This is a genomic window from Cupriavidus alkaliphilus (assembly GCF_014191175.1).
Lineage (GTDB): Bacteria > Pseudomonadota > Gammaproteobacteria > Burkholderiales > Burkholderiaceae > Cupriavidus > Cupriavidus alkaliphilus.
The window spans coordinates 955,870-1,070,268 of the sequence record NZ_JACHWE010000001.1 but is presented as its reverse complement, the minus strand read 5'-3'; the positions used below and the strand labels follow the sequence as shown (position 1 = coordinate 1,070,268).

The window sequence follows — 114,399 nt, the reverse complement described above, 5'->3', positions numbered from 1 at the left end:
TGACCGCAGCCGCCCCACGCCTGCCGCGCGTGGCCTTCGTCACCATCGGGCAGTCGCCGCGGACCGACGTGGTGCCGCAGATGATGGCCGACCTGGGCCTGCCGGCCGAAGTCGAAGAATTCGGCATCCTCGACGCGCTGGGCCCCGACGAGATCGCCGCGCTCGCGCCCGCCGCCGGCGAGTACCGCTTCGCCAGCCGCCTGCGCGACGGCACGCAGGCGGTGATGGGCAAGCCGGTGGCCGAGGCCATGCTGGCGCGGCTGATGGCCTCGCTCGACGATGGCCGCTTCGACGCGCTGGTGCCGCTGTGCACGGGCACCGCGCTGCCGCCGATGCGCACGCTGGTGATCGAGCCGCAGCAGGTGGTCGATCACCTGACGGTCGCGCTTGCCCAGGGATGCAAGCGGCTCGGCATCGTGCTGCCCCTCGAGGGCCAGGTCGACAGCTTTCATCTGATCAAACCGGTGTCCTGCGAACTGCGCGTTACGCATGCCTCGCCTTATACCGATACTGGCACCGGCGGCTTCGCTCGCGCCGGCCAGGCACTGCGCGGCTGCGACCTGGTGGTGATGCACTGCATGGGCTACACCGAGGCGATGCGTGCCGAAGTCGCGCACCATGCCCGCGCCCCGGTGCTGCTCTCTAACCGGATGGTGGCCACGCTGCTCGGCCAGGTGCTGGATGCCCGCGGCCGAAACGGCCTGTGAAATTGCTTACGGGTAAAGGCAAGCCCGCTGACAGATTGCCTGTGACACAGCTGGAGTGGAAGTAACATGGAAAAGGTGGCGAAGTGGATGGGACCGCTGCTGCGCGGCATGGCTTGCATGAGCCTGGTTGCGGTGGCGGCGTCGGGCGCGCATGCGCAGGAATGGAAGCCCGCGAAGCCGGTGCGGCTGCTGGTCGGCTTTGCCCCGGGCGGCTCCGCCGACCTGCTGGCACGGCTGGTGCAAGGTCCTTTGTCGGAAAGCCTCGGCGTGCCGGTGGTAGTCGAAAACGTGCCGGGCGCGGGTGGCAATATCGCTGCCGACAAGCTGGCCAAGGCCTCGCCGGACGGCTATACCATCGGCATGGGCGCAGCTGGCGCGATGGCGGTGACCCACGTGCTCAACCCGAAGGGCACGCCGTACAAGGCGGATGACTTTACCCCCATTGCCATGCTGGCGACCCAGCCCAACGTGGTGATCATCAATCCTGCGCTACCGGTCAAGACGATGGCGGACTTCACCGCGTACGTGAAAAAGACACCGCAGGTCACCTATGGCACCGCGGGTGTCGGCACGTCGAACCACCTGATCGCCGAGACCATGCTGCATCGCCTCGGCATCGACATGGTCCACGCGCCGTACAAGGGCGCCACCCCGGTGATCACCGATCTGATGGGCGGCCATATCGCCATGACCGTCGACAACATCACCACCGCCGCGGCGCTCGCCAAGAGCGGCAAGGTCAAGGCGCTGGCGGTCACGGGCAGCAAGCGCTCGCCGTTGCTGCCCGACGTGCCGACGCTGGCCGAAAGCGGCCTGAAGGATTTCAACATGCCGACCTGGCAAGGGATCTTCGGGCCGAAGGACCTGCCGAAGGCCATCGTGGCCCGCTACAACCAGGCCCTGGTGAAGGCGCTGGCGAATCCGGAAGTCAGGAAGAAGATGGCGGAGTTCGGCTCGGAACCGGTCGGCGACACCCCGGAACACTTCGCCGGCTTCCTGGCGCAGGACCGCAAGATGTGGGCCGAAGTGATCAGGACGGCCAAGGTCACATTAGAGTAAGGACTGTCGGTTGGTGGGCGGCGGCTACGTCGCCGCTCGCTGCCTCACAGCTTCACCAGCCGCTCCGGCCGCAACGCGCCTTCGCGCATGCGTGCCACGCCCAGCAGCCGCGCCGGCTCGCCGGCATAGACCCGCGCCAGGCTTTGCTCGGCCAGCACGGTGCCGGCCGGCAGGTCGCGCTGGGCAATGCGCTGGCCTTGCAGGAAGCGCTCCGCCGCCGCGGCATCCAGCTGCACCGGCACGCATTTCTGCAGCAGGGCATCGACAGGTGCCAGCATGGCCGGACGCTGCGCATCGTCCTGTGCTTCGATCTGGGCCAGCGTCACCGCGCCGTCCAGCGTCAGGTCGCCCACCGCAATCCGGCGCAGGCCGGTCAGGTGCGCGCCGCAGCCCAACGCTTCGCCGATATCCTCGGCCAGCGTGCGGATATAGGTGCCCTTGCTGCAAGTCACCCGCATCGTGAACGAGGGGGTCTCGGGCAAGGCGCAGGCCAGCAGCGCAATCGAACGGATCGTGACACGCCGTGCTGCGCGCTCCACGGTCTGGCCGGCCCGCGCGTATTCGTACAGCGGACGGCCGTCCTTCTTCAGCGCCGAATGCATCGGCGGCACCTGCTCGATCTCGCCGACAAACCCTGCCAGCACACGCTCAACCGCGGCGCGGTCACAGGTGACCGCACGCACGTCGAGCAGCTCGCCTTCGGCATCGCCGGTGCTGGAGCGCGCGCCCAGGCGCACTTCGGCGTCATAGGTCTTGTCCGCTTCGAGCAGGTCCTGCGAAAACTTGGTGGCCTCGCCGAAGCACAGCGGCAGCAGCCCGGTGGCCAGCGGATCGAGCGTGCCGGTATGGCCGGCCTTGGCCGCGCGCAACAGGCGCTTGGCGCGCACCAGCGCGTCGTTGGACGACAGCCCCAGCGGCTTGTCGAGCAGCAGCACACCATGGACCTCGCGGCGCGGCAGGCGCGGCGGACGGTTGGCGTTGGAATCGGTCATCGGGAACAAGCGGAAGGCGGGTGCGCAACGCGCGGCGACCGCGCCAGGAAAGCCCATGCCGGCCGGCACGGGCACCCGACATCAGTCTTCGTCTTTCGAACGCGTAGCGTTCGCTTCGTTGATCAGCCTGGACATCTCGATCGCGTGTTCGACCGAGGTATCGTGATGGAAATGCAGCGTCGGCACGGTATGGATGTGCAGGCGCTTGAACAGCAGCGAGTGCAGGTAGCCGGCCTTCTCGTTCAGGATGGCTGCGGCTTCGGCCGCTTCGGCGCCCAGCACGGTGAAGTACACCTTGGCGTGCGCGTAATCGGGCGTCAGCGTGACGGACTGCAGCGTGACCAGGCCGAGGCGCGGGTCGCGCAGTTCGCGCTGGATCATCTCGGCCAGGTCCTTCTGGATCTGGTCGGAGATGCGGAGATTGCGGGAGGAGATATTGCCTTTTTTGGCCATGCAATACAGTCTGGTCGAGATGACAACGGCAGGCCGAAGCCTGCCGTTGCTTGCGACGCCTTACAGCGTGCGCGCCACCTCTGTGATTTCGTACACCTCGAGCTGGTCGCCTTCCTGAACATCGTTGAAGTTCTTGATCGACAGACCGCACTCGAAGCCTTGCTTGACTTCCTTGACGTCGTCCTTGAAGCGCTTGAGCGAATCCAGCTCGCCGTCGTGGATGACCAGGTTGTTGCGCAGCACGCGCACCAGCGAGTTGCGCTTGACCAGGCCATCGGTAACCATACAGCCGGCCACCGCACCGATCTTCGGCACGCGGAACACCTGGCGCACCTCGACCTGGCCGATGGTGGTTTCGCGCTTCTCCGGCGCCAGCATGCCCGACATCGCCGCCTTGATCTCGTCTACGGCATCGTAAATGATGCTGTAGTAGCGGATATCGATGCCGTTGTGCTCGGCCAGCTTGCGCGCACCCGCATCGGCACGCACGTTGAAGCCGATGATGACCGCCTTCGAGGCCGTCGCCAGGTTGACGTCGGACTCCGAGATGCCACCCACGCCGCCGTGCACGATCTGCACCCGCACTTCGGCGGTCGACAGCTTCTGCAGCGACTGCACCAGCGCTTCCTGCGAACCCTGCACGTCGGCCTTGACGATCAGCGGCAGCGTCTGGACTTCGCCTTCGGCCATCTGCTCCAGCATGTTCTCGAGCTTGGCGGCCTGTTGCTTGGCCAGCTTCACGTCGCGGAACTTGCCCTGGCGGAACAGCGCGATTTCACGTGCCTTGCGCTCGTCCGGCAGCACCAGCACTTCCTCGCCGGCGGCAGGCACTTCCGAAAGACCCTGGATTTCCACCGGGATCGACGGACCGGCTTCCTTGGTCGTCTTGCCGTTCTCGTCCAGCATGGCACGCACGCGGCCGTAGGCGCTGCCAGCCAGCACCACATCGCCACGCTTGAGCGTGCCGCTGCTGACCAGGATGGTTGCGATCGGGCCCTTGCCCTTGTCGAGCTGGGCTTCCACCACCAGGCCCTTGGCCGGGGCATCTACCGGTGCCTTCAGTTCCAGCACTTCGGCTTGCAGGAGCACTTGCTCGAGCAGGTCTTCCACACCGGTACCCATCTTGGCGGAAACCGGCACGAACGGCGAATCGCCGCCGTATTCTTCCGGCACCACCTGCTCCGCCACCAGTTCCTGCTTGACGCGGTCCGGGTTGGCATCGGGCTTGTCGATCTTGTTGATCGCCACCACGATCGGCACACCGGCAGCCTTGGCATGCGCGATCGCTTCCTTGGTCTGCGGCATCACGCCGTCATCGGCCGCGACCACCAGGATCACGATGTCGGTGGCCTTGGCACCGCGGGCACGCATGGCCGTGAAGGCCTCGTGACCCGGGGTGTCCAGGAAGGTGATCACGCCGCGGTCGGTTTCCACATGGTAGGCACCGATATGCTGCGTAATGCCGCCGGCTTCGCCCGCGGCCACCTTGGTGCGACGGATGTAGTCCAGCAGCGAGGTCTTGCCGTGGTCGACGTGACCCATCACGGTCACCACCGGCGGACGCGGCAGCAGCTCGGCGTCTTCGTGCTCTTCGCCGTCGACCACCAGCAGCGCTTCCGGGTCGTCCAGCTTGGCGGCGTACGCCTTGTGGCCCATTTCTTCCACCACGATCATGGCGGTTTCCTGGTCCAGCACCTGGTTGATCGTCACCATCTGGCCGAGCTTCATCATCTGCTTGATGACCTCTGAAGCCTTCACCGCCATCTTGTGGGCCAGGTCGGCCACGGAGATGGTTTCCGGCACGTGCACTTCGCGCACCACCGGTTCGGTCGGCGCCTGGAAGTTGCTACGGCTGTCGTCATGCTGCTGCTGACGGCCGCCACGGCCACGCGGGCCACCGCGCCAGCCGCCCACGCCGCCCGACGAATCGCCGCGCGTCTTCAGGCCGCTGCCCTTCTTGCGGCTGCCTTCGTCCTGCCACGTCGACGAAGTGCCGGCCTTGACGACCTTGCCCTTCTTGTCGGTGGTGGTGGTCGCGGTGGCGGTCACCGGCTTTTTCTCGCCCGGCTTGGCTTCGGTGCCGGCCGGCTTGACCGGCTTGTGCAGGGTACCGGTCTGCTCGGCCTTCTTTTCCTCGGCCTTGCGCTCGGACGGCGCCTTCAGCACGCGTGCCGGCGCGTTCAGCATCTGCTGGATCGCACGGGCTTCGGCTTCGGCAGCCTCGCGGCGCTTGCGCGCGGCGACTTCCTGCTCGGCGCGGGCCTTGTCGGCGGCAGCCTTGGCTTCATCGGCGGCCTTCTGCGCCTCGGCGCGTTCGGCAGCGACGCGGGCCTTCTCGTCCTCGGCCTTCTTGCGCGAAGTATCCTCGTTGGCTTCGGTCACGGCGCGCGACGCGGCAGCCTCTTCCTCGGCCTTGCGGGCAGCGAGTTCGGCCTGGCGGCGCTGTTCGGCCTCGAGTGCCTCCTGGCGCGCGCGGCGCTCGGCTTCCTCGCGCTCGGCGGCCTCGCGGGCGGCCTTGGCCTCGGCTTCCTGGCGCGCCAACTGTTCGGCCTGGCGGCGCTCTTCCGCTTCGCGGCGCGCCTCCTCGGCGGCGTCGACGACCTGGGCTTGCGCCTCGGCACCATCAGCCTGCTGTTCGGGCGCAGCGTCGTCGCGCTTGATCAGCACGCGCTTCTTGCGCACTTCCACCTGGACCGTGCGGGTCTTGCCGGTGGCGTCCGACTGGCGGATCTCGGAGGTTTCGCGCTTGGTCAGTGTGATCTTCTTGCGGGCGCTGTCGTCGGCCTGGCCGTGCGAGCGCTTCAGATAGTCCAGCAGCCTGGTCTTATCCGATTCCGTGATGATGTCTTCTGGCGTCGCTTTGCCCACCCCAGCCGCCTGCAATTGTTCCAGCAGGGCAGCTGCGCTGCGACTCAGTTCTGCGGCCAGTTGGGCAACTGTTGTGCTTGCCATTCAAACCCTTTCAATGCTTGGTTTCTACGTCGGGACAGATTGATGCGGAAAGCGCGCCCGGGCTGGCGTTGGCCGGCCCGGCCGTGTCCCTCAGTTGAACCAATGTTCCCGTGCTTTCATGATCAGCGACTTGGCTTCTTCCTCGCTGACACCGGTCATCTCGACCAGCTCGTCCACGGCCAGTTCGGCCAGGTCGTCACGCGTATGGATATCGCCTTCGGCCAGCTTGCCGATCAGTTCCGGGTTGAGGCCGTCGAGCGAGCGCAGATCCTGCGACACCTCTTCCACCTTTTCTTCCCGGGCCAGTTCCATCGTCAGGAGCGCATCACGCGCGCGATTGCGCAGCTCGTTGACGGTGTCTTCGTCAAAGGCCTCGATCTCCATCATTTCACTGATGGGGACATAAGCCACTTCTTCCAGCGTGGAGAAGCCTTCCTCGATCAGGATGTCTGCGACTTCCTCGTCCACGTCCAGCTTGGACATGAACAGCTTGCGCACGACATCGCTTTCTTCGGCCTGCTTCTGCGCCGATTCTTCCTGCGTCATGATGTTGATCTGCCAGCCGGTCAGCTCGGACGCCAGGCGCACGTTCTGACCACTGCGGCCGATGGAGACGGCGAGGTTCTCCTCGTCGACCACCACGTCCATGCTGTGCTTCTCTTCATCGACAACGATCGACTGCACCTGCGCCGGCGCCAGCGCGCCGATCACGAACTGCGCCGGGTCTTCCGACCACAGCACGATGTCCACCGCCTCGCCGCCGATCTCGTTGCGCACCGCGGTGACGCGCGTGCCGCGCACGCCCACGCAGGTGCCGATCGGGTCGATGCGCTTGTCATGCGCCACCACCGCGATCTTGGCGCGAACGCCCGGGTCGCGGGCAGCCGCCTTGATCTCCAGCAGGCCTTGTTCCATCTCGGGCACTTCGTTTTCGAAGAGCTTGATCAGGAAGTCAGGGGCGGTGCGCGACAGCTCGATCTGCGGGCCGCGCGCGGCGCGGTCCACATTCAGGATATAGGCGCGCACACGGTCGCCGGTGCGCAGGTTTTCCTTGGGGATGATCTGGTCGCGGGCCAGCAGCGCCTCGACGCGGCCGGACTCGACGATCAGGCCCTTCTTGTCGGCGCGCTTGACCGTGCCGGTCATGATCTTTTCGCCGCGATCGAGGTAGTCGTTCAGGATCTGCTCGCGCTCGGCATCGCGGATGCGCTGCAGGATCACCTGCTTGGCGGCCTGCGCGCCGATGCGGCCGAACTCGACCGACTCGATCTGCTGCTCGATATAGTCACCCAGTTCGATGCTGGGGTTTTCCTCGCGGGCCTCGAACAGCAGGATCTGCTTGTCCGGCTCCTGCAGGCCCAGTTCGTCGGGAACGACCAGCCAGCGGCGGAAGGTTTCATGCTCGCCCGACTCGCGATCGATCGCGACACGGATATCCACGTCTTCCTCGAAACGCTTCTTGGTGGCCGAGGCGAGCGCCGCCTCCAGGGCACCGAATACCACATCCTTGTCGACGTTCTTCTCACGCGCAAGCGCATCGACGAGCAACAGAACTTCGCGGCTCATTGCTTGTTCCCTTTTCTTTGATTTCCTTTGAAGTCGATCACCGGCACCAGGCGTGCCTTGTCGACATCGGATACGGCAAATTCCAGCAGCGCCGGGCCATCCTTGCCCTCGAACTCCAGGCCGATCTTCTCTTCGCCCGCGGCGCCGGCGGGCTCGCGCAGGATGCCTGTGAAGTTCTTCTGTCCATTGACGGGCAGGCGCAGCGTCACGCGCGCCTCCGCGCCGGCAAAGCGGATGAAGTCGGCCAGCTTCTTCAGCGGCCGGTCCAGTCCGGGCGACGAGACCTCGAGGCGTTCATAGTCGACGTTCTCGACCGTAAACACGTGGGTGAGCTGGCGGCTCACCTTTTCGCAATCCTCGATGGCAATGCCGGTTTCAGGCTGATCGATATAGACACGCAGCAATCCGGCCGGGGCACGCTCGAGCTCGACCAGCTCATACCCCATGCCGCTTAGGGTGGTTTCGATCAAATCTGCCAGATGCACTGTTATCCCGAGTAATGGCCATCAACACCGTGGCAGGCAAACCCGCCGGTGCCGTCCGGGACGACCCTGTTGCAGCGCTGCCTGTCCGCCACCCCTTCCGCTCATGCGGAAGCACCGAGAAACGGGCGAACCAAAAAAAAATGGGCGCAATGCCCATCATTCGCCCATCCTCGGACGAGGATGGCTTTTTGAATAGACTTGAATTATACGCGGATTATGTCGAAAAGGCAAAAGCCAGACATTTACCGCGGACCGCACGCGGCACCGGCAGGCGATCCGCCCGCCATGCGCCGCATACGGCGCTTAACGATTGCCGCCGCGGTTGCCACCGCGATTGCCGCCGCCGCCACGCGGCGAACGGTTGCCACCCGGCTTGGCTGCCTTCGGCATCACGTTGCCATTGGCTTCGCCGCCGCGGCGGGCCTTGCCCTGCCCCTGGCCGGCCTGGCCCCTCGCACCGCCCATGCCGCCCATGCCGGCGCCGCCACTACGTCCCTGGCGCGCACCGGTGCCGCGACCACTGCCGAGGTTCGCGGCGTGCGAAGTCAGCAGCGTCGGCCCGTGGCTGATATAGCCCATCGACGTCTTCATCGGATCCGGCTGGCTGCTGCGGCTGCCGCCGCCGCGGGCGCCGCCCTGCTCGAAGCGCGGCAGGCCGTCCATGCCGGTATGCATCGGCATGCCGGCAATCGCTGCCTCGGTGCGCTGCTTGCGCCCGCCCACCTTGGTGGCGCCTTTGGGCGCCTGCTCGCCCTTGCCGGGCACCTTCAGGCCGACGCTGGTCATCAGCGCCTTGACGTCATTCGGCTCCACTTCCTGCCAGCGGCCGCGCTTGAGGCCGCGCGGCAGCAGGAACTGGCCGTAGCGGGTGCGAATCAGGCGCGACACGGTCAGGCCGACCGCCTCGAACATGCGGCGCACTTCGCGGTTGCGGCCTTCGGTCAGGGCCACGTGGTACCAGTGGTTGACGCCTTCGCCGCCACCGTCGGCAATGCGCAGGAAGTTGGCTTCGCCGTCATCCAGCTTGATGCCGTGCAGCAGGCGCTGGCGGTCGGCTTCGGCCAGCTCGCCCAGCGTACGCACCGCGTATTCGCGCTCGACGCCGTAGCGCGGATGCATGAACCGGTTGGCAATGTCGCCCGAGGTGGTGAAGATCAGCAGGCCTTCGGTGTTGAAATCCAGGCGGCCCACCGCGACCCACTTGCCGGTCTTGATGCGCGGCAGGTTGTCAAACACGGTCGGACGGCCTTCCGGATCGGACTGGCTGACAATCTCGCCGGCAGGCTTGTGATACAGCAGCACGCGCGGCGGCTTGGTCGACACCTTGCGGTGGATCAGCTTGCCGTTCACGCGGACCTGATCGGCCGGCAGGATGCGCTGGCCGATATGGGCGGGCAGCCCGTTGACCGAGACGCGTCCCTGCAGGATCAGCTCTTCCATCTCGCGGCGCGAGCCCAGGCCGCCGTCGGCCAGCACCTTGTGCAGCTTGGGCGCGTCGTCGTCGGCGGTCAGCTCGCGCACCGGCTTGGCCTTGGTGCGCGGGATGACGGTGTCTTCACTGTCGTACTGCTCGGAGATGACGAAGCGGAACAGGTCTTCGCTGCTCGCCGCGGCCTTCTCGGCACCGCCCTGGCCCTGGCTCTTGCGCGCGGCCTGCGGCTTGCCGCCATCCTTGCGCCGGCCCTGCTGGCGCGCACCGGTGCCCTGGTTCTCGCCGGACGTGGCGGGCTTGCCGCCGCGCTGGCCCTGCTTGCGCTTGCGGGCCGGCTGCTCCGGCTTGTCGGCACCTTCGGCGCGGGCTGCACGGTCGATCTTGTCTGCCTTGCTGCCTCCCTGGCTGCCCTGCCCGCCTTCGCCCTGGCCCGTCTTGCGCTTGCCGCGGCCGCGCTGGCCGCCGCGCCCGGCACCGGCGGCGCCCGCGCTGGCGGCGGCACCCGCCTCGCCGGCATCGCCCTGGCCGGCCGCGCCGGTGCCTTCGGCGCCCTCGCCGCGGTCCTGCGCCGCCTGCCGGCGCGAAGCCACCAGGTTCCTCAGACCGCGGCGCAGCCCCTTGCGGCGGGGCGCGGCGTCGCTGCCCGTTCCGGGTTCTGCGGCGCCGGTGTCGGCGGATGCGCCCGCATGGCGGGCGTCTTGCTCAACGGAATCAGACAAGATATTCACTATCGGATGTTGCATGTTGTTCAGTTCGGCACGCGCTCGTCGTGCTCGCTCGGGTGCGGCGGGGTGCCGTCGTCAGGCAGCAGCTCGCGCGCCCCGTCCGGAGGGGGTGCAGCCGGTTCGGTGGCATCGCCCGCCCCCGCCTCAACCACCGTCTCGGCGGCCGGCTGCGCATCAACGCCATCGGCGCCGTCTTCGCCTACGGGCGCAGGTTCGGCCGCTGGCGATGTGTCGGCCGGCGTGACCGGTTCGGCAAAGGCTTCCTCGTCGGCGCTCGCAGGCTTGTTCGCCGCCAGGTCTTCGAAATTGATCGCCTGCTGCTCCAGCAAGGCGGCCTGCGCCTGCGCCTGGGCGTCTTCCAGCGGCGGCAGCTCGTCCAGCGTGCGCAGCCCGAGGTCGTCCAGAAAGGCCTTGGTGGTGGCATACAGCGCCGGGCGGCCCGGCACGTCGCGATGGCCGATGACCTCGATCCAGCTGCGGTCCTCTAGCTTCTTGATCACTTCCGTGCTCACCGTCACACCGCGGATTTCCTCGATATCGCCGCGGGTCACCGGCTGGCGGTAGGCGATGATCGCCAGGGTTTCCATCACCGCGCGTGAGTATTTTGGCGGTTTTTCCGGATTCAGGCGGTCGAGGTATTCCCGCATTTCGGGCCGGCTCTGGAACCGCCAGCCGCTTGCCAGCGCCACCAGCTCCACGCCGCGCGGGCGCCAGTCCTGGCGCAGCTCATCCAGCAGCACGCGGATGGTGTCTGCGCCGACGTCATCGTCGAACAGGCGGCGCAGATCGTTGACGCGCAACGGTTCCTGCGCGCAGATCAGCGCCGTCTCGAGGACGATCTTCGCCTCTTGGGTATTCATGTTGATGGTGTGCAGCCTGTCTTTGCACCTGCTCCCGGACGTATCCGGGGCACCGGAGATTTTGGATACAGCGGTGCCAAAGCCACCGCCATCTCATCGCGCAGCGAGCCGGATACCTGCCGTACCCAGGCCGTGCACTTCCCTTTCTTTGCATCGAGTTGCCGGGGCTTCCGGCAGGAGATCGTCCGCATGCCATCATGGACCGGCCAGCGAACCTCTTGCGTCGCTCGTCCGCACAAACGGACATCGCAATCGGCGAACTGAACGCCTCGGACGCAAGAAAATACGGGTATCGGGAGCAAGGCCGGCATCTACCACGCCGCAGCGCCAACCGGACTTTTGAACCAGATCTTTTGAACCGGATGGACCGCGGGGACTGGCGCTCATCGAAAGCCTTCCGCTTCCCGCGTCCCGAGCGCGCCTTCGGATAGGAAGACCGCCAGGCGCTGTTCGCCGCTGCTTACCGCAGCCTGTCTGACTCCGCGCGATACCGCAATGCTGGCGATTGTATGGCATTCCCGCCTCCGGCTGCAACCATCATCCTGCTTGCGCGGGGTGCCGGCGCCGCAGAATGCCGCGTGCGGCATCAAAACACCAGACAAAAGCCCTGTTCTGCCAGCGAATGTGGCAGCAGCACCGCACGCGTAATGCCAAGTCCGCCGAACGCCATCACGGCGAGGCCCGCGCCCAGGCGTACGCCCGGCCGCCGCGACCACAACCTGAGGTAGCCGGACAGCCCGGACAGCACCAGCAGGTTCGGCAGCGTGCCAAGTCCGAACACACCCATCACCAGCGCGCCCGAGCCGGCATTCCCTGCCAGCAGCGCCAGCGTCAGCGCACCGTAGACCATGCCGCACGGTACCAGCCCCCAGGCCAGGCCCACGCCATAACGCCCGGCCAGCCCGCCGCGCGCCCGCAGGAAAGCCGGCAACGCGCCAGCAAGGCCGCCGGCCCGGCTGGCCACCGCCGTGCCGGCACGCGCCGCCAGCCGCTCCAGCCAGTCCACGGTAAAGGTACTGCCACGCATCAAGCGCCATCCCGACCACAGCAGCATCAGGCTGCCTGCGCCGAACAACCAGCGTTGCACCGGCAGATAGTCCTGTTTCCAGGCCGTGGCGCCGGCGGCGCCCAGCGCGGCACCGAGCAGCATATAGGTGCTGATCCTGCCAAAGTGCATCACCAATAACTCGCCAAGCCAGGCAGTCCGGCTGCGCACCAGGCTGACCGGTGCCCCCACGCCGCGCCGCTGCTCTACGGCCAGTGCCACTCCGCCGCACATGGCGGCGCAGTGCACCCCGCCCAGCAGAGCGAGCAGGAAAACGCTGATCAATACACCAAATGTCAATTCTGTCTCCCTGCCGGATCACATCGCACGGTAAAATGCTCGTATCGTGCCCCGCTGCCATTTCTAGCAGGTTCCAATTGCTCACTTCCATCCCCATTACCGAGATGTCGCCCCGCTGCTCCACCTGTGCGATGGGACAGCTGTGCCTTCCGGTTGGCATGTCGCAGCAAGACCTTGCCAAGATCGACACGCTGGTGCAGGAACGCATCCGCGTGCACAAGGGGGAAACCCTCTACCGCATGGGTGACCCGCTCACCGCGGTATACGCTATCCGCTTCGGTACGCTGAAGACACATGTCACCACCGAAGACGGTCGCTCGCAGATTACCGGGTTCCACCTGCCTGGTGAAATCGTCGGCCTCGACGGCCTGGGCGAAATGCAGCATGCGTCCGATGCGACCGCGCTCGAAGACACCGAGGTATGCGTGGTCCGCATGAACGATCTGCAGACGCTGTCGGCCGACCTGCCTTCGCTGCAACAGCAGTTCCTGCGTCTGATGGGCAAGGAAATCACCCACGACCAGTTGATGCTGGTTACCCTCGGCTCGATGCGCGCCGAAGAACGCCTGGCCGCCTTCCTGATCAATCTGTCGGAGCGGCTGTCGGCACGCGGTTATTCGGCGTCCGAGTTCGTGATGCGCATGAGCCGCGAAGAGATCGGCAGCTACCTGGGTCTGAAGCTCGAGACCGTCAGCCGCCTGTTCTCGCGCTTTGCCGAGGCCGGGCTGATCCAGATTCGCCAGCGCCATGTCAAGCTGATCGACATCGACGGCATCAAGCAACTCTACAGCCGTTCCTGCTGAACCGCCGCGGCGTTGCCGCGCCGCCTGCGGCGCCGGCAACGCGGCGGTCCTTCCCTATTCCAGTTCGTCCGTATCCGCCAGCCGCGTCGGCATGGTGTACAGCGTCAGCCCGCTGGACAACGCACAAAACACCCACGCCAGCAGGAAGCCGACGGTATAGACCGACTCGCGCGACGATTCGATCGGATGGCCGAAGAATTTCAGGTCGCCCGGATCGACGACGGAAAAAACCGTCGCCGTCGCCAGGCCCGCCATCAGAAAGCCCGGCCACAGCACCCACATCAGCCAGCGCAACCTCATGGCTGCCTCGCTGCCGCGGACTTGGGCGCCACCGCTTCCACCTTCTCGACCACCAGGCCATGCCGCGTCGCACCCTGGACCGGCATGTCGGGGTGCGCCGACGCCAGCCAGATCGTCACGCCGCACGCCACCATGGCCACCAGCGGACCGGCCATCAGCAGCCATGGCCACGGTTCCTTCCACCACGGATTGCCTTGCTGACTCATCTTGCCCCCTTCGTCCTGGCGACTACGCCAGTAGTCGCCTAGCTTCACAAATCGCGCGGCACGATAAAACTGGTGGATTGCCGGATTTCGGCATGCCCCTGCTCCGTGCCTTCGCTCGTTACCGTTACGTTGATCTTGTGCGTGCCCTGGCTGGCGGCCTCGATCGGCACGCGGATGCGGATCGGCAGCAGCCGGTTGGAAGTTGGCGCCAGCGATTCGGCCTGCTTGTCGTATTCGACCGTCAGGCCCTTCAGTTCATCGCTGTCGGCACGCACGCGGATCTGCATCGGCGCTTCGGTGGTGTTGATCAGCTGCAGCCGATAGACGTTTTCGATCCAGCGCCCTTCCACCTCGCGGCCCAACGCACCGCGGTCGCGGATGATATCGACCTTCAGCGGCGTGCGCAGCATGATCGACGCCATGAACCCTGCCAGCAGCGCCACCCAGATCACCGAGTAGATGATGACGCGCGGACGCAGCAGGCGCTTGCGCGAGGCCACAGCGGACAGGCCCTTGCGCATCGCGTTTTCCGAGGTGTACCGGATCAGCCCGCGCGGGTAGTCCATCTTGTCCATGACCTGGTTGCAGGCGTCGATGCAGGCGCCGCAGCCGATGCACTCGTACTGCAGGCCATCGCGGATGTCGATGCCGGTCGGGCACACCTGCACGCAGATGCTGCAGTTGACGCAATCGCCAAGCCCCGCCTGGTGATGGTCGGTCTTGCGCGAGCGGCTGCCGCGCGGCTCGCCGCGGCCGACGTCATAGGTCACGACATAGGTGTCGCGGTCCACCATCACGCTCTGGAAACGCGCATAGGGGCACATGTACTTGCACACCTGCTCGCGCATGAAGCCTGCGTTGCCCCACGTGGCGAACGCATAGAACAGCATCCAGAACGCCTGCCAGGGGCCCAGCGACAACGCCAGCACCTCGCCACCCAGCTCGCGGATCGGCGCAAAGTAGCCGATGAACGTGAAGCCGGTCCACAGTGCGATCAGCACCCACAGGAAATGCTTGGTTGCCTTGATGCGGAATTTGCGCAGGCTCCACGGATCCCCGTCGAGGCGGATGCGGGCGATGCGGTCGCCTTCGACCCGCCGCTCGATCCACATGAAGATCTCGGTGTAGACCGTTTGCGGGCACGCGTAGCCGCAGAACAGCCGCCCCGCGATCGCCGTGAACAGGAACAGCGCCAGTGCAGAGATGACCAGCAGCACCGCCAGGTAGATGACGTCCTGCGGCCACAGCACCAGCCCGAAGATATAGAACTTGCGCTCGCCAAGGTCAAACAGCACGGCCTGGCGTCCATTCCATTGGAGCCAGGGCGTGCCGTAGTAGATCAGTTGGGTCAGGATCACCAGCCAGACCCGCCAGCTGGAGAACGCGCCCTTCACCGAGCGCGGATAGATTTTGCGGCGGACCTCGTAAAGGGTTTCCTCCGAGGTCTCGCCCGGCGCAGCGGCCGACCGTTGCAGGTCGGCCGCCCGGGCCACTTCTTCGGTCCCGGGCGCATTCATGGGCGAGTTCTCCCGCGAGCCTCGAGCGCTCGCTCACATGAGTCGTCGATCATTGCCCGGCTCCGCCTCCCGTATTGGACAACCCCCACACATAGGCCGTCAGCATGCGGATGCGTTCGGGCGTCAGGATTTCCTCGTGTGCCGGCATATGGTTGTTGTGGCCCTTCAGGATGGCCTCGACGATGCTGGCTTCCGAGCTGCCATAGAGCCAGACGTTGTCCGACAGGTTCGGCGCACCGAGGGCCTGGTTGCCCTTGCCGCCGGCGCCGTGGCATGCCACGCAGGTGGTCTTGAACGCGCCTTCGCCGCGCGATACACGGATCGGATCCGACGACAGCCCGGACAGCGAACGCACGTACTGCGCCACGTCGCCCGCCTGCTTGGCATCGATGGCAGCGCCAAACGGCGGCATCACGCCGTTGCGGCCCTTGGCGATGGTCTGGCTGATGGTCTCGGGCTCGCCGCCGTACAGCCAGTCGTTATCGGTCAGGTTGGGGAAGCCCCGGCTGCCACGCGCGTCCGAGCCATGGCACTGCGCGCAGTAGTTCAGGAACAGGCGCTGGCCGATCTCGCGCGCCTGCGGGTCCGCCGCTACCTGCTTGACGTCCATCTTCAGGTACTTGCCGTAGATCTCGTTCTGCATGCGCTCCTGCGCCGCGCGATGCGCGGCCAGTTCGCCCTGCGTGGAGAACTTCAGCACGCCGGCGTACGAGCCCAGGCCCGGATACAGCACGAGGTAAGCAAGGCCGAAAATGCAGGCCAGCAGGAACATCCACATCCACCAGCGCGGCAGCGGGTTATTCAGTTCACGCAGGTCGCCGTCCCAGACATGGCCGGTATCTTCCGTGCCTCCAGGGGTCTTGGTGATCTTGCGTTGGGAGAACAGCAGCCATACGCACCAGACGATACCGATGAGCGCGATGGCGGCAATGTAGTAACTCCAGAAATCGGAAATGAAATCGCTCATGGCTAGGTGTTCCGGCTCGATGTTGTCGTAGTTTCGTCAGGCAACGCGAACGGCAGCATGGCGGATTCGCGGTTGGCGGCCTGGCGGCCGGCGGACCAGGCCCACCAGCAAATGCCGAGGAAGACGACCATGGACACGACGGTCGCGATGGCAGTGATCATGGCCATGGCTTACTCCTTCGGTGCCGCTGCGGCGGCATCGACGCGCACGTTGCGGCGGTTGGTGCCGAGGCCCTGCAGATAGGCAACCAGCGCGTCTTCTTCGGTCTTGCCTTTCAGCTCTTCCGGCGCCTTTGCGATTTCGGCGTCGGTGTACGGCACGCCCAGCTTGACCAGCGCGCGCATGCGCGCCTGGATATCGTTGGTGGGCAGCTCGGCCTTCTCCAGCCACGGGTACGACGGCATCACCGATTCCGGCACCACGTCGCGCGGATTGCGCAGGTGGATGCGCTGCCAGTCATCGGAGTAGCGTCCGCCCACGCGCGCCAGGTCGGGGCCGGTACGCTTGGAGCCCCACAGGAACGGATAGTCGTAGACCGATTCGCCGGCGGTGGAGTAATGGCCGTAGCGCTCGGTTTCGGCCTGCAGCGTGCGCACCTGCTGCGAGTGGCAGCCGACGCAGCCTTCGCGGATATAGATATCGCGCCCCATCAGCCGCAGCGGCGAATACGGCGTGATGCCCGGATCCGGCTCGGTGGTGGAGTGCTGGAAGAACAGCGGCACGATCTGGACCAGACCCGCGATGCTGACCACGAGGATCGTGCAGATGATCAGCCAGCCGATGTTCTTCTCCAGCGTTTCGTGGGAAAAGAAGCGTTGTTTGTCGGACATCTTTCTATCCTGGATTGATCAGTGGGCAGAGGCGGCGATGCTGGCCGGGATCGGCGCATCCACGGCGGTCTTGCCGGCAATGGTCTTGGCGATGTTGTAGGCCATCAGCAGCATGCCGGAGAGGAAGCACATGCCACCCAGCAGGCGAATCAGATAGAACGGGTACTTGGCCTTGACCGCTTCGACGAAGGCGTAGGTCAGCGTGCCGTCGGGCTGCGTGGCGCGCCACATCAGGCCTTCCATCACCCCCGCGATCCACATCGAGGCGATATACAGCACCACGCCGATGGTCGCGATCCAGAAGTGCCATTCGATCAGGCGCACGCTGTACATCTGCTTCTCGCCGAACAGCCGCGGGATCAGGTAGTACAGCGAACCGATCGAGATCATCGCGACCCAGCCCAGCGCGCCGGAGTGCACGTGGCCGATGGTCCAGTCGGTGTAGTGCGACAGCGCGTTGACGGTCTTGATCGACATCATCGAGCCTTCGAACGTCGACATGCCGTAGAACGACAGCGCCACTACCAGGAACTTCAGGATCGGGTCGGTGCGCAGCTTGTGCCAGGCACCCGACAGGGTCATGATGCCGTTGATCATGCCGCCCCAGGAGGGTGCCAGCAGGATCAGCGAGAACACCATGCCCAGCGACTGCGCCCAGTCGGGCAGCGCGGTGTACTGCAGGTGGTGTGGGCCGGCCCACATGTAGGTGAAGTTCAGCGCCCAGAAGTGGACGATGGACAGGCGGTAGGAAAAGATCGGGCGCTCGGCCTGCTTGGGAATGAAGTAGTACATCATCCCCAGGAAGCTGGTGGTCAGGAAGAAGCCGACCGCGTTATGGCCGTACCACCACTGGATCATTGCGTCCTGCACGCCGGCATAGGCCGAGTAGGACTTCCACAGCGACACCGGCATCTCGACGTTGTTGACGATATGCAGGATGGCGATGGTCAGGATGTAGGCCCCGAAGAACCAGTTGGCGACGTAGATATGCCGGGTCTTGCGCTTGACGATGGTGCCGAAGAACACGATGGCGTAGGCCACCCAGACCGCGGTGATCAGCAGGTCGATGGGCCATTCGAGTTCGGCGTATTCCTTGGAGCTGGTGATGCCTAGCGGCAGCGTGATGGCGGCCGCGACGATGACCAGTTGCCAGCCCCAGAACGTGAATGCAGCCAGCGGGCCGCAGAACAGGCGCGCCTGGCAGGTGCGCTGCACCACGTAGTAAGAGGTGGCAAACAGCGCGCTGCCGCCGAAGGCGAAGATCACCGCATTGGTATGCAGCGGACGCAGCCGGCCGAACGACAGCCACGGTGTATTGAAATTGAGCTCGGGCCAGATCAGCTGTGCTGCCAGCAGCACGCCGACGGCCATGCCGACGATCCCCCAGACTACCGTCATGACAGCGAACTGTCTTACGACGCCGTAATTGAAGGTGTCGACGCGTGAAGACGCGGCAGTGACATCCATTCAGACCCCCAAAGCTTAGAGAAAATAAAAAACCTACTGACAGTGTGACTTTAGAAAAACCATGCCACGGGTGCGTTGATCTTTATCAAGCCGCTCCGGACACGTCCTGAACCTGCGTGCGTGGCTCCGGTCCGAGGCACGCGCCGCGGGCTCACGGCTTGTCGTTGTCCAGCAGGATCGATTCGGCGGGCCGGTCCAGGTCGTCGTACTGCCCGGCATGAAGCGCCCACCACAGCGCGCCCGCGATGACCACCACGAGCACCAGGCTCATCGGCACCAGCAGGTAAAGCGTTTCCATCGTCAGGCTCCGTTATGCCGTGACGTACGCCGCGGCTTGCCTGCGCGCAGCAGGCGCCAGGCATTGGCGACCACCAGCAGCGACGACAGCGACATGCCGATGCCGGCCATCCAGGCCGTCACCAGCCCCGTCGCCGCGAGCGGAATGGCGACCACGTTGTAGAAAAAGGCCCAGCCCAGGTTCTGGCGCACCACCCTGCGCGTCTGGCGCGATACGGCCAGCGCCGTCGCGATCTCGGCCACGCCGCCGTGCGTCAGCACCGCGTCCGCGCCGGCCTGGGCCAGCGGCGCGCCGCTGCCGATGGCAATCGAGACCTGCGCCTGCGCCAGCACCGGCGCGTCATTGATGCCATCGCCGACCGCCAGCACCACGGCCCCGCCCTGCTGCAGCTGCGCCACGTAGTCGCGCTTGCCTTCGGGCGTGATCTCGCCGGCCATGCGCTCGATGCCGAAGTGCGCGGCCCACCAGTGCACCGCCGCCATGTTGTCGCCCGATACCAGGTGGCAGCGCGCGCCCAGTTGGCGCAGGCGCGCCAGCAGCATCGGGGTTTCCTGGCGCTCGACGTCGGCCAGGACGAAGCGCGCCAGCGGACCGGTCTCGGCGCCGAGCCAGACCACCGTGGCGCCCGGATGCACCAGGCTGTCGGCAGCGGCCGGCGCAGGTCGGGCCTCGCCGCCCAGCGCAAAGACGAAATCGGCACGGCCGAGGCGCAGGCGGCGGCCCGCGACCACCGCCTCGAGGCCATGCCCGGGCACGTTGCGCATATCGCTGACCTGCAGCGGCTGGCCGGCGGGAGCCGGCGCCGCCGCCACCAGCGCGCGCGCGATCGGATGCTCGCCGCCGCGCTCCATCGCCGCGGCCAGGGACAGGCATCGGGCGGAATCGGCTTCGCCCAGCGGCTCGACCGCCGCCACGGCAAAGCGGCCCTCGGTCAGGGTGCCGGTCTTGTCGAGCACCACGTCGGTGACGCGGGCAAGCGTTTCCAGCGCGTGGCCCCGGGTCAGCAGCATGCCGCGCCGCGACAGCGCCGCGCCGGCCGCGGCCAGTGCCGCGGGCGTGGCCAGCGACAATGCGCACGGACAGCTGACCACCAGCACCGCGATCGTCACCAGCAAGGCCCGCGACGGATCGATCCAGAGGCCCCAGACCATGCCGGTCAGTGCTGCCAGCACCAGCAGCGTCGCCACGAACCAGCCCGCGACGCGGTCGGCCAGCGTGGCCAGGCGCGGCTTCTCCGCCAGCGCGCGGTCCAGCACCGCGACGATCTCGGCCAGGCGGGTGCCGGCGCCGACGCGGGTCACGCGCAGTTCCAGCGGGCTGGCGGTATTGAAGCTGCCGGCCAGCACGGTGTCGCCGGCGCAGCGGCGCACCGGGCGGCTTTCGCCGGTCAGCATGGATTCATCGAGTTCGCTGGTGCCCGAAGTGACCGCGCCGTCCGCCGGGACGATCTCGCCCGCCTTGACGCGGATCAGGTCGCCCGCGCGCAGCCGCGCGACCGGGATACGCTCTCCCGCCGCGCCGGCCGCAGCCAGCCGCTCGCACGTGGCGGGCAACTGTCGCGCCAGCATTTCGGCACCGCTGCGCGAAGCCTGGCGCACACGCAGTTCCAGGTAGCGCGCCAGCAGCAGGAAGGCGACGAACATCGTCACCGAATCGAAATAGACCTCGCCCACGCCGCGCACCGTGGCCAGCGCACTGGCGGCAAAGCCCGCCGCGACGCCGATCGCCACCGGCACGTCCATGCCCATATGGCGCTGGCGCAGGCTGCGCCAGGCGCCGGCAAAGATCGGCGAGGCGGCATAGCACACCACCGGCAAGGTCAGCGCGAAGCTGGCCCAGCGCATCAGCTGCAGCTGGCCGGGATCGATGGTGGCCTCGTGGGTGTAGATCGGCCACGCGTACATCATCACCTGCATCATGCCGAGCATGGCCACCGCCATGCGCATCAGCAGGCCGCGGCGCGCGCGGCGGTCCTGCTGGTCGGTGCGCGAGACTTCGAAGGGCCAGGCCATGTAGCCGATGCCGGCCAGCGCGGCCAGCAGCCCCGACACCGTCTGGGCGCCGTCGCGCCAGCGCACCACCACACGCCGCGTGGCGACGTTGGCGACCGCCGATTCCACGCCCGGCTGGCGGGACAGATGCTGTTCGATCAGCCAGGCGCAGGCGGCGCAGCGGATATTCTCGGGAGCCAGCGTGATCTCGGCGCGGCCGCCGTCGAGCGGGCGCACAAACTGCGCACGCAGTTCCGGGGCATCGTAGGCAGCCCAGATCGGCTCGGCCTGGCGCCGGGCGTCGTCGTCGATGGGCCGGGCGAAGCGGGCTTCGTCGCCGTACAGGTGGGCAAAGCCGGCGGCATGGAGGGTCTGCGCCAGGGCCTGGCAACCGCCGCAGCAGAATACGCGGCGGCTGCCGTCCAGGTCGGCGGCGAGCGGTTCGGCATCGGTGACCGGTAAACCGCAATGGAAGCAGGCCAGCGCCGCGCCGGCGCCGCGCGCGGCTGCGTCGGCGCCATCGCGCCCGACGGGCGGCGGGAATGGCGCCAGCATGCTGGCGGAAGGAATGGTGGCTGGGGGCGGCGACATGGGAAGCTTTTTTTACCCAGTCGAGGATATAGGCCGCCCCCCGATTCCAACTTGATATAGATCAAGGCGGCCCGGCTATGGTTGCGCCGGGCCTGAAATACCGCTCAGGTAAGCGTCGTATCCATGGTGCGGCGCTCGGATTCCAGGTACTCGCGCGACTGCATCTCGATGATGCGGGACACGGTGCGATGGAATTCGTTGGCCATCTGGCCTTCGGTATAAAGTTCGTCGGCGGGCACTTCCGCCGACATCAGCAGCTTGACCTTGTGGTCGTAGAAGACGTCGATCAGCCACGTGAAGCGGCGCGCCTCGGACGACATCCGCGGCGTCATGCGCGGCACGTCGGAAAGGATCACCGTATGGAATTGCGAGGCCAGTTCCAGGTAGTCGTTCTGCGAGCGCGGGCCGCCGCACAGCGTGGCAAAGTCAAACCACACCACCCCGTTGGCCTTGCGCAGCGCGCGCAGCTCGCGGTGCTCGATGTGGAGCAGCGGCGACTCGTCGGCGACGCCGGCAATCGAAGTGAAGGCATCCCGCAGCGCCGAGTTGGCCTTGGCGTCCAGCGGGGTGTGGTAGGCCTGCACCTGTTCCAGCGCGCGCTTGCGATAGTCGATGCCGGCATCGACATTGAGCACGTCCAGCTTCTGCTGCAGCAGCGCGATGGCGGGCAGCACGCGGTCGCGGTGCAGGCCATCGGTGTACAGCAGGTCGGGCCGGTAGTTGGAGGTCATCACGAACTGCACGCCGTTGTCGAACAGCTGCTGCAGCAGGCGATGCAGGATCATCGCGTCGGCGACGTCGCTGACATGGAATTCATCGAAGCAGATCAGGCGGAAACGGCGCGCAATGCGCCGGGCCAGTTCGTCGAGGGGGTCGGGACGGCCGCGCAGCTCTTCGAGCTGGCGGTGCACCTCGCGCATGAATTCATGGAAATGCAGCCGCGTCTTGCGCACCACCGGCACGCAGGTATAGAAGCTGTCCATCAGGAACGACTTGCCGCGCCCCACCCCGCCCCACATATAGACGCCCTGTGGCACGTCGGGGCGCACCAGCAGCTTTTTGAGCGCGTTGTTGCGGCGCCCCTTGTAGGCGACCCATTCGTCGTAGCACTGCTGCAGCCGCGCCACGGCACGCAGCTGGGCCTCGTCGGACTGGTAGCCGCGCTCCTTCAGTTCCTTCTGGTAGTACTCGGTGACGTTCATGCTCGGGGCTCACGCGGCACGGGCCGCAAGTGAAAACGGCGCGCCGCAGAACGGCGCGCCGGTACTCAGGCAACGGCGGACACGCGCCTTACATATTGAGTTGGCGCTTGTCGACGGCCAGCGCGGCTTCGCGCATGACTTCCGACATCGACGGGTGCGGATGGCAGACGCGGCCGATATCTTCGCTGGCGGCCTTGAACTCCATCGCCACCACGGCTTCGGCGATCAGGTCCGAGGCATTGGCGGCAACGATGTGCACGCCCAGGATCTCGTCGGTCTTGGCATCCGCCAGCATCTTGACGAAGCCGTCGGCGTGGCCCATGCCCAGCGCACGGCCGTTGGCCATGAACGGGAACTGGCCGGCCTTGTACTCGCGGCCTTCGGCCTTGAGCTGGGCTTCGGTCTTGCCGACCCATGCGATTTCCGGGAAGGTGTAGATCACCCACGGAACGCAGTTGTAGTCGATATGCGGCTTCTGGCCAGCGATGCGCTCGGCCACGGCCACGCCCTCGTCCTCGGCCTTGTGCGCCAGCATCGGGCCGCGCACCACGTCGCCGATGGCCCACAGGCCCGGCACCTTGGTGGCGCAATGGTCGTCCACCTCGATAAAGCCGCGCTGGTCGACCGCCAGGCCGACTGCGTCCAGGCCCAGGTTGTCGGTGTTCGGCACGCGGCCGACCGACACGATCAGGCGATCGACTTCCAGGGTCTGGGCGGCGCCGTCCTTGTCGGTGTACTTGACGGTCACGCCCTTCTTGCCGGTCGTGACTTCGTCCACCTTCACGCCGAGGCTGAACTTCAGGCCCTGCTTGGTCAGCTGCTTCTGCGCTTCCTTGGCCACGCCTTCGTCGGCGGCGCCCAGGAAGGCGGGCAGCGCTTCCAGCACGGTCACGTCGGCGCCCAGGCGGCGCCACACCGAGCCCAGCTCGAGGCCGATCACGCCGGCGCCGATCACGCCCAGCTTCTTCGGCACCGAGGGGAACTTGAGCGCGCCTTCGTTATCGCTGACCAGGTCGTTGTCGACGGTGATGCCCGGCAGGTGACGGGCCTTCGAGCCGGTGGCGATGATGACCTGCTTGGCGGTCACGACTTCGCCGGCGATCTCGACCTGGAAGCCTTCGGCGCTCTTGCCGACGAACTTGCCGTAGCCCTTGAGCAGCGTCACCTTGTTCTTGCGGAACAGGAACTCGATGCCCTTGGTCATCTTGCCGACGATATCGTCCTTGCGCTTGAGCATCTTGGCCACGTCGACCTTGACGTCGCCGACGGTGATGCCGTGGTCGCCCAGGTGGTGCTGGACGTTCTCGAACTCTTCCGAGGAAGCCAGCAGCGCCTTGGAGGGGATGCAGCCCACGTTCAGGCAGGTGCCGCCCAGGCGGGCTTCGCCCTTGGGATCGTCATACGCATTGCCTTCGCAGCAGGCCACGTTCAGGCCCAGCTGGCCGGCACGGATGGCGGCGATATAGCCGCCGGGGCCGGCGCCGATCACCAGCACGTCGAATTGTTTGCTCATGGAAATTCCTTGTTGGGCGCCGGCGGCAACTTGTGCCGGCGCGCCGTGATCACGGGAGCGCGCTCCCCGCGCACGCCTGGGCGTGCGCGGAGGGACCGGCTATTACAGGTCCAGCAGCAGGCGCGCCGGATCTTCCAGGGCGTCCTTCATGGCGACCAGGCCCAGCACGGCTTCGCGGCCGTCGATGATGCGGTGGTCGTAGGACATCGCCAGGTAGTTCATCGGGCGGATCACGATCTGGCCGTCTTCCACCACCGGGCGGTCCTTGGTGGCGTGCACGCCCAGGATGGCCGACTGCGGCGGGTTGATGATCGGGGTCGACAGCATCGAACCGAACACGCCGCCGTTGGAGATCGAGAAGGTGCCGCCGCTCAGCTCTTCCAGCGACAGCTTGCCGTCACGGGCCTTGACGCCGAACTCGGCGATCTTCTTCTCGATGTCGGCCAGGCTCATCTGGTCGGCGTTGCGCAGGATGGGCACCACCAGGCCGCGCGGCGAGCCGACGGCAATACCGATGTCGAAGTAGCCGTGGTAGACGATGTCGTTGCCGTCGATCGAGGCGTTGATCAGCGGGAACTTCTTCAGCGCGTGCACCGCGGCCTTGACGAAGAACGACATGAAGCCCAGCTTCACGCCGTGTTCCTTCTCGAAGCGGTCCTTGTACTTGTTGCGCAGGTCCATCACCGGCTTCATGTTGACTTCATTGAAGGTGGTGAGGATGGCGTTGGTGGCTTGCGACTGCAGCAGGCGCTCGGCGATGCGGGCACGCAGGCGGCTCATCGGCACGCGCTCTTCCGGACGGTCGCCCAGGGCGGCAAAGTCGACCGGCGCCGAAACCTGCTGCAGTGCCGGCTTGGCGGCCGGGGCCGGAGCGGCCTTGGCGGCCGGGGCCGGCGCGGCGGCTGCGCCCAGCACGTCGCCCTTGGTGATGCGGCCGTCCTTGCCGGTGCCGGCAACCTGGCCAGCCGACAGGCCGGCTTCGGCCATCAGCTTGGCGGCCGACGGCATCGCCACGGCGCCGGCGGCAGCCGGCGCGGCAGCAGCGGCCGGGGCCGGAGCGGCAGCAGCCGGAGCCGGGGCGGCGGCGGCCGGGGCGGCGGCGCCAGCAGTGGCTTCGGTGTCGATCTTGGCGATGATTTCATCGGCCACGACGGTGTCGCCGTCGTTCTTGACGATCTGCGACAGCACACCGGCCGACGGGGCCGGCACTTCCAGCACGACCTTGTCGGTTTCGATTTCGATCAGGATCTCGTCCTGGGCAACGGCTTCGCCTGGCTTCTTCTTCCAGTTGAGCATGGTCGCTTCTGCGACCGATTCGGAGAGTTGCGGAACCTTGACGTCAACGATAGCCATGGTGGTGAATTCCTCGTGTTATGCGTGTTGTCTTGATGCTGGCGAGGCCACGGGGCGCCTGCGCGCGCCGCCGTGGCTGCCGACTGATTACTTGGTCAGAACAAAGCCCTTGAGCTTGGCGAAGGCCGCGTCCAGCAGTGCCTTCTGTTGCTCGTTGTGCTTTGCGTAGTAGCCCACCGCCGGCGAAGCCGAGGCGGGGCGACCGGCATAACCGAGCTTCTGGCCGTCCGTCATGTTTTCCATGATGTAGTGCTGCACGAAGAACCAGGCGCCCTGGTTCTGCGGCTCGTCCTGGCACCACAGGATTTCGTTGGCGTTCGGGTACTTCTTCAGTTCCGCGGCCAGCGCCTTGTGCGGGAACGGGTACAGCTGCTCCAGGCGGATGATGGCGGTGTCGTTGGCCTCGCGTTCCTTGCGCGTGTTGACCAGGTCGTAGTAGACCTTGCCCGAGCACATGATGACGCGCTTGACCTTGCCGGCATTCAGTTCTTCGTGGTCGCCGATGACGGTCTCGAAGTGGCCCTTGGCCAGGTCGGACAGCGGCGACACCGCGTCCTTGTTACGCAGCAGCGACTTCGGCGTCATGATCACCAGCGGCTTGCGGAACAGGCGGATCATCTGGCGGCGCAGCAGGTGGAAGATCTGTGCCGGCGTGGTCGGCTGGCAGACCTGCATGTTGTGGTCCGCGCACAGTTGCAGGAAACGCTCGATACGGGCCGAGCTGTGTTCCGGACCCTGGCCTTCGTAGCCGTGCGGCAGCATCAGGGTCAGGCCCGAGGCACGGCCCCACTTCACTTCACCCGACGAGATGAACTGGTCGATCACCACCTGGGCGCCGTTGACGAAGTCGCCGAACTGGGCTTCCCAGATCACCAGCGCGTTCGGTTCGGCGGCCGAGTAGCCGTATTCGAAGCCGAGCACGGCCTCTTCGGACAGCACCGAGTCGATCACCGTGAACGGTGCCTGGTTTTCCGACACGTTCTGCAGCGGCACGTAGCTGCCGGCATCCCAGCGCTCGCGGTTCTGGTCGTGCAGCACGGCATGGCGGTGGGTGAAGGTGCCGCGGCCGGCGTCCTGGCCGGTGATACGTACCGGGTAGCCCGACGACACCAGCGAGGCGAAGGCCAGGTGCTCACCCATGCCCCAGTCCAGCGGCTGGTCGCCGCGACCCATGTTGGCGCGGTCCTTGACGACCTTCTCGACCAGCGGGTGCAGCTTCAGGTGTTCGGGGATGGCGGTGATGCGTTCGGCCAGGCGCTTGAGCTCGGTCACCGGCACGGCGGTGTCGGCGGCGTCGGTCCACTTGCGGTTCAGGAACGGCATCCAGTCGACCGCGAACTTGTTCTTGAAGTTCGACAGCACCGGATCGGCGGTGTGCTTGCCGGCGTCCATCGCGGCGCGGTATTCCTTGACCTTCTCGTCGCCGAAGTCGGCCGGGACCAGGTTCTGCGCGGCCAGCTTGTCGGCGTACAGCTTGCGCGTGCCGGGGTGCTGGGCGATCTTCTTGTACATCAGCGGCTGCGTGACCGCGGGCGTGTCCTGCTCGTTGTGGCCCAGCTTGCGGAAGCAGATGATGTCGACCACGACATCCTTCTTGAACTCCATGCGGAAATCCACGGCCAGCTGCATGGCGTACACCACGGCTTCGGGATCGTCGCCATTCACGTGCAGCACCGGGGCCTCGATCATCTTGACCACGTCCGTGCAGTACAGCGTCGAGCGTGCGTCGCGCGGGTCGGAGGTGGTGAAGCCGATCTGGTTGTTGATGACGATGTGCATCGAGCCGCCCGTGCCGTAGCCGCGGGTCTGCGCGAGGTTCAGCGTCTCCATCACCACGCCCTGGCCGGCAAAGGCGGCGTCGCCGTGCACCTGCACCGGCAGCACTTCCTTGTGGCCGACTTCGCCGCGGCGTTCCTGGCGGGCCTTGGCCGAGCCTTCGACCACCGGGTTGACGATTTCGAGGTGCGACGGGTTGAATGCGAGCGACAGGTGGACCGGACCGCCTTCGGTCGAGACATCGCTCGAGAAGCCCTTGTGGTACTTGACGTCACCGGCCGGCAGGTCATCGACGTGCTTGCCTTCGAACTCGGCGAACAGGTCGGCGGGCATCTTGCCCAGGGTGTTGACCAGCACGTTCAGGCGGCCGCGGTGGGCCATGCCGATCACGATTTCCTGCACGCCCTTGCTGCCGGCGTGCTGGATCAGTTCGTCCATGGCAGCAATGAAGCTCTCGCCGCCTTCCAGCGAGAAGCGCTTCTGGCCGACATACTTGGTGTGCAGGAAGCGCTCGAGGCCTTCGGCCGCGGTCAGGCGGTCAAGGATGTGCTTCTTCTTTTCCAGCGTGAACACCGGCTTGGAACGCGTGGTTTCCAGGCGCTCCTGCCACCAGCGCTTCTGCGCCTGGTCGCTCACGTACATGAATTCGAAGCCGATGGTGCCGCAGTACGTTTCGCGCAGGTTGTTGAGCAGCTCGCGCAGGCTCATCGACTCCTTGCCGAAGTAGGTATTGCTGGCGTTGAAGACGATATCGAGATCGGCTTCGGAAAAACCGTAGAAGGCCGGGTCCAGATCCGGCAGGGGCGGACGCTCCTGGCGCTTGAGCGGGTCCAGGTCGGCCCAGTGCGAACCGATGTTGCGGTAGGCGGCGATCAGCTGCGTGGCGGCGACGCGCTTGCGGCCCATATCGGAATCGGCCGATGCAACGATGGTGCGGATGGGGCCTTGCTTGGCGCGCTCGGCGAACGAGGCAACGATGGGAGCGTGGGCGATATCCCGGCCGTTCGAGCCGTCGACGGCGGGAACGTTCTGCATGGCGTCGAAATACGCGCGCCAATTGTCGGGAACCGAGGCGGGGTTCTGGAGGTAGGCTTCGTACAGTTCTTCGACATAGGGGGCGTTACCGCCGAAGAGGTACGAATTGCTCTGATACTGCTGCATCATGGGACGCTCACTTTTCTCCGGGTCTGCCGGAGTTCAGCGGGTTATTCAACCTTCCGCGACACGGCTTGACCGGTTAGCGGATCGCAAACAACTCTTGGGAGCCAGGGGAGGCACTTACGCAAACGGCACCACCAGGGTGCCGCATGTGATGGCCGCCTCACAAGGCCCGAAAGGGCAAGTTGTGCGGGGAAGGACCTTAAGTCTTCACGGCGGTAAGGATAGCACGGATTGCGTTTGATCAATGTGGACTTTTCGCGATACGAAACACAACCGCGCGACAATTCCAGCCGCGTTCAGCGAATTCGCAACAGCCTCACAACAATCTGGATCAAGGAGCAATCTGGTCGACGGCGTCGGTAATCACCCCATCGAGCCCCCATTCCAGCAACTGCGCCGCCCGCGCCGGATCATTGACGGTGTAGGCCAGCACGCGCAGGCCGGCCGCATGTGCGGCGGCAATCACGCCGGCATCCAGCTCGCGATGGTTGGCATCGAGCGCGACGCAGCCGAGCCGGCGCACCCGCTCCAGCCAGTCACCCGGTAGCTTGTCCAGCAGCAGCGCGCGCGGCAGGCCGGGCGCGACATGCGCCGCAGTGGCAAGCGCCTCTTCCGAAAACGAGGACAGCAGCGGCGGCACCTCGGCGCCGGCCCACAGCGACTGGGCATCGAGGGCCACGGCGGCGCCGGTGCGCGCCTCGGTGCCCGGCACCGGCTTGATCTCGATATTGACCTGGAAGCCGTTGGCGCGGGTGTAGCGCGCGATCGCCGCCAGCGTCGGCACCGGCTCGCCGGCGAAGGCCGGGCCGTGCCAGCTGCCGGCGTCGAGCAGCGCAAGTTCGCCCAGCGTCAGCGCATCCACCCTGCCCTGGCCGCTGGTGGTGCGGTCCAGGGTGGCATCGTGCATCAGCACCGGCTTGCCGTCGGCCGACAGCTTCACATCGAACTCGAACATGCGGTAGCCAAAGCCGGCGCCATGGCGGAGCGCCGCCAGTGTGTTCTCCGGCGCCAGCTTGCCGGCGCCGCGGTGCGCAATGTGGCTGGGATAGCGCCAGGGATGGTCGGTTGCCGTGGTCATGTCAGGCCTCGATGCGCTTGCCGGTGTCCGGCGCAAAGAAATGCAGGTGCTCGGCCGACGAGGTCACCGGCAGGCGGTCGCCGGCGCGCACGCGCGCATGGCTGTCCAGCCGCACCACCACGGCCTGCCCGCCGAGCGAGCCATAGGCGAAGGAATCCGCGCCCAGCGCCTCGACCACGCGCACATCGACCTCGGCGATCGCCTCATGCGCGGCGCACGGCTCGATATGCTCCGGGCGCAGCCCCAGCAGCGCCTGTTCCGGCAGGTGCAGCCCCATCGGCAGGTGGCCGAGCGTGGCATTGGCGGCTTCGCCCTCCTTCGCCACCACGCGCATCTGCGCGCCAGTGTCGCCGCCGGCATTGCGCACCACCGGGATCAGGTTCATCGGCGGCGAGCCGATAAAGCCGGCCACGAAGGTGCTGGCCGGCCGTGCGTAGACTTCCAGCGGCGTACCGATCTGCTCGACCCGCCCGGCGTTGAGCACCATCATGCGGTCTGCCAGCGTCATGGCCTCGACCTGGTCGTGCGTCACATAGAGGCTGGTGGTGCCCAGGCGCCGGTGCAACTCCTTCAGTTCCAGCCGCATCTGCACCCGCAGCTTGGCGTCGAGGTTGGACAGCGGCTCGTCGAACAGGAACACCGCCGGCTCGCGCACGATGGCGCGGCCCATGGCGACGCGCTGGCGCTGCCCGCCGGAGAGCTGGCGCGGCTTGCGCTCGAGCAGCGGCGCCAGCTCGAGAATGCCGGCGGCGTGGTTGACGCGCTGCGCGATCTCGGCCTTGCCCATGCCGCGGATTTTCAGGCCGTAGGCCATGTTGTCGTACACGCTCATATGCGGGTACAGCGCGTAGTTCTGGAACACCATGGCGATATCGCGCTCGGCCGGCTCCAGCTGGTTGACCACCTTGTCGCCGATATGGATCTCGCCGCCGGTGATGGTTTCCAGCCCGGCCACCATGCGCAGCAGCGTGGACTTGCCGCAGCCCGAGGGCCCGACGATGACGATGAACTCGCCGTCGCGGATCTCCATGTCGATGCCATGCACGACCTGGGCGCCGCCGGCGTAGGTTTTCTGAACGTTGCGTAGTGACAGTTTTGCCATTGTGTTCCGCTTATTTCTCGGTTTCGACCAGGCCCTTGACGAACCACTTCTGCATCAGCACCACCACCACCGCGGGCGGGATCATCGCCAGCATCACCGTGGCCATCACCAGGTTCCAGTCGGTGGCGGCGTCGCCCGAGCGCGAGATCATCTGCGTCACGCCCACCACCACCGGCGTCATCGACTTCTGCGTGGTGATCAGCAGCGGCCACAGGTACTGGTTCCAGCCGTAGATGAACTGGATCACGAACAGCGCGGCGATGCTGGTGCGCGACAGCGGCAGCACCACGTCCCAGAAAAAGCGCAGCGGCCCCGCGCCGTCGATGCGCGCCGCTTCCGCGAGTTCATCGGGAATCGTCAGGAAGAACTGGCGGAACAGGAAGGTCGCGGTCGCCGACGCGATGATTGGAATGGTCAGCCCGAAGTAGCTGTCGAGCAGCCCGAGGTCCGACACCACCTTGTAGGTCGGCAGGATCCGCACCTCCACCGGCAGCATCAGCGTGATGAAGATCAGCCAGAAGAAGGTCTTGCGCAGGGGGAACTTGAAATAGACGATGGCAAAGGCCGAGATGATCGAGATCGCGATCTTGCCCAGCGCAATGCCCAGCGCCATGATCAGGCTGTTCTTCATCATGGTCGAGACCGGCGAGGCGGCCTCGCCCACGCCCTGGAACAGCACGGTGCGATAGTTGTCGATCAGGTGGCTGCCGGGGATCAGCGTCATCGGCGCGTCGAGCACTTCTTCGGCGGTCAGCGTCGACGCGACGAAGGTCAGGTACACCGGGAACACCACGATGACGATGCCGAGGATCAGCACCGCGTGGGTCAGGAAATCGAGGAAAGGACGACGTTCTACCATGGTTGCCTCTGTCAGTACTGGACCTTGCGTTCCACATAACGGAACTGCACCACGGTCAGCGCAATCACGATCACCATCAGCACCACCGACTGCGCGGCCGAGCCGCCGATGTCCATGCCGCGGAAGCCGTCATGGAAGACCTTGTAGACCAGCGTGTTGGTCGAGTTGAACGGGCCCCCATGCGTGACCGCGTCGATGATGGCAAACGTGTCGAAGAACGCGTACACCACGTTGATCACCATCAGGAAGAAGGTGGTCGGCGACAGCAGCGGGAACACGATCGACCAGAACCGGCGCCACGGGCCCGCGCCGTCGATGGCGGCGGCTTCGATCAGGGAGCGCGGGATGCTTTGCAACCCGGCCAGGAAGAACAGGAAGTTGTAGCTGATCTGCTTCCAGGCCGCGGCCAGCACCACCAGCAGCAAGGCCTGGTTGCCATTGAGCAGGAAGTTCCATTCGACGCCGAGCTTGCGCAGCGCAAACGACACCACCCCGAGGGTCGGGTTGAACATGAACATCCACAGCACGCCCGCCACCGCCGGCGCCACCGCATACGGCCAGATCAGCAGGGTCTTGTAGCCCACCGCGCCGCGGATCACGCGGTCGGCAAAATAGGCCAGCGCCAGTGCGGTGGTCAGCCCCACCACCGTTACGCCCACGGCAAAGATGGCGGTGATCTGGAACGACTCGACATAGAGCGGGTCGTTCCACAGCATGCGGAAGTTGTCCAGGCCGACGAACTCCAGGTTGATGCCGAAGGCATCCTGCTGCAGCATCGACTGGTACAGGGCCTGCCCGGCGGGCAGGAAAAAGAAGATCAGCGTGATCGCGATCTGCGGCAACACCAGCAGATACGGCAGCCACGGCGAGCGGAACACGACGCGTTTTTCCATGAACGGATTCCGGCGGATGCTGCGGATGGCGGCATCGGACAAGGTACGGATCAGGTACGAAGCGGCGGCCGGCCCTGATCGGGGCCGGCCACAAAGCAAGCGGGCGGAGGTTTCGCCGCCGCCCGCCTGTCACGTCAGCCTGCTGGCAAGGCCCTGCGCATTATTCGCGCGCGGTCTTCTGGAAGCGCTCCAGCAAGTCGTTGCCGCGTGCCACGGCCGAGTCCAGCGCCGCCTTGGGCTCCTTCTTGCCGGCCCAGACGGCCTCCAGCTCTTCATCCACCACGGTACGGATCTGCACCATATTGCCCAGGCGCACGCCGCGCGACTTGTCGGTGGTCTTGACCACCATCTGCTGCACCGAGACGTCGGCACCGGGGTTCTTGTCGTAGTAGCCCGATTTCTTGGTGGCCTCGTAGGCGGCCATGGTCACCGGCAGGTAGCCGGTGGCCTGGTGCCAGTCAGACTGGATCTCCGGGCGCGACAGGTAATTGAAGAACTTGGCGACGCCCTTGTACTCTTCAGGCTTCTTGCCGCCCATCACCCACAGCGAGGCGCCGCCGATGATGGTGTTCTGCGGCGCGCCCTGCACGTCCGGGTAGTACGGCAGCTGCGCCACCGCGAACGCGAACTTGGCGTTCTTGCGGATATTGGCCAGCGACGCCGACGAGCCGGTGAACATGGCGCATTCGCCGTTGTAGAACTTGGCCTGCGATTCGGCCTTGCGCCCGCCATAGCTGAAGTAGCCCTTCTTCACCATGTCCTGCAGGTTGGTGACGTGCTTGACGTGCAGCGGGCTGTTGAAGATCAGGCGCGTATCGGTGCCGCCGAAGCCGTTGTTCTTGGTGGCGTACAGCGTGTTGTGCCAGGCCGAGAAGCTCTCAAGATGGACCCAGCCCTGCCAGTCGGTGGTATAGGCGCAGTTGGTGCCCGAGGCCTTGAGCTTGGCCGAGTACTGCATCACCTCGGGCCAGGTCTTGGGCGGCTTTTCCGGATCCAGGCCCGCCTTCTTGAAGGCGTCCTTGTTGTAGTAGAACACCGTGGTCGAGCTGTTGAACGGGAACGACAGCATCTCGCCCTTGGACGAGGTGTAGTAGCCCGCCACGGCCGGGATGTAGGCCTTCTGGTCGAACTTCTCGCCGGCGTCCTTCATCACCGTCGACACCGGCTTGATCGCGCCCTTGGCGCTCATCATGGTGGCGGTGCCGACCTCGAACACCTGCAGGATCGCCGGCGCGCCGCCGGCGCGGAAGGCGGCGATGCCCGCCGCCATGGTTTCGTCGTAATTGCCCTTGTTGACCGGCACCACCTTGTATTCGGACTGGCTGGCGTTGAACTTGTTGGCGATCTCGTTCACCTTGTCGTTCAGCGCGCCCTGCATGGCGTGCCACCACTGGATTTCAACGGCGGCGTGCGCGCTGCCGGCCCCGGTCAGGGCGGCCAGCGCGGCGAGTTTGAGCACGGTACGGGATACGGACATCGGAGCTCTCCTTGGCTTGTCTTGTTGCGGTCAGTCGAAAATCCGACAGCATGTGATTTTTTTGTGACAGCGGCATGTTACGCCGGTCGCACCTGCGCAAGCAAATCAGCAGATTCACCAGTATGGCCGTGCCGCGGCGTTTTGCAGTGCAATAAACGAATTTCGCCGCAGATCCACGGTTACAATGGCCCGCCATGCAATCCCTGAACAAGCTCTCTAATACGGCGCTGCGCAACGTGCGCGGCGTGCTGACCGATATCGACGGCACCCTGACCACCGACGGCCGGCTGCCGGCCTCGACCTACCTGGCCCTGGATGGGCTGCGCCGGGCCGGCCTGCATGTGATCCCGGTGACCGGGCGCTGCATCGCGTGGGCCGAGATCCTGACGCGGCTATGGCCGGTCGATGCCATCATCGGCGAGAACGGCGCGTTCTATTCGCACCTGCACAACGGCCGGCTGCAGACCCGCTTCCTCGACGATGCGGCCACGCGCGCACGCAACCTCGAGCGCATCCAAGCGTTGGGGCAGCGCATCGTGCGCGAGGTACCCGGCTGCGCGCTGGCTTCCGACCAGGCCTGGCATGCCGCCGACCTGGCCATCGACCATGCCGAGGACGTGGTGCCGCTGCCCGAGGACGCCGTGGCGCGCATTGCGGAGCTGATGCGCGAGGCCGGCATGACCGCCACCGTCAGCTCGATCCATGTCAACGGCTGGTTCGGCCAGCATGACAAGCTGTCGATGAGCAAGCTGTGCGTGGCCGAGCTGCTGGGCGAGGACGTGGACGCGCGGCGCGACCAGTGGCTGTTTATCGGGGATTCGGCCAACGATGCGTCGATGTTTGCGCATTTCCCGCTGTCGGTGGGCGTGGCCAATGTGCGCGATATCCTGCCGCAGCTGCCGGTGCCCCCGGCTTACATCACCGCGGCCGCGGGGGGCGAGGGTTTTGCGGAGATGGCGCAGCGGCTGATCGAAGCGCGCGGCTAGTGCCGCGGCATGTGCAAGGGGAAGATTTGCTCCCTCTCCCGCCGGCGGGAGAGGGAGAAAGCGGGGCAGCAAACAACGGGAGTCGGCCAGGGCCGTAGTGCCCTGCCCCGCTTCAGTCGAAGCCCAGCTCCTGCAGCTTGCGCGTGATGGTGTTGCGCCCGATCCCGAGCCGGGTCGCGGCTTCGACGCGGCGGCCGCGGGTGACGCCCAGCGCGGCTTCCAGCACCGCCTTTTCGAACCGGCGCGTCAGCAGGTCCATCACTTCGGGCTGGCCGGCTTCCAGCATCGCGCGCGCCTCGCCGGCGAGCAGGCTTTCCCATCCGGCGGCCGCCGCTGCCTGCTGCGGAGCCTGGGCTGCCGCTGCGGCCGGCGCGGCGCGCACCACCGTGGCCGTATCGGCCTCGGCCACCGGCACCGCAAACCCGCCATAGTCGGCCAGTTCCTGGGCGCCTTCATACTCGGCCACCCGCAGGTCGGGCGCGCGCTCCGGGCGCGGTGCATTGACCGGCTCGCTGGTGCCCGCCTCCAGCATCTCGCGCGGCAGGTCCTTGACCTCGATGGTCTGCGCCGGCGCCATCACGGTGAGCCAGTTGCACAGGTTTTCCAGCTGGCGCACGTTGCCGGGGAACGGCAGCGTGCTGACATAGGCCAGCGCCTCGTCCGACATGCGCTTGGGCTCGACGCCAAGCTCCTTGGCACTCTTCTGCAGGAAATGGCGCGCCAGCAGCGTGATGTCCTCCGGCCGCTCGCGCAGCGGCGGCAGGCGCAGCCGGATCACGTTCAGACGGTGGAACAAGTCCTCGCGGAACAGCCCTTCCTTGACGCGCAGTTCCAGGTTCTGGTGCGTGGCGGCAATCACGCGCACATTGGCGCGCAACGGATTGTGACCGCCGACGCGATAGAAGTTGCCGTCGGACAGCACGCGCAGCAGCCGGGTCTGCAGGTCGAACGGCATGTCGCCGATTTCATCGAGAAACAGCGTGCCGCCCTCGGCCTGCTCGAAGCGCCCGCGCCGCATGGTCTGGGCACCGGTAAAGGCGCCACGCTCGTGGCCGAACAGTTCGGACTCCAGCAGGTCCTTGGGTATCGCCGCGGTATTGAGCGCGATAAACGGGCCGTTGGCGCGCGGGCTGTGCTTGTGCAGCGCGCGCGCGACCAGCTCCTTGCCGGTGCCGGACTCGCCGGTGATCATCACCGTGACGTTCGACTGCGACAGCCGGCCGATGGCGCGGAACACGTCCTGCATCGCCGGCGCCTGGCCGAGGATCTCGGGCGCGTCGACCAGGCGGTCGTCCATTTCTTCCTCGCGCAGGCTTTCTTCCAGGGCGCGGCGGATCAGCTCGACCGCCTTGTCGACATCGAAAGGCTTGGCCAGGTATTCGAAGGCGCCTCCCTGGAACGCCGCCACCGCGCTGTCGAGGTCGGAGTACGCCGTCATCACGATGACCGGCAGGCCCGGATGCCGCGCCTTGATCGCCTGCAGCAGGTCGAGGCCGGAACCGCCGGGCATGCGGATATCCGATATCAGCACCTGCGGCTGGTCTTCCTCCAGCGCGGCCAGCGCGTCCCGCACATTGGTGAAGCTGCGCGAGAGCAGGCTTTCACGGGCGAGGGCCTTTTCCAGGACCCAGCGGATTGATTGATCGTCGTCGACTATCCAGATCGGCTTCATGTGCGTCGCTTGTCTGCTCGGTGTCAGTTGGTCTTCCGCATGCCCTGGCCACGTCGGTGCACGCGCTTGCGGACGCCGGCAAAGGCTAGTGCAGCGGCAGCAGGATACGGAAGTCGGTACAGCCCGGCCTGCTCTCGCATTCGATCAAGCCCTCGTGCTGCTGCACGAAGGTTTGAGCGAGTGTGAGACCCAGTCCGCTGCCGCCATCCCTGCCCGATACCAGCGGATAGAAAATGCGTTCGCGGATGTCTTCGGGGATTCCCGGGCCGTTGTCGATCACATGCAAGTCCAATGCCAGCTTGAACAGGCGCTTGGCAATGGTGACCTGGCGCGCGATGCGCGTGCGCAGCACGATCTGCGCGTCGCCGCGCGCGATGCGTTCGGCCAGCGCCTGCGCGGCGTTATGGACGATGTTGAGCACGGCCTGGATCAGCTGCTCCATGTCGCCCCGCAACTCGGGCAGGCTGGCATCGTAGTCGCGCACGATCTCGAGCCCGTTCGGAAACTCGGCCAGCACCACCGAGCGCACGCGCTCGAGCACCTCGTGGATATTCAGGCTCGATACGATATGCGGGTGCCGGTGCGGCTCCAGCAGCCGGTCGACCAGCGTCTGCAGCCGGTCCGACTCCTTGATGATGACCTGGGTGTATTCGCGCAGCGAGCGCTCGGGAAGCTCGAATTCCAGCAGCTGCGCCGCGCCGCGGATGCCGCCCAGCGGATTCTTGATCTCGTGGGCGAGGTTGCGGATCAGCTCCTTGTTGGCCGAGGTCAGGTCCAGGATGCGCTCTTCGCGGTCGCTGCGCACCTTCTGCTCGTTGGGCAGGATCTCGACCACCACGGTGTCGCCGACCGCCTCGAGCGCGGCGATCACCACGTGCACATGGATCGGTTCCTGCAGCGGCGGATGCAGGATCAGGTCCTGCCGGCGCACGTCGAACTGCCGCGTGACCACGGTGTCGAGCATGCTGTGCAGTTCATCCGATTTGCCGAACAGGTCGGGCAGCGTCAGCTCGACCATGCCCTTGCGCGACACGCCGAAGGTGGCCTCGGCGGCCGCATTCGCGTAGACCACGCGCAGCCCCGGCTGGCGTACCAGCAGCACCGGGTTGGCGACCACGTCCAGGCCGGCATGGAACGCCGCCGCGCCGATGCTGAGCACGCGCGCGCCGGTTTCGGACGGTGCCGGCTCCGCCGCGGGCGGCTCGGCCCGCGCGCCGTCGGCATTGCCGGCCTTGCGTGAGACTCCGCGAATCAGGCGACGCATAAGACTAGTCCTTCAGGTTGCCGAGCTCGCGCCGCAGCGACGCCGCGTTGGCCTCGCTGCGGGCAATGTCGTCGCGCAGCGCCGCGGTGCGGTCGAGGTATTTCTGGTAGTTGCGCTCATTGCCCTGGCGCTCCGGCTGGCCGTTGTTGTATTCGGCGCGCAGCCCCTGCAGCTTGGCCTCCTCGGCCTGCAACTCCTGCGTCAGCACGGTGCGGCGCTCGCTGTCGCGGCTGCGCTGGGTGGCGCTGTCCACGCGCGGGAAACCGGTGCTGGCGGCGGTGGTGGCGCTGCTGCCGGCACTCTTGGCCGGTGCGGCAATGCGCCCGCCCGGCACGGTCACGACCTCGGGCAGGTTCAGCTTCTTGCAGCCCTTGCCGGCATTGCCGTTGCGGTACTCCGGCACGCCGTTTGGCCCGGTGCAGACATAGACATCCGAGGACTGCGCCAGCGACGGCCCTGCCCACGCGCCCAGTACCAGCGCCGCGGCGCTCACCAGAACGGGGAATCGGCGTCGGATTTGGTGCACGGAACGGGGCATGGCATGAGTCCGGCGGGCCGTGCGGGAAAAGGCATCCATGGCGTGGCGTCAGGTTAGAACGGGAGTGGATCGGGACAGAATCGGATTCCCCATTCTAGCGAGCAAAGCAAAAAGGGACAGCCGAAGCCGCCCCCTTGTGGTGCAACTGTTGCCCGGTCACAACCCGCGTGATGGCCGGAGAAGGGCCGGGCAAAGGGCCGCTTACAGCGAGTAGTACATTTCGAACTCGACCGGGTGCGTGGTCATGCGGAAGCGCGTGACTTCTTCCATCTTCAGTTCGATGTAGGCATCGATCATCGAGTTCGAGAACACGCCGCCGCGGGTCAGGAACTCGCGGTCGTTGTCCAGGTACTCCAGCGACTGGTCCAGGCTCGAGCAGACGGTCGGGATCTTTGCATCCTCTTCCGGCGGCAGGTCGTACAGGTTCTTGTCGGCGGCTTCGCCCGGGTGGATCTTGTTCATCACGCCGTCCAGGCCGGCCATCAGCAGCGCCGAGAAGCCCAGGTACGGGTTCATCAGCGGATCCGGGAAGCGGGTCTCGATGCGGCGGCCCTTCGGGTTGGCCACATACGGGATACGGATCGAAGCCGAACGGTTGCGGGCCGAGTAGGCCAGCTTGACCGGAGCCTCGAAGCCCGGCACCAGGCGCTTGTACGAGTTCGTGCCCGGGTTGGTGATGGCGTTCAGCGCGCGGGCGTGCTTGATGATGCCGCCGATGTAGTACAGCGCGAATTCCGACAGGCCGGCGTAGCCGTTGCCAGCGAACAGGTTCTGGCCGTCCTTCCACACCGACTGGTGCACGTGCATGCCCGAGCCGTTGTCGCCGACGATGGGCTTCGGCATGAAGGTCGCGGTCTTGCCGTAGGTGTGGGCGACGTTCTGGATCACGTACTTCTGCAGCTGGGTCCAGTCGGCGCGCTGCACCAGCGTGCTGAACTTGGTGCCGATTTCGTTCTGGCCCTGGCCAGCCACTTCGTGGTGGTGGACTTCAACGGGGATGCCCAGCGATTCCAGGATCAGGCACATCTCCGAACGCATGTCCTGGAAGGTGTCGATCGGGGCAACCGGGAAGTAGCCGCCCTTCTTGCCCGGACGGTGGCCGCTGTTGCCATGCTCGAATTCCTTGGCCGACGACCACGGAGCTTCTTCGGAGTGAATCTTCACGAAGCAGCCTTGCATGTCGACGTTCCAGGTCACGCCGTCGAAGATGAAGAATTCGGGTTCCGGACCGAAGAAGGCGGTATCGCCCAGGCCGGTGCTCTTCAGGTAGGCTTCGGCGCGCTTGGCGATCGAACGCGGGTCGCGGTCATAGCCCTTGCCATCCGACGGCTCGATCACGTCGCACGACAGCACCAGCGTCGGCTCTTCATAGAACGGGTCGATGTGAGCCGTGTTCGAATCCGGCATCAGCAGCATGTCCGAAGCTTCGATACCCTTCCAGCCGGCGATCGACGAGCCGTCGAAAGCGTGGCCGCTCTCGAACTTGTCTTCATCGAAGTGCGACACAGGCACGGACACGTGTTGCTCCTTGCCTTTGGTATCGGTGAAGCGGAAATCGACGAACTTGACGTCGTTTTCCTTCACCAGCTTCATCACGTCTGCAACGCTGTGGGCCATGCCAATCTCCTGGGTATTCGGCAAATGTCTGTGAAAGCCAATTCTTGGGACTGTCGCCAGCGGCGCCGCTGCATCGTTGCCGCGCCTGACTGGCCTCGCCGCGAAAGGACGACGGATGTTAGCAGAAAGCGTGCCAACCAAACGTCCCGCGCGGCGCCGGGCCCGAAAATTGTGCAACTCCGGCGAATCGCGCACCATGCTGGCCGGCAACGAAAACGCCGTCCAGCGGGGCCGGGGGCCATGTGGCGCTCACGCGACACGCGCAACCAAGGTTGCCTGCGTCATGGAACACCATCATGGTGCAAACTTCAAGCGGCAGCACCGTCTTAGTGCATTCGCACCAAAATCGATCCACTTTCGCCCTGCGGCGGCGCTTTCCGGGCCCTCCCGGCCAGCGCAGCCACCGCCCCGCTACCGCGGCGCTATAGAATAACGGGTTGCGGCCCTTGCGCCACGATTCCACCCATTCAATTTGTCACGCCGATGACCACCCGAGAAGATCTCCTCCAGGCCGCCCGCCAGCGCCAGGAACAAAACCAGTTGCCGTACTTCGGCGCGCTGTCGCCGCAGGAAGCCTATGCCCTGCTGCAGAACGACCCTTCCGCCGTGCTGGTGGACGTGCGCACGCAGGCCGAGCTGGACTGGGTCGGCGGCGTCGACGTGCCCGACGCGCAATTCGCCCATGTCGAATGGATGTCCTACCCGGGCGGCGCGCAGAACGCGCGCTTTATCGAGGAACTGCGCGCACGCGTGCCGTCCGACGTGCCGGTGCTGTTCCTGTGCCGCAGCGCGGCGCGCTCCAAGCATGCGGCGCGGGTGGCCACCGAGGCCGGCTACCACTTCGCCATGGACGTGCTCGAAGGTTTCGAGGGCAACCGCGACGATCACCACCACCGCAAGACCGTCGAGGGCTGGTGCGTGCGCGGCCTGCCCTGGCATGGCGCCTGATTGCGCCCGGACCTGATGAAAAGGGGCAGCCAAGGCTGCCCCTTTTTTTTGGCCTGCCGCAACGACTAGACCGGAGACGCCTGCCGCGGCGGCTGCTCCACGGTCTCGTACCCCATCGCCTGCACGCCTTCCAGCAGCATCGCATAGGCCGGGGCCACCAGCTCGGCCGGGCCCTTGACGCCCAGATCGATATGGCGGCGCGCGAAGCGGTCGCCGCGCTGCACGTCGCCGACCGACGGCAGGCTGAACACGCGGATGCCCGGATGCGCCGCCTCGACCTTCTCCATCAGCGGCGTCAGCGTCGACTCCGGCGCCTCGAACACGTAGAAGGCCCGCTCCTGCTGCGACACCTGGTGGAACAGGTGCGCATAGTCGTGGTCCAGCACCCACTCCATCATGGGCCACGCCATCACCGGAAAGCCGGGCATGAAGTGATGGTGGCCGACCGAGAAGCCGGGGATGCGGTTGTAGCTGTTGGGGATGATGCGCGCGCCCTCGGGGAACTCGCCCATCTTGAAGCGGTGCTGGTTCTCCGGCAGGGTCAGGTCGCCCCTGGCGGGGTCGCCGCCGGCGGTCTCGGCGATGCGCAGCGCAATCAGTTCACGCGCCTCGGGATGCAGCACCAGCGGCACGCCCAGCGCCGCGGCCGCGCACTGGCGCGTGTGGTCGTCGGGGGTGGCGCCGATGCCGCCGGTGCAGAACACCACGTCGGGGCCGGCCAGCGTGCGCCGCAGCGTGGCGGTAATGCGGGCGCGGTCGTCGCCGACATACTCGGCCCAGTCCAGCGCCAGGCCGCGCGAGCCCAGCAGTTCGATGGTGCGGCGCAGGTGCTTGTCTTCGCGCCGCCCCGACAGAATCTCGTCGCCAATGACGATCAGGCCGAAACCCATATTGCCCTCGCTTCAGGAGTTTTCGATGCGGCGCACTTCGTGCGGCGCCAGGTCGATGACGTCGCCGCCCGACGACGGCGCGGCCGGCGGCTGGGCCGGCACGGCTACGCGCTCGGCCCGCAGCTGCGCCAGCGCGCGCAGGCAGAAATGGCCGAACCACAGCGCCGAGAAAATGAAGATCAGCACATAGAGCCACAGCGTGCCGGCCAGCACGAACGGGAACAGGAAGATCACCGCCGCCGACGACACCCACAGTATCGTCGGCGCCGAGCCTAGCAACCCCACCGCCACGCCGATCACCAGCAGCGGCGTGCGATGGCGCCGCACCAGGGTCTTGCGCTCCTCGGCGCTGGCATGGTCGGCGAGCGCGTCATACGTCATCACGCGGTAAGTCAGCCAGCCCCACAGCACCGGCGGAATCAGCGCAAAGAACGGCGGGATCAGCCACAGCGGCAGCGTCACCAGCACCAGCGACAGGAACACCAGGGTACTGCCGAGCGAATGGAACACGCTGCCCAGCACGCTGCCGCCATGGGCCTTGGCCAGGTCCGGGTAGTTGCGCTCCAGGTGGCGCACCACCGCCGGCACCGAGAACACGCCGATAAACATCAGCATCGACGCGATCACCAGCGGGATCGCCAGCGCCGCCACGAACAACGGCGCCACCACGGAGCGCAACGATTGCAGCCCGAACCAGTCGAGCGCGCTGTAGATCCAGCTGGTCAGCACCGAGGTTTGCAGGAAGCTGCGCGTGGCGCCCATGATGGGGTCCCAGCCCCACCAGAGCAGCCCGCCCCACAGCAGCGTGGCCAGGACGAAAGGCAGCACGGTCAGCATCAGCATGCGCGGATGCAGCTGGCTGACCAGCGCGCGGCCAAACGAGCGGAAGATATCGTTCATGCAGTCGAAGGCAAAACAGGAAAGTCGCGGGGAACCGGCCACGTCAGCAAAGTGACGTGCCGGCGGCAACCCGGAACACTAGCATACGCCGCTTGCCGCCATGCCGCGGCGGCGTCCGCCGCGGCTGGAGGATGGCCTCGAATGCGCCGTCAGCGCAGCCGCAGCAGCCGCTTGACGCCGTACCACTGGTGGGCCAGGAAGCCCGTGCCGTAGTCGTGGCCCTTGCCCACCGGCGGCGGCAGCTGGTCGCGGATGCCGGTGGGGTGGTAGGCCTCGGTGAAGACCGCGGTGCCGAACAGCATGTCCCACCAGGGGAAGATCACGCCGTAGTTGCAGCCGCCCAGCTTTGCCGGGGCACCGTCGGCCTCATGGCCGATGCCGACCGCGTGGTGGGTGCGGTGGAAGCGCGGCGATATCAGCAGCCGCTCGCCGATGGTGCCGAAGTGCAGCCGCAGGTTGGCATGCTGCAGGCTCTGCAGCAGCTGCGACAGCGCCACCAGCAGCACATACTGCGACGGCTCCACGCCCACGCCCAGCGCCACCAGCGCAAACACCAGGTCGCGCAGCATGTCGTCGAGCAGGTGGTTGCGGTTATCGCTCCACAGCGTCATCTGGCGCTGGCTGTGGTGCACCGCATGCAGGTGCCACCACCAGCGGAACGAGTGCGACAGCCGGTGGTACCAGTAATCGAGCAGGTCGAACAGCAGCAGGTAGACAAAGAAGCTGACCAGCGGCACCGAGGTCACGCCCGGCCACCAGTCTTCCACATTGATGCGGTGCCAGCCCATCAGCCGCAGATGGCCTTCCAGCGCGTCGGTCAGCGGCGCCAGCAGGAAGAACATCGCCAGCCGGAACAGGCCGAGGCGATGGATCACGGTGTAGAGGACGTCGGTGCGGATGGCGGCCCGGTCGGCCACGGCCTCGACCGGGCGCCATTTCTCCAGCGGCCCGAGGATCAGCGCCATCACCGCGATCTGCACCAGCCCGACCAGCAGCCATTCGGTGCCGGTGAAGGCTTCCTCGGCATAGCGTCCGAAGCCCAGGTCATAGACCACGGGCAGCACCACGTCCTGGAACAGCGTGCCCTCGATCTGGCCGATCCAGCCGTTAAGCGTGTCCCACATCAGCGTGCGCCCTCCTGTTGTCCAATGGGCCGCGCGATCCAGTCGCGATAGGCCGGGTGTTCGCGCAGCGTCGCGAAGCAGAAGCCCTTGCGTTCCAGGCCGGTAAGCAGCGGCTCGAGCACCGCCGGCGCCCAGGGATCCTGCCGCGACCAGATGCCGAGGTGCGCCATGGCGATGTCGCCGTCGCGCAGGCCGGCCAGCGCGCGCTGCAGCAGCACGGCATTGGGATAGCGCTCCGACGACAGCTCATCGCCCAGGAAGCCGGCCGGCGCCCAGCCCACATGCCGGTAGCCGCATTGCTCGGCCCACTGCAGCGTCTGCGGCGCGGTGCGGCCGCCCGGGGCGCGCCATAGCGGCACCATGTCGGCACCGGTCATGCCGCGCAGGGCCTCGGCGCTGCGCCGCAATTCCTTGCAGAAGCCGGCCTGGTCCATGGCCACGTCCTGGCCCGCCCGCGCGCCGAACTGCGGCCGCATGGTCACCTGGCCGGCGCGCACGCTGCGCAGGTAGACATGGTCGAAGGTATGCGTGCCGAAGGCGTGGCCGTCGGCCACCAGCGACTTCCAGTAAGGGGCCCACGACGGGTCGAGCGAACTGTCCTTGCGCACCGTCGGCTCGTTGGCCAGGAAGAAGGTGGCGCGGATATGGTGGCGGCGCAGGGTATCGGCGATCAGCTGCGCCTGGCTCATGCTGCCGGTGTCGAAGGTCAGGTAGAGCGTACCGGCCGGACACGCCTTGGCCGCCGGCGCGGCGGCCGCCTGCTGGACCAGCGGCAGGCCGCACGCCAGCACCAGCGCGGCCAGCCGCTTGTTGATCGTCGCCGAGCGCAATGCCCTGATCCGTGCCATGGTCCCTGCCCTGCCCGCCTTGCGTCAGTACAGCGGCGCGCGCGTGCGGAAATAGATGCCGTGCGGCGAGCGCCCGACCCGCACGGTCTTGACCAGCTTGCGGCTGGCCACGTCGACCAGCCCGACCGAGCGCGCCCAGCGGAACGTCACCCACAGGGTCTTGCCGTCGGCGGTCAGTTCCATGTCGTCCGGGCCCGGCGGCAGGCCGGTGATGTCGCCGACCTTGTTCAGCGTCTGCTGGTCGATGATGCTGATGCTGCCGGTGACGCGGTTGCTGAGGAACAGGTGGCGCCGGTCGCCGACGGCGCGGAAGTTGTGCGCGCCCTTGCCGGTCTGGATCTGCTTGACCACGGTACGGGTGCGCCAGTCGATCACGGCCACGTAGTCGGCCCCCGTCATGCCGACCAGCAGGAATTTCTGGTCGGGCGTGACCCAGATCCCCGCCGGCGCCGAACCGGTTTCCATGCGCCACATCACGTTCTGCGTGACCAGGTCGATGGCAGCCACTTCGTTGGAATCCTGCAGCGTGATGAAGGCAATGCGGCTGTCGGCGGTGAACGCGATGTGGCTGGGGGTCTTGGCCAGGGGATATTGCTTGGCCAGCTTCAGCGCCTTGCCGTCCCAGCGGTACACGTCGACGCGGTCGAGCCGGTTGCCGGTGGCGACAAACCACTTCTGGTCCGGCGAGAAGCCGATCTGGTACGGGTCGTCGATATTGGGCACGCGCTGCTGGACCTTGCCCGTGACCGGGTCGAGGAAGACCAGGTCGTTGCCGACCGCATTGGCGACGATCAGCGATTTGTCGTCGGGCGTGGCGATCAGGTGGTGGGGCTCCTTGCCGATCGGGAAGGTCTCGAGCACCTTCTGCGTGTCCTTGTCGATCAGCGTGACGGTGGCATCACCCGAATTGAGGATCACCACCACCTCCGCCCGAGCCGGTACCGCCATCAGGCCCAGCGCGAACGCGCCCACCGTGATCCCACCAGCCACCCACCGCCGCAATGCGAACATAAGACCCGCTACCAGAAGAACTGAATCGGCGATTCTAACGTTTGGCCGGCTAATTCCGCTGACGTCGCGGCTGGCGGCGGACAAGTATTTGGCAGATTGTTGCGCCGGCACGACCATTTGCCGCCATGCCGGCGCGCGGTCCTCAGCGCTGCATCGATTCCCACACCTTCTGCAGGCGCTTGACCGACATCGGCACCGGCGTGCGCAGCTCCTGGGCGAACAGCGCGATGCGCAGCTCTTCCAGCATCCAGCGGAATTCCTCCAGCCGCGCATCCTCGCCGCCGCGGCCCTGGGTGCGCAACTGCTTCTCGGCCCGCTGCCACTGCTGCACCAGCGGCGCCATCTCCTGCATGCGCTGGCTGTCGCGGGCCGGATCGCCCTTGAGCTTGTCGACGCGCATGGCGATGCCCTTCAGGTAGCGCGGGAAATGGACCAGCTGCGTGTACGGGGTTTCGTCGATAAAGCGCTTGCCCATCAGCCGGCCAAGCTGGGCCTCCATGTCCGCATGGGCGCCGGGGAACGGCTTGGCCTGCAGCAGCTTGCGCGGCAGCCCGGCGTATTCGGCCAGGATGGCGCCCGCCAGCCGGGCGATTTCCTGCGCCAGCAGTGACAGCCGGGTACGGCCTTCGTCCTTGCGGGCGCTGAACTCGGCGTCGTTGCGCGGCAGCGGCGCCTGCATGCAGGCGCGCTCCAGCGCCAGCATCACGATCTGCTCGCGCAGCATCTCCTGCGTGCCCAGGGTCATGTACTGCATCGCCATCTGCTGCAGCCCGGGGATGTTCTTCTCGATGAACTTGACCTGCTCGCGCAACTGCAGCGCGAACAGCCGGCGCAGCCCCAGGTGGTGGATGCGGGCGGCTTCCTGCGGGTCGTCGAAGACTTCGACGTCGCAATGGGTGCCGCGGTCGACCAGCGCCGGATAGCCGAACAGGGTCTGGCTGCCCTTGCGGATCTCGAGCAGCTCCGGCAGCTCGCCGAAGCTCCAGCCGGTCAGGCCCTCGTACTTGCCGGGTTCGGCCGCGGCCAGCGCCGGCGCCTGTTCCGGTGCCTGCCCCGGGGGCTGGGCGGCGGCGGCCTGGGCCGCGGCCTGCGCGGCCACGCGCTGGAACGACTGCTGCGCCTGCCCGCCCAGCTCGGCGCGCAACTGGGCCAGGTTGCGGCCCATATCGAGCTGGCGCCCGTGCTCGTCGATCACCTTGAAGTTCATCGCGTGGTGCGCGGGCAGCGTTTCGAGCTTGAAGTCGGCACGCCGGACCATGGTGCCGGTCTGCTCGCGGATATCGGCGATCAGCACGTCGAGCAGCTCGCCTTCGCCGAACGGCTGGCGCGCAACGAAGCCGGCGGCATAGTCCGGCAGCGGCACGCAGTGGCGGCGCAGCTTCTGCGGCAGCGACTTGAGCAGCAGGTGCACCTTCTCCTTGATCATGCCCGGCACCAGCCAGTCGGCACGCTCGGGACGCACCTGGTTGAGCGCGTACAGCGGCACGGTCAGGGTCACGCCGTCGCGGTGGCTGCCTGGCTCGAAATGGTAAGTCAGGCCCATGTCCACGCCGGCCACGGCCATGGTCTTGGGAAACAGGTCGGTGGTGATGCCGGCGGCCTCGTGCCGCATCAGCTCGTCGCGGTTCAGGTACAGCAGCTTTCGGTCTTGCGCGCTCTCAGCCTGGTACCACTGCTCGAACGCGACCTGCTGGCAGATGTCGGCCGGGATCGCGCGGTCGTAGAAGGCGTAGATCAGCTCATCGTCGACCAGCACGTCCTGGCGCCGCGACTTGTGCTCCAGGTTCTCGATCTCGCGCACCAGGCGCTGGTTGTGCGCGTAGAACGGCAGGCGCGTGTCGAACTCGCCCTCGACCAGCGCGCGGCGGATAAACAGCTCGCGCGCCTCGCGCGGGTTCATCGGGCCGTAGTGCACGCGGCGGTGCTGGTACACCACCAGCCCGTACAGCGTGGCGCGCTCCAGCGCCAGCACCTGGCCGGCCTTCTTCTCCCAGTGCGGATCGCTCCAGCTGACCTTGAGCAGGTGGCGGCCCACTTGCTCCAGCCATTCGGGCTCGATGCGCGCCAGCGTGCGCGCGAACAGCCGGCTGGTCTCGACCAGCTCGGCCGCGACCACCCAGCGCCCGACCTTGCGCGCGATCAGCGAGCCCGGCCACAGGTGGAACTTGATGCCGCGCGCCCCAAGGTACTCGCGGCCCTTGCCGTCGCCGTCCTCGATGCGGCAGCCGACGTTGCCAAGCAGGCCGGTCAGCAGCGCCTTGTGCACCTGCTCGTAGGTCGGCTCGCTGTCGTTCAGGCGCCAGCCCTGCTCGGTCACCGTGGTCAGCAGCTGGGAATGCACATCGCGCCATTCGCGCAACCGCAGGTGCGACAGGAAGTGCGCGCGGCACTGGTCCTGCAACTGGCGGTTGGACTTCTTGTGCGCGACCGCGTCCTCGAACCACTTCCACAGCCTGACCCAGCCGAGGAACTCGGACTTCTCGTCCATGAACTTGCGGTGGGCCTGGTCGGCGGCCTCCTGCGCTTCCTGGGGACGGTCGCGCGGGTCCTGCACCGACAACGCGCTGGCGATGACCAGCACCTCGCGCAGGCACTGGTGCTCGCGCGCGGCCAGGATCATGCGCGCCACGCGCGGGTCGAGCGGCAGCTTGGCCAGCTGGCGGCCGATGCCGGTCAGCTGGTTGGCGTCGTCGACCGCGCCCAGCTCCTGCAGCAACTGGTAGCCGTCGGCGACCGCGCGGCCCAGCGGCGGCTCGATGAACGGGAACGACTCGATGTCGGTCAGCCGCAGCGCCTTCATGCGCAGGATCACCGCGGCCAGCGACGAGCGCAGGATTTCCGGGTCGGTAAATCGCGGCCGGCCGGTGAAATCCGATTCTTCGTACAGCCGGATGCAAATCCCGTTGGCGACCCGGCCGCAGCGGCCGGCGCGCTGGTTGGCGGCGGCCTGCGAGATCGCCTCGACCTGCAGCTGCTCGACCTTGTTGCGGTACGAATAGCGCTTGACGCGCGCCAGCCCGGTATCGACCACGTAGCGGATGCCCGGCACCGTCAGCGAGGTTTCGGCGACGTTGGTCGCCAGCACGATGCGCCGCGCATTCGACGGCTTGAACACCCGCTCCTGCTCCTGCACCGACAGCCGCGCGAACAGCGGCAGGATCTCGGTATGCGGCGGGTGGTGCTTGCGCAGCGCCTCGGCGGCTTCGCGGATCTCGCGCTCGCCGGGCAGGAACACCAGCACGTCGCCGGGGCCGGCCCGGCACAGCTCGTCGACGGCATCGACGATGCCGTCGTACAGGTCGCGCTCGCGCGCCTGCGGGCTGCGCGGCGCGCCGGCGGCGGGCGCGTCGTCGGCGATCGGGCGGTAGCGCACCTCCACCGGGTACAGCCGGCCGCTGACCTCGATCACCGGCGCCGGCTTGTCCCCCGTGGCGAAATGCTGGGCAAAGCGCTGCGCGTCGATAGTGGCCGAGGTGATGATCACCTTCAGGTCCGGCCGCTTCGGCAGGATCTGGCGCAGGTAGCCGATCAGGAAGTCGATGTTGAGGCTGCGCTCGTGCGCCTCGTCGATGATCAGCGTGTCGTAGGCGCGCAGCAGCGGGTCGTTCTGGGTTTCGGCGAGCAGGATGCCGTCGGTCATCAGCTTGACCGACGCGCCCGACGACATGGTGTCGTTGAAGCGCACCTGGTAGCCCACGTGCTCGCCCAGCGGCGTGCCCAGCTCCTGCGCGATCCGCTTGGCGGTCGAGGTGGCGGCGATGCGGCGCGGCTGGGTGTGGCCGATCAGCCCCCCGCTCATTTGCCCCGGACCGCGCCCGATCGACAGGCAGATCTTGGGCAGCTGCGTGGTCTTGCCGGAGCCGGTCTCGCCGGAAACGATCACCACCTGGTTGGCCAGCAGCGCCGCGGCGATCTCGTCGCGGCGCGCGGATACCGGCAGCGCTTCGGGGAACGTGATCGGCGGCAGCGGGTTGACCTGGCGCGGGGGCCGCGGCGGGCGAGCGCCGCGAGGCTGGCGCTGGCCGCCCTCGGCGGCGGGCCGCGCACCGGCCGGCCTTGCCGGGCCGGCCTGCTGCGGCCGGGCCGGGCCGGGCGCCGGGCGGGACTGGGTGGGGGAAGCAGGCTGGCCGGCACCGGCGCGCTGGCGCGGCGACGCCGGTGGTTTGGGCTTGACGGGGCGTTGTTCTGACATTGGCCGGGATTATAATCCGCGGCATGAACGCCAGAACCGACACGCCGCAGACGGCGCCCGCCTCCGCTCCCGCTGCTCCCACCGCCCCGGCCGCGCCGGCGCAGGCGGAGCCGCCCGCCGCGGCCGAGCTCCCCGCCCCCGCCCCGAACTCCCCCGTGCCGGTCACGGCCGATCCCGATCGAAGCGGCCCCGACCACCAGCAGTTCGTCGACTGGCTGCGCATGGTGGCGCCGTATATCCATGCCTTCCGCGGCAAGACCTTCGTGATCGCCTTCGCCGGCGAGCTGGTCAAGTCGGGCGTGCTCAACGCGCTGGTCAACGACGTCGCGCTGCTGCACGCAATGGGCATGCAGATCGTGCTGGTGCACGGCTCGCGTCCGCAGGTGGAAGAACAGCTGGCGCTGCGCCATGTCGAGTCGCAGTTTGTCGACGGCGTGCGCGTCACCGACAACGCCGCGCTCGAATGCGCCAAGGAAGCCGCCGGCGAACTGCGCCTGGACATCGAGGCCGCGTTCAGCCAGGGCCTGCCCAACACGCCGATGGCGGGCGCCCAGTTGTCGGTGATCTCCGGCAACTTCGTCACCGCGCGCCCGGTCGGCATCGTCAACGGCACCGACTACCAGCACACCGGGCTGGTGCGCAAGATCGACGCCGAATCCGTGCGCATGTCGCTGTCGCACGGCAAGGTGGTGCTGCTGTCGCCGCTGGGCTTCTCGCCCACGGGCCAGGCCTTCAACCTGTCGATGGAAGACGTGGCCAGCGCCACCGCCACCGCGCTCAAGGCCGACAAGCTGATCTTCATCACCGAGGTGCCGGGCGTGCCCGACCCGGTTGGCAAGATGATGCAGGAAATGTCGCTGCGCACCGCGGTGGAGCGGCTGCAGAACAACCACCTGCCGCCCGACGTCGCCAACTACCTGCAGCACCTGGTCAAGGCGCTCAAGGGCGGCGTGCCGCGCGCGCACCTGATCCCCTACTCGCTCGACGGCGCGGTGCTGCTGGAACTGTTCCTGCACGACGGCGTCGGCACCATGCTGTCCGACACCGACCTGGAAAGCCTGCGCGAGGCCACGCTGGACGACGTCGGCGGCATCGTGCAGCTGATCGCGCCGCTGGAGCAGGACGGCACGCTGGTGCCGCGCGGGCGCCACCTGATCGAGCGCGATATCGGCAACTTCTCGGTGATCGAGCACGATGGCGTGCTGTTCGGCTGTGCCGCGCTGTACGACTATCCGCGCGAGAACATGGGCGAGATGGCGTGCCTGACGGTGTCGCCCGAAGCCCAGGGCACCGGCGACGGCGAGCGCCTGCTCAAGCGCATCGAGCGTCGCGCCCGGGCGCTCGGGCTGGAGCGGCTGTTCGTGCTCACCACCCGGACCGAGCACTGGTTCCTCAAGCGCGGTTTCGTCCACGCCAGCGTCGACGACCTGCCCGAGGACAAGCGCAAGCTCTACAACTGGCAGCGCAAGTCGATGGTGCTGATGAAAAAGCTGTGACGGCGTAGGGACAATCGCCGCCGCGCCGCGGCCCGTCGCCCTGCTTGGCTACAATAGCGCCAGCGCCGAAGCTCTCACGAACATACCAAGGAGTCCCCATGGCCCGCACGGTCCATTGCATCAAGCTGAACAAGGAAGCCGAAGGTCTCGACTTCCCGCCGCTGCCCGGCGAACTGGGCAAGAAGATCTGGCAGAACGTGTCCAAGGAAGCCTGGGCCGGCTGGCTCAAGCACCAGACCATGCTGATCAACGAAAACCGCCTGAACATGGCCGATGCGCGTGCGCGCCAGTACCTGCTCAAGCAGACCGAGAAGTACTTCTTCGGCGAAGGCGCCGACCAGGCCCAGGGCTACGTGCCGCCGCAGTCCTGATCCGGAGCTTGCGATCATGAAAAATGGGGTGCCTCGGGCACCCCATTTTGCTTGGTGGCAGACGCCGGCGCCGGGCCGCGCGTTCAGTAGTCCGTGCGCTGCACGCCGTCGCCGGTGCCGAGCAGCAGCACGTCGGCGCCGCGCAGCGCGAACAGGCCCACCGTGACCACGCCGGGCACCTGGTTGACGGTCTGTTCCAGGCCCCGCGGATCGTCGATCTTCAGGCCGGCCACGTCGAGGATCACATTGCCGTTGTCGGTCTTGTAGATGCCGCCTTCCTTGGTCATGCGCAGGCGCGGCTGGCCGCCCAGGGCCTGCAGCTTGCGTGCCACCGCGGCACGTGCCATCGGCACCACCTCGACCGGCAGCGGGAAGGCGCCCATGGTCTGCACCAGCTTGCTGCCGTCGGCGATGCAGACAAAGCGCCTGGCCACCGAGGCGACGATCTTCTCGCGCGTCAGCGCCCCGCCGCCGCCCTTGACCATGGCACCGCTGGCATCGATCTCGTCGGCGCCGTCGACATACACCGGGATCTCGTCGACCTCGTTCAGGTCCAGCACCTTGAAGCCGTGCTGCTGCAGGCGCCGCGTGGAAGCCTCGGAGCTGGACACCGCACCCGCGAAGCGCTCCTTGAACGCCGCCACGGCGTCGATGAAGAGGTTGGCGGTAGAGCCGGTGCCCACGCCGAGCACGGCTCCTTCGGGCACTTCCTGCTTCACGTAGTCGGCGGCGGCTTGCGCGACCAGCGCCTTGAGTTCATCCTGAGTCATGACAACAGCCAGATTGCGTTGGGGAAAGGCGTAGTGTAGCGGATTGCGGTGGCGCGACGCGCGAGCGGCGGCGACCGCGCAGGTACAATGGACCGCACCGGTGCCGCATGCGCCCCTCACAGCCCGCGAACGATTTTTTGCAGACGCTCAAGCAGACGACCTAGCGACCATGAACCAGCTCGAACAACTCAGGCAGTTCACCACGGTGGTGGCCGATACCGGCGACTTCCAGCTGATGAAGCAGTACACGCCACAGGACGCGACCACCAATCCGTCGCTGATCCTGAAGGCGGTGCAGAAACCCGAATACCGCCACCTGCTGGAGCGCGCGGTGCAGGACCATCACGGCAACGGCGGCGTCGACGCGGTGATGGACGAAGTGCTGATCGCCTTCGGCTGCGAGATCCTGGCAATCGTGCCGGGCCGCGTCTCGACCGAGGTCGACGCCCGCCTGTCGTTCGACACCACCGCCACGGTGAACAAGGCGCGCCACCTGATCCAGCTGTACGAGCAGCGCGGCATCGCGCGCGAGCGGGTGCTGATCAAGATCGCCTCCACCTGGGAAGGCATCCGCGCCGCCGAGATCCTGCAGCGCGACGGCATCCGCTGCAACATGACGCTGCTGTTCTCGCTGGTGCAGGCAGTGGCCTGCGCCGAGGCCGGCGCCCAGCTGATCTCGCCGTTCGTCGGCCGCATCTTCGACTGGTACAAGAAGCAGGCGGGCGAGCAATGGGACGCTGCCGCCAACGGCGGCGACAACGATCCGGGCGTGCGCTCGGTGCGCCAGATCTACGACTACTACAAGAAGTTCGGCTATCCCACCGAGGTGATGGGCGCCAGCTTCCGCAGCACCGCGCAGATCCTGTCGCTGGCGGGGTGCGACCTGCTGACCATCAGCCCCGAGCTGCTCGAGCAGCTCGCCGGCGGCCAGGGCGCGGTGGCGCACAAGCTGTCGGTGGACCAGGCCCAGGCCGCCAACATCGCCCGCATCACCGCCGACGAGCCGTCGTTCCGCTGGCAGCTCAACGAAGATGCGATGGCGACGGAAAAGCTGGCCGAAGGCATCCGACTGTTTGCCGCGGATGCGGTCAAGCTGGAAAAGCTGATCGCCGGACTGGCGCAGCAATAAGCACTGCGGCGCGCCGGCGCGCTGCCCCTCGCCTCAGCCGACCGATGGCGCCGGCTGCGGCCACAGCCGCGGCAGGCAGGCGCCGGCCGCGGCAGACAGCACGATGTCCGCGGTCTGGTCCAGCGCCGACGGCTGCGGATTGACCACGATCACCGGTGCGCCATGCTCGCGCGCCACGCCCGGCAGCCCCGCCGCCGGGTACACCAGCCCCGAGGTGCCGACCACCAGGCACAGGTCGCAGGTCTGCGCCGCATGCTCGGCGCGGTAGCGCGCCACGCGCGGCAAATCTTCGCCGAACCACACCACGCCCGGCCGCATCAGCGCGCCGCACAGGTTGCAGCGCGGCGGCATGCCGGGCAGCGCGGTCGCCTCGCTGCAGCGGCCGCAGCCATCGAGCCACTTGTTGGCGAACAGGTTGCCGTGCAACTCGATCACGCCGGCGCTGCCGGCGCGCTGGTGCAGGCCGTCGACGTTCTGCGTCACCAGCGTGACCGGTTTCTGCGCGGCCAGCGCCACCAGCGCGTGGTGCGCCGGATTAGGATGTACCGCCGCCACCAATTCGCGCCGGTGCTGGTACCACTGCCACACCAGCGCCGGCTGGCGGCGGTAGGCGGCCTCGCTGGCCAGCTCTTCCGGATCGAACTGTTCCCACAGCCCGGTCATGGCGTCGCGGAAGGTCGGCACGCCGGACTCGGCGGAAATACCGGCGCCAGTCAGCACGAAGATATTGCTGGCGCCGTCGATCAGCCGACGCGCTTCCTCGAGCCCCGGGAGTGCCGGCAGACTGGAATCGTCGGCCATGGCCTCAGCGCGGCAGGCGCCGCTGGCGCACGGCCTCGTACAGGCACACGCCGCTGGCCACCGACACGTTCAGGCTTTCCACGCCCCCCGCCATCGGGATGCCGACCAGCTCGTCGCAGGTCTCGCGCGTCAGGCGGCGCATGCCCTCGCCTTCGGCGCCCATCACGATCGCGGTGGGTCCCTTGAAATCGATGTCGTACAGCGATTTTTCGGTGCCGTCGGCGGTGCCGATCACCCAGATGCCGCGCTCCTGCAGTTCGCGCAGGGTGCGGGCCAGGTTGGTCACGGTGATATAGGGCACGGTCTCGGCCGCGCCGCTGGCGACCTTGGCCACGGTGGCGTTCAGGCCGACGCTGCGATCCTTCGGCGCGATCACGGCGTGGGCGCCGGCACCGTCGGCCACGCGCAGGCAGGCGCCCAGGTTGTGGGGATCGGTGACGCCGTCCAGCACCAGCAGCAGCGGCGTGCCTTCGATGCCGTCGAGCAGCTCGTCCAGGTTCAGCGCCAGCGCCACGTCTTCGGCACGCGCCACCACGCCCTGGTGGCGGTCGGTGCCGGCCATGCCGCGCAGGCGCTCGGCATCGACCGGGTGCAGGCGCACGCCCAGGCTTTCGGCCAGGCGCACGAAGTCCTGCATGCGCCGGTCGCGGCGGGCGGATTCGATGTAGATGTCGGACACGCCCTTGGGATCTTGCCGCAGGCGCGCAGTCACGGCGTGAAAGCCGATCAGGAGTTTTTGTTTAGCCATGGGCGCGATTGTACCCGCCCGGGCGCCGTCCCCGCGTGGGCGGGGACGGCAACCCGACGGCAATCCGACGCCGGTCCGCTAGCGCTTGCGCGGCGTGCGCTTGGCGGCGGTCTTGCCCGCCGGCTTGGCGGGGCGGGCCTTGGAGGCCGGCTTGCGCGGCTTTTCCAGGTGCGCGGGCTTGGGCTTGGCGGCGCGCTTGCCCGGCTTGCCGGTCTTCAGATGCGGCTTGAGCGGCGTGATCACCGCCTCGAACACCGGTTGCTCTTCGATCACCCGGTCCAGGGTCTCGTCGAACGACTCTTCCGGCTTGGACGAGCCGCCCAGCAGCGCCGCCAGCTGGCGCCCCTTCTTGCGCGCCGGCACCGCATGCGCGGCCGGCACGCGCGGCTGGGTCTCGACGCCCGTAACACGCGCGCGCAGCGTTTTCGCCGACGGCTCCTGCACCAGGCGGAAATCGATCTTGCGCGCATCCAGGTCGACGCGCGACACCTGCACGCGCACGCGGTCGGTGAGCCGGTAGCGGATGCCGGTGCGCTCGCCGCGCAGCTCGTTGCGGGCCTCGTCGAACTGGAAGTAGTCGCTGCCCAGCTCGGTCACGTGGACCAGGCCTTCCACGTACAGCTCGTCGAGCTGCACGAAGATGCCGAACGAAGTCACGGCGCTGACCGTGCCGGCATAGTCGCTGCCCAGCTTGTCGCGCATGAAGTAGCACTTGAGCCAGGCCTCGACATCGCGCGAGGCCTCGTCGGCGCGCCGTTCGTTGGCCGAGCAGTGCAGCCCCAGCTCGTCCCAGATGGCCTCGTTGCGGCGCGCGCGCGCCGCGGCCAGCTCGGCCTTCTGCTCGGCGTCCTTGGCCTGCAGCCTGCGCGCCTTCGGCGAGATCGCGGTATTCAGCTCGGTGCCGTGGGCAAAGGCCGGCTGGTACTTGGTGTGCGCCAGCACCGCCTTGATGGCGCGGTGCACCAGCAGGTCGGGATAGCGGCGGATCGGGCTGGTGAAGTGCGCGTAGGCCTCGTACGCCAGGCCGAAGTGGCCGATATTGTCGGGGCTGTAGACCGCCTGCTGCATCGAGCGCAGCAGCATGGTCTGCAGCATCGGCGCGTCGGGACGGGACTTGATCTTGTCCATCACCTCGGCGTAGTCCGACGCCTGCGGCTTGTCGCCGCCGCCCAGCGACAGGCCGGCGGTGCGCAGGAAGTCGCGCAGGTTCTTCAGCTTCTCGTCGCTGGGGCCGGCGTGGATGCGGTACAGCGCCGGGTGCTTGAAGCGCTCGAGGAAGTCGGCCGCGCACACGTTGGCGGTCAGCATGCATTCCTCGATCAGCCGGTGCGCATCGTTGCGCGTGCGCGGCAGGATCTGCTCGATCTTGCCCTGCGCATTGCAGACGATGTAGGTCTCGGTGGTGTCGAAGTCGATCGCGCCGCGCGCGCGCCGCGCCTTGAGCAGGACCTGGAACAGTTCGTACAGGTTCTGCAGGTGCGGCACCAGCTCGCTGCGCTTGTGCGCCTCGGGGCCCTTGGTGTTGGACAGCACCGCCCAGACCTCGTTGTAGGTCAGCCGCGCGGTCGAATGCATCACCGCCGGGTAGAACTGGTAGCCCTTTAGTTCGCCCTTGGCGGTGATCACGGCATCGCACACCATGCACAGCCGGTCCACCTGCGGATTGAGCGAGCACAGCCCGTTGGACAGCTTCTCCGGCAGCATCGGGATCACGCGCCGCGGGAAATACACCGAGGTGGCGCGGTCGAGCGCGTCGGCATCGAGCGGCGTGCCCGGACGCACGTAGTGCGACACGTCGGCGATCGCCACGATCAGGCGCCAGCCCTTGGCGCGGCCGATCTTGACCGGCTCGCAATAGACCGCGTCGTCGAAGTCGCGCGCGTCTTCGCCGTCGATGGTGACCAGCGGGATGTCGCGCAGGTCGATGCGGTGGTCCAGGTCGGCCTGGCGCACCTCATCGGGCAGCCCGGCGGCTTCCTGGGCGGCCGCCGGCGAGAACTGGTGCGGCACGCCGTACTTGCGCACCGCGATCTCGATCTCCATGCCGGGATCGTCGATGTCGCCCAGCACTTCCACCACGCGGCCCACCGGCTGCACATAGCGGTCGGGGAATTCGGTCAGCTCGACGCTGACCACCTGCCCCACGCGGGCCTTGCCCTGTGCCTTGGGCGGGATCAGGATGTCCTGGCTGATGCGCTTGTCTTCGGGCGCCACCACCAGCACGCCGCCCTCGCTGAGCAGCCGGCCGATGACATAGCGGTTGGCGCGCTCGATGATCTCGACGATCTGGCCCTCGGGGCGCCCGCGCCGGTCGTAGCCCACCACGCGCACCTGCGCGCGGTCGTTGTGCATGGCCTTCTGCAGTTCGCGCTCGGGCAGGAAGATGTCGTCCTCGCCGTCGTCGCGGATCAGGAAGCCGAAGCCGTCGCGGTGGCCCTGCACCCGGCCGGTGACGAAGTTGGGCTGGTGCGCCAGCTCATAGCGGCCCTTGCGGTTGAGCTCGATCTGGCCGTCGCGCTCCATCGCGGCCAGGCGCTTCTGGAAGCCGTCATGCTCCTTGCGCGTGACCGCCAGCGCCTTGGCGATATCGCCTGCCGACTGGGGGGATCCCGACGTTCTCAGCACGCCCAGGATTTCTTCCCGGCTGGGGATCGGATAGTTATTCTGATTCAATTTTTTCTGGAAACTATTTGACAAAATTCTCGCGCTCTCTATAATGAGCGCTTCGGTTGTTTCGACACCTGCCCAGGTGGCGGAATTGGTAGACGCACTAGGTTCAGGTCCTAGCGGTGGCAACACTGTGGAGGTTCGAGTCCTCTCCTGGGCACCAGATCACCGGAAAACCCGCAGCGCTTTCGAGCCCTGCGGGTTTTTTGTTTTTGACGCCTGTTTCGCGCATCAGATCCGGCAACTTGCACTCCTTGCTTGGCGGCACTGCCGCGATGTCATTACCTGCGAGCGTACGGGTTTTTTCCCGTCCGTGAAACCGCGCACCGTACCCTGCGCGGCAGCCGCACCACAAGGTTACGGCAATGTCGGGGAGTGTAACAGCTTCAGTGGCGATTCCGGCATTCTGCGGCCAGTGCAAACCATTTCGCCGCCACCGCTTCACGCCGACGCTTGACCGCGCACCAATGTGTAACTATCATGGTTTCACATCGTACCCGACATCATGAGCACAAGCAGCCGGTTTGCCGTAGCCGTCCATATCCTCACCCTGCTGGCCAGTTCCGCCGAGCCGTTGCCGTCGTCGCTGATTGCCGGCAGCGTCGGCACCAATCCGGCGCTGATCCGGCGCCTGGTGGGCCAGCTCGCTGAAGCGGGCCTGGTGGCCACCACCATGGGCAGCACCGGCGGCGCCACGCTGGCGCGTCCGGCCGCGTCGATCACGCTGCTGGAGGTATTCCGCGTGGTCGAAACCACCGCGCTGATCACGCTGCACCAGAGTGCGCCCAATCCGGCCTGCCTGGTCGGACGCGAGATCACCGGTGCGCTGCGCAAGGTCGCCGACCGCGCGCAGGCGGCCATGGACGAGACCCTGGCCGGCATCACCATCGCCAGCATGCTTGCCGATGTCGAGCGCGGCAGCCAGCGCCGCAAGCGCTGAATTTTTTTATCCCGATGTGTAACCACATCAGTTTCATATCTACTGACTGAACCAAGGAGTGACCATGAAGATCGCCATCATTGGAGCCACCGGCCGCGTTGGCACGCGCCTGACCGACGAAGCCGTGCGCCGCGGCCACCAGGTGACCGCCATCGCGCGCCAGGCCAGCCGTTTGCCGGCGCGCGCGGGCGTGACCAGCAAGGATGTGGATGCGACCGACAGCGCAGCACTGAGCGCCGCCCTCGCCGGCCATGATGCCGTCATCAGCACCGCTCGCTTCGCCCAGCTGAACGCACAGCAGGTGAGCACGGCGGTGCGCCAGGCGGGCGTGCCGCGGCTGCTGGTGGTGGGCGGTGCCGGCAGCCTCCATGTCGGGCCGGGCGTGCAACTGGTCGACACCCCGGACTTTCCCGACGCCTACAAGGCCGAGGCGCTGGCCGGCCGCGACTTCCTGAACGCGCTGCGTAGCGAGCAGCAGATCGACTGGACCTTCCTGTCGCCGTCCGCGCTGTTCGAGCCCGGCGCGCGCACCGGCCATTTCCGCGTGGGCCAGGAAGACCTGCTGAGCGACGCAGCAGGCAAGAGCTGGATCTCGATGGAAGACTATGCCATCGCGATGCTCGATGAAATCGAGCAGCCGGCGCATTCGCGCCAGCGCTTCACGGTAGGCTACTGAGCCGGGCGCGCTCAGTCGCGCGCGCCGTCGTCCAGCAGGCTGGCGCGCTTGCCGCGCTTGAGCCACGCGGCGAGATTGTGCGGGCGCAGCGTGTCGTACTCTTCGAACGGCTGGTGGATCCAGGGGTTCGACTCCAGGAAGGTGACGTGGTAGTCCGGCTCCACCTTGGAGCAGGCCTTGTACCACAGCACCGCCGAGCGCACTTCGGTCACCGCCGGGTAGCGTTCCTTGAGGTGGCGGCCCACGCGCTCGAGCGTGATGCCCGAGTCCACCAGGTCGTCGACCAGCAGGATCTTGCCGCTCAGTTCGCCCCGGGTCATGGTGATGTACTGCGCGATGTCGAGGTCGCCCTGCTGCGTGCCGGCGGCCTCGCGGTAGCTGCTGGTGGCCAGGATGGCCAGAGGCACGTCGAAGATGCGCGACATCTGGTCGCCCACGCGCAGCCCGCCGCGCGCGAGGCAGAGGATCTTGTCGAACTTCCAGCCCGACTCATGCACGTTCAGCGACAGGCGTGCGATCAGGCGATGGTATTCGTCCCAGGAGACCCACAGGTTCTCGTCATCGTTGGTAGGCAGGTTCATCGTTTTACTCGTGATATCGTGCGGTCGGTTGACCGTATATGGCTCGGCCCGCTTGCGCGGGCCGATTTATTTTCTGGCAGGCCGCGGCGCTCGTGGCGCGGCGGCCCTGCGGGTAGTGCGCAGGCGCTCAGGCCTTGTACGGATGGCGCAGCAGGATGGTCTCGTCGCGGTCCGGGCCGGTCGAGATCATGTCGATCGGGATGCCGACCACTTCTTCCACTCGCTTCAGGTAGACCCGGGCCTGCTCCGGCAGTGCGTCCCACGTCTTCACGCCGAAGGTGGACTCGTTCCAGCCCGGGAATTCCTCGTAGACCGGCTCGCAGCGCGCCACGGCATCCGAGCCGCGCGGCAGGATGTCGACGGTCTTGCCATCGAGCGTGTAGCCGACGCACAGCTTGATGCTTTCGAGGCCGTCGAGCACGTCCAGCTTGGTCATGCACAGGCCCGACACGCCGTTGATCTGCACCGAGCGCTTGAGCGCAGCCGCATCCAGCCAGCCGGTGCGGCGCGGACGGCCGGTGACCGAGCCGAACTCCTTGCCGACATTGGCCAGGCGCACGCCCACCGCATCCTGGCGCGAGGGGTTGTCGTTGTCGTACAGTTCGCTCGGGAACGGGCCGGCACCCACGCGGGTGCAGTAGGCCTTGGTGATGCCGAGGATGTAGTTCAGGCGGCCCGGGCCCACGCCCGCGCCGGCGGCTGCGGCACCGGCCACGCAGTTGCTCGAGGTGACGAACGGATAGGTGCCGTGGTCGACGTCGAGCAGCGTGCCCTGCGCGCCTTCGAACATCAGGTTGCCGCCGTCGGCGTTGACCGCGTACAGCTCGGCCGATACGTCGGCGACCATCGGTGCCAGGCGCGGTGCGTAGGCCAGCGCTTCGTCCAGGGTCTGCTGGAAGTCGACGGCTTCGGCGCCCAGGTACTGGGTCAGCATGAAGTTGTGGAAGTCCAGGTTCTCGCGCAGGCGTTCGGCGAACTGCTGCGGGTCGAACAGGTCCTGCACGCGCAGCGCGCGGCGTGCCACCTTGTCTTCATAGGCCGGACCGATGCCGCGACCGGTGGTGCCGATCTTGGCGGCACCGCGGCGCGCTTCGCGTGCCTTGTCGATGGCGACGTGGTACGGCAGGATCAGCGTGGCCGCTTCGGAAATGCGCAGGCGGCTCTGCACCTGCAGGCCGGCGCCTTCGAGTTCTTCGATTTCACGGAACAAAGCTTCGGGCGACAGCACCACACCGTTGCCGATGTAGCAGACCGTGCCGGCGCGCATGATGCCCGAGGGGATCAGCCGGAGAATGGTCTTCTTGCCGCCGATGATCAGCGTGTGGCCAGCGTTGTGGCCACCCTGGAACCGCACCACGCCCTTTGCATGGTCGGTAAGCCAATCGACGATTTTTCCTTTGCCTTCGTCACCCCACTGGGTGCCGATCACGACGACATTGCGTCCCTGGCCTACTGCGGATGCGGACATATTGCTTTGGTCAATAGGTTAAAAACGTATTCTACTCTTGTTGCCGGGCGATTCCGGGTTTTTGGGCCGCCGCGGCGTCGATGCGTCAGCGCGGCACCACGGCCCAGCCGCCGTCCTTGCGTACCAGCTGCCGGTCGCAGTTGAATTCGTCGAGCTCGTGGGTATGGCCGGGCAACGACTGGATCACGATCTCGCCGCCGGCGCGCAGCGCGGCAATCGCGGCCCGAAGTGCCGGGTCCGCATCCCAGGGGGCAAAAATGGCCAGCGCACGCACCTCGACGGGTGACAGTGCCGCCACTTCACGCAGATCCAGCGAGAAACCCGTGGCCGGGCGGGCGCGGCCAAAGGCCTCCCCCACCTTGTCGTAGCGGCCGCCCCGTGCCACGTAGTTGGGCAACCCCGCCACATAAGCCGCGAACATCACGCCACTGTGGTAGTGGTATCCGCGCAAATCCGACAGGTCGATATTGACGCTGGCGCCGCGCACCTGCACCGCCAGCGCCGCCAGCTCATCCAGCGCGCGGCCGATGGCCGGGCTGGCCGGCAGCGTCGCGCGGGCGCGCTCGATCACCTCGACGCCACCGTACAGCGTCGGCAGCGCCAGCAGCGCGTCGCGCTCGGTCTGCGGCATGCCCGCGGTCAGCTCGCGCAAGGCGGGCACGTCCTTGGTTTCCAGCGCGGCAAACAATGCGTCCTCGATCTTGCGGATCGACGGCAGGCCGGCCAGCAACGCTTCGAGGATGCCCGCGTGGCACAGGTCGATACGGATCTCCGACAGGCCCGCCGCCGTCAGCGCGGCCAGCATCAGTTCCTGGATCTCGACGTCGGCTTCCAGGCCGGCGTGACCGTAGATCTCGGCGCCGATCTGGATCGGCTCCCGGGTGGCGTGGAACCCTGCCGGGCGCGCGTGCAGCACGTTGCCGGCGTAGCACAACCGGGTCACGCCCGGACGGTTCAGCAGGTGGGCATCGATGCGCGCCACCTGCGGCGTGATATCGGCGCGCAGCCCCATGGTGCGGCCCGACAGCTGGTCGACCAGCTTGAGCGTGCGCAGGTCGAGGTCATGGCCGGTGCCGGTCAGCAGCGACTCGAGGTATTCCAGCATCGGCGGCATCACCAGCTCGTAGCCGTAGGTGCGGAACAGGTCCAGCATGCGGCGGCGCAGCTCTTCGATCTTGCGCGCTTCCGACGGCAGCACGTCGGCAATGTTTTCTGGCAGCAGCCAATGGTTGGACATGGTGAATCTCTTCTCAGTCATTCAGTTGCCTGCAAGCGCAGCGCCTGCAGGGAGCGGGCACCGCGCGCCCGCGCCATCACTCCGCGACGACGGCTCCAGCCGGACAAAACCCCGGCAAGCCGGGGTTTCGTCAATTCGCCACACGGACAAGCGACGGTGCTAGCGCTTGCCTCCGGCATTGCCCGCGGCCGCGCCCGCGGCGCCGCCGCTGGAGCGCATATAGCGGAAGAACTCGGAATTGGGCTCAAGCACCAGCACGTCGCGCTTGTCGCGGAAGGTGTTGCGGTAGGCCTCCATGCTGCGCCAGAACTGCGCAAACTGCGGATCGCGGCCAAACGCGTCGCCGTAGATCTGCGATGCCTTGGCATCGCCCTCGCCCTTGATCACCTGCGCGTCGCGATAGGCCTCGGCCAGCACCACTTCGCGCTGGCGGTCGGCGTCGGCGCGGATCTTTTCGCCCTCGGCGGCGCCGGTGGAGCGCAGCTCGTTGGCCACGCGCTTGCGCTCGGCCTCCATGCGGCGATACACCGATTCGCTGATGGCGGGCAGCAGGTCGACACGCTTCAGGCGCACGTCGAGGATCTCGACGCCGACCGACTTGGCGTACTCGCTCATGCCGTTGCGGATGGCCTGCATCACCTGCTCGCGCTCGCCGGCGACCACGTCGGCGACGGTGCGCTTGCCGAATTCTTCGCGCGCCACCGAGTCGATGCGCTGCGTCATGCGGTCCTGCGCGCCGCGCAGGTTGCCGCCGAAGGCGACAAAGAACTTGCGCGGGTCGGTGATGCGCCATTTGACGAACCAGTCCACCACCATGCTCTTCTTCTCGGCGGTCAGGAAGCGCTCGTTGGCGGCGACGTCGATGGTCTGCAGGCGGCGGTCCATGAACACCACGTTCTGGAACGGCGGCGGCAGCTTGAAGTGCAGGCCCGGCTCACGCACCACTTCCTTGATCTGGCCGAAGGCGAACACCACGGCGTACTGGCGCTGGTCGACCACGAACAGCATGGACGAGACCACGGCGAGCAGGATGAAGAAGCCGATGGCGAAGGAAATCAGTCGGTTCATGACGGTCTCCTCAGCGCGAGTCGCGGTCGCGGTTGCGCAACGCTTCGCGCGACCGGTTGTCCGTCGAGGCGTCCGGCACGGGCGCCGGCGTGCCGGCCGCGCCGGGCTGGCCCGGCTGCGGCGTGGCGCGGCCCTCGGCCTGCGCCATCAGCTTGTCCAGCGGCAGGTAGAGCAGGTTGTTGCCCTGGCGCGCGTCGACCAGCACCTTGGTCGAATTGGTGTAGATCTGCTGCATGGTCTCCACATAGATACGGTCGCGCGTCACCTGCGGCGCCTTGGCATATTCCGCCTGGACCGCGCGGAAGCGCGACGCATCGCCCTCGGCCTGCGCCACCACGCGGGAGCGATAGGCTTCGGACTCTTCCTTCAGGCGCGCCGCGGTACCCTTGGCGCGCGGGATGATGTCGTTGGCGTAGGCCTGGCCTTCGCTGATGGCGCGCTCGCGGTCCTGGCTGGCCTTGTTGACGTCGTCGAATGCGGCCTGCACCTGCTCGGGCGGCTGCACGCTCTGCACGTTCACGGACAGCACGCGGATGCCGGTCTTGTACGCCGCCAGGATGGCCTGGATCGACTTGGCCAGCTGCTGCGCGATCTGCTCGCGGTTTTCGTACAGCACCGCGTCCATCTTGTTTTTGCCGACGATCTCGCGCACCGAGGTCTCGGCCGCCTGCGTCACCAGCTCTTCATCGCCACCCCGGTCGGTCTTGTTGAAGAACAGGAATTCGCTGGCGTCCTGGATCACGTACTGCACGGTGAAGCGCACGTCGATGATGTTCTCGTCCTGCGTCAGCATTGACGAGTCTTTCAGGTTGCTGTCCTTGATCGAGGTGGAGCGGCCGACCTCGACCGAGCGCACCGCCGACAGGTTGACCACCTCGGCCGACTGGATCGGCCAGGGCATGCGCCAGTTGATGCCAGGACCGGTGGAGTACTTGAACTTGCCGAACTGCAGGATCACCGCGGTCTGGCCTTCCTGCACCATGAAGAAGCCGCTGGCCAGCCAGATGCCGACCACCGCGGCCACGATCACGCCGGCGCCGACGCCCGAGCCCTTGCCGGGCGTGCGCGGGCCGCCGAAGCCCTGGTTGCCGTTGCCGCCGTTGTCCTTGCGGCCGAGCAGGCCGTTCAGGCGGCGGTTGAAGTCGCGCCACAGCTCGTCCAGGTCAGGCGGGCCGCCATCCTGCTGCGGACGCTGGTTTTGCTGGCGGCTGTCGTCGCGGCCGTCCTTCTTGTCATCGTCCTGCCCATCCCGACCCCAGCGCGGATCGTTCAGCGAGAAGATGGCGCGCAGGCGCTGCCAGCCCGCGCGCAGCGCGAGACGGCCGCCTGGTGTCAGGCTCGAATCAGCATTCCGGGGAAACTGGGGCATGAAGTGCACGGGTCCGGGGAAGTTTGTAACAGGGGGATTCTAGCAGTCATCGGCGCCACATTTGGCCAATTCGCGCAATCCGCGCGGCGACCGCACCGGAATTGGGCAGAACCGGCGCCAAACCGGCACCAAAGCGGCCCGGTGCGGCGGCCAGCCCCTAGGCCGGCTGCCGCGCCTACAGCCGGCGCGGATCCGCCGCATCGGCGTCATCGCTTTCGTCCGCCACGCCGTCGTCGACGCCATCGTCGATGCCATCGCCGGCATCATCGGACTGCGCCACATCATCGAGGCGCGGATCGTAGGGTTGCGGCTCGGGCGGACGGCTGGCCAGCCATTGCGCTACTTCGACCACGGCCTCGCGCAGCGCGTCCAGACCCAGCCCTTCGCGCGCGCTGAGAAACACACGGGTGGGAATGCCCTCCGCATCGCGCTCGATGCGCGGGCCATCGCCCATCAGTTCGGGCGCGGCGTCGATCTTGTTCATCACCACGATCTGCGGGATGTCCAGCGCGTTGATTTCGGCCAGCACCCGGTTGACCTGCTCGATCTGCTCGCGGCGCACCGGGCTCGAGGCATCGACCACATGCAGCAGCAGGTCGGCATGCACGGTCTCGTCCAGCGTGGCACGGAACGCCGCCACCAGCTGCGTCGGCAGGTCGCGGATAAAGCCGACCGTGTCCGACAGCACCACGTTGCCCAGGCCGTCCAGGAACAGCCGGCGCGAGGTGGTGTCGAGCGTGGCGAAGAGCTGGTTGGCCGCATACGCGCCGGCCTTGGTCAGCGCATTGAACAGCGTCGACTTGCCCGCGTTGGTGTAGCCCACCAGCGAGATGCTGAGGGTGTCGTTGCGCGCGCGCGCACGCCGCTGCGTGCTGTGCTGGCGCTGCAGCCGCGACAGATCGGACTTGAGCCGCTTGGCACGCTCGTCCAGCATGCGGCGGTCCAGTTCGAGCTGGCGCTCGCCGGGGCCGCCGCGCATGCCGATGCCGCCCTTCTGCCGCTCCAGGTGGCTCCATGCGCGCACCAGCCGCGACGCGCGGTACTGCACCTGCGCCAGTTCCACCTGCACCTTGCCGACATGGCTCTGCGCGCGCTGCCCGAAGATATCGAGGATCAGGCCGGTCCGGTCGATCACGTGGCGTTGCAGGAAGCGCTCAAGGTTACGCTGCTGCGCCGGGCTCAGCGCGTGGTTGAAGACCACCACGTCGGCGTCCAGCGCATCGGCGGCCTCCTTCAGCTCCTCGGCCTTGCCCGAGCCGATGAACAGGGCCGGGTCCGGCCGCGAGCGGCGGCCGGTCAGGGTATGCACCGGCAGCGAGCCGGCGGTGGTGGTCAGCAGCGCGAGTTCGCTGAGGCTTTCCTGGAAATCATGCTTGCCGAAATCGACGCCGACGAGGATGGCGCGCGAAGGGGCGGTATTGGAGGTGGCTCTGGGGTCCAAGGGCGGGCGCGAATGCGCAGGGAAATTCGGGTTCAGGGGGAGGGATGGCGGATCTCGGACACTGTCCCGGCCCCTGCCGGGACAGGCCGCCGCATGATGCGGAACGCGGCGGCGGCGGGCGCATTGGCAAGCGCCGCGCCGCGCGGCACCGGGTGCGTCGGCACGCCGGCGCCGGGCATCGTGGCGGCACCGCCTGGCGCCCGTACGATGCCCTGGGGCAGATCAGTCAGATCAGGCCTCGGCCGAATCATCCACGCGGAAGTTGACCGCGCGTGCCGGCACGACGGTGGAAATCGCATGCTTGTAGACCATCTGGGTCACGGTGTTGCGCAGCAGGACGACATACTGGTCGAACGATTCGATATTGCCTTGCAGCTTGATGCCATTGACGAGATAGATGGAAACCGGCACGTGCTCTTTGCGCAGCGCGTTCAGGAACGGGTCTTGTAGCAGTTGCCCTTTGTTGCTCATGGCACACTCCAAATTTATAGGTTTAGTGGTGAATGATGGGGATGGAAATCCCCGGTTCAAGTCAGGCGGCGCAAAAACGCGCCAGAAAAAAGATCAAAACGGTACCAAGTTGGCGTCAATGCGCAGGGAACCCCCTGCTACCGTGAATTTAGCCGCAGTTCCAAACGAACGCAAACGAAAACTGGCCCCGCCACGGATCCGATTCCGGACTCACTCCTTCGAGTCCGCGTACGGATTTTTGTTCGTGCGAAATTCGATGCGCAGGGGCGTGCCCTTGAGCTTGAATGCCGCACGGAAACGGTTTTCCAGGTAGCGCCGGTAGGTCTCTGCCACGCCCGACAGCGCATTGCCGTGGATCACGATGATGGGCGGATTGGAGCCGCCCTGGTGCGCATAGCGCAGCTTGGGCCGCGACGCGCCGACGCGCTTGGGCTGCTGGAATTCCACGGCTTCCTGCAGCACGCGCGTCAGTTGCGGCGTCGGCAGCTTGACCATGGCCGCGGCATACGCGTCGTCGACCGAGCGCATCAGCGCGCCGATGCCGGTGCGCTCGCGCGCCGACACAAAGTGAAAGTTGGCAAAGCCGAGGAATTGCAGCTTGCGCTCGAGGTCATGCTTGATGCGGTCGCGCGTGTGGCCGTCCAGTCCGTCCCACTTGTTGACGCCCACCACCAGGGCACGGCCGGACTCGACGATAAAGCCGGCAATATGCGCGTCCTGGTCGGAAATATCCTGTTGCGCGTCGAGCAGCAGGATCACCACGTTGGCGTCCGCGATCGACTGCAGCGTCTTGACCACCGAGAATTTCTCGATCGCCTCGAACACCTTGCCGCGCCGGCGCAGGCCTGCGGTATCGATCAGCGTATAGGGCTTGCCGCCGCGCTCGAACTCCACATAGATCGCGTCACGGGTGGTGCCGGGCATATCGAAGGCGATCACGCGCTCTTCACCGATCAGCGTATTGACCAGCGTGGACTTGCCCACATTGGGGCGCCCGACGATGGCGATCTTGACGCCCTTGCCCTCGTCCGAGGCTTCCTCGGCCAGCTCGGGGCGCTCCTGGACCGCCAGTTCGATGGCTTCATCGACCAGCTCGCGCACGCCGTCGCCATGGGCGGCGGAGATCGCATACGGATCGCCCATGCCGAGCTCGTAGAAGTCCGCCGCCACCGAGGTGTACTTCATGCCCTCGGCCTTGTTGACCGCCAGCATGATGCGCCGGCCGGTCTTGCGCAGGTAATCGGCGATGGCGCGGTCCTGCGGCGCCAGGCCCAGGCGGCCGTCGACGATAAAGATCACCACGTCGGCCTCGACCACCGCCTGCTTGGTCTGCTTGGCCATCTCGGCGACGATGCCTTCCTTGACCACGGGCTCGAAGCCGCCGGTATCGATGGCGATGAACGGACGTTCACCGATGCGCCCTTCGCCATAATGGCGGTCGCGCGTCAGGCCCGGCAGGTCGGCGACGAGCGCGTCGCGCGAGCGGGTCATGCGGTTGAATAGCGTCGACTTGCCCACATTGGGGCGGCCGACAAGTGCGATAACTGGTTTCATGCCATAAACGGAAACGGGGGCCGGCAACTGCCGCCCCCCGGTAACTCCGGAGTCAAGGGTTCCAACGGCAGCCCGCGCCACCTGGGCGCGGGTTGCCGCTTGTCCTGTCGGGCGCGGCGCGGGTCACCGACCCGCTGCAATTGCCGCGCCAAGGATCATGCTACCGGATTCGGCGCCGGCCGTACCGACAGGTGTACGGCAGCGCGCATAGGGTCCTGTCAGCCAGGCTGGAAACCGTAGACGTCGCCGTCGCGCGTCTGGATCACCAGGGTCTGCCCCGCCACCACGGGCGCGGCAGTGATGGCGCTGCCATCGGTCTTCATGCGTGCCACCACCTGGCCGTCTTCGCGCGACAGGAAGTGGACATAGCCTTCGAAGTCGCCCATCACCACCGAGCGGCCCAGCGCCAGCGGCGCGCCCAGGCGGCGGTTGCGCAGGTCGGCGTTCTTCCAGCGCTCGCTGCCGTTCTGGCGGTCGAAGGCATGCACCACCGATTGCTCGTCGCTGGCGTAAAGCGCATTGTCATCCTGCGCGAGGCCTGCCGGCGACGAGAAATCCTTGCCCCACTGCGGCTGGCCGCTGGCCAGTTCCAGGCAGGCGACCCGGCCCTGGAAGGTGGTGGCGCAAACCTGGCGGCCGCTGACCATGGGCAGGCCGGTGACGTCGTTCAGGCGCTCGATCTCCGACACGCCCTTCGGGTAGGAAATCGCGCTTTCCCAGCGCAGCACACCGTTGCCCGGCGTCAGCACGCCGAGCTTGCCGCCGGGGAAGCCCATCACGATGCCGTCGCCGGCGAACACCATGCCCATCGCCGCGCGCAGGTTCAGCGGGGTCTGCGAACGCTGGTAGATCCAGCGGCGCTCGCCGGTCTCGGCATCCAGGCCGAACACCCGGGTATCCGTGGTGCGCACCACCACCAGGCCGTTGCCGACCAGCGGCGCCGACAGGACCTCGCCGTTGACCTGCTTCTTCCAGATCTGCTTGCCGCTGGCGTCGAAGGCATAGACCGCGCCCTTCTCGCCCGCCACCGCGGTGACCGAGCCGTCGCTGCCCGGCCCGGAGGTCAGGTCCACGTCGGTCTTGGCCTTCCACAGCACGCGGCCGCTGGCGCCTTCGAGCGCCATCACGCTGCCGTTGTTGGACGACACATAGACATTGTTGCCCGCCGCGGCCGGCTGCATCGAATAGGGGCCGCTCTTGCCGACGTCGGCCTTCCACGCCTGGCGCACCGCGAGCGTGCCCGATACCGGCTTGAGTTCGGCGGGCGGGTGCTTGTTTTCCTTGCTGAACAGCGCGCAGCCGCCCAGCGTGGCCAGGCAGGCAGCCGCCACCAGCGCACGGGAAATCGTGCGGGTGGGCTGGCGATGTACGGCACGGGAAAGCACTGACGTCATAACTTTACGGTCCTGTTGTTCGATCCGCGGGATCAACGGTATGGCAATGGTTCAAGCGGCAGCCGGGTCAGGCCGTGCCCAGCGCATCGAGCTTGAACTGGATGATCTGGCGCATCGCCGACTCGGCCTGGCCCAGCTTGTCCAGCGCCTTGCGATAGGCGGTGCGGGCATCGTCGCGCTTGTCCTGCGCGGCGAGCAGGTCGCCGCGGCGGTCGGCGTAGAGCGCGACGAATGCGGCCGGCGGCTCGTCCTTGAGCAGCGCCAGGCCCTGGTCGTAGGCCTTTTCGTCAAGCAGCACGCCGGCCAGGCGCACGCGCGCCAGGTGCGAATACTCTTCGTCGCCATGGTCGATGGCCCACTGCAGCTGGCTCTTGGCGGCAGCCAGGTCGCCCGCATCGTACAGCACGCGGCCGGCCACCAGTGCGCTCATCTGGCCGTAGGCGGTACGGCCGAACTTGCCTTCCAGGTCGGTCGCGGCGCGCTTGATGCGCTCGACATCGCGCGCCTCGGCGGCCTTGAGCACCTGCTCGTACAGCACCGCGGCTTCGCCGGCCTGCTTGCGCTCCCAGTACTTCCAGCCGTTCCAGCCGGCAAAGGCGAGCAGCGCGATGATCAGCGCCCAGGTCAGCGCATTGCCGTACTGGCGCCACCAGGCCTTCAGATTCTCAAGCTGTTCCTGTTCTTCTAGATCGTAAGCCATGTCGAGGCAATCACCTGCGTTGGTTGGATACTCGTGGTGTTTGGGCTGCGGCGCGCGCTTATTCGCTGGCGCCGACCATGGCGTCGATCAGGTAATCGACCAGCCCTTCGGCCGGCACGGTGGCCTGTTGCCCACCGCCTTCGGCCTGCTCGCGCTGGCGAAGTTCCTTGACCTGGACCACGCCGGCGGCCACTTCGTCGTCGCCAATGATAACGGCATAGGCCGCGCCGCTTGCGTCGGCGCGCTTCATCTGCGACTTGAAGCTGCCGCCCTTGCCGTCCGGGCTGGCGTGCAGCACCACGTCGAGGCCGGCGTCGCGCAGGCGCTCGGCGGCCACCATCGCCTGCTGCGCGGCGGCCTCGCCCTGGTGCACCAGGTAGACGTCGCAACCGACCGCCTCGGGCACCACGCCCTCTTCGCGGATCAGCTCGATGATGCGCTCGATGCCCATGGCCCAGCCGCAAGCCGGTGCCGGCTTGCCGCCCATCTGCGCGATCAGCGGGTCATAGCGGCCGCCGCCGGCGATGGTGCCCTGCGCGCCCAGCTTGTCGGTGATCCACTCGAACACCGTCAGATTGTAGTAATCGAGGCCTCGCACCAGGCGCGGGTTGATCTTGAACGGGATGTTGTTGGCCTTCAGCAGGCGCTGCACGCCCTCGAAATGCGCCAGCGATGCTTCGCCCAGGAAGTCGATCAGCTTGGGCGCGTTGGCCGCCATTTCCTGCAGTGCCGGGTTCTTGGTGTCGAGCACGCGCAGCGGGTTGGTGTACAGGCGGCGCTTGCTGTCGTCGTCCAGGATGTCCTGGAAGCCTTCCAGGTACTTGATCAGCTGCTCGCGGTGCGCCGCGCGCTCGTCGGCCTGCCCCAGTGAATTGAGCTCGAGGCGCACGCCGGTCAGCCCCAGGTCGTCCCACAGCCGCTGGCACATCAGGATGATTTCGGCATCCACGTCCGGGCCGGCGAAGCCCAGCGCCTCGGCGCCGAGCTGGTGGAACTGGCGATAGCGGCCGCGCTGCGGGCGCTCGTGGCGGAACATCGGGCCGGTGTACCACAGGCGCTTGGGGCCGTCGTACAGCAGGTTGTGCTCGATGGTGGCGCGCACGGCCGCGGCGGTGCCCTCGGGGCGCAGCGTCAGCTGCTCGCCGTTGAGCGAATCGGTGAAGGAGTACATCTCCTTCTCGACGATATCGGTAACCTCGCCGATGCCGCGCACGAACAGCTGGGTGTGCTCGACGATGGGCGTGCGGATCTGCTGGTAGCCGTAGGCGCGCAGCATCGCGCGCGCGGCATTCTCGAAATGCTCCCACAGCGGCGCGTCGGCCGGCAGCATGTCGTTCATGCCCTTCACGCCCTGCAGGGCCTTGGCGGGGCGTGCCTTCGGTTCGGTCTTGGCGGCGCCGGCGGCGGCCATGGTCTCGGTTTGCGTCATTCTGTTCTAGTCAGGCTGCTGGCCCCGGCCGGTCCGGCTCAGGCTGCCACTTCTTTGCCGGCCCGCGCAGCGCCCGGGCCGTAATGCGTGCGAACGTATTCGTCTACGATCGCCTGGAATTCTTCCGCGATGCGCTCGCCGCGCAGCGTCTTCACCTTGACGCCATCGACGAACACCGGCGCGGCCGGCGATTCGCCCGAGCCCGGCAGCGAAATGCCGATATTGGCGTGCTTGCTTTCCCCCGGGCCGTTGACGATGCAGCCCATCACGGCCACGTCCATCTCCTCGACGCCCGGGTAGGCGGTCTTCCACTGCGGCATCTGCTCGCGCAGGTAGGCCTGGATGCTGGCCGCCAGTTCCTGGAACACCGTGCTGGTGGTGCGGCCGCAGCCCGGGCAGGCAATCACCATCGGGGTGAAATTGCGCAGGCCCATGGTCTGCAGAATTTCCTGCCCGACGTACACCTCTTTCTCGCGCGGCGCGCCGGGTTCCGGCGTCAGCGAGATGCGGATGGTATCGCCGATGCCTTCCTGCAGCAGCACCGACAGCGCCGCGGTGGAAGCCACGATGCCCTTGCTGCCCATGCCGGCCTCGGTCAGGCCGAGGTGCAGCGCGTAGTCGCAGCGGCGCGCCAGCTCGCGGTACACCGCGACCAGCTCCTGCACCTGCGACACCTTGCACGACAGGATGATCTGGCTGCCCGGCAGGCCGATCTCCTCGGCCTTGCGGGCCGAGTCGATGGCCGAGGTGATCAGCGCCTCGATCATCACGCTCTGCGCCGGCCACGGCTCGGCGCGCCCGGCGTTCTCGTCCATGATGCGCGCCAGCAGGTCCTGGTCCAGGCTGCCCCAGTTCACGCCGATGCGCACCGGCTTGTTGTAGCGGCACGCCATCTCGATCATCTGCGCGAACTGGGTATCGCGCTTGGCACCCTGGCCGACATTGCCCGGATTGATGCGGTACTTGGACAGCGCCTCGGCGCAGGCCGGATAGTCCTGCAGCAGCTTGTGGCCGTTGTAGTGGAAATCTCCCACCAGCGGCACGTCGACACCCATGCGGTCGAGCTGCTCGCGGATCGACGGCACCGCGGCCGCGGCCTCGGGCGTGTTCACCGTGATGCGCACGATCTCGGAACCCGCGCGCGCCAGCTCCTTGACCTGGATCGCGGTGCCGATGGCGTCGACCGTGTCGGTATTGGTCATCGACTGCACCCGCACCGGCGCATCGCCACCGATGGTCACCACATTGTCGCCCCACGCGACCCGCGCCTGCCGGGTCTGGCGGCGCGGCAGCGGGCCCGGCAGGACCGGGAGACAGAGCTGTTGGTTCATAGCGTTACCACCTTGCAAAGACGCACCTTGCCGCACCTCGCACCCGCGTCAGGGCAGCGTCAGGCGCGCCACGTTGTTGCGGTTGGCTGCCTTCAGGTCGACCGGCGTGCCGTTGCGCGTGAGCGATTCGACGCCCTTGACGTTGCCGATCACCACCTTGTACGGGGCGGTGCCGCCGCCAGCCATGGTCTGGCCGGCCCTGGCGGTGCCACCCATGACGACCTTGCCGCTATTGTCGCGGATTTCAAACCAGGTATCGGAGGCAAAGCGGATCTGCAGTTCGCCCTCACCGACCGCCGCGGCGGATGCCGTCGGGGCCGCCTGTGCCGCTGCGGCCGGCGCCGCGGTGGCTGCCGCCGCGGTGGCTGCCGCCGCGGCAGGCGCTGCCGCGGTTGCCGAAGCTGCCGAAGCGGTGGCAGCACTGGCCGGAACGGTTTCGGCGGACGGGGCCGGCGAGTCGCTGGCGGCCATCACCGGCGGCAGCGCCGCGGTCACGATACCGGCTTCGGTGCTCGCGTTTTCCGCGGCCGGTGCCTCGGCCGCCACGGTTTCAGCGGCGCTGCTGCGCGCGTCGATCCACGCGCGGATATGGTCGAGCCCGAACCAGATGCCCGCCGCCGCCACCACCGCCACCAGCGCCAGCCAGACCCAGCGGCCGCCATTGCCGCCGGAGCGGAAGCGGTTGCGGTCGTCGAAGGCCGCGTTGATGCCGCCCTCGCGCTGGCGGGCGATTTCCGCCACCTGCGCCACCGCGCGTGGCTGGAAGCGCGCCAGCAGCGGGTCGATATCGACATGGAGCATGCGGGCATAGGCGCGCATCACGCCCTTGGCGAAGGTCACGTCCGGCAGCGCCTTCAAATCGGCCGCCTCGATCGCGCGCAGCTTGCTGGCCGCCACCTTGAGCCGTGCGCTGACGTCCTCGACGGACATCCGCTGCGCCTCGCGCTCGCGCGCCAGCGCCGCGCCGATCTCGCGCGCCGCGGCTTCACGTTCTCCTTCATGCGCGCCTCCGCCGACTGCTTGCGTCGGTACGGCCTGGCCTGCGGCGCGGTCGTGCTCACTCATCCCATGCTCCTTGTTCGTAGGCGGCCACCTCGCGCGAGTCGGGGAAACGGCTGCGCAGCTGCGCTCCCAGCGCATCCTGCGTGCGGCCGTCGCCCTGACGGTGGGCAATGCGCGCTCCCAGCCAGAGGGATTGCGCAGTGACAAATTGGCTGTTGTTGACGCGCTGGACGTACTGGCGCGCCTGGACGTAATCGCCGCGCCGGTAGAACACCAGCGCCAGGTTGGTGTTCGCCACCGGGTTGTTGCGGTCGTAGCCGAGTGCGGCCTTCAGGTTCTTCTCCGCCTCGGCGCTGTGGCCCTGGCGCAGTTCGCACGCGCCCAGGCTGATCAGCGGCTTGACCGCGCCACCGGCCGACGGCGCCGACACGGCGCGCTGCAGCATGGGCACGGCCTCGCCGTAGCGCCCTTGCTGGCACAGGAACCAGCCGTAGTTGTTGAGCAGGTCGCCGTCATTGGCGCGCATCGACGCCGCGGTGCGGAAGCTGTCCTCGGCCAGCGTCCGCTCGTTCATGCTCATGTAGATCAGCGCCCGCACATGATAGGCGTCGGCCAGCGACGGATCGATGGCGATGGCCTGCTTGATCTCGTCAAGCGCGACCGCGGTCTGGCCGGCCTCGAGATAATTGGTGGCCAGTTGCAGCCGGATGCCGGCCCGGCGGCTGGCCTCGGTCTGGTCGGAAGCGGTCTGGAGATCCTGCGCCGGCGCATGCGGCAGCTGGCACCCGGACAACATCAGCAGCCCCAGCAGGGCCGCAGCGATCAGACGGATCATGCAGGGCGCGCCTCCCGCGGCTGGCCGCTGGCAGTGACCGGCACCAGCGGCGTGATCTTGCCGAACTTACCGCGTTCGGCAAGGCGGGTGCGGTCCTTCACTTCCCCGGCCAGCTGGCCGCAAGCGGCGTCGATGTCGTCGCCGCGGGTCTTGCGGATGGTGGTGACGATGCCCGCGTCCATCAGCACCTGCGCGAAACGGCGGATCTGCTCGTTGTTGGAACGCTTCAGGCCCGATTCGGGGAACGGGTTGAACGGGATCAGGTTGAACTTGCACGGCACGTCGGCGACAAGCTTCAGCAGTTCCCGCGCATGCTCGACGCCGTCGTTGACGCCATCCAGCATGCAGTATTCGAAAGTAATGAAATCGCGCGGCGCGAATTCCAGGTAGCGGCGGCATGCCGCCATCAGTTCGGCCAGCGGGTATTTCTTGTTCAGCGGCACCAGCACGTCGCGCAGGGCGTCGTTGGACGCATGCAGCGACACGGCAAGCGCCACCGGCAGGTCTTTGGACAGGCGGTCCATCATCGGCACCACGCCGGAGGTGGACAGCGTCACGCGGCGGCGCGACAGGCCGTAGGCGTTGTCGTCGAGCATCAGCCGCATGGCCGGCACGACCGCGTCGTAGTTCAGCAGCGGCTCGCCCATGCCCATCATCACCACATTGGAGATGACGCGGTCATCCTTGGGGCCGCGCCCCAGTTGCTCGCGCATGGCGAATTCGGCCATCCACAGCTGGCCGATGATTTCACCGGTGCTGAGATTGCGCGAAAAGCCCTGCTTGCCGGTGGAACAGAACCGGCAGTTGACGGCGCATCCCGCCTGCGAGGAAACGCACAGCGTGCCACGCGTTTCCTCGGGGATGTACACCGTCTCCACCGCGTTGCCCTCGCCCACGTCGAGCAGCCACTTGCGCGTGCCGTCGGCCGACAGGTTGTCGGTGATGATGGCAGGCGCGCGGATCTCGGCGCGGGTCGCGAGCTTTTCGCGCAGCGACTTGGCGAGATCCGACATGGCGTCGAAGCGGCTGGCACCGTAGTGGTGGATCCAGCGTTGCAGCTGCCGCGCACGGAACGGCTTCTCGCCGAGCTCGCCGCAATAAGCGGTGAGCGCGTCCGCGTCGAGGTCGAGCAGGTTGACGAGATCGTTCATGACGGCAAACTCGGCTTGGTGTCAGTCAGCAGCCGATCAGCGGCTGTAGACGTTCATGCCCGGGAAGAAGAACGCCACTTCCACGGCAGCCGTTTCAGCAGCGTCCGAGCCGTGCACGGCGTTGGCGTCGATGCTGTCGGCGAAGTCGGCGCGGATGGTGCCCTTCTCGGCCTTCTTCGGGTCGGTGGCGCCCATCAGGTCGCGGTTCTTGGCAATGGCGTTCTCGCCTTCCAGCGCCTGGATCATGACCGGGCCCGAAACCATGAAGTCGACCAGGTCCTTGAAGAACGGACGCTCCTTGTGAACAGCGTAGAACTGCTCGGCTTCGCCGCGCGACAGGTGCACCATCTTGGCAGCAACGATCTTCAGGCCGGCGGCCTCGAAACGGGCGTAGATCTGGCCAATCACGTTCTTGGCCACAGCATCCGGCTTGATAATCGACAGGGTGCGTTCGATCGCCATGAAAAACTCCGAAAAATGAAGGGGTTACAAATGGATTAAACGTGCAATTCTAGCACGAAGACTATGACCGTTTCGAGGGTCTTGCAGAGCTCCGGACGTGCCCGGCGAACCCTTGCGCGCGTGCCGCTGGCAAGTTGCAAAAGCCGCACATTACAACCTTGTCATCCCTGGAACGCAGCACCGCCGCTAACATCCAATGTGAGCGGCGTCGAACGGACGTGAGCCAGCGCCAGTGACGATTGAATTACCGCGCCCTTGCAATCCGGCCTGCCCGATGCCACATTGACGATGGTTCCGTCCGGCTGCCATACGAGTCTTCGCATTTGCAGTCTCGCCAACGCCGGCGCCTCACCGTTTTGAGACAGGAGTCACCATGGATAACAAGCTGAACACCTACGGTTTCGGCAATAGTGCGTCGACCGTCACTGACGTCGTCGTTCGCAACCGGGTCTTGCGCAACACTTACTGGCTGCTGGCCCTCTCGATGATCCCCACCGTGCTCGGTGCGTGGATCGGCGTGGCCACCGGCTTCAGCTTCATGGCGGGCAGCCCCGGCCTGTCGCTGATCCTGTTCCTGGCGATCGCGTTCGGCTTCTTCTTCGCCATCGAGAAGACCAAGAACAGCAGCATGGGCGTGGTCCTGCTGCTGGCCTTTACCTTCTTCATGGGCCTGATGCTGTCGCGGCTGATCAGTGTCACCTTGTCGTTCTCGAACGGCCCGGCCCTGATCATGTACGCCTTCGGCGGCACCGCGGCGGTGTTCGGCGCGATGGCATCGATCGCCACCGTCAGCAAGCGTGATTTCTCCGGCCTGGGCAAGTTCCTGTTCGTCGGCGTGATCCTGCTGATCCTGGCCAGCGTGGCCAATATCTGGCTGCAGCTGCCGGCGCTGATGATCACGGTGTCGGTGATCGCGATCGGTATCTTCTCGGCGTACATCCTGTTCGACGTGCAGCGCGTGGTGAATGGTGGCGAAACCAACTACATCACCGCCACGCTGGCGATCTACCTCGACGTGTACAACGTCTTCGCCAACCTGCTGGCGCTGCTGGGCATCTTCGGCGGCAACCGCGAATGACGGCGAACGCCGCGGCATGAAAAAAGCCGGCCTGCGGGCCGGCTTTTCTTTTGGACGCCCGCCGCGATCAGTCGCGGTCGAACACCGCGATCGACTCGACGTGCGAGGTGTGCGGGAACATATTGACCACGCCGGCGCCGCTCAGGCGGTAGCCCGCCTCGTGCACCAGCAGGCCGGCGTCACGCGCCAGCGTGGCGGGGCTGCACGAGACATAGACGATGCGCCGCGGCGACACGTCGCTGCCCTGCTGCGCCAGCTCGCCCAGCGCCTTGCACACGGCCAGGGCGCCTTCGCGCGGCGGGTCCACCAGCCAGCGGTCGAAGCGGCCCAGCGCGGCGATGTCTTCCGCAGTGACCTCGAACAGGTTGCGACACGCGAACTCGGTCTTGGCGGCCAGCCCGTTGTATTCCGCATTGGCGAGCGCGCGCGTGGTCAGCGCCTCGCTGCCTTCGATGCCCATCACCGACTTGCCCTGCGTCGCCAGCGGCAGCGTAAAGTTGCCGATGCCGCAGAACAGGTCGAGCAGGCGGTCCTGTGGCTGGGCATCGAGCAGGCGCAGTGCGCGGCCGATCAGCACGCGGTTGATCTGGTGGTTAACCTGGGTAAAGTCGGTCGGCTTGAACGGCATGCGGATGCCGAACTCCGGCAGCGTGTAGGCCAGCTCGGCCTCGGCCGGGTAGAACGGATAGACCGTGTCCGGACCCTTCGGCTGCAGCCAGAACTGCACTTTGTGCGCATCGGCAAAGGCGCGCAGCAGATCCTTGTCGGCATCGGTCAGCGGCTCCAGGATGCGCAGCACCAGCGCGGTCACCTCCTGGCCCACGGCCAGCTCGATCTGCGGCATGCGGTCGCGGATCGACAGCCCCATCACCAGCTCGCGCAGCGGCACCAGCATTGCCGACACATGCGGCGGCAGGATCTCGCAGCGCGTCATGTCGGCAACGTAGCTGCTCTTGCGCTCGTGGAAGCCGACCAGCACCCCGCCCTTCTTGGCCACGTGGCGCACCGTCAGGCGCGCCCGGTAGCGATAACCCCAGTCCGGGCCGGCGATCGGGCGGAACACCACGTCGGGCTTCACCTTGGACAGGTGCCACAGGTTGTCCTCGAGCACGCGCTGCTTGATGGCCAGCTGCGCGCGCGAATCCAGATGCTGCATCGAGCACCCGCCGCAGACGCCAAAGTGCTGGCAGCCCGGTTCGACGCGCATCACGGAGGCCTGTCGCACTTCACCCAGGTGAGCCTGCTCGTAGCTGGGCTTGCGGCGATAGCTGCGGTAGCTGACGGTCTCGCCGGGCAGCGCGCCCTCGACGAAGATGACCTTGCCGGGCGTGCCGTCCTCGTTGACCAGCCGGCCGACGCCGCGCGCTTCCATGTCGAGGCTGTCGATCGTCACCACGGGGTCGTCCGCAGGCGTACCGCCCTGGGCGGCACCACGGCCACGGGAATTCTTTGCGACGGGGGCAGCACCTTCGACGGCCGCAGCAGCCGGCACGGCCGGCGTTTCTTGTGGGGAGGACACGGCTTGGGACACCAGATCAAACCTGACGTATTGTTTTACGAAAGCGCGATTGTATGCCAGACCGGGCCCGCTCCGTTGGCGTACGTCCGGGCCAACGATGGAGAGCAGGCATGGAACTGATTTCGTGGAACATCCAGTGGGGCCGCGGCGCCGACGGACGCGTCGACCTGGCGCGGCAGGTACAGGTCCTGCGCGCCATGGCCGACGCGGACGTGCTGTGCCTGCAGGAAGTGACGCGCGGCTTTGGCGAACTGCGCGGCGAACCCGGCGCCGACCAGGTGTCGGAGCTGACCGCGCTGCTGCCGGGCTATCGGCTGCTCTATGCGCCGGCGGTCGAGCGGCGCGGCCGCGACGGCGCGCTGAAGCAGTTCGGCAACCTGATCGCCACCCGGCTGCCGGTGCGCGAGGTGTTCCGCCATGCGCTGCCCTGGCCCGCGGACCCCGAGGTGGCATCGATGCCGCGGGTGGCACTGGAAGCGACCCTGGAGTCCGGCAGCGCGCGGCTGCGGGTGATCTGCACCCACCTGGAATATTATTCGGCGACCCAGCGCACGGCGCAGGCCGAAGCCCTGCGCGACTGGCATGCCGAGGCTTGCGCTCACGCGCGTCGGCCCGGCCGCAGCGAGCAGTGGCCGGGCCCGTTCACGCCGGAGCCCCGGCCCGTCGAGGCCATCCTGTGCGGCGACTTCAACAGCAAACCCGACGACGTTGCCTATCGGCGCATGCTGGAACCATTCGATGACGGCACGCCGGCCTGGCGCGACGCCTGGCTGCATGCGCATCCCTGCCTGCCGCATGCGCCCACTTGCGCGCTGCACGACAAGGAACAATGGCCCGAGCCGCCCTTTGCCTGTGACTTCATGCTGGTGACCGAGCCGCTCGTTGCCCGCATCCGGCGCTGCGAGGTCAACGCCGACACCGATGCCTCGGACCACCAGCCGATCCTGCTGTCGCTGGACCTCTAAGCCGGCATGGCGCCTGCCGTCGTCAATCCTCGAGGTCTTCGGCCTCGGGCGTCAGGCGCTGCAGCCGGAAGGCCTGCAGGTATTCCATCCACTGCTCGCCCGGCAGCTCGGCCAGCGATTCCTGGACGAATTCCATCTCGACGTCGAACTCGCGCGGCGACAGCCCGCCGCGCATCAGCTGGAAGCGGCAGTACATCAGGTAGGTGTTGACGACGTCAGTCTCGCAATAGGCGCGGATCTCGTCGAGCTGCCCGGCCTGGAAGGCCTGCCACACCTTGCTGCCATCCATCCCCATCTTGCCGGGAAAGCCGCACAGCTTAGCGAGGTCATCGAGCGGGGCGCTGGCGCGCGGCTGGTACATCGCCAGCAGGTCCATCAGGTCCAGGTGCCGCATGTGGTAGCGGCTGATGTAGTTGTTCCACTTGAAGTCGCGGCTGTCTTCGTCGCGGCCCTCGCCCATCTCCCAGTAGCGCGGCGCGGTGATGCCGTTGACCAGGCCGCGGTAGTGCAGCACCGGCAGGTCGAAGCCGCCGCCATTCCACGATACCAGCTGCGGGCTGTAGCGCGCGATCAGTTCATAGAACTTCTGGATCAGCGTGGCCTCCCCGTCTTCCGGCGTGCCGAGCGAGCCGACATGGAACACCGCCGAGCCGTCGCGGTGCGTGCGCCGCAGCACGCAGGAAATCGCGGCGACGCGCTGGAGGTAGTGCGGGAGGAAATCGCTACCGGTCTTTTCCCGGCGGGCGGAGAACGCATGCTCGGCGACTTCGGCGTCGCTCATCGCATCGGGGTGGTCATGCAAACGGCGCAGGCCGGCGACATCGGGAATGGTCTCGATGTCAAATACCAGCACAGGGGTCATAGAACGGCGTCCTTCCTGACACCTTGCGAAGCGAAATGCCGCTTGAGCTTGACCAGCGCCTCCTGCTGGATCTGGCGTACGCGCTCGCGCGTCAGGCCCATCTCCTCGGCAAGCTCTTCCAGCGTGGCGGGCTCGATATGGTTGAGGCCGAAGCGGCGCTCCACCACATAGCGATGCTTTTCCGACAGGCGCGCCAGCCAGAGCTTCATCAGCCCTTCCAGCTCGCGGTGCGCCACCTCCTGGTCGGGGGCGGCGTTGTGCTCGTCGGAGAGGAAATCCAGGAGGCTCGAGCCGGGATCGAGATCGAACGGCGTATCGAGCGAGGTGGTATGTTCGTTGAGTGCCAGGACGTCCTGCACTTCGTCCGGCGTCTTGCCCAGCAGGTGGGCGATGTCTTCCAGGCTGGCGTCGCGCCCGTCGGTGCCGCCTTTCTCCAGATGGCGCTTGGCGCGCAGCACCTGGTTGAGTTCGCGGATTACGTGCACCGGCAGGCGAACGGTGCGTGCCTGGTTCATGATGGCGCGCTCGATGCTCTGGCGGATCCACCACGTTGCATAGGTCGAGAAGCGGAAGCCGCGCGACGGATCGAACTTCTCGATCGCGTGCATCAGGCCCAGGTTGCCCTCCTCGATCAGGTCGAGCAGCGGCACGCCGCGATTGAGATAGCCCTTGGCGATGCTGACCACCAGCCGCAGGTTGCGCTCGATCATGACCTGGCGCGCGGCAAAGTCGCCGTCCTTGGCCAGCGTGGAGAAATGCAGTTCTTCCGGCGCAGACAGCAGCGGCTTGATGCTGATGCGGTTGAGGTAGTGCTGGACGGTGTCGGCCGCCAGCTCGGTATGCAGCACCGTGCGGAAGTCGTCATGCTCGGCGGTGGCGCTTTCGGTGCCGTTTTCCGCGCTGTCTTCGTCCTCGTCTTCCGACTCGTCCTCGTCGTCGTCGCGCAGATGGCGCTCGTTGCGATCATTGTCGTCGCCGAGCAGGTCGGCCTCGCGCAGGCCCACCGAAGCGGACGTGGCGATGGGCTCGTCGGTCACGGGAAGCATCTCGGCGGCGAGATCGGGCTCGAAGCCCTCTGCATCGGCGCGTTCATCGGGATGCGCCACACCAGCCTTCACTTCCGGCTGCTTGGGACGGCGAGCCCTGCTGACGGTTCCGGAGGAGACAGTTTTCTGGCGTGGCATGAACCCTCACTGTGGCGGCAGGTACCGCATCGGATCAACCGGTTTTCCGTTCTTGCGAACTTCGAAGTGAAGCTTCACCCGGTCGGTATCACTGTTGCCCATCTCTGCAATCTTCTGGCCTTTTCGGACCGTGGATTGCTCCGCGACGAGCACCTTGTCGTTGTGCCCGTAAGCGGTAAGAAATGTCTCGTTGTGTTTGATGATGACAAGATTCCCGTAGCCGCGCAAGGGGCCTACGTGAATCACCCGACCGTCATCGGCGGCCAGCACCGAATCGCCCTTCTTGCCCGCAATATCGATGCCTTTATTGCCCTTGTCGTCGAATTTACCGACCATCTGGCCGGTCGCCGGCCAGCTCAGCTTCATCGAGCCATCGGCCATCGGCGCCGAGGCAGGCGCGGTCGCGGCGGGCGCTGCCGCAGGAGCCGAAGCCGCGGCGGCGGCAGCGGCGGCGGGCGCGGCCGGCGGCGGTACCGGCGTGCCGTTCGGACGGGCCTGGTCGATCGGCTGGGCCTGCACCGTGCCCGGCGCTACCGGCATGGTCGCCACCCCCGGCGCAGTGTTGACGTCGGCACCCGGCGGCACGATGCGCAGCAGCTGGCCGACCTCGATCTGGTTCACGTTGGTCAGGTTGTTCCACGCCGCGACATCGCGATACGACTGGCCGTTCTCCAGCGCGATACGGTAAAGGGTATCGCCTCGCTTGACCCGATAGTACCCGGGCGGCGCCGGTTCCAGCGTCGCCGCGGTGGTACCGGAAGTGGAGGTACGGTCGACGACCGGCGCCGGCATCGGCGAATTGGCGCAGGCGGCCAGCAGGGCCGCGAGCGACGTCGCCGCAAGAAGTTGTCCGGTGCGTGCGAAATTTTGCGATTTCACGATGTTGTGCATAGTTCGACTCAGATGGTGCCCGATTTTAAGGGCACAAAGAAAACGGCTTCAAGCGCGGTTCGGTGAAAGCGATGGCGGTTGCGCCGCTCGATCAGCAGCAACTGCTGCGTCACGGTCTGGCCGGGCACGCCTGCCGGGGGCATCACCGCGACCGGGGCGATCAGGCGCCCGCCGATGGCCAGCTGCTCCAGCAGCGCCTCGGGCACCTCCATGCCGGCCGCGGCGAGGATGATGGCCGAGAACGGCGCGGCCTGCGGCAGGCCCAGCATGCCGTCGCCGTAATGCAGGCGCAGGTTGGGCACGCGCAAAGGCCGCAGGTTCGCCTTGGCCTGCTCGTGCAGCGGCCGGATGCGCTCGATCGAGAAGACTTCGCGCGCCACCTGGGCCAGCACCGCGGCCTGGTAGCCACAGCCGGTGCCGATCTCGAGCACGCGCTCCAGCGGCGCCTCGGCGCCCAGGCCCTCGCGCAGCAGTTCGATCATGCGCGCCACCACCGACGGCTTGGAGATGGTCTGCTGGTGGCCGATCGGCAGCGCCGCGTCTTCATACGCCTGCGACGCAAGTCCCGGCTCGACGAACAGGTGGCGGGGCACCGTGGCGATGGCCGACAACACGCGCTCGTCGCGGATGCCCGCGGCGCGCAGCCGCGCCGCCAGTGCCACGCGCGCGCGCGCCGAGGCCATGCCGCCGCCGCCCGCGGTGGCCGCCGAGGCGCGCTGCGCGACCGCGCTGGCGGGCACCGGCGCGGGCGCCGGCGCCGCGGTGCGCGGCAGGCGGGGCTTGGCCGGCGTGGCCGGCGGGGACAGCGGCGCGGCCGGGCGTGGCGCTCCCACCGCGGGCATGCCGGCGGTGCGCTCGGGCGCGGGCTTGCGCTCGACCACCGCATCCAGCGGCAGCGGGAACTTGTTGCGAGGGGGCGTGGAACTCATCGGGGGCGCGGCGCGGCAACTCGGCGGCTGGGGCGGCTCGGGACCGGCGGCCCTACTTCAGCCACTGGTCGAGCGCGTCGAGCTGCCCGCGGTGGGTCAGGTCCAGCTGCAACGGCGTGAGCGAGACGTAGCCCTGCGCGGTCGCGTGGAAATCGGTGCCCTCGCTGGCATCGCGCGCGTCGCCGGCCGGGCCGATCCAGTAATTGGTATCGCCGCGCGGGTTGACCTGCGTGATCACCGGCTGCGACGGATGGCGCTTGCCCAGGCGCGTGGCGCGATAACCCTGGATATGTTCGAACGGCAGGTTCGGGATATTGACGTTGAGCAGGAACGGCTCGGCCGGCGGGGTGCCGATGATGCGCTCCACCACGGTGCGCGCGACGCGCGCGGCGGCATCGAGGTGTTCCCAGCCCTTGTCCACCTGCGAGAAGGCCACCGAAGGAATCCCGAGCAGGTAGCCTTCGATCGCGGCGGCGACGGTGCCGGAGTACAGCACGTCCTCGCCCATGTTCTGGCCCTGGTTGATGCCGGACACCACCAGGTCTGGCTTTTCCTCGAGCAGCCCGGTCAGCGCGATATGCACGCAATCGGTGGGCGTGCCGTTGACGAAGCGAAAACCTTTTTGCACGCCTTCGCGCGCTTCGTAGATCGACAGCGGACGCTGCAGGGTGAGGGAATTGGAAGCGCCGCTATGGTTCTGCTCCGGCGCGATGACCGTGATCCGGCCCAGCGGCGCGAGCGCAGCATGCAAAACGGCCAGTCCCGGCGCGAGATAACCGTCGTCGTTGGCGAGAAGGATATGCATGCCGCGATTGTACCTGAGCGCAGGCGCGCAAGCGGCCTGCGCGCCGCCCTGCCTGGGAGTGCGAGCGTGGCGGCGCAGGCGCGGTATGCAGGCCGCAAATGACCGCCTCCACGGCTTCGGCATGAAACAGAACGACCGTGCTATTCCTGCGCTACACTTGCCCCGCCGGCCCGCGTAAGCTTTGACTGGCGCGGCATGCCAACCACACCACCGGAGACAAGATGAAAGCCGTACTGTGCAAAGCCTGGGGTCCGCCCGATTCGCTGACCCTCGAAACCCTGCCCGACCTGGTGCCCGGCAAGGGCGAAGTGGTCATCGACGTCAAGGCGGCCGCGGTCAACTTCCCGGATGTGCTGATCATCCAGAACAAGTACCAGGCCAAGCCCGAACTGCCGTTCACCCCGGGTTCGGAGCTGGCCGGCGTGGTCAACGCGGTGGGCGAAGGCGTCACCCACGTCAAGCCCGGCGACAAGGTCATCGCCTACCTGGGCAATGGCGCTTTCGCCAGCCAGGCCAAGGCGCCGGCGGCGTCGGTGGTGCCGATGCCGCCCGGCATCGACTTCGAGACCGCGGCCGCCTTCACGCTGACCTACGGCACCTCGCACCACGCGGTGATCGACCGCGGCGAGCTCAAGGCGGGTCAGACCATGCTGGTACTGGGCGCGGCCGGCGGCGTGGGCCTGGCGGCGATCGAGATCGGCAAGGCTATCGGCGCGCGCGTGATCGCGGCGGCGTCGACCGACGAAAAGCTGGCGGTGTGCAAGCAGCACGGCGCCGACGCCTTCATCAACTACAGCACCGAAGACCTGCGCGAGCGCGTCAAGGCGCTGACCGACGGCAAGGGCCCCGACGTGGTCTACGACCCGGTCGGCGGCATCTATGCCGAGCCGGCGTTCCGCTCGATCGGCTGGCGCGGGCGCTATCTGGTGGTGGGCTTCGCCAACGGCGAGATTCCCCGGCTGCCGCTGAACCTGGCACTGCTCAAGGGCGCGTCGCTGGTGGGCGTGTTCTGGGGCGATTTCGTGCGGCGCGAGCCCAAGGCCAACCAGGCCAACATGGCGCAGATGCTGGGCTGGATGAAGGAAGGCAAGATCCGCCCGCATATCTCGGCGCGCTACCCGCTGGAGCAGGCCGCGCAGGCGCTCAAAGACATGGAAGCGCGCAAGGTCACCGGCAAGATCGTGATCGTGCCGTGATGGTGTCGTGACGGCTGCCGGGCATCGACGCAGCGGCTGGTGCGCTGGTGCCGGGGCCCAAAAAAATCATGGCGCAGGCGGTGCGGCTACACCCTGCGCCATGCGAGGCAAAGCGCCCCAAGCCGCCTGTTGTCCTGGTTGCGCACACTCCGGCGCGGGCCAACAGGCAGTTCCCAAAACAGCCGCCCCCCGGCCGGGCCGTATTCCGGAAATTCCCCTTGTCAGAAGCGATGCTGCAGGCCGGCCATGACGCCCGTCTGGTTGTTGCCAAAGCCGACCAGGTCGCGCGACACGCTGACGTCCTGGCCGTTGCGCGCCTTGGCGTAGCCCACTGACAGGTAGGCCAGCGTGCGCTTGGACAGCGCGTACTGCCCGCGCAGCGAGAACAGGATCGGGTCGGCATCGTTGCCGCCCTTGATGTTCTGCTTGTAGACCGCGCCGTACAGCGTAAACGCCGGCGTGAAGGCGTAGCTGGCGCCGCCCCAGTACATGTCGCTGCGGTGGCTGGCGGCGCCGGTGGTAAAGCTGCGCTTGTAGTTGCGGTAGCCGGCAAACAGCTTCAGGTCGCCGAAGTCATAGCTGGCCCCGGCATGGATGCCCTGGATGTAGTCGGTGGCGTCGGCGGGCGTGGTGCTGGTGCCGGCGCCGTTCTGCCGGTCCCACGTCGCGGCGGCGGCGAACTTGCCGGCGTTGTAGCCGGCACCCAGCGCATACCTGGACGAACTCTTGAAGTCCCCCGCCACTTCGCCCAGCGCCACCGTCGCGCCGAGCTTCAGGCCGCCGAAGCTGCCGTCGTAGCGGATGGCATTGGAGGCGCGCGAGAACAGGCCGTCCTTGCGCCCGCCGGTGGCCGTCGCCGACGTCGCCCACGAATAGGCCGGCGCATAGCCCATCGGGTCGAACGGCAGCATGAAGTCGTAGGTGGTGGTGAAGGTGCGACCCAGCACCACCTGGCCGTAGCGGCTTGACAGTCCCACCGTGGCGCGGCGGTCGAACAGCGTGTTGTCGGTATCGAGCCGGCCGGTGTCGATGGCGATGCCGCTTTCGAGGTTGAAGATCGCCTTCAGGCCGCCGCCCAGGTCTTCGCTGCCGCGGATGCCCCAGCGCGAGGTGTTTTTGCCGCCCGAGGTCAGCTTGACCGCCGCGCCGTCCGGCCCGGCGTGGCTGACATATTCGATGCCCGCGTCCACCAGCCCATACAGGGTCACGTTTGATTGCGCGGATGCCGACCCCGCGGCCGCCAGGCCCATCGCGGCCAACGCCATTGCCGTGCGCTTCATTGCCATCTCCTTCCTTGTGCTTGTTGTAGTAATCGTCAGCGGCCGGATGGTAGGTGACGCGCACTTTCAGTTCGCTTTCGAACCGCAGGGATTTCGCGGCCGTGGCGCCTCCCCGCGATCAGTGGTTTCCCTAGCTTCTAAGCCGGCGCGGTTCGCTGTATCAGTCTGGCCTTTGCCGTTTTTGCTGTTGCAGCCGTTTCCCCGCCTTGCCGCCTGATTGCCCTGCCCCATGCGTATCCTGCTTGCCGAAGACAATGTGATGCTGGCCAGTTCCCTGAGCCAGGCCCTGGGCCAGGCCGGCTTCACGGTCGACTGCATGCACGACGGCCACAGCGCGGACACGCTGCTGAGCACGCAGGACTACGCCCTGCTGATCCTGGACCTGGGCCTGCCCGGCCTCGACGGGCTGGAAGTGCTGCGCCGCCTGCGCCAGCGGCGCAACTCGCTGCCGGTGCTGATCCTGACCGCGCACGGCTCGGTCGAGGACCGCGTGCGCGGCCTGGACCTGGGCGCCGACGACTACCTGGCCAAGCCGTTCGACCTGTCCGAGCTGGAAGCGCGCGCCCGCGCGCTGATCCGCCGGGCCCATGGCCACGACCGCACGCAGATCGCCTTCGGCCCGCTGCACTACGACAGCATCAGCCGCGCCTTCCTGCTGCACGGGCAGTTGCTGGCGCTGACCGGGCGCGAGCGCGCCGTGCTCGAGGTGCTGTTGCTGCGCGATGGCCGCGCGGTCAACAAGGGCGCGCTGTCGGAGAAGATCTTCGGCATCGACGAATCGGTCAATCCGGACGCGATCGAGATCTACGTGCACCGGCTGCGCAAGAAACTCGAAGGCAGCGGCGTCGCCATCGTCACGCTGCGCGGCCTGGGCTACCTGCTCGAAACGCGGCCGGCGGCATGAGGCGGCCGCGCCAGGCCCCCAGCCTGCGGCGGCAGCTGTCGCTGTGGTTGCTGGTGCCGCTGATGGGCCTGCTTGCCTTCGATGCCTGGCTGACCTACCAGCGCGCGATGTCGGCCGCGCATACCGCCTTCGACCGCACGCTGGAGGCATCGCTGCGCGCCATGCGCGAAGGCATCCGCCTGCACGAGGGACGGCTCGCGGTCGAACTGCCCAACCTCGCGCTCGAGCTGTTCGACGGCCAGGCCGGCCCGCGCATCTTCTACCGCATCCGTGCCGACGACGGCACCACCGTCACCGGCTACGACGACCTGCCGATGCCGGCCGACGCCCCCCTGCAGCTGTACCGCACCGTGTTCTACGACACCCTGTTCCGCGACCAGCCATTGCGCATGGCGGCGCAGCCGCTGCCGGTGCGCGACGTCGGCTCGGCGCGCACGCGGCTGGTGTGGGTGCTGGTGGGCGAGACCATCGAGCCGCGCCAGCTGCTGGCGCGCGACATCCTGATCGGCTCGCTGCTGCAGGAGCTGATGCTGGTGACGCTGGCGCTTGGCATCGTCTGGCTGGGCGTGCGGCGCGGCCTGCGGCCGCTGCACCGGCTCTCCGACACGGTGGCGCGGCGCGGCACGCAGCTCGACCCGATCGAGCAGAAAGACCTGCCCGCGGAGATGAAGCCGCTGGTGCGGGCGCTGAACCAGTACATGGAGCGGCTCCACGGCATGGTGCTGGCGCGCAAGCGCTTCTTTGCCGATGCCGCGCACCAGCTCAAGACCCCGCTGGCGATCATCCAGGCGCAGTCCGAACTGGCGCTGCGCGAACGCGACGGCGAACGCGTGCGCGAGCATATGCGGCGGCTGCACGGCACCGTGCGGCACGCGTCCAGGGGCGTGCAGCAGCTGTTGTCGCTATCGCGCCTGGAGCCCGATGCCGGCTATGAGCCGGCGCTGAAGCCGCTGCGCCTGGATACGCTGGCACAGTCGGTGGCGCTGGAGTGGGCGCCGGTGGCGCGCGCAGCCGGGGTCGACCTGGGCTTCGAGCAGGATGGTGCGGCGCAGATCGCCGGACAGCCCGAGCTGCTGCAGGAGCTGACCGGCAACCTGATCGACAACGCGATCCGCTATGCGGGGCGCGGCGCGATGGTGACAGTGCGCGTGGCGGGTGAAGACGGGATGGCGCAGCTGCAGGTGACCGACAACGGCCCCGGCATTGCGCCGGCCGAACGCGAGGCGGTGTTCCGGCGCTTCTATCGCGGCGCGAGCGGGCAGGCGGTGGAAGGCACCGGCCTGGGCCTGTCGATCGTGCGCGAGATCGCACGGCTGCATGGCGCGACGGTGGAGCTCGCCGAAACGCCGGGAGGTGGACTGACGGTGTCGGTGCCATTCAGCACCCCGCCATCTCCTTGACCACTTGGGTACTCCCTCTCCCGCTTGCGGGAGAGGGAGCAAAACCAACCTCAAAGCTTCTCCGTCTCCCCGCTCTTCGGCTGCCACTTCATCAGCCGCTTCTCGCCGATGCCGACCATCCAGTCCAGCACCAGCGCAAACGCGGTCAGCACCACGATGCCCGCGAACACGGTATTGATGTCGAAGGTGCCCTCGGCCTGCAGGATCAGGTAGCCCACGCCCCGCGCCGAGCCCAGGTATTCGCCCACCACCGCGCCGACGAAGGCCAGGCCCACCGAGGTATGCAGCGACGAGAACACCCAGCTGGTCGCGCTCGGCAGGTAGACATGGCGCAGCAGCTGCTTCTGGCTGGCGCCCAGCATGCGCGCATTGGCCAGCACCACCGGGCTGACTTCCTTGACGCCCTGGTAGACGTTGAAGAAAACGATGAAGAACACCAGCGTAACCGCCAGCGCCACCTTCGACCAGATGCCCAGGCCGAACCAGACCGCGAAGATCGGCGCCAGGATCACGCGCGGCATCGAATTCATGGCCTTGACGTAGGGATCGAGGATGGCGGAGGTGAGCGGGCTCAGCGCCAGCCACAGGCCGACGCCCAGCCCCGCCACCGTGCCGATGCCGAAGGCCAGCACGGTTTCGATCAGGGTCACGCCCAGGTGCAGGTAGATATCGCGCTCGACGATAAACCAGTTCCAGATGCGTTGCGCCACCATCAGTGGCTCGCCAAAGAAGAAGGCGACCTGCTGCGAGCGCGTGGCCACGTGCCACACGCCGAGGATCACCACCAGGACCAGCAGCTGCCACACGCGCAGCATGCCCTTGGAATCAGTACGGAATGCCATCGGGATTCAGTTCTTGTTTTGAATTGGGACGCACGACCGGTCAGGCCACCTTGCGCTGCTGGGCGTAGCCCTTGAGCACTTCCTCGCGCAGCACGTCCCAGATCGCGGCGTGCAGCTCGACAAAGCGCGGATGGTTGCGGATCTCGGCGACATCGCGCGGACGCGGCAGGTCGATCGCGAACTCGCCGATCGGATGCGTGCCGGGGCCGGCCGACAGCACCACCACGCGGTCGCTCATGGCGATGGCCTCGTCCAGGTCGTGGGTGATGAAGAGCACCGCCTTGCGCTTGGCGGCCCACAGCTCCAGCACTTCGTTCTCCATCAGCTGGCGGGTCTGGATGTCGAGCGCGGAGAACGGCTCGTCCATCAGGATGATGTCCGGGTCCAGCACCAGCGTCTGCGCCAGCGCCACGCGCTTGCGCATGCCGCCCGAGAGCTGGTGCGGGTAGCGGTCGCCAAACCCGCCCAGGCCCACGCGGCGCAGCCATTCCTCGCCCTGCCGCACCGCCTCGGCGCGCGCGGTGCCGCGGAATTCCAGGCCGGCGACGACGTTGTCGAGCGCGCTGCGCCACGGCATCAGCGCCTCGGTCTGGAACATGTAGCCGGCACGCCGGTTGATGCCGCGCAGCGGCTCGCCGAACACGCGCACCTCGCCGCTGGAAGGCTCCAGCAGGCCGGCGCCGACATTCAGCAGCGTGGACTTGCCGCAGCCGGTGGGACCCACCACCGATACGAATTCGCCGGGCTGGATCGACAGCGTGACGTCCTTGACCGCGGTATAGCGCTGGCTGCGGTCATCGCGCGAGACAAAGGTGCAGGTGACCTGCTCGAGTGAAAGTGCGGGAATGCTCATGATGAACCGTCTCAGACCCGCCGTGGCGGCGCGAGGGGCGGCGCGGGCGAGTGATGATGGATGGGCCGTCGTTGCCGCAAAGCAAAGGCCCGCTGCGGGCAGCGGGCCGATAGCATCGACGGCGGGAAAATTACTTGTACTTGGCGTTGGCCTTCTGCACGAAAGCGTTGGTGTAGGTCTCTTCCAGCTTGATCGGCTTGCCCTTCAGTTCGGCGTCGAACTGGCCCAGCGCATTGAGCGCCGTGCGCGGGCCGTCGGCCGGCATGGTGCCGTCCGGCGAGATCGCTTCCTTGACCTTCTCCCACGCGGCCAGGTACAGCGCACGGTCGCCCAGCAGGTAGCTTTCCGGCACGGTCTTGACGATGTCGGACGGGCCCGCCTTCTGCAGCCACTTGAGCGCGCGCACCATGGCGTTGGTCAGCGCCTGCGTGGTGTTGGGATTCTGCTGGATAAAGGCCTGCGACGCATACAGGCAGCCCGACGGCATGTTGCCGCCGAACACCGCCTGGGTGTCCTTGAGCGTGCGGGTATCCGAGGCAATGCGCACTTCGTTCTTCTGCGTCAGCATCGACACCACCGGGTCGAGGTTGGCCATGGCATCGATCTGGCCCGAACGCATCGCCGCCACCGCGCCGGCGCTGGCGCCGACGCCGATGAAGGACACGTCCGACGGCTTCAGGCCGGCCTTGGCCAGCACGAAGTTGGCCATCATGTTGGTCGACGAGCCCGGCGCGGTCACGCCGATCTTCTTGCCCTTCAGGTCGGCGATCGACTTGAAGTTGGGCATGGTCTTGTTCGACACCACCAGCACGATCTGCGGGGCGCGGCCCTGCAGCACGAATTCCTGGTAGCGCTGGCCCTTGGCCTGCAGGTTGATGGTGTGCTCGTAGGCGCCCGAAACCACGTCCGCGCTGCCGCCCACCACCGCCTGCAGCGCCTTGGCGCCGCCGGCGAAGTCGACGATCTCGACATCCAGCCCTTCTTCCTTGAAGTAGCCGAGGCGCTCGGCGATGGTCAGCGGCAGGTAATAGAACAGGTTCTTGCCGCCGACCGCGATGGTGACCTTGGTCTTCTCGGGCTTGCCCTGCGCCTGCGCCTGGCCGAAGGTGAACCAGCCGGCCAGGAACAGCGCCAGCGCGATCAGGAATTGCTTCCAGAATTTCTTGTTATACATGCGAGATCTCCTACCCGTGTGGACTGGCGCCGCGGCAGATGCGAAGGCAAAGGGACGCTGCGAATGGCGTTGCAAAAGGCGTTGCAAAAGGACGCCGCAAGAGCCCCCGGCATGGGGGCGCGCCGCGGTGCGGCAAATTGCGATGCTACCGGACGGCACGGCGCGCCGCATCGGTATCAATACCTAGCAAGCCCGCCAGCTTAGCGCCCTTACCTTTCGATCACCTTGCCACCGCCACTGGCCTTATTCCGCGTGGATGTCGGCGGACTTGATCACCTTGGCCCAGCGCGCCAGCTCGGCCTTCTGGTATTGCGCCAGCTGCTGCGGGTTCATGTACTTGGCCTCGGCGCCCAGGTCCTCGGCCTTCTGGCGGAAGGCCTCGGTGCGCATGATCTTGTCGATCTCGCCGGTCAGCTTGTCGACCACCGGCTTGGGCGTGCCCGCCGGCGCGTACATCGCGAACCACGACGACACGTCGAGGTCGGGGTAGCCGGCCTCGGGCGCCGACGGCACGTCCTTCAGGCTGGGCAGGCGGGTCTTGCTGGTCACCACCAGCGGACGCAGCTTGCCGGCGGCGATATGGCCCATCAGCGGCGGCGGCGTGGTGATGGTCAGGTCGACCGAGCCGCCCAGCAGGTCGGTCATGGCCGGGCCGGTGCCCTTGTACGGCACGTGGGTGATCTTGGTGCCGGCCATCTGGTTCAGCAGCTCGGTCGACACGTGCTGCAGCGAGCCGTTGCCCGACGAGGCGTAGTTGAGCTTGTCCGGATTGGCCTTGGCGTAGGCCACCAGTTCCTTCAGCGACTTGACCGGCAGGCTCGGACGCACCACCAGCACCTGCGGCGCCGACAGGATATTGGCCACCGGGGCAAAGTCCTTGACCGGATCCCACGACAGGTTCTTCACCAGCAGCGGCGTGATCACGTGGAAGCCCGAGTACTGCAGCATCAGCGTGTAGCCGTCGGGCTTGGCGCGCGCCACCAGGCTCGCGGCGATGCCGCCATTGCCGCCGGGACGGTTGTCGACCACCACGGGCTGGCCGAGCGCCTTGGACAGCGGCTCGGCAATCATCCGTGCGGCAAGGTCGGTGGTGCCGCCGGCCGCGGCCGATACCACCAGCGTTACCGGCCGCGCGGGATAGCTGCCGTCCTGCGCTAAGGCCGCCGGGGCGAACCATGCCGCGCCGATCGCCGCGAAGGTAGCCAGCGTCGCGGTCACGGCCTTGCGCCGTGCGGGCATGGCGGGCTGGTGTTGAAGGGCTTGTTTCATGAGTGTCTCCGTCTGGTCTTGTGGATACGTTGTTGTGATACGCGTGCAGGGCTACGCCTGCCCGGCAAAATGTTCGGCCAGCCAGGCCGGCGCCTGGTGCGTGCGCAGGCGCGGTCCCGCGCTCAGCAGCTGGCTCTGGAGGTCGCGCCCGACCAGTTCCGGCATGCCGGCGACCACCGCGAGCAGCGCGCCCAGGTCGACACCGGTCTGCACGCCCATGCAATCGAACATGTGGACCAGGTCTTCGGTGCTGACGTTGCCGCTGGCACCGGGCGCATAAGGGCACCCGCCCAGGCCGCCGGCGGCCGCGTCGAAGCGCGTCACGCCGGCCTGCCAGGCGGCCACGGCATTGGCCAGGCCCATGCCGCGGGTGTTGTGCAGGTGGATGGTCAGGCCGGTGCCGGGCAGCGCTGCCTGGAAGGCCTGGCACAGCGCCGCGACCTGGTTGGGATAGGCCATGCCGGTGGTGTCGCACAGCGTGATGCCGGCCGCGCCGGCGTCGGCGAAGGCGCTGGCCAGCGCCATCACCTCGGCGCTATCGACCTCGCCCTCGAACGGGCAGCCGAATACCGTCGACAGCGACACGTTGACCGGCACGCCGGCCGCGCCCGCCTCGGCAATCATCGCCAGCAGCTGCTGCCGCGACTGCGCGCGCGTCATGCGCAGGTTGGCGCGGTTGTGGGTCTCGCTGGCCGACATCACCAGGTTGACCTCGTCGGGCCGGCACGACAGCGCGCGCTCGAGCCCGCGCAGGTTGGGCACCAGCGCGGTGTAGCGCACGCCCGGCTGGCGCCGCATGCGGTGCATCAGCGCCTCGGCATCGGCCAGCGCGGGAATGGCGCGGGCCGAGGTGAACGAGGTGGCCTCGATGCGCGCGAAGCCGCAGGCGGAGAGCGCATCGACGAAGGCAACCTTGGCATCGGTCGGCACCACCACCGGCTCGATCTGCAGGCCGTCGCGCGGCGCGACCTCATTGATCTCGACGCGGGCCGGGCCGCGCAAGAGGGTAGCGGCGGAGCTGGCGGCGGCGCTCATGCGATCACCTTGCGCGCGCGCAGGTCGGCGATGGCGGCGTCGTCGAAGCCGGCCTGCTTCAGCACCGCATCGGTATGCTCGCCCAGCGCCGGCGCGCGGTCATGGATGGCGCCCGGGCTGGCCGACAACTTGGGCACCACGCCGGGCACTTCCACGGTCAGGCCTGCGGCGGAGGTGACCGACTCGATCACGCCGCGGGCGCGGTAGTGCGGGTCTTCGGCGATGTCCTTGACGGTATAGATGCGGCCCGACGGCACCTGCGCGTCGCGCAGCACCGCCAGCGCTGACTCCACCGTCTGCGTGCGGGTCCAGTCGGCAATCGCGGCATCGATCTCGTCGACGCGCGCGACGCGGCCGTCGTTGCGCTCCAGTGCGGGATCGTCGGCCAGATCGGCGCGGCCGATGGCGAGCATCATGCGCTTGAAGATGGCGTCGCCGTTGGCCGCCACCAGCACGTATTCGCCGCTGGCGCAGGGATAGGCATTGGACGGCGCGATCCCCGGCAGCGCGCCGCCGGCGGGCTGGCGCACCGCGCCGAAGGCCGAGTATTCCGGCAGCAGGCTTTCGCTCAGGTTGAACAGCGACTCGTACAGCGCCACGTCGATCACCTGCCCTTCGCCGCCGCGCGCATCGCGCTGGTACAGCGCCAGCAGCACGCCCATGGCGCCGTGCAGGCCGGCGATGGTGTCGCCCAGCGACAGGCCGGCGCGCACCGGGGCGCGGCCGGGCTCGCCGGTCAGGTGGCGCAGGCCGGCCATGGCCTCGGCCACGGCGGCAAAGCCGGGCTCGTCCTTCTTCGGTCCGGTCTGGCCGTAGCCCGACACGCGCAGCATGATCAGGCGCGGATTGTCGGCATGCAGCACGTCCCAGCCCAGGCCCCACTTCTCCATCGTGCCGGGGCGGAAATTCTCGATCAGCACGTCGGCCTCGGCGGCCAGCTTGCGCACCAGCGCCTGGCCTTCCGGCTGGCGCAGGTCGATGCAGACCGATTCCTTGTTGCGCGACTGCGCCTCCCACCACACCGAGGTGCCTTCATGCAGCATGCGCCATTTGCGCAGCGGGTCGCCCTGCCCGGGCGGCTCGACCTTGATGATGTGGGCGCCAAAGTCGGCCAGGGTCTTGGCAGCAAAGGGGCCGGCGATAAGTTGTCCGAGTTCGAGGACGCGAATGCCCTCAAGGATCTGTTGCGCCATGGGTGTCTCCGTGCGATGCGGCAGTCTTGTTGCAGTGCGGCAGCGCCATTGACTGGCTTGCCATACATTGCGTTCGGACGGAGTTTGCCCCAGCGCGGGGCGTGCCAGGAATCGGCAATCGGAGAAGCGGGCTTTCTCGGAACGCGAAAGGCTGCGCAGAGCCCCGGCGCAGGCGCGTCAGAACGGCGCCCGGTCCCCGCACAGGTGGGTGATCAGCAGCCGCGCCGACACCGTCAGCCCGGCCGGGTCGCGCAGCCCGATCAGCAGCGAGCGGCGCGCCCACGCATCCTGCAGCGTCACCAGCGACAGCCCCATCGACTTGACGTGCGGCTCGGCCGCGATGCGCGGCAGCACGCCCACGCCCAGCCCGGCCATCACCATGCGGCACATGGCGTCGAAGCTGCGCACCTGGATGCGCAGCCGGAACGGCCGGTCGAGCCGGCTGCTCTCTTCCAGCAGGCGCGCCGCCAGCGAGGTTTCCTGCGGCAGGCTGACGAAATCGAATTCGAGCGTGTCGGCGTAGTGCACCGGGCCGCGCGCGGCCAGCGGATGGTTGGGCGGGGTGATGATGACCAGCTCGTCCTGGCGGTATTCGACCGTCATCAGCCCGGCGGCCGGAGTGCGGTCGGCGAAGATGCCGACGTCGGCGCGGTTCTCGACCAGCGCGGCAACGATATCGCGTGAGTTCTGCTCTTCCAGCTCGATGCGGATGGTCGGATGGCGCTGCATGAACGAGGCCAGGTCATCGGGCAGGAACTGCGTGATCGCCGAGGTGTTGGCGCACACGCGCACCTGCCCGCGCACGCCGGAGGCATAGTCCGACATCACCCCTGCCATGCGCTCGACGTCCTGCAGGATGGTCAGCGCATGGTGGAAGCAGGCCTGGCCGGCCTCGGTCAGCTGCACGCCGGCGGCATGGCGAAAGAACAGCGGCGCGCCGACCGCGGTCTCGAGGTCCGAAATGCGCTTGCTCGCCGCCGCCACCGCCAGGTGCGACTGGCGCGCGCCGGCCGAGATACTGCCCTGCCGGGCCACGGCAACGAACAAGCCGAGCGTGACGAGATCGAAGCGGGCCAGGTTCATGGGAGCGGACGGGAAATGAAAGCGCGTGCCGGTGGCAGTGCCTGCGACCGGCACGCCGGCCGGCGCAGCGGCGCTCAGAGGTTGCGGCGGTCCATCACCGCGCGGGCAATGGTGCCGGCGTCGACATACTCGAGCTCGCCGCCCACCGGCACGCCGCGCGCCAGGCGCGACACCTTGAGCCCGCGCGCCTTGAGCATCTCGCCGATGTAGTGCGCGGTAGCCTCGCCCTCGCTGGTGAAATTGGTGGCCACGATGACCTCGCCGACCGGGCCGCCCAGCTCGGGCTCGGTGGCGCGCGCCAGCAGCCGGTCCAGGTGGATCTCGCGCGGGCCGATGCCGTCCAGCGGCGACAGCCGGCCCATCAGCACGAAATACTTGCCGCGGTAGGTCAGGGTCTGCTCGATCATGACCTGGTCGGCCGGCGTCTCCACCACGCACAGCACCGAGGCGTCGCGGCGGTCGTCCAGGCAGGTCTCGCAGATTTCCTGCTCGGTGAAAGTGTTGCAGCGCTGGCAGTGGCGGATATGGTCCGCCGCGCCGCGCAGCGCATCGCCCAGCTTGCGCGCGCCCTCGCGGTCGTGCTGCAGCAGGTGGTAGGCCATGCGCTGGGCGGACTTGGGCCCGACGCCGGGCAGCACCCGCAGCGCCTCGACCAGCGCCTGCAGCGAAGTCGGCGAAGACGCTTTCACAATGGCCTTAGAACGGCAGCTTGAAGCCCGGGGGCAGCGGCAGGCCCGAGGTCATCGAGCCCATCTTTTCCTGCGTGGTGGCCTCGGCCTTGCGCACGGCGTCGTTGAAGGCCGCCGCGACCAGGTCTTCGAGCAGGTCCTTGTCCTCACCCTCGGCCAGCAGGCTGGGGTCGATGGTGACGCGCTTGACATCGTTCTTGCAGGTCATGACCACCTTGACGAGACCGGCGCCGGACTGGCCCTCGACCTCGATCAGGGCCAGCTGCTCCTGCATCTTCTTCATGTTTTCCTGCATCTGCTGGGCCTGCTTCATCAGCCCTGCGAGTTGACCTTTCATCATGATGGAATGCTCCTGGATTCGGTAAGAGTTCGGTGACGGAAATTCGGTAACGCCAGCCTGGCCGCCGGTCAGGCGGCGCGCGGCTGGATCGAGCCTGGCACGATCTGGCCGCCGAAGTCGCGCAGCAGCCCCTGCACGAAGGGATCGGCCTCGATCGCGGCCTCGGCCTGGCGCTGGCGTTCGGCACGGGCCTCGGCGTCGGCGGCGGCGGCGGTGACCGTGACCCCGCCGACTTCGCAGACCACGCGCACCGGCTCGCCGAAGTGGTCGCCCAACGCCTGCTGCAAACGCTCGGCAACGCCGTTCTCGCCCAGCGCCGCAACCGGGATGCGCAGGTGGAAGGTTCGCCCGACCACCTGCGTCAGCTCGCTCTGGTACGCCAGCTGCTGCGCCAGGCCCTTCAGCGGCAGGCCGGCGGCCAGCACCGGCCAGTCGCCGGTGAAGGCCGGCGGGGTGCCGTCCTCGCCCGCGGCAGGCGGGCGCGGCGCGACGAATTTGGCGGATTCCGCGGGCGGTGACGGTACGGCAGCGGCTTCGCGGGCCGGCTCGGCCTCGCGAGCCGGGGCCGGGGCCTGGCGGGCGGCGCCATTGCGCGGTGCCGTGGCGCGTGCTGTCGGTTCGCTGAATCCGTAGTCGTTATAGCCCGGATCGCTGTCATAGGGGCCGATGACCGGCAGGTCCGGCGGCAGTTCTTCCCACGGCGGCACATCGCTGCCACCGGCGACTTCCCAGGGCGGCACGGATTCTTGTTGCGGCTTGGCGGCCACGGGGCGCGCCGCGGGCGCTGCCGCCGGCGCGGGCGGCTGCGGCGCCGCCGGCCGTGCAGGCGGGGCCGATGCCGGTGCCGCAGCCGGACGGCTCGCGGCAGCAGCCGCGGGCGCGCGCAGTGGTTGTGCCGGCGGCCGCTGCGCAGCGGCCGGCGCGGCAGGCATGGCCGGTGCCGGCGCCTTGCGGGCGCCGCCGCGGGCAGCGGAAGCCTGGCGCGCGGCGGCCAGCGCCGCGGCCGCGGGCGACATGGCGCCGCCTCCGGCCCGCGCCGGCGCGGGCTCTGCTGCCGCAGGCGCAGCCGCCGGTGCAGCGGCGGACGCGACCACGGGAGCGGCTGGCGCAACCATGGACGGCACCGCGGCCGGCACCGGTGTGGATTCGATAACGGACGCTGCCGGTGCAGCGGAGGCAGCCGGGAGAGCCGGTGCAGCGGCGGCAGTTGCCGCCTGGCGTGCCTCGGCCGGCGTGCCGGCACTGCGCGGTCGCGCGGGCGCTGCTCCGCCGCCCTGCCCCGCCGTGGCGGCCGGCTCGGACGACGGCCGGAATGCCAGCATGCGCAGCAGCGTCATGGTGAAGCCGGCGTACTCGTCCGGCGCCAGCGCCAGTTCGCTGCGGCCCAGGTTGGCGATCTGGTAGAACAGCTGGACTTCCTGTGCGTCGAACACGCCGGCCAGGCGCCGCACCTCGTCGGCTTCGGGCCATTCGTCCTGCACCGAAGCCGGCACGGCCTGCGCCAGCGCCACCTTGTGCAGCAGCGAACCCAGGTCCTGCAGCGCGCCGGCAAACGACAGGCTGCGGTCGGCCATGGCATCGGCGATCGCCAGCATGGCGGCGCCGTCCTCGGCGGCCAGCGCGTCGAGCAGCTGCACCAGGTAGCCCTGGTCGATCGCGCCCAGCATGCCGCGCACGGCTTCCTCGGACACCTGACCCGCGCTGTAGGCGATGGCCTGGTCGGTCAGCGACAGCGCATCGCGCATCGAGCCATGCGCGGCCTGCGCCAGCAGCCGCAGCGCGTTGCCGTCGTGGGCAATGCCTTCCTGCGCCAGGATATGGTCCAGGTGCGAGACGATATGTCCCGGCGGCATCTGCTTCAGGTTGAACTGCAGGCAGCGCGACAGCACCGTGACCGGGATCTTCTGCGGGTCGGTGGTGGCGAGGATGAACTTGACGTGCCCGGGCGGCTCTTCCAGCGTCTTCAGCATGGCGTTGAAGGCGTGGTTGGTCAGCATGTGCACTTCGTCGATCATGTAGACCTTGAAGCGCCCGGCGGTGGGAGCGTAGACGGCCTTGTCGAGCAGCTGCGCCATCTCGTCGACGCCGCGGTTGGACGCGGCGTCCATCTCGATGTAGTCGACGAAGCGGCCGCTGTCGATTTCCTGGCAGGCCTTGCACTGCCCGCAGGGCTCGGCGGTAATGCCGCCGCCGCCGTCAGGGCCGGTGCAGTTCAGGGCCTTGGCCAGGATCCGCGACAGCGTGGTCTTGCCGACCCCGCGCGTGCCGGTGAACAGGTAGGCGTGGTGCAGCCGCTGTTGTTCCAGCGCGTGCGTGAGCGCGCGGACCACGTGCTCCTGGCCGACCAGCGTGGTGAAATCCCTGGGGCGCCATTTGCGCGCTAGAACTTGATAACTCATGGCGGCGATTGTAGCAAAAGGCGGCCCCGCTCCGGCCGCCCCGGCGCCGGTCCCGGCGTCTTTATCCGGGGCCGGCGCCGGCGGCCCTCGCCAGTGGCCGCCGGCGCCCCCGGGCGCGGCTCAGCCGCACTCGCCGACGTAGCCGCAATTGGCGCACTTGGCGCAGCCATCGACCTTGTGCAAGGCGTGCGCGCCACACTCCGGGCAGGGCTTGCCGGTGCCCACGCCGGGCGCGCCCGGCGCCGCCCTGGCCGGCCCGGCAAGGTCGGCCCCGGCCGCCAGCGACAGCGCGCCGCCGTCGCGCTGCGCCAGCCGCGCGGCCAGCGCCGCCACCGGCACCTGGCCGCCGTCGGCGTCGAGAAAGCCGCGCTTGATCAGGATGCGCTGCAGCGCATAGCCCAGCGCGGCGACCTCGGAGTCATGGAAGCGCGGCACCTCGGTGCCGTCCTGGCGCACCAGCGTGCCGTAGCGCACCGTGCCCTTGTCCCATACCACGTTGCGCATGTCGGCAAGCGCCTTGGCCACCGAGCCGCCCGAGCGCGCCACCATCGACAACAGCCGCATGGTCGAGGTGATCCATTGCTGGCCCTCGCTGCGCTGGCCCGCCGGCATGAAGAATTCAACCGGGCGTTCGATCTCCAGCGGCTGGCCGTCGGCCACGCCGGCGACGCGCATGAAGTTGACGGTCAGGTAGACGGTCTTGTGGCCCTCGTAGGTCAGGTATTCGACCTTGGAGGTCACCCCCTCCAGGTCGCCCACCGGCCGGCTGCCGAACGGGCGCACCAGCGGGTTGTCGTCGGCCGCGGGCACGGCCGGCGCGGCGGGCGCGTCGACCGACAGCACCGCGCCCAGCACCGAATTCGGCCGATAGGTGGCCAGCCCCTTGAGCCCGGCCTTCCAGGCCTCGAGGTAGAGGTTGCGGAAGGCTTCGTACGGATAGTCTTCCGGCACGTTGACGGTCTTGCTGATGCTGGTGTCGATATACGGCTGCACCGCTTCCAGCATCCGCATATGGTCCAGCGCCGACATCTGCAGCGCGGTCACGAACGCGTCCGGCAGCTGCGCCATGTCGGCCCCCATGTGACGGTAGAGCCGCCAGGCATGGTCCGCCACCTCGAAGCTGCGATAGCTGTTGTCCGGCATGCGCTTCTTGCGGTTGTAGGTCCACGAGAAGGCGGGTTCGATGCCATTGGACGCATTGTCGGCAAAGGCCAGCGTGATGGTGCCCGTGGGCGCGATCGACAGCAGGTGCGAGTTGCGCAGCCCATGGCGGCCGATGGCCTCGCGCACGGGCTCGGGCAGCCGGCTGGCGAAGCCGCTGTTCAGGTAGGCCCTGGCATCGAACAAGGGGAAGGCGCCCTTCTGCGCGGCCAGCTCGGTCGACACCAGGTAGGCCTCGTCGCGCATGCGTTCCGAGATCCGCGCCGCCAGCTGCCGCGCCGGCTCGGTGTCGTAGCGCAGGCCCAGCATCACCAGCGCGCTGCCCAGCCCGAGGAAGCCCAGCCCGACGCGGCGCTTGGCGTGGGCCTCGGCCTGCTGTTCGGGCAACGGCCAGAAGGTCACGTCGAGCACGTTGTCGAGCATGCGCGTGGCCACGCGCACCACCTCGGCGAAGGCGTCGAAATCGAACGCGGCCTGCGGCGTGAACGGCTGGCGCACGAAGCGGGTCAGGTTGATCGAGCCGAGGCAGCAGCAGCCGTAGGACGGCAGCGGCTGCTCGGCGCAGGGGTTGGTGGCCTCGATGCGCTCGCAGTAATAGAGGTTGTTGTCGGCGTTGATCTGCGACAGGAACAGGATGCCCGGCTCGGCATGGTCGTAGGTGGCCTGCATGACCTGGTCCCACAGGTTGCGCGCCGGCACCCGCCGGTAGACCCACTGCCCGTCGTCGCGGCGATACGCGCCGGCGGCGATCATGTCGGCGCCCGGCTCGGCCTCGTGCACCAGCTCGACCTCGGCATCGGCCTGCACCGCCTGCATGAACTCGTCGGTGACGCCGATGGAGATATTGAAGTTGCTGAGTTCGCCCTTGTCCTTGGCGTGGATAAAGCTCTCGATATCCGGATGGTCGCAGCGCAGCACGCCCATCTGCGCGCCGCGGCGCGCGCCGGCCGATTCCACCGTCGCGCACGAGGCGTCGAACACCTTCATGAACGACACCGGTCCCGAGGCGCGCGAATGCGTGGCGCGTACCAGCGCGCCAGCCGGGCGGATCGCGGAGAAGTCATAGCCCACGCCGCCGCCGCGGCGCATGGTTTCGGCGGCCTGCGCCACCGCGGTGTAGATGCTGGGGCGGTCGTCGCGCGGCTCCGACACCGAATCGCCCACCGGCTGCACGAAGCAGTTGATCAGCGTGGCCTGGATACCCGTGCCCGCCGCCGAATTGATGCGCCCGGCCGGCACGAAGCCGTTCTCCTGCGCCCACAGGAAGCGCGCGCTCCAGGCTTCGCGCTGGTCCTCGGGCTCGGCCTGCGCCAGCGCGCGCGCCACGCGCTGCCTGACATCGGCGATGCTGCGCTCTTCGCCCTTGGCGTATTTCTCGAGCAGGACTTCGGTGGAGATTTCCTGCGGCGCCAGCGCGCCGCGAATGATCTGGTCGTTTGCGTTCATGTATTGGCTCACCACGTGTGCGGGTTGGTGAATGGTCGGGCCAGCGCGGCACGCATTGCCTGCGCCAGATCAACCCGGCGCCATGGCGCGGGCAATGACCCGTGCCCGCCAAGGGCATTCGATGCAAATCCTGCGCGCGCCCGCGCTCTGGGGTACAATGCCGCTCGGACGGGCCTCCTCGCATGGTGGCGCGGTCAACCTGGTCAGGTCGGGAACGAAGCAGCCACAGCCGTTTTCCGCCAGTGCCGAGGGTCAGGCTCGTCCACCTCACACTTCCCTTCCGTAGTACCCCTTCCCGTAGTCCCCCGTCCCTCCAGCCTGTCTACTCCAGCCTGTCTATCGCGCGCGCCAGCGGCTCGCAGGGCAGCCCCTGTCACTTTAGTACAGCCAGGCCACCATCGCGCGCGCCATGCGCCCCATTTTGCGCCGATTCCGCTGCCCTTGCCGGCGCGCCGCGCCGGCGTTCAGAACAGCGACCCTTGTTGCGGAACCTGAGGCGCCAGGCGCTCGGCGGGAATCCATTCGCCTTCGGCGGTGGCCACGCCCGCCTCGATGCGCTTGCCCGGGAACATCGGCGCGATCGCCGCCGTGTAGCGGCCCAGCTGCGCACGATAGGCGGCGTGCTCCTGCGGCAGCAGGCGCAGCTTGTAGTCGATCACGACGACGCGGTCGTCGAATTCCACCAGCCGGTCGATACGCAGCAGCCGGCCGCGCGCGTCATACAGTTCGACCTCGTTGCGCGCGCTGCGCGCCTCGTCCGCGGCCAGCAGCGGCGCCAGCGCCGGCGCCCGCAGCATCGCCGCCACTGCGGCGATGGCCTCCTCCACCTGTTGCCGCCAGGCCGACCGTGCCGGCGCGGTGTGCGCGCCGGTCAGCGGGAACCACCGCAGTACCGTATCGAGCGCGGGCACGCCGGCAAAGGCTTCGGGATAGCGCGTCAGGCGTTCCAGCAGCGCGTGCACCAGTTCGCCATGGCGGGCCGCGGCGGCGTTGAAGACGATGCCCTCCGGTTCGTCCGTGGCTTCCGCGTCATCGTCAGCAAAGGCGGCCTGCCGCGGATCATCGACGGCATCGCGGTAGCGCAGCCGGAAATCGGTGAAGCGCACAGGCTCGCTGAGTCGCGCCGGAAGCAGTGCTTGCGCATCGGCCGCATCGCCCTGGGCGTCCGGATAGGCCGGCACCATTTCGCCGACACCCGCGGCCTGCAGTCGCACATACCAGCTGCCGGCGATCTCGGCATTGCCGTCACCCGCACTGGCGCGGCTGGCGCGGCCCTTGACGCCGCTGACCAGCAGGCCCTGCTGCGCGCGCGTCATGGCGACGTACAGCAGGTTCCAGTTCTCGCGCTCGCCCAGCGCCGCCTCGGCTTCGAACAGCGGCGCGCGCGCCAGCCCGCGCTCGCTGCGCTTGCCGTACGCGGAGAAATGGCGCGGCACCGGCGACGACGGCGGCCAGTCGACCAGAATGCCGCCGCGGTCCGCGGCCGGCTCGCTGTGGTTGGCATCGAGCAGCACCACGAACGGCGCTTCCAGTCCCTTGGCGGCATGCACGGTCAGGATATGGACCGCGTCGAGGCCGGCGTAGGCCGGATCGTCCTCGGCCGGCTCGAGGTCTTCGGCGCGCTCGCCCATGCCGCCCTCGTCCGGGCTTTCGCCTTCGTCGCCACGGCGGATTTCCTGCAGCTCGTCGATAAACTTCGGCAGGCTCGGATAGCGCCCGCCGTCGAGGTCGAGCGACAGCTTCAGGAAGGCGTCGAGGTTGGCCAGCACCTGCTCGCGGATATCCGGCGGCGCGGCCTCGGCGTAGCGGCGCCGCACCTCGCCGCCATGGAAGATCTGGTCGATCAGGTCATGCACCGGCTGCTGCGGCGCGATGCGCAGCCACTGCCGCAGCCGCGGCACGCCTTCGCGCAGCGCGTCGGAGACGTGCGCCGGCAGGCCACCGGCCTCGAGGCGCGCCCACCACCCGCCCTCGCCCTCCATCTGCGCGAGTGCCAGCAAGTCGTCGTCAGTCGCGCCCACCAGCGGGCTCTTCAATACGTGCGCCAGGTCCAGGTCCGACTCGGGCGTCATCAGGAACGCCAGCAGCGCCGACAGGTCGAGCGCCTCGAGCGTGGCCAGCAGGCCGCCGCGACGCGGGCTCAGGCATGGAATGCCGGCCTCGCGCAGGGCGCGCTCATAGTCGGCCAGATGGGTCTTGCGGCGCACCAGCAGGTGCATGTCGCTCCAGCGCGCGGGCCGCTGGGTGTTGCCTTCATGCACCGGCACGCTGTCGCGCACCAGCCGCAGCCACGCCGCCACGCGCCGCCCTTCTTCCAGCCGCAGCGAATCGCCGGCCTGCCGGCGCGGCTGCAGCAGCGTGTCGCGATGCCCGGAGGCGGCTTGCGCCGGTTCGTCGTCCGCATCCTCCGCCGCGCTTTCACTGGCGTCATCGGGCTCCACCAGCGGCAACAGCCACACCGGCCCGCCGCAGCCGCCCAGCGCCGTGGTCTGGGTCGAGTACAGCGGATAGCGGCCCTCGGCGCGCGCGCTGTCGAACACGGCGTTGACCCAGTCCAGCACTTCGGCGCGGTTGCGCCGGGTCCGGTTGGTGCGCAGCACGGTCGCGCCAAACGCGTCGCGCAGCATCTCGCCGGCGGCGCCGAAGAGCCTGGCGTCGGCGCGGCGGAACCGGTAGATCGATTGCTTGGGATCGCCCACCAGGAATACCGTCGGGCGTTCGCCCAGGCCCGCATAACCGGCCAGCCAGCCCTGCAGGATGCGCCATTGCAGCGGGTTGGTGTCCTGGAACTCGTCGAGCAGCAGGTGGCGGTAGCGCGCATCGAGCCGCACCTGCAGGTAGGTGGCGGTCTCCTCGTCCGACATCAGCCGCGCGGCCTGCCATTCGAGGTCGGCGAAGTCCATCGCGCGCTGCTCGTCCTTGTGCTGCTGGTAGCGCGTCAGCAGCGCATCGCCGATGCGGAACAGGGCCCGGTTGATCGCCAGCACCGCGGCTTCGCAGCAGCGCGCGCTGATGTCGTCGAGCATCGCGCAGATCGCGGCATGCTCGTCCAGCAGCGCATCGACCATGCCTTCGCCGCCCGCGGCCTTGGCCAATGCCGCGGTGCGCCGCAGCGAGCGCGGCCCGCCGGTAGTGGTGAAGAACGCCGCGCGCAGCTGCGCGAACACGCGTTCGGCGGGCTTGCCCGGCGCGGCGCCTGCCTCGCGCCAGGCGGCGATCGCCGTCAGCGCCTCGGTGATGCGGCCGGCGTGGGCCTGCTCGCTCTTGCCCGCCGCGCTCAAGCGCGCCGCGAGCGCTTCGCAGGCATCGCGCCAGCCTTCGTCGGCCAGCGCCTGCAGCAGCACGTCGCCCTGCGCGTCCTCGCCCAGGCAGTCGGACAGCGCCTGCAGCGGGTCGCCGCCCTCCTGCATCGCCCACCATTCGCTGCGGGCGTGGAACATCGCGTCGAGCAGCGCGCGCGCCTGGAAGTCGCCGACGGTATCGACCAGCGTTTCCCACGCGGCGCGCAGCTCGGCGTAGGGCGGCGTGGCCAGCGCGCGCCATACCGGCGCCCAGGCCTCGCGCTTCATGCGCAGCGCATCCTCGCGCAGCGCCGCGCCCGGCACAATCCCCGACGCCAGCGGCGCGCCGCGCAGCAACGTGCCGAACCAGCCGTGGAAGGTGTCGATCGCCATGCGCCCCGGCGCGGCCAGCACCTGCGCATGCAGCCGGCGCGCGCGCGGCAGCGCCTCGCGCGCGGCATCGGCCGACAGGCCGCGCTGCACCAGCGCGGCGATCACGTCGTCGTCGCTGTCGCGCGACAGCTGTGCCAGCACCTCGAGCAGGCGGTCGCGCATTTCTTCGGCGGCCTTGCGCGTGAAGGTGATCGCCAGGATCTCGTGCGGCGCCGCGCCGGCCAGCAGCAGGCGCACCAGCCGCGCCACCAGCAGCCAGGTCTTGCCGCTGCCGGCGCAGGCTTCGACCACCACCGAACGCGCCGGATCGCAGGCCGCGCGCGTGAATTCGGCTTCGGAAACCGGCGCGCCATCGCGCTGGTAAGGCTGGACCTCGTGCAGGTCGTGAGGCGTCATGATGTCAGCGCCGGCACGGCGGTGGAGTCCCAGAAACCCTTGCGGCACAGGCCGCGGGCAGTGCAATAGACGCAGGCCGAGGCGTCGCCGAAGGCCGGCAGCCTGGCACCCTGGCGCAGGCGCATCACGTCGTCGCGCATCTGGCGTTCCAGCCAGGTGACCGCGGCCTCGAAATCCGGCAGGCCGACCTCGCGCTGCGCCGCCGGCGCACCCTCGCGCGCACCCTCGAGCGAAACCCAGCTGCCGGCCGCGGCATCGGAGCGCAGCAGGCCGTAGAACGGCAGCTGGCAGTCTTCCTCGACCTCGGCCAGCTTGCGCTTCAGGCGCGTGGCGCTCTGGGTCTTGTAGTCGAGCACGGCGTGCGCGCCGCCCGGACCCTGGTCGAGCCGGTCGATGCGCCCGGTCAGGCGCAGCGGCTGGCCGTCCGGCATCGGCAGGTCGATGCCGGCGTCAAGCTCGCCGCCGCGCCAGAACCAGCCCTCGGCCTCGCGCGCGGACTGCCACGCGACATACGACGGCAATACCTCGCGCCAGCGCCGGTAGTAGGCAATGGCATTGCCGTCTTCGGCCATGAGCGCGCCGAAGACCTCGTCGGAGATCTCGCCCAGGCGCGCCAGGCGCTGGCCTTCGGTCAGCGTCTCGCCGCGCTCGCGCCGCGCCTGCAGGTCCTTGTGGTAGGTCAGCAGCACGCGGTGCAGGGTCTCGCCGATCTCGCGCTTCTCCAGCTCGTCGCTGACCGCTTCCAGCCCGGCCAGGCCCAGCATGCGGCCGGCGAAGAACTGGTAGGGACAGCGGCGCAGCGTGTTGTACGTCTGCGCGCTCCAGCGCACCGGCACCAGCGCGGGCTCGGCCGCGGGGGCCGGCATGCCGCGCACATCGGCGAAGGTCTCGTGCGCCTGCGGCGCGGCAGCGCCTTCGATGCTGACCCCGGCGCGCGCGCAGCACGCCGCCAGCCGCTCGATCCAGCCCGACACGTGGTGCGGCTCGCCGCGGCTGCCGTAGCGCTGCCAGGTCAGCACCACGTCGTCGTTGTTCAGCAGCACCTCGGCCAGGTCGCGCGCCTGCTGCGCAAAGCGCGCCTCGCGGTCTTCCAGGTCCAGCTCGCGCCGCATCTGGTTGGAGAAGAACATCAGCTCGGCGGCGCTGGACGGCAGCTGCGCGTCGTCGCAGCCGACGATCACCACGCCCTCGAAGCGCCGCATGCGCGCGCCGTTCAGCGGCAGGATGGTGATGCGCGCGGCCCCGCTCGCCGAGGGCTCCTTGTAGGCGACCGATTCCAGCAGCGCCGACAGCATCGCGCGGAACTCGCCCTGCGACAGCGTGGCATGGCCGCCGGTCTCGTCGCGCGGCAGCTCCTGCAGCCGCGCCAGTGCGTCGAGCAGCTGGCTGCCGGCATCGTCGGCGGCCAGCGCGGCGCGCATGCCCAGGCCATCGAGCATGCCGTCGAGCCGCTCCAGCCACGTCGCCAGCGGATGCTGGGCGAAACCGCGTGGCCAGCGCGCGGCCTCGTCGGCAAGCACGGCGATCAGGGCATGGGCCGCGCGGCGCGGCGCCTGATCGGCATCCTCGTCGTCTTCGGCGGCTTGCTGCGTGTTGGCCGGTGCGTGCGCGAACATCTGGCGCAGCCGCGCCCAGCCGCCGGTGATGCCCTCGCGCCGCACCTGGCGCTCGAGCAGCGCGATGGCCGCGCCGCGCGCGGCCACATCCGGCAGGCAGAACGGGCTCTTGAGCAGGTCCAGCAGCGCCGCGGTATCGCCATCGCGCACCAGCAGGTCGAACCAGCGCATCAGCGCGGCGGCGGCGCGCGTGGTGGAGAGCTTCCAGCCGGTCTCGTCGCGCACCGGCGCGCCGGCGCGCGCCAGCAGCGCGCGCGCACGGCGTGCCACCACCCGGTCGTGCGCGACCAGCGCCACCTGGCGTCGACCCGCATTGAGCCACTGCACCAGCTGCGCGGCCGCGGCCGCGGCCTCGTCCTCGAAGCGGGCACAGCCGACCACGCGCACCGACGGGCGCTGCGGCGGCAGCGCGGGCATCGCAGGCGGCGCCGCGGGGAGCGCGTCCACATCGTCGCCGGCGATCCGGGCTTCCGGCCACAACGCCAGCAGCGCTTGGTACCAGCCGGCATCGCCCTCGTCCTGCCCGCTCCAGTCATAGCCCACCTGCAGCACCGGCACCAGCTCGGCGGCATCGCGCAGGAACGCGGCTTCGAGCGGCGTGGGCGGTGTCGGCGCAATCCAGACCACCGGACCGCGCAGCTGCTGCGACAGTTCGCGCAGCGCGCGGCGCTTCGCCGGCAGGGGGTCGTCGGGCCCGGACAGCGCTTGCCAGAACGCCAGCACGATGCGTGCCTCCTCGCCCAGGAAACGCTCCGACAGATGCGCATAGGTCCGCGCCAGCGCGCCCTGCAGCAGGCCCGCGCGATCGTCGCCGTCGATCTCGTCGTCGTCGCGGATGGCGGCGTCCTCGAGCCAGCGCGCGCTGAGCTCGTCGCAGATCGCCAGCAGCGTCTGCGACAGACCCCAGGCCGCGGTTTCGTTCTGCGCGCCGAAGGCACGGCGCAGCCAGTCCTGCCCGCGCACCGCCTGCTGCACGGCGAGCAGGCGCGCGGCCGGGCTGCGCGCCGGCGTGCCCTCGGGCGGCAGGTCGAGCAGCCAGTGGCCCAGGGTCAGCACGCGCGGCAACAGCCGCGGCCGCCCGGCCGCACGCGCCGCGGCGTCCAGCGCCTGGCGCACGCCCGGAATCTGCGCGGCGGTCGGCACCACCACGTGCGCAGCCGCCTCGGACGCGCCGCAGCGGTCGAGGAAATACCAGGCAGCGGTGGCTGCCTGCTCGAGAAAATCAGGACCGGGGCGAAAGCTTAGCGACGTCATGGACCGTCATTGGGGCGTTGGCCGCAAGGATGCGGGAACGGCGTCGGGTTGGAACGAATCAGGAAGCAACGAATGGCAACAATGACGCGGCGCCGCCAGCCGGCACGTCCGGCGGCGAAGGCACCGCGGTACAGGGACAGGCGGGACAGGCCGTGCCGCTTCAGTCGGATCCGCCTTCCAGGCGGGCGCGAATTTCGCGCGCGGTTTCGAGCAGGCCTTCGTAGCCCGAGCGCGCATGCTCGGGCAGGTCGGGGTCGCCCACCAGCGTGCCGAGCGTTTCGATGATGCTGTAGACCAGCCCGCGCGCGGCGCCGGTGGCGATGCTGTTGGTCTCCACGGCGCTGCTGAGATGGTCCAGCGCATCGCTCAGGTGGTCGACGTCCGGCGCCTGGCCGGGCTCGGACTGCGAAGGCTTGCGGGGATCGGTGTTCATGTCGATGACCTAGTCAGGGGCGCGGGTGCATGGATGGTGCGCCGCGAATCGCCCGGCGGGCGTCGTGCGGACCGCTTCTATTCTACGCGCACGCCGCACGCATCCGGCACCCCGGCGCGGCGAAGTGCGTTGCATGACACCCAACCACCGGCGGGGGCGCGGCGATTGGGCAAATCTCTCGCCGCCATTGAAAATAAGCATTTCAACGAATTAAACCTTTGCACCAGAATGACGGCATTGTCTGCGGGCCCATATGCCTGGTTGCCGCAGCTTTGCCGGATGTGCCGGCGGCCGGTCTTGAAAATCGGCAAACTGGTAACATATCGGCAGCACCGGGCGCGGTAGCGGCCTCCACCGCCTGCTTCAGGCGTAAAGAGAGGCGGCCCGACGGGTCCGCGCAATCTCGTGTAAGGTAACGGTTCGGCCGTCCAGCCTTCAACATAAACAGAGCGAAACCAGAGGTTTTCCGCCATGAGCGAACAAATCAAGTATGTGAGCGACGCCTCGTTCGACGCTGACGTCCTCCAGTCCGACAAGCCCGTCCTGCTCGATTTCTGGGCGGAATGGTGCGGCCCCTGCAAGATGATCGCGCCGATTCTGGACGAAGTCGCCAAGGACTACGGTGACAAGCTGCAGGTCGCCAAGATCAATGTCGATGAAAACCAGCAGGTGCCGGCCAAGTTCGGCATCCGCGGCATCCCGACGCTGATCCTGTTCAAGAACGGCGCGGTCGCGGCCCAGAAGGTCGGCGCGCTGTCCAAGTCGCAACTGACTGCCTTCCTCGACGGCAACCTGTAAGCTGCGCGCCGGGACCCGACCCGCGGTCCCGGTTTCGTCACGATCCGACGTGCGTGCGCCACACCCTGGCGCGCCGGTCGGATTGTGCTAAGATGCCACCAACAACTCCCCGAGCGTTCGCTCATTTTCCCCCCTTCCTTTACGTCTCGCCCGTCCGGGCCCATCTGTACCCCTCGTCTATGCACCTGACAGAACTCAAATCGCTTCACGTGTCTGCGCTTCTCGAAATGGCGGCTACGCTCGAGATCGACAACGCACAGCGGATGCGCAAACAAGAACTGATGTTTGCGATCCTGAAGAAGCGCGCCAAGATGGGCGAAACCATCTACGGAGACGGCACCCTGGAAGTTCTGCCTGACGGCTTCGGTTTCCTGCGCTCGCCCGAGACCTCCTACCTGGCGAGCACCGACGACATCTACATCAGCCCGTCGCAGATCCGCCGCTTCAACCTGCACACCGGCGATTCGATCGAGGGCGAGGTGCGCACGCCCAAGGACGGCGAACGCTATTTCGCGCTGGTAAAGGTGGACAAGGTCAACGGGCAGGCGCCCGAAGCGGTCAAGAACCGCATCATGTTCGAGAACCTGACGCCGCTGCATCCGAACCGGCCGCTCACGCTCGAACGCGACATCAAGGCGGAAGAAAACATCACCGGCCGCATCATCGACATGATCGCGCCGATCGGCCGCGGCCAGCGCGCGCTGCTGGTGGCGTCGCCCAAGTCGGGCAAGACCGTGATGCTGCAACACATTGCACACGCGATCGCCAACAATCATCCCGAAGCCGACCTGTTCGTGCTGCTGATCGACGAGCGTCCGGAAGAAGTGACCGAGATGCAGCGCTCGGTGCGCGGCGAGGTGGTGGCATCCACCTTCGACGAACCCGCCATCCGCCACGTGCAGGTGGCCGAAATGGTGATCGAGAAAGCCAAGCGCCTGGTCGAGCTGAAGCGCGACGTGGTGATCCTGCTGGACTCCATCACCCGCCTGGCGCGCGCCTACAACACGGTGGTGCCGGCCTCGGGCAAGGTGCTGACCGGCGGTGTCGACGCCAACGCGCTGCAGCGCCCGAAGCGCTTCTTCGGTGCCGCGCGCAACCTGGAGGAAGGCGGTTCGCTGACCATCATCGCCACCGCGCTGATCGAGACCGGCAGCCGCATGGACGACGTGATCTACGAAGAGTTCAAGGGCACCGGCAACATGGAAGTGCACCTGGAACGCCGCCTGGCCGAAAAGCGCGTCTATCCGTCGATTAACCTGAACAAGTCGGGCACGCGCCGCGAAGAGCTGCTGATCAAGCCGGACATCCTGCAGAAGATCTGGGTGCTGCGCAAGTTCATCTCCGACATGGACGAAGTGCAGGCGATGGAATTCATCATGGACAAGATGAAGGCCACGAAGAACAACGCAGAGTTTTTCGATATGATGCGCCGAGGCGGCTAAGCCTCGCTGCGGCCGTGCCGCAACGCAGACAGGAAGGCGTGCCGCGGCACGCCTTTTTTGTTTTTCGACGATGTCATGCTCGGCAAACTGACCACATTCCTGCGCTCTCGCTCGCGCGCCCGCAAGCTCGAGCATTACGCCATCCCCGACGCGCTCTGGTCGCGCACCGTGGCCACGCTGCCGTTCGTGCAGCGCTACGGCAGCGCCGACCTGGCGGCGCTGCGCGAGCTGGCCACGCTGTTCATCGCCGAGAAGGAATACTGCACCGCGCACGACCTGCCGCTGGACGACGAGATGGTGGTCAGCGTCGCGGTGCAGGCCTGCGTGCCGATCCTGAAACTGGGGCTGCCGTGGTACCGCGGCTGGCATGGCATCGTGCTCTACCCGGGCGAATTCATCATCCGGCGGACCGTGCAGGACGAGATCGGCCTGGTCCACGGCGTGGTCGAGGAAGCCAGCGGCGAAGCGTGGGAGCACGGGCCGGTGATCCTGTCCTGGCCTGATGTGCACAGCCCCGGCGCCGGTATCGACAGCGACCATGAACTGCCGGCGGACACCTACAACGTGGTGATCCACGAATTCGCCCACAAGCTCGACATGCTCGACGGCGAGCCCGACGGCGTGCCGGCGTTCTCGCGCGCGCTGCACCCCGAGGTCGACGCCGAGGCCTGGGCCGAGACCTTCCTGAACGAGTACGATCGCTTCGCCGCAGCCTGGGACGCGCGCGACGAGGCCGACTGGGAGCACCCGGAGCGCTTGCCCGCGGCGCTGCGCATCATCGACCCGTACGGCAGCGAGGCGCCCAGCGAATTCTTTGCAGTGACGTCAGAGGCATTTTTTGTCGAGCCTGCCGGACTGGCGCGGCATTGGCCATTGGTTTACCAGTCATTGGCGGCGTTCTATCGACAGGATCCCGCCGCGATGTGAAACAAAGGCCCCTTATCCGGCACAACACTTTGTTGGGCCGGTGCCCCTACGCGCTTCCCCAAGTATTTGTTTTTCTGCCATAATCCCGGTTTGCCCGTAATCGGCAAGTGGTTCGTTCGTCGCCGCGCCATGCCTTCTCCCTGGCGGAGAAACTGCGGATTGCAACGGACTGGCTACCCAACCAGAAAGGACTCATCATGAAAGAAGGCATTCACCCGAATTACCGCGAAGTCGTGTTCCAGGACATGTCCAGCGACTTCAGCTTCATCACCCGCTCGACCATCCAGACCAAGGACACGATCGTGAAGGACGGCAAGGAAT

General features: G+C 67.6%; 97 protein-coding genes, 1 tRNA gene and 1 other RNA gene (3 of these 99 running past the window's edge). 22 read left to right on the top strand and 77 right to left on the bottom strand.

What is annotated here, in order from left to right; all coding sequences use genetic code 11:
• On the top strand, positions 1-3 hold the final stretch of the coding sequence (locus FHX60_RS05065; protein WP_183282667.1) for a DUF1177 domain-containing protein. The gene continues 921 nt to the left of window position 1, outside the view; the window shows 3 of its 924 coding nt (coding positions 922-924); its start codon lies beyond the left edge, outside the window; the stop codon is at positions 1-3.
• On the top strand, positions 1-707 hold the 3' portion of the coding sequence (locus tag FHX60_RS05060) for an AroM family protein (RefSeq protein ID WP_183282666.1). It extends 1 nt beyond the left edge of the window; 707 of the gene's 708 nt are visible here — the last part of the coding sequence; its start codon straddles the left edge of the window (only 2 of its three bases are visible, at positions 1-2); it ends in the stop codon at positions 705-707. Before FHX60_RS05065 ends, FHX60_RS05060 begins: the two co-directional genes overlap by 4 nt.
• Before the next feature lie 66 nt (positions 708-773).
• On the top strand, positions 774-1,766 hold the full coding sequence (locus tag FHX60_RS05055) for a Bug family tripartite tricarboxylate transporter substrate binding protein (RefSeq protein WP_183282665.1): 993 nt from the start codon (positions 774-776) through the stop codon (positions 1,764-1,766).
• A 44-nt stretch (positions 1,767-1,810) separates the two neighbouring features.
• On the opposite strand, the gene truB is transcribed toward FHX60_RS05055, so the two are convergent.
• From truB to FHX60_RS05015, 8 genes are all read right to left on the bottom strand, one after another.
• A complete protein-coding gene (gene truB, locus FHX60_RS05050; protein WP_183282664.1) occupies positions 1,811-2,758 on the bottom strand; it encodes a tRNA pseudouridine(55) synthase TruB in 948 nt (315 codons plus the stop codon).
• Between the two features lie 81 nt (positions 2,759-2,839).
• On the bottom strand, positions 2,840-3,211 hold the full coding sequence (gene rbfA / locus FHX60_RS05045; RefSeq protein WP_183282663.1) for a 30S ribosome-binding factor RbfA: 372 nt from the start codon (positions 3,209-3,211) through the stop codon (positions 2,840-2,842).
• A 60-nt stretch (positions 3,212-3,271) separates the two neighbouring features.
• The gene (infB, locus tag FHX60_RS05040) at positions 3,272-6,163 is read right to left on the bottom strand and encodes a translation initiation factor IF-2 (RefSeq protein ID WP_112774091.1); all 2,892 of its coding nucleotides are present in this window, start codon (positions 6,161-6,163) and stop codon (positions 3,272-3,274) included.
• Between the two features lie 90 nt (positions 6,164-6,253).
• A complete protein-coding gene (gene nusA / locus FHX60_RS05035; RefSeq protein ID WP_092309116.1) occupies positions 6,254-7,729 on the bottom strand; it encodes a transcription termination factor NusA in 1,476 nt (491 codons plus the stop codon).
• Positions 7,726-8,214, bottom strand: a complete 489-nt coding sequence (rimP, locus tag FHX60_RS05030; protein ID WP_183282662.1) for a ribosome maturation factor RimP — start codon at positions 8,212-8,214, stop codon at positions 7,726-7,728. The genes nusA and rimP overlap by 4 nt, the downstream gene beginning before the upstream one ends.
• A 303-nt stretch (positions 8,215-8,517) precedes the next feature.
• Positions 8,518-10,389: a 23S rRNA pseudouridine(2605) synthase RluB gene (rluB, locus tag FHX60_RS05025; RefSeq protein ID WP_183282661.1), complete on the bottom strand. Its 1,872-nt coding sequence runs from the start codon at positions 10,387-10,389 to the stop codon at positions 8,518-8,520.
• Positions 10,390-10,394: 5 nt separating this feature from the next.
• Positions 10,395-11,231 carry an SMC-Scp complex subunit ScpB gene (scpB, locus tag FHX60_RS05020; protein WP_183282660.1) on the bottom strand — a complete coding sequence of 279 codons (837 nt, stop codon included), beginning with the start codon at positions 11,229-11,231 and terminating at the stop codon, positions 10,395-10,397.
• A gap of 586 nt (positions 11,232-11,817) precedes the next feature.
• Entirely contained in the window at positions 11,818-12,576 is a 759-nt protein-coding gene (locus FHX60_RS05015) for a sulfite exporter TauE/SafE family protein (protein WP_183282659.1), read from the bottom strand.
• A gap of 77 nt (positions 12,577-12,653) precedes the next feature.
• Between FHX60_RS05015 and fnr the strand changes: the two genes are divergently transcribed.
• Positions 12,654-13,379 carry a fumarate/nitrate reduction transcriptional regulator Fnr gene (gene fnr / locus FHX60_RS05010; RefSeq protein ID WP_018007730.1) on the top strand — a complete coding sequence of 242 codons (726 nt, stop codon included), beginning with the start codon at positions 12,654-12,656 and terminating at the stop codon, positions 13,377-13,379.
• A 54-nt stretch (positions 13,380-13,433) separates the two neighbouring features.
• Here the strand turns inward: fnr and FHX60_RS05005 are convergent, their stop codons facing one another.
• The 18 genes from FHX60_RS05005 to ugpB all read right to left on the bottom strand — a co-directional run bounded on the left by FHX60_RS05005 (position 13,434) and on the right by ugpB (position 33,960).
• The gene (locus tag FHX60_RS05005; protein WP_012353116.1) at positions 13,434-13,679 is read right to left on the bottom strand and encodes a hypothetical protein; all 246 of its coding nucleotides are present in this window, start codon (positions 13,677-13,679) and stop codon (positions 13,434-13,436) included.
• Entirely contained in the window at positions 13,676-13,885 is a 210-nt protein-coding gene (locus FHX60_RS05000) for a FixH family protein (RefSeq protein WP_092309128.1), read from the bottom strand. Before FHX60_RS05000 ends, FHX60_RS05005 begins: the two co-directional genes overlap by 4 nt.
• Positions 13,886-13,929: 44 nt before the next feature.
• Positions 13,930-15,402, bottom strand: a complete 1,473-nt coding sequence (gene ccoG, locus FHX60_RS04995) for a cytochrome c oxidase accessory protein CcoG (protein ID WP_112774087.1) — start codon at positions 15,400-15,402, stop codon at positions 13,930-13,932.
• A 49-nt stretch (positions 15,403-15,451) separates the two neighbouring features.
• Complete coding sequence (gene ccoP, locus FHX60_RS04990) at positions 15,452-16,369, bottom strand: cytochrome-c oxidase, cbb3-type subunit III (protein WP_092309134.1); 918 nt, start codon at positions 16,367-16,369, stop codon at positions 15,452-15,454.
• Positions 16,370-16,371: 2 nt separating this feature from the next.
• Complete coding sequence (locus tag FHX60_RS04985) at positions 16,372-16,536, bottom strand: cbb3-type cytochrome oxidase subunit 3 (RefSeq protein ID WP_010809472.1); 165 nt, start codon at positions 16,534-16,536, stop codon at positions 16,372-16,374.
• 3 nt (positions 16,537-16,539) lie between these two features.
• Positions 16,540-17,199, bottom strand: coding sequence for a cytochrome-c oxidase, cbb3-type subunit II (gene ccoO / locus FHX60_RS04980; protein ID WP_112774086.1), 660 nt, complete (start codon positions 17,197-17,199; stop codon positions 16,540-16,542).
• Between the two features lie 18 nt (positions 17,200-17,217).
• Positions 17,218-18,666 carry a cytochrome-c oxidase, cbb3-type subunit I gene (gene ccoN / locus FHX60_RS04975; RefSeq protein ID WP_092309140.1) on the bottom strand — a complete coding sequence of 483 codons (1,449 nt, stop codon included), beginning with the start codon at positions 18,664-18,666 and terminating at the stop codon, positions 17,218-17,220.
• Positions 18,667-18,817: 151 nt separating this feature from the next.
• Positions 18,818-18,964, bottom strand: a complete 147-nt coding sequence (ccoS, locus tag FHX60_RS04970) for a cbb3-type cytochrome oxidase assembly protein CcoS (RefSeq protein ID WP_010809469.1) — start codon at positions 18,962-18,964, stop codon at positions 18,818-18,820.
• Between the two features lie 2 nt (positions 18,965-18,966).
• Positions 18,967-21,546: a heavy metal translocating P-type ATPase gene (locus FHX60_RS04965; protein WP_183282658.1), complete on the bottom strand. Its 2,580-nt coding sequence runs from the start codon at positions 21,544-21,546 to the stop codon at positions 18,967-18,969.
• Positions 21,547-21,650: 104 nt separating this feature from the next.
• Entirely contained in the window at positions 21,651-22,748 is a 1,098-nt protein-coding gene (gene zapE / locus FHX60_RS04960; RefSeq protein WP_112774084.1) for a cell division protein ZapE, read from the bottom strand.
• An 88-nt stretch (positions 22,749-22,836) separates the two neighbouring features.
• On the bottom strand, positions 22,837-24,261 hold the full coding sequence (gene lpdA / locus FHX60_RS04955; protein WP_112774083.1) for a dihydrolipoyl dehydrogenase: 1,425 nt from the start codon (positions 24,259-24,261) through the stop codon (positions 22,837-22,839).
• A gap of 102 nt (positions 24,262-24,363) precedes the next feature.
• Complete coding sequence (gene odhB, locus FHX60_RS04950; RefSeq protein ID WP_062800539.1) at positions 24,364-25,614, bottom strand: 2-oxoglutarate dehydrogenase complex dihydrolipoyllysine-residue succinyltransferase; 1,251 nt, start codon at positions 25,612-25,614, stop codon at positions 24,364-24,366.
• An 87-nt stretch (positions 25,615-25,701) separates the two neighbouring features.
• Positions 25,702-28,554 carry a 2-oxoglutarate dehydrogenase E1 component gene (locus FHX60_RS04945; RefSeq protein ID WP_092309155.1) on the bottom strand — a complete coding sequence of 951 codons (2,853 nt, stop codon included), beginning with the start codon at positions 28,552-28,554 and terminating at the stop codon, positions 25,702-25,704.
• 328 nt (positions 28,555-28,882) lie between these two features.
• Positions 28,883-29,629: a glycerophosphodiester phosphodiesterase gene (gene ugpQ, locus FHX60_RS04940; RefSeq protein WP_183282657.1), complete on the bottom strand. Its 747-nt coding sequence runs from the start codon at positions 29,627-29,629 to the stop codon at positions 28,883-28,885.
• Between the two features lies 1 nt (position 29,630).
• Positions 29,631-30,731 carry a sn-glycerol-3-phosphate import ATP-binding protein UgpC gene (locus FHX60_RS04935; RefSeq protein ID WP_092309161.1) on the bottom strand — a complete coding sequence of 367 codons (1,101 nt, stop codon included), beginning with the start codon at positions 30,729-30,731 and terminating at the stop codon, positions 29,631-29,633.
• A 10-nt stretch (positions 30,732-30,741) separates the two neighbouring features.
• Positions 30,742-31,590 carry a sn-glycerol-3-phosphate ABC transporter permease UgpE gene (gene ugpE, locus FHX60_RS04930; protein WP_092309164.1) on the bottom strand — a complete coding sequence of 283 codons (849 nt, stop codon included), beginning with the start codon at positions 31,588-31,590 and terminating at the stop codon, positions 30,742-30,744.
• A gap of 11 nt (positions 31,591-31,601) precedes the next feature.
• Positions 31,602-32,483 carry a sn-glycerol-3-phosphate ABC transporter permease UgpA gene (gene ugpA / locus FHX60_RS04925; protein WP_112774080.1) on the bottom strand — a complete coding sequence of 294 codons (882 nt, stop codon included), beginning with the start codon at positions 32,481-32,483 and terminating at the stop codon, positions 31,602-31,604.
• A 160-nt stretch (positions 32,484-32,643) separates the two neighbouring features.
• Positions 32,644-33,960 carry a sn-glycerol-3-phosphate ABC transporter substrate-binding protein UgpB gene (ugpB, locus tag FHX60_RS04920; protein ID WP_092309167.1) on the bottom strand — a complete coding sequence of 439 codons (1,317 nt, stop codon included), beginning with the start codon at positions 33,958-33,960 and terminating at the stop codon, positions 32,644-32,646.
• Positions 33,961-34,154: 194 nt separating this feature from the next.
• Between ugpB and FHX60_RS04915 the strand changes: the two genes are divergently transcribed.
• Positions 34,155-34,946, top strand: a complete 792-nt coding sequence (locus FHX60_RS04915) for an HAD-IIB family hydrolase (protein WP_092309170.1) — start codon at positions 34,155-34,157, stop codon at positions 34,944-34,946.
• A gap of 112 nt (positions 34,947-35,058) precedes the next feature.
• On the opposite strand, the gene ntrC is transcribed toward FHX60_RS04915, so the two are convergent.
• From ntrC to FHX60_RS04895, 4 genes are all read right to left on the bottom strand, one after another.
• Complete coding sequence (gene ntrC / locus FHX60_RS04910; protein ID WP_112774079.1) at positions 35,059-36,618, bottom strand: nitrogen regulation protein NR(I); 1,560 nt, start codon at positions 36,616-36,618, stop codon at positions 35,059-35,061.
• Between the two features lie 85 nt (positions 36,619-36,703).
• A complete protein-coding gene (gene glnL / locus FHX60_RS04905; RefSeq protein ID WP_183282656.1) occupies positions 36,704-37,882 on the bottom strand; it encodes a nitrogen regulation protein NR(II) in 1,179 nt (392 codons plus the stop codon).
• A 4-nt stretch (positions 37,883-37,886) separates the two neighbouring features.
• The gene (locus FHX60_RS04900; RefSeq protein ID WP_112774077.1) at positions 37,887-38,459 is read right to left on the bottom strand and encodes a DUF4124 domain-containing protein; all 573 of its coding nucleotides are present in this window, start codon (positions 38,457-38,459) and stop codon (positions 37,887-37,889) included.
• A 162-nt stretch (positions 38,460-38,621) separates the two neighbouring features.
• The gene (locus FHX60_RS04895; protein ID WP_092309182.1) at positions 38,622-40,037 is read right to left on the bottom strand and encodes a 3-hydroxylaminophenol mutase; all 1,416 of its coding nucleotides are present in this window, start codon (positions 40,035-40,037) and stop codon (positions 38,622-38,624) included.
• Between the two features lie 483 nt (positions 40,038-40,520).
• On the opposite strand from FHX60_RS04895, the gene FHX60_RS04890 reads away from it, so the two are divergent.
• The gene (locus FHX60_RS04890) at positions 40,521-40,985 is read left to right on the top strand and encodes a rhodanese-like domain-containing protein (RefSeq protein ID WP_183282655.1); all 465 of its coding nucleotides are present in this window, start codon (positions 40,521-40,523) and stop codon (positions 40,983-40,985) included.
• Between the two features lie 65 nt (positions 40,986-41,050).
• On the opposite strand, the gene FHX60_RS04885 is transcribed toward FHX60_RS04890, so the two are convergent.
• The 6 genes from FHX60_RS04885 to hrpA form a co-directional block, all read right to left on the bottom strand.
• Positions 41,051-41,875 carry a competence/damage-inducible protein A gene (locus FHX60_RS04885; protein WP_183282654.1) on the bottom strand — a complete coding sequence of 275 codons (825 nt, stop codon included), beginning with the start codon at positions 41,873-41,875 and terminating at the stop codon, positions 41,051-41,053.
• Between the two features lie 12 nt (positions 41,876-41,887).
• Complete coding sequence (locus FHX60_RS04880; RefSeq protein WP_183282653.1) at positions 41,888-42,775, bottom strand: EI24 domain-containing protein; 888 nt, start codon at positions 42,773-42,775, stop codon at positions 41,888-41,890.
• Positions 42,776-42,924: 149 nt separating this feature from the next.
• Positions 42,925-43,899, bottom strand: a complete 975-nt coding sequence (locus tag FHX60_RS04875; protein WP_183282652.1) for a sterol desaturase family protein — start codon at positions 43,897-43,899, stop codon at positions 42,925-42,927.
• Positions 43,899-44,747 (bottom strand): polysaccharide deacetylase family protein, encoded by an 849-nt coding sequence (locus tag FHX60_RS04870; RefSeq protein ID WP_183282651.1) that lies wholly within the window; start codon positions 44,745-44,747, stop codon positions 43,899-43,901. The genes FHX60_RS04875 and FHX60_RS04870 overlap by 1 nt, the downstream gene beginning before the upstream one ends.
• A 24-nt stretch (positions 44,748-44,771) precedes the next feature.
• The gene (locus FHX60_RS04865) at positions 44,772-45,758 is read right to left on the bottom strand and encodes a YVTN family beta-propeller repeat protein (protein ID WP_112774073.1); all 987 of its coding nucleotides are present in this window, start codon (positions 45,756-45,758) and stop codon (positions 44,772-44,774) included.
• Between the two features lie 142 nt (positions 45,759-45,900).
• Positions 45,901-49,950 carry an ATP-dependent RNA helicase HrpA gene (hrpA, locus tag FHX60_RS04860; protein WP_183282650.1) on the bottom strand — a complete coding sequence of 1,350 codons (4,050 nt, stop codon included), beginning with the start codon at positions 49,948-49,950 and terminating at the stop codon, positions 45,901-45,903.
• A 23-nt stretch (positions 49,951-49,973) separates the two neighbouring features.
• Here hrpA and argA point away from each other — a divergent pair, with 23 nt between their 5' ends.
• Entirely contained in the window at positions 49,974-51,446 is a 1,473-nt protein-coding gene (gene argA / locus FHX60_RS04855; protein ID WP_112774071.1) for an amino-acid N-acetyltransferase, read from the top strand.
• 98 nt (positions 51,447-51,544) lie between these two features.
• The gene (locus FHX60_RS04850) at positions 51,545-51,817 is read left to right on the top strand and encodes an oxidative damage protection protein (protein WP_018007757.1); all 273 of its coding nucleotides are present in this window, start codon (positions 51,545-51,547) and stop codon (positions 51,815-51,817) included.
• Positions 51,818-51,900: 83 nt separating this feature from the next.
• Here FHX60_RS04850 and rpiA read toward each other — a convergent pair whose 3' ends face one another.
• Positions 51,901-52,587 carry a ribose-5-phosphate isomerase RpiA gene (gene rpiA, locus FHX60_RS04845; RefSeq protein WP_112774070.1) on the bottom strand — a complete coding sequence of 229 codons (687 nt, stop codon included), beginning with the start codon at positions 52,585-52,587 and terminating at the stop codon, positions 51,901-51,903.
• Positions 52,588-52,756: 169 nt separating this feature from the next.
• Between rpiA and tal the strand changes: the two genes are divergently transcribed.
• On the top strand, positions 52,757-53,716 hold the full coding sequence (gene tal, locus FHX60_RS04840) for a transaldolase (RefSeq protein ID WP_183282649.1): 960 nt from the start codon (positions 52,757-52,759) through the stop codon (positions 53,714-53,716).
• 33 nt (positions 53,717-53,749) lie between these two features.
• Here tal and FHX60_RS04835 read toward each other — a convergent pair whose 3' ends face one another.
• The 3 genes from FHX60_RS04835 to rnr all read right to left on the bottom strand — a co-directional run bounded on the left by FHX60_RS04835 (position 53,750) and on the right by rnr (position 57,938).
• Positions 53,750-54,517, bottom strand: coding sequence for an SIR2 family NAD-dependent protein deacylase (locus FHX60_RS04835; protein ID WP_260163452.1), 768 nt, complete (start codon positions 54,515-54,517; stop codon positions 53,750-53,752).
• 4 nt (positions 54,518-54,521) lie between these two features.
• Positions 54,522-55,265, bottom strand: coding sequence for a 23S rRNA (guanosine(2251)-2'-O)-methyltransferase RlmB (gene rlmB / locus FHX60_RS04830; protein WP_012353149.1), 744 nt, complete (start codon positions 55,263-55,265; stop codon positions 54,522-54,524).
• 78 nt (positions 55,266-55,343) lie between these two features.
• Complete coding sequence (rnr, locus tag FHX60_RS04825) at positions 55,344-57,938, bottom strand: ribonuclease R (RefSeq protein ID WP_092309217.1); 2,595 nt, start codon at positions 57,936-57,938, stop codon at positions 55,344-55,346.
• A gap of 70 nt (positions 57,939-58,008) precedes the next feature.
• Between rnr and FHX60_RS04820 the strand changes: the two genes are divergently transcribed.
• The 3 genes from FHX60_RS04820 (at position 58,009) to FHX60_RS04810 (ending at position 59,548) form a co-directional block, all read left to right on the top strand.
• A tRNA-Leu gene (locus FHX60_RS04820) sits at positions 58,009-58,095 on the top strand.
• Positions 58,096-58,437: 342 nt separating this feature from the next.
• Positions 58,438-58,872, top strand: coding sequence for an Rrf2 family transcriptional regulator (locus tag FHX60_RS04815; RefSeq protein ID WP_112774068.1), 435 nt, complete (start codon positions 58,438-58,440; stop codon positions 58,870-58,872).
• A 64-nt stretch (positions 58,873-58,936) separates the two neighbouring features.
• Positions 58,937-59,548 (top strand): NAD(P)-dependent oxidoreductase, encoded by a 612-nt coding sequence (locus FHX60_RS04810; protein ID WP_183282648.1) that lies wholly within the window; start codon positions 58,937-58,939, stop codon positions 59,546-59,548.
• Between the two features lie 11 nt (positions 59,549-59,559).
• Here FHX60_RS04810 and FHX60_RS04805 read toward each other — a convergent pair whose 3' ends face one another.
• The 16 genes from FHX60_RS04805 to ndk form a co-directional block, all read right to left on the bottom strand.
• Positions 59,560-60,129 carry a phosphoribosyltransferase gene (locus tag FHX60_RS04805; RefSeq protein ID WP_092309225.1) on the bottom strand — a complete coding sequence of 190 codons (570 nt, stop codon included), beginning with the start codon at positions 60,127-60,129 and terminating at the stop codon, positions 59,560-59,562.
• A gap of 127 nt (positions 60,130-60,256) precedes the next feature.
• On the bottom strand, positions 60,257-61,597 hold the full coding sequence (locus tag FHX60_RS04800; protein WP_092309228.1) for an adenylosuccinate synthase: 1,341 nt from the start codon (positions 61,595-61,597) through the stop codon (positions 60,257-60,259).
• A gap of 85 nt (positions 61,598-61,682) precedes the next feature.
• The gene (locus tag FHX60_RS04795) at positions 61,683-62,834 is read right to left on the bottom strand and encodes an ATP phosphoribosyltransferase regulatory subunit (RefSeq protein ID WP_092309231.1); all 1,152 of its coding nucleotides are present in this window, start codon (positions 62,832-62,834) and stop codon (positions 61,683-61,685) included.
• Between the two features lie 159 nt (positions 62,835-62,993).
• Positions 62,994-63,902, bottom strand: a complete 909-nt coding sequence (gene hflC / locus FHX60_RS04790) for a protease modulator HflC (RefSeq protein ID WP_112774065.1) — start codon at positions 63,900-63,902, stop codon at positions 62,994-62,996.
• 10 nt (positions 63,903-63,912) lie between these two features.
• The gene (hflK, locus tag FHX60_RS04785) at positions 63,913-65,271 is read right to left on the bottom strand and encodes an FtsH protease activity modulator HflK (protein ID WP_112774268.1); all 1,359 of its coding nucleotides are present in this window, start codon (positions 65,269-65,271) and stop codon (positions 63,913-63,915) included.
• A 175-nt stretch (positions 65,272-65,446) separates the two neighbouring features.
• Positions 65,447-66,712, bottom strand: a complete 1,266-nt coding sequence (gene hflX, locus FHX60_RS04780) for a GTPase HflX (RefSeq protein WP_112774064.1) — start codon at positions 66,710-66,712, stop codon at positions 65,447-65,449.
• A gap of 231 nt (positions 66,713-66,943) precedes the next feature.
• On the bottom strand, positions 66,944-67,183 hold the full coding sequence (hfq, locus tag FHX60_RS04775) for an RNA chaperone Hfq (RefSeq protein WP_012353158.1): 240 nt from the start codon (positions 67,181-67,183) through the stop codon (positions 66,944-66,946).
• Between the two features lie 210 nt (positions 67,184-67,393).
• A complete protein-coding gene (gene der / locus FHX60_RS04770; protein WP_092309243.1) occupies positions 67,394-68,737 on the bottom strand; it encodes a ribosome biogenesis GTPase Der in 1,344 nt (447 codons plus the stop codon).
• Between the two features lie 218 nt (positions 68,738-68,955).
• A complete protein-coding gene (gene bamB, locus FHX60_RS04765; RefSeq protein WP_112774063.1) occupies positions 68,956-70,131 on the bottom strand; it encodes an outer membrane protein assembly factor BamB in 1,176 nt (391 codons plus the stop codon).
• A gap of 67 nt (positions 70,132-70,198) precedes the next feature.
• Complete coding sequence (locus FHX60_RS04760) at positions 70,199-70,831, bottom strand: tetratricopeptide repeat protein (RefSeq protein ID WP_183282647.1); 633 nt, start codon at positions 70,829-70,831, stop codon at positions 70,199-70,201.
• A 58-nt stretch (positions 70,832-70,889) separates the two neighbouring features.
• Positions 70,890-72,260: a histidine--tRNA ligase gene (gene hisS / locus FHX60_RS04755; RefSeq protein ID WP_183282646.1), complete on the bottom strand. Its 1,371-nt coding sequence runs from the start codon at positions 72,258-72,260 to the stop codon at positions 70,890-70,892.
• Between the two features lie 38 nt (positions 72,261-72,298).
• Positions 72,299-73,591, bottom strand: a complete 1,293-nt coding sequence (gene ispG, locus FHX60_RS04750) for a flavodoxin-dependent (E)-4-hydroxy-3-methylbut-2-enyl-diphosphate synthase (RefSeq protein ID WP_018007774.1) — start codon at positions 73,589-73,591, stop codon at positions 72,299-72,301.
• A gap of 48 nt (positions 73,592-73,639) precedes the next feature.
• Entirely contained in the window at positions 73,640-74,656 is a 1,017-nt protein-coding gene (locus tag FHX60_RS04745; RefSeq protein WP_183282645.1) for a RodZ domain-containing protein, read from the bottom strand.
• The gene (pilW, locus tag FHX60_RS04740) at positions 74,649-75,428 is read right to left on the bottom strand and encodes a type IV pilus biogenesis/stability protein PilW (RefSeq protein ID WP_183282644.1); all 780 of its coding nucleotides are present in this window, start codon (positions 75,426-75,428) and stop codon (positions 74,649-74,651) included. Before pilW ends, FHX60_RS04745 begins: the two co-directional genes overlap by 8 nt.
• The gene (rlmN, locus tag FHX60_RS04735; protein ID WP_112774058.1) at positions 75,425-76,579 is read right to left on the bottom strand and encodes a dual-specificity RNA methyltransferase RlmN; all 1,155 of its coding nucleotides are present in this window, start codon (positions 76,577-76,579) and stop codon (positions 75,425-75,427) included. The genes pilW and rlmN overlap by 4 nt, the downstream gene beginning before the upstream one ends.
• Positions 76,580-76,615: 36 nt before the next feature.
• Positions 76,616-77,041, bottom strand: coding sequence for a nucleoside-diphosphate kinase (ndk, locus tag FHX60_RS04730; RefSeq protein WP_012353167.1), 426 nt, complete (start codon positions 77,039-77,041; stop codon positions 76,616-76,618).
• A gap of 373 nt (positions 77,042-77,414) precedes the next feature.
• On the opposite strand from ndk, the gene FHX60_RS04725 reads away from it, so the two are divergent.
• Complete coding sequence (locus FHX60_RS04725; RefSeq protein ID WP_012353168.1) at positions 77,415-78,119, top strand: Bax inhibitor-1/YccA family protein; 705 nt, start codon at positions 77,415-77,417, stop codon at positions 78,117-78,119.
• A gap of 67 nt (positions 78,120-78,186) precedes the next feature.
• On the opposite strand, the gene rlmD is transcribed toward FHX60_RS04725, so the two are convergent.
• Positions 78,187-79,515, bottom strand: coding sequence for a 23S rRNA (uracil(1939)-C(5))-methyltransferase RlmD (rlmD, locus tag FHX60_RS04720; RefSeq protein WP_183282643.1), 1,329 nt, complete (start codon positions 79,513-79,515; stop codon positions 78,187-78,189).
• Between the two features lie 233 nt (positions 79,516-79,748).
• Here rlmD and FHX60_RS04715 point away from each other — a divergent pair, with 233 nt between their 5' ends.
• The gene (locus FHX60_RS04715) at positions 79,749-80,603 is read left to right on the top strand and encodes an endonuclease/exonuclease/phosphatase family protein (protein ID WP_183282642.1); all 855 of its coding nucleotides are present in this window, start codon (positions 79,749-79,751) and stop codon (positions 80,601-80,603) included.
• A gap of 22 nt (positions 80,604-80,625) precedes the next feature.
• Here FHX60_RS04715 and FHX60_RS04710 read toward each other — a convergent pair whose 3' ends face one another.
• The 5 genes from FHX60_RS04710 to surE are packed head-to-tail and all read right to left on the bottom strand — an operon-like array spanning position 80,626 to position 85,274.
• The gene (locus tag FHX60_RS04710) at positions 80,626-81,465 is read right to left on the bottom strand and encodes a 3'-5' exonuclease (RefSeq protein WP_092309269.1); all 840 of its coding nucleotides are present in this window, start codon (positions 81,463-81,465) and stop codon (positions 80,626-80,628) included.
• Positions 81,462-82,649 carry an RNA polymerase sigma factor RpoS gene (gene rpoS / locus FHX60_RS04705; protein WP_111517707.1) on the bottom strand — a complete coding sequence of 396 codons (1,188 nt, stop codon included), beginning with the start codon at positions 82,647-82,649 and terminating at the stop codon, positions 81,462-81,464. The genes FHX60_RS04710 and rpoS overlap by 4 nt, the downstream gene beginning before the upstream one ends.
• 6 nt (positions 82,650-82,655) lie before the next feature.
• Entirely contained in the window at positions 82,656-83,540 is an 885-nt protein-coding gene (locus FHX60_RS04700; RefSeq protein ID WP_183282641.1) for a peptidoglycan DD-metalloendopeptidase family protein, read from the bottom strand.
• 8 nt (positions 83,541-83,548) lie between these two features.
• Positions 83,549-84,469 (bottom strand): protein-L-isoaspartate(D-aspartate) O-methyltransferase, encoded by a 921-nt coding sequence (locus FHX60_RS04695; RefSeq protein ID WP_112774054.1) that lies wholly within the window; start codon positions 84,467-84,469, stop codon positions 83,549-83,551.
• Positions 84,470-84,521: 52 nt separating this feature from the next.
• Positions 84,522-85,274 (bottom strand): 5'/3'-nucleotidase SurE, encoded by a 753-nt coding sequence (gene surE / locus FHX60_RS04690; RefSeq protein WP_092309281.1) that lies wholly within the window; start codon positions 85,272-85,274, stop codon positions 84,522-84,524.
• A gap of 221 nt (positions 85,275-85,495) precedes the next feature.
• Between surE and FHX60_RS04685 the strand changes: the two genes are divergently transcribed.
• The gene (locus FHX60_RS04685) at positions 85,496-86,470 is read left to right on the top strand and encodes an NADPH:quinone oxidoreductase family protein (RefSeq protein ID WP_112774053.1); all 975 of its coding nucleotides are present in this window, start codon (positions 85,496-85,498) and stop codon (positions 86,468-86,470) included.
• 221 nt (positions 86,471-86,691) lie between these two features.
• On the opposite strand, the gene FHX60_RS04680 is transcribed toward FHX60_RS04685, so the two are convergent.
• Positions 86,692-87,750, bottom strand: coding sequence for a porin (locus FHX60_RS04680; protein WP_183282640.1), 1,059 nt, complete (start codon positions 87,748-87,750; stop codon positions 86,692-86,694).
• Between the two features lie 229 nt (positions 87,751-87,979).
• Here FHX60_RS04680 and FHX60_RS04675 point away from each other — a divergent pair, with 229 nt between their 5' ends.
• Both FHX60_RS04675 and FHX60_RS04670 read left to right on the top strand, forming a co-directional pair.
• Positions 87,980-88,654: a response regulator gene (locus tag FHX60_RS04675; protein WP_183282639.1), complete on the top strand. Its 675-nt coding sequence runs from the start codon at positions 87,980-87,982 to the stop codon at positions 88,652-88,654.
• Positions 88,651-90,054 carry a sensor histidine kinase gene (locus FHX60_RS04670; protein ID WP_183282638.1) on the top strand — a complete coding sequence of 468 codons (1,404 nt, stop codon included), beginning with the start codon at positions 88,651-88,653 and terminating at the stop codon, positions 90,052-90,054. Before FHX60_RS04675 ends, FHX60_RS04670 begins: the two co-directional genes overlap by 4 nt.
• A 50-nt stretch (positions 90,055-90,104) precedes the next feature.
• On the opposite strand, the gene FHX60_RS04665 is transcribed toward FHX60_RS04670, so the two are convergent.
• The 11 genes from FHX60_RS04665 to FHX60_RS04615 all read right to left on the bottom strand — a co-directional run bounded on the left by FHX60_RS04665 (position 90,105) and on the right by FHX60_RS04615 (position 103,538).
• Entirely contained in the window at positions 90,105-90,896 is a 792-nt protein-coding gene (locus FHX60_RS04665; protein WP_092309296.1) for an ABC transporter permease, read from the bottom strand.
• Between the two features lie 40 nt (positions 90,897-90,936).
• Entirely contained in the window at positions 90,937-91,749 is an 813-nt protein-coding gene (locus tag FHX60_RS04660; RefSeq protein WP_092309299.1) for an ABC transporter ATP-binding protein, read from the bottom strand.
• A 130-nt stretch (positions 91,750-91,879) separates the two neighbouring features.
• Complete coding sequence (locus FHX60_RS04655; protein ID WP_092309302.1) at positions 91,880-92,923, bottom strand: ABC transporter substrate-binding protein; 1,044 nt, start codon at positions 92,921-92,923, stop codon at positions 91,880-91,882.
• A gap of 243 nt (positions 92,924-93,166) precedes the next feature.
• Entirely contained in the window at positions 93,167-94,192 is a 1,026-nt protein-coding gene (locus FHX60_RS04650; RefSeq protein ID WP_183282637.1) for a Bug family tripartite tricarboxylate transporter substrate binding protein, read from the bottom strand.
• 51 nt (positions 94,193-94,243) lie between these two features.
• Positions 94,244-95,227: a hydroxymethylglutaryl-CoA lyase gene (locus FHX60_RS04645; protein WP_183282636.1), complete on the bottom strand. Its 984-nt coding sequence runs from the start codon at positions 95,225-95,227 to the stop codon at positions 94,244-94,246.
• Entirely contained in the window at positions 95,224-96,420 is a 1,197-nt protein-coding gene (locus FHX60_RS04640) for a CaiB/BaiF CoA transferase family protein (RefSeq protein ID WP_112774046.1), read from the bottom strand. The genes FHX60_RS04645 and FHX60_RS04640 overlap by 4 nt, the downstream gene beginning before the upstream one ends.
• Positions 96,421-96,597: 177 nt before the next feature.
• On the bottom strand, positions 96,598-97,503 hold the full coding sequence (locus tag FHX60_RS04635; RefSeq protein WP_012353186.1) for a LysR family transcriptional regulator: 906 nt from the start codon (positions 97,501-97,503) through the stop codon (positions 96,598-96,600).
• A 74-nt stretch (positions 97,504-97,577) separates the two neighbouring features.
• On the bottom strand, positions 97,578-98,192 hold the full coding sequence (gene recR, locus FHX60_RS04630) for a recombination mediator RecR (protein ID WP_010814257.1): 615 nt from the start codon (positions 98,190-98,192) through the stop codon (positions 97,578-97,580).
• Between the two features lie 7 nt (positions 98,193-98,199).
• On the bottom strand, positions 98,200-98,532 hold the full coding sequence (locus FHX60_RS04625) for a YbaB/EbfC family nucleoid-associated protein (protein ID WP_062800650.1): 333 nt from the start codon (positions 98,530-98,532) through the stop codon (positions 98,200-98,202).
• A gap of 68 nt (positions 98,533-98,600) precedes the next feature.
• Positions 98,601-100,931, bottom strand: a complete 2,331-nt coding sequence (locus FHX60_RS04620; RefSeq protein WP_183282635.1) for a DNA polymerase III subunit gamma/tau — start codon at positions 100,929-100,931, stop codon at positions 98,601-98,603.
• 120 nt (positions 100,932-101,051) lie between these two features.
• A complete protein-coding gene (locus tag FHX60_RS04615; RefSeq protein ID WP_183282634.1) occupies positions 101,052-103,538 on the bottom strand; it encodes an adenosylcobalamin-dependent ribonucleoside-diphosphate reductase in 2,487 nt (828 codons plus the stop codon).
• A 167-nt stretch (positions 103,539-103,705) separates the two neighbouring features.
• On the opposite strand from FHX60_RS04615, the gene ffs reads away from it, so the two are divergent.
• Positions 103,706-103,804, top strand: an RNA gene (ffs, locus tag FHX60_RS04610) — signal recognition particle sRNA small type.
• A 198-nt stretch (positions 103,805-104,002) separates the two neighbouring features.
• On the opposite strand, the gene FHX60_RS04605 is transcribed toward ffs, so the two are convergent.
• From FHX60_RS04605 to FHX60_RS04595, 3 genes are all read right to left on the bottom strand, one after another.
• Positions 104,003-107,608 carry a UvrD-helicase domain-containing protein gene (locus FHX60_RS04605; protein ID WP_183282633.1) on the bottom strand — a complete coding sequence of 1,202 codons (3,606 nt, stop codon included), beginning with the start codon at positions 107,606-107,608 and terminating at the stop codon, positions 104,003-104,005.
• Positions 107,605-110,478 carry a PD-(D/E)XK nuclease family protein gene (locus FHX60_RS04600; RefSeq protein WP_183282632.1) on the bottom strand — a complete coding sequence of 958 codons (2,874 nt, stop codon included), beginning with the start codon at positions 110,476-110,478 and terminating at the stop codon, positions 107,605-107,607. The genes FHX60_RS04605 and FHX60_RS04600 overlap by 4 nt, the downstream gene beginning before the upstream one ends.
• A 160-nt stretch (positions 110,479-110,638) precedes the next feature.
• Complete coding sequence (locus FHX60_RS04595) at positions 110,639-110,911, bottom strand: hypothetical protein (RefSeq protein WP_092309328.1); 273 nt, start codon at positions 110,909-110,911, stop codon at positions 110,639-110,641.
• A gap of 471 nt (positions 110,912-111,382) precedes the next feature.
• Between FHX60_RS04595 and trxA the strand changes: the two genes are divergently transcribed.
• The 4 genes from trxA to FHX60_RS04575 form a co-directional block, all read left to right on the top strand.
• On the top strand, positions 111,383-111,709 hold the full coding sequence (trxA, locus tag FHX60_RS04590) for a thioredoxin TrxA (protein ID WP_029046118.1): 327 nt from the start codon (positions 111,383-111,385) through the stop codon (positions 111,707-111,709).
• Between the two features lie 179 nt (positions 111,710-111,888).
• Positions 111,889-113,151, top strand: a complete 1,263-nt coding sequence (rho, locus tag FHX60_RS04585) for a transcription termination factor Rho (protein WP_012353193.1) — start codon at positions 111,889-111,891, stop codon at positions 113,149-113,151.
• Positions 113,152-113,226: 75 nt separating this feature from the next.
• Positions 113,227-114,078 (top strand): M90 family metallopeptidase, encoded by an 852-nt coding sequence (locus FHX60_RS04580; protein ID WP_183282631.1) that lies wholly within the window; start codon positions 113,227-113,229, stop codon positions 114,076-114,078.
• Between the two features lie 197 nt (positions 114,079-114,275).
• Positions 114,276-114,399, top strand: the 5' end (the start) of a protein-coding gene (locus FHX60_RS04575) for a type B 50S ribosomal protein L31 (protein ID WP_012353195.1). The gene runs 137 nt beyond the window's last position; only the first 124 of its 261 coding nucleotides appear in the window; its start codon is at positions 114,276-114,278; its stop codon lies beyond the right edge, outside the window.

Coding starts and splice junctions, on each gene's coding strand:
- FHX60_RS05055 (WP_183282665.1), top strand. CDS start 774: ATGGAAAAGGTGGCGAAGTGGATGGGACCGCTGCTGCGCGGCATGGCT.
- truB (WP_183282664.1), bottom strand. CDS start 2,758: ATGACCGATTCCAACGCCAACCGTCCGCCGCGCCTGCCGCGCCGCGAG.
- rbfA (WP_183282663.1), bottom strand. CDS start 3,211: ATGGCCAAAAAAGGCAATATCTCCTCCCGCAATCTCCGCATCTCCGAC.
- infB (WP_112774091.1), bottom strand. CDS start 6,163: ATGGCAAGCACAACAGTTGCCCAACTGGCCGCAGAACTGAGTCGCAGC.
- nusA (WP_092309116.1), bottom strand. CDS start 7,729: ATGAGCCGCGAAGTTCTGTTGCTCGTCGATGCGCTTGCGCGTGAGAAG.
- rluB (WP_183282661.1), bottom strand. CDS start 10,389: ATGCAACATCCGATAGTGAATATCTTGTCTGATTCCGTTGAGCAAGAC.
- scpB (WP_183282660.1), bottom strand. CDS start 11,231: ATGAATACCCAAGAGGCGAAGATCGTCCTCGAGACGGCGCTGATCTGC.
- FHX60_RS05005 (WP_012353116.1), bottom strand. CDS start 13,679: ATGAGGTTGCGCTGGCTGATGTGGGTGCTGTGGCCGGGCTTTCTGATG.
- FHX60_RS05000 (WP_092309128.1), bottom strand. CDS start 13,885: ATGAGTCAGCAAGGCAATCCGTGGTGGAAGGAACCGTGGCCATGGCTG.
- ccoG (WP_112774087.1), bottom strand. CDS start 15,402: ATGAATGCGCCCGGGACCGAAGAAGTGGCCCGGGCGGCCGACCTGCAA.
- ccoP (WP_092309134.1), bottom strand. CDS start 16,369: ATGAGCGATTTCATTTCCGATTTCTGGAGTTACTACATTGCCGCCATC.
- FHX60_RS04985 (WP_010809472.1), bottom strand. CDS start 16,536: ATGGCCATGATCACTGCCATCGCGACCGTCGTGTCCATGGTCGTCTTC.
- ccoO (WP_112774086.1), bottom strand. CDS start 17,199: ATGTCCGACAAACAACGCTTCTTTTCCCACGAAACGCTGGAGAAGAAC.
- ccoN (WP_092309140.1), bottom strand. CDS start 18,666: ATGGATGTCACTGCCGCGTCTTCACGCGTCGACACCTTCAATTACGGC.
- ccoS (WP_010809469.1), bottom strand. CDS start 18,964: ATGGAAACGCTTTACCTGCTGGTGCCGATGAGCCTGGTGCTCGTGGTG.
- FHX60_RS04965 (WP_183282658.1), bottom strand. CDS start 21,546: ATGTCGCCGCCCCCAGCCACCATTCCTTCCGCCAGCATGCTGGCGCCA.
- zapE (WP_112774084.1), bottom strand. CDS start 22,748: ATGAACGTCACCGAGTACTACCAGAAGGAACTGAAGGAGCGCGGCTAC.
- lpdA (WP_112774083.1), bottom strand. CDS start 24,261: ATGAGCAAACAATTCGACGTGCTGGTGATCGGCGCCGGCCCCGGCGGC.
- odhB (WP_062800539.1), bottom strand. CDS start 25,614: ATGGCTATCGTTGACGTCAAGGTTCCGCAACTCTCCGAATCGGTCGCA.
- FHX60_RS04945 (WP_092309155.1), bottom strand. CDS start 28,554: ATGATGCAGCAGTATCAGAGCAATTCGTACCTCTTCGGCGGTAACGCC.
- ugpQ (WP_183282657.1), bottom strand. CDS start 29,629: ATGACCACGGCAACCGACCATCCCTGGCGCTATCCCAGCCACATTGCG.
- FHX60_RS04935 (WP_092309161.1), bottom strand. CDS start 30,731: ATGGCAAAACTGTCACTACGCAACGTTCAGAAAACCTACGCCGGCGGC.
- ugpE (WP_092309164.1), bottom strand. CDS start 31,590: ATGGTAGAACGTCGTCCTTTCCTCGATTTCCTGACCCACGCGGTGCTG.
- ugpA (WP_112774080.1), bottom strand. CDS start 32,483: ATGGAAAAACGCGTCGTGTTCCGCTCGCCGTGGCTGCCGTATCTGCTG.
- ugpB (WP_092309167.1), bottom strand. CDS start 33,960: ATGTCCGTATCCCGTACCGTGCTCAAACTCGCCGCGCTGGCCGCCCTG.
- FHX60_RS04915 (WP_092309170.1), top strand. CDS start 34,155: ATGCAATCCCTGAACAAGCTCTCTAATACGGCGCTGCGCAACGTGCGC.
- ntrC (WP_112774079.1), bottom strand. CDS start 36,618: ATGAAGCCGATCTGGATAGTCGACGACGATCAATCAATCCGCTGGGTC.
- glnL (WP_183282656.1), bottom strand. CDS start 37,882: ATGCGTCGCCTGATTCGCGGAGTCTCACGCAAGGCCGGCAATGCCGAC.
- FHX60_RS04900 (WP_112774077.1), bottom strand. CDS start 38,459: ATGGATGCCTTTTCCCGCACGGCCCGCCGGACTCATGCCATGCCCCGT.
- FHX60_RS04895 (WP_092309182.1), bottom strand. CDS start 40,037: ATGGCCCACAGCGTTGCAGACGTGATGAAGCTGGTGAAGGAAAACGAC.
- FHX60_RS04890 (WP_183282655.1), top strand. CDS start 40,521: ATGACCACCCGAGAAGATCTCCTCCAGGCCGCCCGCCAGCGCCAGGAA.
- FHX60_RS04885 (WP_183282654.1), bottom strand. CDS start 41,875: ATGGGTTTCGGCCTGATCGTCATTGGCGACGAGATTCTGTCGGGGCGG.
- FHX60_RS04880 (WP_183282653.1), bottom strand. CDS start 42,775: ATGAACGATATCTTCCGCTCGTTTGGCCGCGCGCTGGTCAGCCAGCTG.
- FHX60_RS04875 (WP_183282652.1), bottom strand. CDS start 43,899: ATGTGGGACACGCTTAACGGCTGGATCGGCCAGATCGAGGGCACGCTG.
- FHX60_RS04870 (WP_183282651.1), bottom strand. CDS start 44,747: ATGGCACGGATCAGGGCATTGCGCTCGGCGACGATCAACAAGCGGCTG.
- FHX60_RS04865 (WP_112774073.1), bottom strand. CDS start 45,758: ATGTTCGCATTGCGGCGGTGGGTGGCTGGTGGGATCACGGTGGGCGCG.
- hrpA (WP_183282650.1), bottom strand. CDS start 49,950: ATGTCAGAACAACGCCCCGTCAAGCCCAAACCACCGGCGTCGCCGCGC.
- argA (WP_112774071.1), top strand. CDS start 49,974: ATGAACGCCAGAACCGACACGCCGCAGACGGCGCCCGCCTCCGCTCCC.
- FHX60_RS04850 (WP_018007757.1), top strand. CDS start 51,545: ATGGCCCGCACGGTCCATTGCATCAAGCTGAACAAGGAAGCCGAAGGT.
- rpiA (WP_112774070.1), bottom strand. CDS start 52,587: ATGACTCAGGATGAACTCAAGGCGCTGGTCGCGCAAGCCGCCGCCGAC.
- tal (WP_183282649.1), top strand. CDS start 52,757: ATGAACCAGCTCGAACAACTCAGGCAGTTCACCACGGTGGTGGCCGAT.
- FHX60_RS04835 (WP_260163452.1), bottom strand. CDS start 54,517: ATGGCCGACGATTCCAGTCTGCCGGCACTCCCGGGGCTCGAGGAAGCG.
- rlmB (WP_012353149.1), bottom strand. CDS start 55,265: ATGGCTAAACAAAAACTCCTGATCGGCTTTCACGCCGTGACTGCGCGC.
- FHX60_RS04815 (WP_112774068.1), top strand. CDS start 58,438: ATGAGCACAAGCAGCCGGTTTGCCGTAGCCGTCCATATCCTCACCCTG.
- FHX60_RS04810 (WP_183282648.1), top strand. CDS start 58,937: ATGAAGATCGCCATCATTGGAGCCACCGGCCGCGTTGGCACGCGCCTG.
- FHX60_RS04805 (WP_092309225.1), bottom strand. CDS start 60,129: ATGAACCTGCCTACCAACGATGACGAGAACCTGTGGGTCTCCTGGGAC.
- FHX60_RS04800 (WP_092309228.1), bottom strand. CDS start 61,597: ATGTCCGCATCCGCAGTAGGCCAGGGACGCAATGTCGTCGTGATCGGC.
- FHX60_RS04795 (WP_092309231.1), bottom strand. CDS start 62,834: ATGTCCAACCATTGGCTGCTGCCAGAAAACATTGCCGACGTGCTGCCG.
- hflC (WP_112774065.1), bottom strand. CDS start 63,902: ATGAACCGACTGATTTCCTTCGCCATCGGCTTCTTCATCCTGCTCGCC.
- hflK (WP_112774268.1), bottom strand. CDS start 65,271: ATGCCCCAGTTTCCCCGGAATGCTGATTCGAGCCTGACACCAGGCGGC.
- hfq (WP_012353158.1), bottom strand. CDS start 67,183: ATGAGCAACAAAGGGCAACTGCTACAAGACCCGTTCCTGAACGCGCTG.
- der (WP_092309243.1), bottom strand. CDS start 68,737: ATGAAACCAGTTATCGCACTTGTCGGCCGCCCCAATGTGGGCAAGTCG.
- bamB (WP_112774063.1), bottom strand. CDS start 70,131: ATGACGTCAGTGCTTTCCCGTGCCGTACATCGCCAGCCCACCCGCACG.
- FHX60_RS04760 (WP_183282647.1), bottom strand. CDS start 70,831: ATGGCTTACGATCTAGAAGAACAGGAACAGCTTGAGAATCTGAAGGCC.
- hisS (WP_183282646.1), bottom strand. CDS start 72,260: ATGACGCAAACCGAGACCATGGCCGCCGCCGGCGCCGCCAAGACCGAA.
- ispG (WP_018007774.1), bottom strand. CDS start 73,591: ATGAACCAACAGCTCTGTCTCCCGGTCCTGCCGGGCCCGCTGCCGCGC.
- FHX60_RS04745 (WP_183282645.1), bottom strand. CDS start 74,656: ATGAGTGAGCACGACCGCGCCGCAGGCCAGGCCGTACCGACGCAAGCA.
- pilW (WP_183282644.1), bottom strand. CDS start 75,428: ATGATCCGTCTGATCGCTGCGGCCCTGCTGGGGCTGCTGATGTTGTCC.
- rlmN (WP_112774058.1), bottom strand. CDS start 76,579: ATGAACGATCTCGTCAACCTGCTCGACCTCGACGCGGACGCGCTCACC.
- ndk (WP_012353167.1), bottom strand. CDS start 77,041: ATGGCGATCGAACGCACCCTGTCGATTATCAAGCCGGATGCTGTGGCC.
- FHX60_RS04725 (WP_012353168.1), top strand. CDS start 77,415: ATGGATAACAAGCTGAACACCTACGGTTTCGGCAATAGTGCGTCGACC.
- FHX60_RS04715 (WP_183282642.1), top strand. CDS start 79,749: ATGGAACTGATTTCGTGGAACATCCAGTGGGGCCGCGGCGCCGACGGA.
- FHX60_RS04710 (WP_092309269.1), bottom strand. CDS start 81,465: ATGACCCCTGTGCTGGTATTTGACATCGAGACCATTCCCGATGTCGCC.
- rpoS (WP_111517707.1), bottom strand. CDS start 82,649: ATGCCACGCCAGAAAACTGTCTCCTCCGGAACCGTCAGCAGGGCTCGC.
- FHX60_RS04700 (WP_183282641.1), bottom strand. CDS start 83,540: ATGCACAACATCGTGAAATCGCAAAATTTCGCACGCACCGGACAACTT.
- FHX60_RS04695 (WP_112774054.1), bottom strand. CDS start 84,469: ATGAGTTCCACGCCCCCTCGCAACAAGTTCCCGCTGCCGCTGGATGCG.
- surE (WP_092309281.1), bottom strand. CDS start 85,274: ATGCATATCCTTCTCGCCAACGACGACGGTTATCTCGCGCCGGGACTG.
- FHX60_RS04685 (WP_112774053.1), top strand. CDS start 85,496: ATGAAAGCCGTACTGTGCAAAGCCTGGGGTCCGCCCGATTCGCTGACC.
- FHX60_RS04680 (WP_183282640.1), bottom strand. CDS start 87,750: ATGAAGCGCACGGCAATGGCGTTGGCCGCGATGGGCCTGGCGGCCGCG.
- FHX60_RS04675 (WP_183282639.1), top strand. CDS start 87,980: ATGCGTATCCTGCTTGCCGAAGACAATGTGATGCTGGCCAGTTCCCTG.
- FHX60_RS04670 (WP_183282638.1), top strand. CDS start 88,651: ATGAGGCGGCCGCGCCAGGCCCCCAGCCTGCGGCGGCAGCTGTCGCTG.
- FHX60_RS04665 (WP_092309296.1), bottom strand. CDS start 90,896: ATGGCATTCCGTACTGATTCCAAGGGCATGCTGCGCGTGTGGCAGCTG.
- FHX60_RS04660 (WP_092309299.1), bottom strand. CDS start 91,749: ATGAGCATTCCCGCACTTTCACTCGAGCAGGTCACCTGCACCTTTGTC.
- FHX60_RS04655 (WP_092309302.1), bottom strand. CDS start 92,923: ATGTATAACAAGAAATTCTGGAAGCAATTCCTGATCGCGCTGGCGCTG.
- FHX60_RS04650 (WP_183282637.1), bottom strand. CDS start 94,192: ATGAAACAAGCCCTTCAACACCAGCCCGCCATGCCCGCACGGCGCAAG.
- FHX60_RS04645 (WP_183282636.1), bottom strand. CDS start 95,227: ATGAGCGCCGCCGCCAGCTCCGCCGCTACCCTCTTGCGCGGCCCGGCC.
- FHX60_RS04640 (WP_112774046.1), bottom strand. CDS start 96,420: ATGGCGCAACAGATCCTTGAGGGCATTCGCGTCCTCGAACTCGGACAA.
- FHX60_RS04635 (WP_012353186.1), bottom strand. CDS start 97,503: ATGAACCTGGCCCGCTTCGATCTCGTCACGCTCGGCTTGTTCGTTGCC.
- FHX60_RS04625 (WP_062800650.1), bottom strand. CDS start 98,532: ATGATGAAAGGTCAACTCGCAGGGCTGATGAAGCAGGCCCAGCAGATG.
- FHX60_RS04620 (WP_183282635.1), bottom strand. CDS start 100,931: ATGAGTTATCAAGTTCTAGCGCGCAAATGGCGCCCCAGGGATTTCACC.
- FHX60_RS04615 (WP_183282634.1), bottom strand. CDS start 103,538: ATGAACGCAAACGACCAGATCATTCGCGGCGCGCTGGCGCCGCAGGAA.
- FHX60_RS04605 (WP_183282633.1), bottom strand. CDS start 107,608: ATGACGCCTCACGACCTGCACGAGGTCCAGCCTTACCAGCGCGATGGC.
- FHX60_RS04600 (WP_183282632.1), bottom strand. CDS start 110,478: ATGACGTCGCTAAGCTTTCGCCCCGGTCCTGATTTTCTCGAGCAGGCA.
- FHX60_RS04595 (WP_092309328.1), bottom strand. CDS start 110,911: ATGAACACCGATCCCCGCAAGCCTTCGCAGTCCGAGCCCGGCCAGGCG.
- trxA (WP_029046118.1), top strand. CDS start 111,383: ATGAGCGAACAAATCAAGTATGTGAGCGACGCCTCGTTCGACGCTGAC.
- rho (WP_012353193.1), top strand. CDS start 111,889: ATGCACCTGACAGAACTCAAATCGCTTCACGTGTCTGCGCTTCTCGAA.
- FHX60_RS04580 (WP_183282631.1), top strand. CDS start 113,227: ATGCTCGGCAAACTGACCACATTCCTGCGCTCTCGCTCGCGCGCCCGC.